At 50.6% G+C, this 106,922-nt stretch carries 95 protein-coding genes and 4 tRNA genes; 35 read left to right on the top strand and 64 right to left on the bottom strand.

From position 1 onward, the window contains the following. Positions 1–190: 190 nt before the first annotated feature. The 3 genes from PG728_RS05060 to PG728_RS05050 form a co-directional block, all read right to left on the bottom strand. Positions 191–1,879 (bottom strand): DNA methyltransferase, encoded by a 1,689-nt coding sequence (locus tag PG728_RS05060; protein ID WP_270626146.1) that lies wholly within the window; start codon positions 1,877–1,879, stop codon positions 191–193. A 170-nt stretch (positions 1,880–2,049) separates the two neighbouring features. Then, the gene (locus PG728_RS05055) at positions 2,050–2,649 is read right to left on the bottom strand and encodes an addiction module antidote protein (protein ID WP_270626145.1); all 600 of its coding nucleotides are present in this window, start codon (positions 2,647–2,649) and stop codon (positions 2,050–2,052) included. A 228-nt stretch (positions 2,650–2,877) separates the two neighbouring features. After that, entirely contained in the window at positions 2,878–4,146 is a 1,269-nt protein-coding gene (locus PG728_RS05050; protein ID WP_270626144.1) for an MFS transporter, read from the bottom strand. A 208-nt stretch (positions 4,147–4,354) separates the two neighbouring features. Between PG728_RS05050 and PG728_RS05045 the strand changes: the two genes are divergently transcribed. Next, a complete protein-coding gene (locus PG728_RS05045; RefSeq protein ID WP_270626143.1) occupies positions 4,355–4,642 on the top strand; it encodes a hypothetical protein in 288 nt (95 codons plus the stop codon). On the opposite strand, the gene PG728_RS05040 is transcribed toward PG728_RS05045, so the two are convergent. Further along, the gene (locus PG728_RS05040) at positions 4,639–5,982 is read right to left on the bottom strand and encodes a C1 family peptidase (RefSeq protein WP_270626142.1); all 1,344 of its coding nucleotides are present in this window, start codon (positions 5,980–5,982) and stop codon (positions 4,639–4,641) included. The two genes, PG728_RS05045 and PG728_RS05040, sit on opposite strands and share 4 nt — an antisense overlap. A 267-nt stretch (positions 5,983–6,249) precedes the next feature. Then, positions 6,250–8,364: an NAD(+) synthase gene (locus PG728_RS05035; protein ID WP_270626141.1), complete on the bottom strand. Its 2,115-nt coding sequence runs from the start codon at positions 8,362–8,364 to the stop codon at positions 6,250–6,252. A gap of 136 nt (positions 8,365–8,500) precedes the next feature. Between PG728_RS05035 and PG728_RS05030 the strand changes: the two genes are divergently transcribed. Next, a tRNA-Arg gene (locus tag PG728_RS05030) sits at positions 8,501–8,576 on the top strand. A gap of 345 nt (positions 8,577–8,921) precedes the next feature. Here the strand turns inward: PG728_RS05030 and PG728_RS05025 are convergent. Continuing rightward, positions 8,922–9,656 carry a DUF3800 domain-containing protein gene (locus PG728_RS05025; protein ID WP_270626140.1) on the bottom strand — a complete coding sequence of 245 codons (735 nt, stop codon included), beginning with the start codon at positions 9,654–9,656 and terminating at the stop codon, positions 8,922–8,924. Between the two features lie 215 nt (positions 9,657–9,871). On the opposite strand from PG728_RS05025, the gene PG728_RS05020 reads away from it, so the two are divergent. Continuing rightward, positions 9,872–10,705 carry an HAD family hydrolase gene (locus PG728_RS05020; protein ID WP_270626139.1) on the top strand — a complete coding sequence of 278 codons (834 nt, stop codon included), beginning with the start codon at positions 9,872–9,874 and terminating at the stop codon, positions 10,703–10,705. Positions 10,706–10,820: 115 nt separating this feature from the next. Here the strand turns inward: PG728_RS05020 and PG728_RS05015 are convergent, their stop codons facing one another. The 3 genes from PG728_RS05015 to guaB are packed head-to-tail and all read right to left on the bottom strand — an operon-like array spanning position 10,821 to position 14,308. Beyond that, positions 10,821–12,062: a hypothetical protein gene (locus tag PG728_RS05015; protein WP_270626138.1), complete on the bottom strand. Its 1,242-nt coding sequence runs from the start codon at positions 12,060–12,062 to the stop codon at positions 10,821–10,823. Further along, complete coding sequence (locus PG728_RS05010) at positions 12,059–12,745, bottom strand: exonuclease domain-containing protein (protein WP_270626137.1); 687 nt, start codon at positions 12,743–12,745, stop codon at positions 12,059–12,061. Before PG728_RS05010 ends, PG728_RS05015 begins: the two co-directional genes overlap by 4 nt. Positions 12,746–12,799: 54 nt before the next feature. After that, a complete protein-coding gene (gene guaB, locus PG728_RS05005) occupies positions 12,800–14,308 on the bottom strand; it encodes an IMP dehydrogenase (protein ID WP_408648205.1) in 1,509 nt (502 codons plus the stop codon). 391 nt (positions 14,309–14,699) lie between these two features. Here guaB and PG728_RS05000 point away from each other — a divergent pair, with 391 nt between their 5' ends. Then, the gene (locus PG728_RS05000; protein ID WP_072510580.1) at positions 14,700–15,002 is read left to right on the top strand and encodes a WhiB family transcriptional regulator; all 303 of its coding nucleotides are present in this window, start codon (positions 14,700–14,702) and stop codon (positions 15,000–15,002) included. A 208-nt stretch (positions 15,003–15,210) separates the two neighbouring features. Here the strand turns inward: PG728_RS05000 and ppdK are convergent, their stop codons facing one another. Beyond that, positions 15,211–17,940, bottom strand: coding sequence for a pyruvate, phosphate dikinase (gene ppdK / locus PG728_RS04995; protein ID WP_270626136.1), 2,730 nt, complete (start codon positions 17,938–17,940; stop codon positions 15,211–15,213). A 257-nt stretch (positions 17,941–18,197) separates the two neighbouring features. Here ppdK and PG728_RS04990 point away from each other — a divergent pair, with 257 nt between their 5' ends. Together PG728_RS04990 and PG728_RS04985 are read left to right on the top strand one after the other, a co-directional pair. After that, complete coding sequence (locus PG728_RS04990) at positions 18,198–19,037, top strand: DUF3152 domain-containing protein (protein WP_270626135.1); 840 nt, start codon at positions 18,198–18,200, stop codon at positions 19,035–19,037. Positions 19,038–19,108: 71 nt separating this feature from the next. Continuing rightward, the gene (locus PG728_RS04985) at positions 19,109–19,396 is read left to right on the top strand and encodes a hypothetical protein (RefSeq protein ID WP_270626134.1); all 288 of its coding nucleotides are present in this window, start codon (positions 19,109–19,111) and stop codon (positions 19,394–19,396) included. A gap of 287 nt (positions 19,397–19,683) precedes the next feature. Here the strand turns inward: PG728_RS04985 and PG728_RS04980 are convergent, their stop codons facing one another. The 19 genes from PG728_RS04980 to PG728_RS04890 form a co-directional block, all read right to left on the bottom strand. Then, positions 19,684–21,105: an ATP-binding protein gene (locus PG728_RS04980; RefSeq protein ID WP_270626133.1), complete on the bottom strand. Its 1,422-nt coding sequence runs from the start codon at positions 21,103–21,105 to the stop codon at positions 19,684–19,686. Positions 21,106–21,323: 218 nt separating this feature from the next. Beyond that, complete coding sequence (locus tag PG728_RS04975) at positions 21,324–22,334, bottom strand: polyprenyl synthetase family protein (protein WP_270626132.1); 1,011 nt, start codon at positions 22,332–22,334, stop codon at positions 21,324–21,326. Next, entirely contained in the window at positions 22,331–23,917 is a 1,587-nt protein-coding gene (gene nuoN / locus PG728_RS04970; RefSeq protein WP_270626131.1) for an NADH-quinone oxidoreductase subunit NuoN, read from the bottom strand. The genes PG728_RS04975 and nuoN overlap by 4 nt, the downstream gene beginning before the upstream one ends. Then, positions 23,914–25,479 carry a complex I subunit 4 family protein gene (locus PG728_RS04965; protein WP_270626130.1) on the bottom strand — a complete coding sequence of 522 codons (1,566 nt, stop codon included), beginning with the start codon at positions 25,477–25,479 and terminating at the stop codon, positions 23,914–23,916. Before PG728_RS04965 ends, nuoN begins: the two co-directional genes overlap by 4 nt. 19 nt (positions 25,480–25,498) lie before the next feature. Further along, entirely contained in the window at positions 25,499–27,496 is a 1,998-nt protein-coding gene (gene nuoL, locus PG728_RS04960; RefSeq protein WP_270626129.1) for an NADH-quinone oxidoreductase subunit L, read from the bottom strand. Between the two features lie 15 nt (positions 27,497–27,511). Beyond that, the gene (gene nuoK / locus PG728_RS04955; RefSeq protein WP_072510573.1) at positions 27,512–27,811 is read right to left on the bottom strand and encodes an NADH-quinone oxidoreductase subunit NuoK; all 300 of its coding nucleotides are present in this window, start codon (positions 27,809–27,811) and stop codon (positions 27,512–27,514) included. Next, on the bottom strand, positions 27,811–28,836 hold the full coding sequence (locus PG728_RS04950; protein WP_270626128.1) for an NADH-quinone oxidoreductase subunit J: 1,026 nt from the start codon (positions 28,834–28,836) through the stop codon (positions 27,811–27,813). Before PG728_RS04950 ends, nuoK begins: the two co-directional genes overlap by 1 nt. After that, complete coding sequence (gene nuoI, locus PG728_RS04945; RefSeq protein WP_270626127.1) at positions 28,833–29,486, bottom strand: NADH-quinone oxidoreductase subunit NuoI; 654 nt, start codon at positions 29,484–29,486, stop codon at positions 28,833–28,835. Before nuoI ends, PG728_RS04950 begins: the two co-directional genes overlap by 4 nt. After that, a complete protein-coding gene (gene nuoH / locus PG728_RS04940; RefSeq protein ID WP_072510570.1) occupies positions 29,479–30,828 on the bottom strand; it encodes an NADH-quinone oxidoreductase subunit NuoH in 1,350 nt (449 codons plus the stop codon). Before nuoH ends, nuoI begins: the two co-directional genes overlap by 8 nt. Beyond that, complete coding sequence (locus PG728_RS04935) at positions 30,825–33,428, bottom strand: NADH-quinone oxidoreductase subunit G (protein ID WP_270626126.1); 2,604 nt, start codon at positions 33,426–33,428, stop codon at positions 30,825–30,827. The genes nuoH and PG728_RS04935 overlap by 4 nt, the downstream gene beginning before the upstream one ends. Then, positions 33,425–34,738 (bottom strand): NADH-quinone oxidoreductase subunit NuoF, encoded by a 1,314-nt coding sequence (nuoF, locus tag PG728_RS04930; protein ID WP_270626125.1) that lies wholly within the window; start codon positions 34,736–34,738, stop codon positions 33,425–33,427. The genes PG728_RS04935 and nuoF overlap by 4 nt, the downstream gene beginning before the upstream one ends. Then, positions 34,735–35,529, bottom strand: coding sequence for an NADH-quinone oxidoreductase subunit NuoE (gene nuoE / locus PG728_RS04925; protein WP_270626124.1), 795 nt, complete (start codon positions 35,527–35,529; stop codon positions 34,735–34,737). The genes nuoF and nuoE overlap by 4 nt, the downstream gene beginning before the upstream one ends. Then, a complete protein-coding gene (locus PG728_RS04920) occupies positions 35,529–36,902 on the bottom strand; it encodes an NADH-quinone oxidoreductase subunit D (protein WP_270626123.1) in 1,374 nt (457 codons plus the stop codon). Before PG728_RS04920 ends, nuoE begins: the two co-directional genes overlap by 1 nt. Then, positions 36,903–37,553 carry an NADH-quinone oxidoreductase subunit C gene (locus tag PG728_RS04915; protein WP_270626152.1) on the bottom strand — a complete coding sequence of 217 codons (651 nt, stop codon included), beginning with the start codon at positions 37,551–37,553 and terminating at the stop codon, positions 36,903–36,905. Positions 37,554–37,651: 98 nt separating this feature from the next. Further along, a complete protein-coding gene (locus PG728_RS04910; RefSeq protein ID WP_072510565.1) occupies positions 37,652–38,212 on the bottom strand; it encodes an NADH-quinone oxidoreductase subunit B in 561 nt (186 codons plus the stop codon). A 14-nt stretch (positions 38,213–38,226) separates the two neighbouring features. After that, complete coding sequence (gene ndhC, locus PG728_RS04905) at positions 38,227–38,595, bottom strand: NADH-quinone oxidoreductase subunit A (RefSeq protein WP_072510564.1); 369 nt, start codon at positions 38,593–38,595, stop codon at positions 38,227–38,229. Positions 38,596–38,698: 103 nt separating this feature from the next. Continuing rightward, positions 38,699–39,988, bottom strand: coding sequence for a geranylgeranyl reductase family protein (locus tag PG728_RS04900; RefSeq protein ID WP_270626121.1), 1,290 nt, complete (start codon positions 39,986–39,988; stop codon positions 38,699–38,701). A gap of 285 nt (positions 39,989–40,273) precedes the next feature. Then, positions 40,274–40,981 (bottom strand): class I SAM-dependent methyltransferase, encoded by a 708-nt coding sequence (locus PG728_RS04895; RefSeq protein ID WP_333558165.1) that lies wholly within the window; start codon positions 40,979–40,981, stop codon positions 40,274–40,276. Positions 40,982–41,040: 59 nt separating this feature from the next. Next, entirely contained in the window at positions 41,041–41,790 is a 750-nt protein-coding gene (locus tag PG728_RS04890; RefSeq protein ID WP_270626120.1) for an HAD family hydrolase, read from the bottom strand. A 74-nt stretch (positions 41,791–41,864) separates the two neighbouring features. Here PG728_RS04890 and PG728_RS04885 point away from each other — a divergent pair, with 74 nt between their 5' ends. After that, the gene (locus tag PG728_RS04885) at positions 41,865–42,584 is read left to right on the top strand and encodes a histidine phosphatase family protein (RefSeq protein WP_072510560.1); all 720 of its coding nucleotides are present in this window, start codon (positions 41,865–41,867) and stop codon (positions 42,582–42,584) included. A 71-nt stretch (positions 42,585–42,655) separates the two neighbouring features. Here the strand turns inward: PG728_RS04885 and PG728_RS04880 are convergent, their stop codons facing one another. The 4 genes from PG728_RS04880 to PG728_RS04865 form a co-directional block, all read right to left on the bottom strand. Then, complete coding sequence (locus tag PG728_RS04880; RefSeq protein ID WP_270626119.1) at positions 42,656–43,195, bottom strand: PLDc N-terminal domain-containing protein; 540 nt, start codon at positions 43,193–43,195, stop codon at positions 42,656–42,658. 36 nt (positions 43,196–43,231) lie between these two features. Continuing rightward, positions 43,232–44,122, bottom strand: coding sequence for a 1,4-dihydroxy-2-naphthoate polyprenyltransferase (locus PG728_RS04875; protein ID WP_270626118.1), 891 nt, complete (start codon positions 44,120–44,122; stop codon positions 43,232–43,234). Between the two features lie 103 nt (positions 44,123–44,225). Continuing rightward, positions 44,226–45,971, bottom strand: a complete 1,746-nt coding sequence (locus PG728_RS04870; RefSeq protein ID WP_270626117.1) for a hypothetical protein — start codon at positions 45,969–45,971, stop codon at positions 44,226–44,228. A 351-nt stretch (positions 45,972–46,322) separates the two neighbouring features. Then, the gene (locus tag PG728_RS04865; protein ID WP_408648204.1) at positions 46,323–47,168 is read right to left on the bottom strand and encodes a Sir2 family NAD-dependent protein deacetylase; all 846 of its coding nucleotides are present in this window, start codon (positions 47,166–47,168) and stop codon (positions 46,323–46,325) included. 320 nt (positions 47,169–47,488) lie between these two features. On the opposite strand from PG728_RS04865, the gene PG728_RS04860 reads away from it, so the two are divergent. Genes PG728_RS04860 through thiL form a run of 3 tightly spaced genes read left to right on the top strand, consistent with a single transcriptional unit; the run spans position 47,489 to position 49,689 of the window. Continuing rightward, positions 47,489–47,740: a twin-arginine translocase TatA/TatE family subunit gene (locus tag PG728_RS04860; protein ID WP_408648203.1), complete on the top strand. Its 252-nt coding sequence runs from the start codon at positions 47,489–47,491 to the stop codon at positions 47,738–47,740. A gap of 16 nt (positions 47,741–47,756) precedes the next feature. Next, a complete protein-coding gene (gene tatC / locus PG728_RS04855) occupies positions 47,757–48,542 on the top strand; it encodes a twin-arginine translocase subunit TatC (RefSeq protein ID WP_270626115.1) in 786 nt (261 codons plus the stop codon). Between the two features lie 10 nt (positions 48,543–48,552). Further along, positions 48,553–49,689 carry a thiamine-phosphate kinase gene (gene thiL / locus PG728_RS04850; protein WP_270626114.1) on the top strand — a complete coding sequence of 379 codons (1,137 nt, stop codon included), beginning with the start codon at positions 48,553–48,555 and terminating at the stop codon, positions 49,687–49,689. Positions 49,690–49,693: 4 nt separating this feature from the next. Here the strand turns inward: thiL and PG728_RS04845 are convergent. From PG728_RS04845 to PG728_RS04835, 3 genes are all read right to left on the bottom strand, one after another. Then, a tRNA-Phe gene (locus tag PG728_RS04845) sits at positions 49,694–49,769 on the bottom strand. An 18-nt stretch (positions 49,770–49,787) separates the two neighbouring features. After that, positions 49,788–49,861 (bottom strand) — tRNA-Asp (locus PG728_RS04840). Positions 49,862–49,895: 34 nt separating this feature from the next. After that, positions 49,896–49,968 (bottom strand) — tRNA-Glu (locus PG728_RS04835). Between the two features lie 165 nt (positions 49,969–50,133). Between PG728_RS04835 and PG728_RS04830 the strand changes: the two genes are divergently transcribed. The 4 genes from PG728_RS04830 to PG728_RS04815 all read left to right on the top strand — a co-directional run bounded on the left by PG728_RS04830 (position 50,134) and on the right by PG728_RS04815 (position 53,003). After that, positions 50,134–51,318, top strand: coding sequence for a mechanosensitive ion channel family protein (locus PG728_RS04830; protein WP_072510554.1), 1,185 nt, complete (start codon positions 50,134–50,136; stop codon positions 51,316–51,318). A gap of 7 nt (positions 51,319–51,325) precedes the next feature. After that, a complete protein-coding gene (gene msrB / locus PG728_RS04825; protein WP_270626113.1) occupies positions 51,326–51,748 on the top strand; it encodes a peptide-methionine (R)-S-oxide reductase MsrB in 423 nt (140 codons plus the stop codon). Further along, positions 51,729–52,562, top strand: coding sequence for an endonuclease/exonuclease/phosphatase family protein (locus tag PG728_RS04820; RefSeq protein ID WP_270626112.1), 834 nt, complete (start codon positions 51,729–51,731; stop codon positions 52,560–52,562). Before msrB ends, PG728_RS04820 begins: the two co-directional genes overlap by 20 nt. Before the next feature lie 186 nt (positions 52,563–52,748). Next, entirely contained in the window at positions 52,749–53,003 is a 255-nt protein-coding gene (locus PG728_RS04815; RefSeq protein WP_072510551.1) for a GlsB/YeaQ/YmgE family stress response membrane protein, read from the top strand. Between the two features lie 343 nt (positions 53,004–53,346). Here PG728_RS04815 and PG728_RS04810 read toward each other — a convergent pair whose 3' ends face one another. Next, positions 53,347–54,258 carry a phosphoribosylaminoimidazolesuccinocarboxamide synthase gene (locus PG728_RS04810; protein WP_270626110.1) on the bottom strand — a complete coding sequence of 304 codons (912 nt, stop codon included), beginning with the start codon at positions 54,256–54,258 and terminating at the stop codon, positions 53,347–53,349. A gap of 124 nt (positions 54,259–54,382) precedes the next feature. Here PG728_RS04810 and PG728_RS04805 point away from each other — a divergent pair, with 124 nt between their 5' ends. Further along, a complete protein-coding gene (locus PG728_RS04805; RefSeq protein ID WP_270626109.1) occupies positions 54,383–55,288 on the top strand; it encodes a cation diffusion facilitator family transporter in 906 nt (301 codons plus the stop codon). Here PG728_RS04805 and PG728_RS04800 read toward each other — a convergent pair. Genes PG728_RS04800 through PG728_RS04780 form a run of 5 tightly spaced genes read right to left on the bottom strand, consistent with a single transcriptional unit; the run spans position 55,277 to position 59,540 of the window. Continuing rightward, complete coding sequence (locus PG728_RS04800) at positions 55,277–55,543, bottom strand: hypothetical protein (protein ID WP_270626108.1); 267 nt, start codon at positions 55,541–55,543, stop codon at positions 55,277–55,279. The genes PG728_RS04805 and PG728_RS04800 overlap by 12 nt on opposite strands. Before the next feature lie 11 nt (positions 55,544–55,554). Further along, positions 55,555–56,334, bottom strand: coding sequence for an ABC transporter ATP-binding protein (locus PG728_RS04795; protein WP_072510548.1), 780 nt, complete (start codon positions 56,332–56,334; stop codon positions 55,555–55,557). Between the two features lie 4 nt (positions 56,335–56,338). Next, positions 56,339–57,328, bottom strand: coding sequence for an ABC transporter substrate-binding protein (locus PG728_RS04790; protein WP_270626107.1), 990 nt, complete (start codon positions 57,326–57,328; stop codon positions 56,339–56,341). 14 nt (positions 57,329–57,342) lie between these two features. Then, a complete protein-coding gene (locus PG728_RS04785; protein ID WP_270626106.1) occupies positions 57,343–58,365 on the bottom strand; it encodes a FecCD family ABC transporter permease in 1,023 nt (340 codons plus the stop codon). Continuing rightward, on the bottom strand, positions 58,359–59,540 hold the full coding sequence (locus PG728_RS04780; RefSeq protein WP_270626105.1) for a prolyl oligopeptidase family serine peptidase: 1,182 nt from the start codon (positions 59,538–59,540) through the stop codon (positions 58,359–58,361). Before PG728_RS04780 ends, PG728_RS04785 begins: the two co-directional genes overlap by 7 nt. Before the next feature lie 430 nt (positions 59,541–59,970). Here PG728_RS04780 and PG728_RS04775 point away from each other — a divergent pair, with 430 nt between their 5' ends. The 5 genes from PG728_RS04775 to PG728_RS04755 all read left to right on the top strand — a co-directional run bounded on the left by PG728_RS04775 (position 59,971) and on the right by PG728_RS04755 (position 66,697). Next, positions 59,971–62,076 carry a YcaO-like family protein gene (locus PG728_RS04775; RefSeq protein ID WP_270626103.1) on the top strand — a complete coding sequence of 702 codons (2,106 nt, stop codon included), beginning with the start codon at positions 59,971–59,973 and terminating at the stop codon, positions 62,074–62,076. Positions 62,077–62,110: 34 nt separating this feature from the next. After that, positions 62,111–63,844, top strand: a complete 1,734-nt coding sequence (locus PG728_RS04770) for an ABC transporter ATP-binding protein/permease (RefSeq protein WP_270626100.1) — start codon at positions 62,111–62,113, stop codon at positions 63,842–63,844. 6 nt (positions 63,845–63,850) lie between these two features. Beyond that, positions 63,851–65,578: an ABC transporter ATP-binding protein gene (locus tag PG728_RS04765; protein ID WP_072510543.1), complete on the top strand. Its 1,728-nt coding sequence runs from the start codon at positions 63,851–63,853 to the stop codon at positions 65,576–65,578. A gap of 158 nt (positions 65,579–65,736) precedes the next feature. Next, complete coding sequence (locus PG728_RS04760; RefSeq protein WP_072510542.1) at positions 65,737–66,030, top strand: cation transporter dimerization domain-containing protein; 294 nt, start codon at positions 65,737–65,739, stop codon at positions 66,028–66,030. A 181-nt stretch (positions 66,031–66,211) separates the two neighbouring features. After that, positions 66,212–66,697 carry a hypothetical protein gene (locus PG728_RS04755; RefSeq protein WP_270626097.1) on the top strand — a complete coding sequence of 162 codons (486 nt, stop codon included), beginning with the start codon at positions 66,212–66,214 and terminating at the stop codon, positions 66,695–66,697. A gap of 478 nt (positions 66,698–67,175) precedes the next feature. Here PG728_RS04755 and PG728_RS04750 read toward each other — a convergent pair whose 3' ends face one another. After that, positions 67,176–67,790 (bottom strand): KilA-N domain-containing protein, encoded by a 615-nt coding sequence (locus tag PG728_RS04750; protein ID WP_270626096.1) that lies wholly within the window; start codon positions 67,788–67,790, stop codon positions 67,176–67,178. Positions 67,791–67,888: 98 nt separating this feature from the next. Between PG728_RS04750 and PG728_RS04745 the strand changes: the two genes are divergently transcribed. Together PG728_RS04745 and PG728_RS04740 are read left to right on the top strand one after the other, a co-directional pair. Beyond that, positions 67,889–68,722, top strand: coding sequence for a DNA adenine methylase (locus tag PG728_RS04745; protein WP_270626095.1), 834 nt, complete (start codon positions 67,889–67,891; stop codon positions 68,720–68,722). Further along, the gene (locus PG728_RS04740; protein ID WP_270626094.1) at positions 68,715–70,016 is read left to right on the top strand and encodes a type II restriction enzyme; all 1,302 of its coding nucleotides are present in this window, start codon (positions 68,715–68,717) and stop codon (positions 70,014–70,016) included. The genes PG728_RS04745 and PG728_RS04740 overlap by 8 nt, the downstream gene beginning before the upstream one ends. 186 nt (positions 70,017–70,202) lie before the next feature. Here the strand turns inward: PG728_RS04740 and PG728_RS04735 are convergent, their stop codons facing one another. The 6 genes from PG728_RS04735 to hemB form a co-directional block, all read right to left on the bottom strand. Beyond that, positions 70,203–70,835, bottom strand: a complete 633-nt coding sequence (locus PG728_RS04735) for an ABC transporter ATP-binding protein (RefSeq protein WP_072510538.1) — start codon at positions 70,833–70,835, stop codon at positions 70,203–70,205. A gap of 8 nt (positions 70,836–70,843) precedes the next feature. Then, a complete protein-coding gene (locus PG728_RS04730; protein ID WP_270626093.1) occupies positions 70,844–72,058 on the bottom strand; it encodes an ABC transporter permease in 1,215 nt (404 codons plus the stop codon). Beyond that, entirely contained in the window at positions 72,055–73,422 is a 1,368-nt protein-coding gene (locus PG728_RS04725) for an ABC transporter permease (protein WP_072510537.1), read from the bottom strand. Before PG728_RS04725 ends, PG728_RS04730 begins: the two co-directional genes overlap by 4 nt. Before the next feature lie 207 nt (positions 73,423–73,629). After that, complete coding sequence (locus PG728_RS04720) at positions 73,630–74,154, bottom strand: DUF4870 domain-containing protein (protein ID WP_270626091.1); 525 nt, start codon at positions 74,152–74,154, stop codon at positions 73,630–73,632. Positions 74,155–74,262: 108 nt separating this feature from the next. Continuing rightward, positions 74,263–75,876, bottom strand: a complete 1,614-nt coding sequence (locus PG728_RS04715; protein ID WP_270626090.1) for a ribonuclease H-like domain-containing protein — start codon at positions 75,874–75,876, stop codon at positions 74,263–74,265. A gap of 8 nt (positions 75,877–75,884) precedes the next feature. Next, positions 75,885–76,880, bottom strand: a complete 996-nt coding sequence (gene hemB / locus PG728_RS04710; protein ID WP_270626089.1) for a porphobilinogen synthase — start codon at positions 76,878–76,880, stop codon at positions 75,885–75,887. Positions 76,881–77,067: 187 nt separating this feature from the next. Between hemB and PG728_RS04705 the strand changes: the two genes are divergently transcribed. Next, positions 77,068–78,207, top strand: a complete 1,140-nt coding sequence (locus PG728_RS04705; protein ID WP_270626088.1) for a sensor histidine kinase — start codon at positions 77,068–77,070, stop codon at positions 78,205–78,207. A gap of 34 nt (positions 78,208–78,241) precedes the next feature. Here PG728_RS04705 and PG728_RS04700 read toward each other — a convergent pair whose 3' ends face one another. Then, positions 78,242–78,892, bottom strand: coding sequence for a response regulator transcription factor (locus tag PG728_RS04700; protein WP_270626087.1), 651 nt, complete (start codon positions 78,890–78,892; stop codon positions 78,242–78,244). A 224-nt stretch (positions 78,893–79,116) separates the two neighbouring features. Between PG728_RS04700 and PG728_RS04695 the strand changes: the two genes are divergently transcribed. Further along, complete coding sequence (locus tag PG728_RS04695) at positions 79,117–79,908, top strand: hypothetical protein (protein WP_270626086.1); 792 nt, start codon at positions 79,117–79,119, stop codon at positions 79,906–79,908. Between the two features lie 39 nt (positions 79,909–79,947). Beyond that, a complete protein-coding gene (locus PG728_RS04690; RefSeq protein WP_072510532.1) occupies positions 79,948–80,154 on the top strand; it encodes a hypothetical protein in 207 nt (68 codons plus the stop codon). 99 nt (positions 80,155–80,253) lie between these two features. On the opposite strand, the gene glnA is transcribed toward PG728_RS04690, so the two are convergent. The 4 genes from glnA to hemC form a co-directional block, all read right to left on the bottom strand. After that, positions 80,254–81,675, bottom strand: a complete 1,422-nt coding sequence (glnA, locus tag PG728_RS04685) for a type I glutamate--ammonia ligase (RefSeq protein WP_270626085.1) — start codon at positions 81,673–81,675, stop codon at positions 80,254–80,256. Between the two features lie 203 nt (positions 81,676–81,878). Beyond that, the gene (locus PG728_RS04680) at positions 81,879–82,610 is read right to left on the bottom strand and encodes a hypothetical protein (protein ID WP_270626084.1); all 732 of its coding nucleotides are present in this window, start codon (positions 82,608–82,610) and stop codon (positions 81,879–81,881) included. A gap of 260 nt (positions 82,611–82,870) precedes the next feature. Next, on the bottom strand, positions 82,871–83,620 hold the full coding sequence (locus tag PG728_RS04675; protein ID WP_270626083.1) for a uroporphyrinogen-III synthase: 750 nt from the start codon (positions 83,618–83,620) through the stop codon (positions 82,871–82,873). A 35-nt stretch (positions 83,621–83,655) separates the two neighbouring features. Beyond that, on the bottom strand, positions 83,656–86,268 hold the full coding sequence (hemC, locus tag PG728_RS09315; RefSeq protein WP_333558164.1) for a hydroxymethylbilane synthase: 2,613 nt from the start codon (positions 86,266–86,268) through the stop codon (positions 83,656–83,658). A gap of 197 nt (positions 86,269–86,465) precedes the next feature. Between hemC and PG728_RS04660 the strand changes: the two genes are divergently transcribed. Further along, positions 86,466–86,849: a hypothetical protein gene (locus PG728_RS04660; RefSeq protein WP_270626082.1), complete on the top strand. Its 384-nt coding sequence runs from the start codon at positions 86,466–86,468 to the stop codon at positions 86,847–86,849. A 7-nt stretch (positions 86,850–86,856) separates the two neighbouring features. Here PG728_RS04660 and hemE read toward each other — a convergent pair whose 3' ends face one another. Beyond that, entirely contained in the window at positions 86,857–87,891 is a 1,035-nt protein-coding gene (hemE, locus tag PG728_RS04655; protein WP_270626081.1) for a uroporphyrinogen decarboxylase, read from the bottom strand. Here hemE and PG728_RS04650 point away from each other — a divergent pair. From PG728_RS04650 to PG728_RS04630, 5 genes are all read left to right on the top strand, one after another. After that, positions 87,880–88,035, top strand: a complete 156-nt coding sequence (locus tag PG728_RS04650) for a hypothetical protein (RefSeq protein WP_270626080.1) — start codon at positions 87,880–87,882, stop codon at positions 88,033–88,035. The two genes, hemE and PG728_RS04650, sit on opposite strands and share 12 nt — an antisense overlap. Positions 88,036–88,173: 138 nt before the next feature. Continuing rightward, on the top strand, positions 88,174–89,493 hold the full coding sequence (locus PG728_RS04645) for a glutamyl-tRNA reductase (protein WP_270626079.1): 1,320 nt from the start codon (positions 88,174–88,176) through the stop codon (positions 89,491–89,493). Beyond that, on the top strand, positions 89,490–90,605 hold the full coding sequence (gene hemH, locus PG728_RS04640) for a ferrochelatase (RefSeq protein WP_270626078.1): 1,116 nt from the start codon (positions 89,490–89,492) through the stop codon (positions 90,603–90,605). The genes PG728_RS04645 and hemH overlap by 4 nt, the downstream gene beginning before the upstream one ends. A 34-nt stretch (positions 90,606–90,639) precedes the next feature. After that, positions 90,640–91,380 carry a hydrogen peroxide-dependent heme synthase gene (gene hemQ, locus PG728_RS04635; protein ID WP_270626077.1) on the top strand — a complete coding sequence of 247 codons (741 nt, stop codon included), beginning with the start codon at positions 90,640–90,642 and terminating at the stop codon, positions 91,378–91,380. Positions 91,381–91,656: 276 nt separating this feature from the next. Further along, on the top strand, positions 91,657–92,274 hold the full coding sequence (locus PG728_RS04630; protein ID WP_079985995.1) for a Crp/Fnr family transcriptional regulator: 618 nt from the start codon (positions 91,657–91,659) through the stop codon (positions 92,272–92,274). Positions 92,275–92,400: 126 nt separating this feature from the next. Here PG728_RS04630 and PG728_RS04625 read toward each other — a convergent pair whose 3' ends face one another. Further along, on the bottom strand, positions 92,401–93,570 hold the full coding sequence (locus PG728_RS04625) for an EamA family transporter (RefSeq protein ID WP_270626075.1): 1,170 nt from the start codon (positions 93,568–93,570) through the stop codon (positions 92,401–92,403). 144 nt (positions 93,571–93,714) lie between these two features. Continuing rightward, the gene (locus tag PG728_RS04620) at positions 93,715–95,001 is read right to left on the bottom strand and encodes an adenylosuccinate synthase (protein ID WP_270626074.1); all 1,287 of its coding nucleotides are present in this window, start codon (positions 94,999–95,001) and stop codon (positions 93,715–93,717) included. Between the two features lie 217 nt (positions 95,002–95,218). On the opposite strand from PG728_RS04620, the gene cysS reads away from it, so the two are divergent. Together cysS and rlmB are read left to right on the top strand one after the other, a co-directional pair. Then, positions 95,219–96,664: a cysteine--tRNA ligase gene (gene cysS, locus PG728_RS04615; RefSeq protein ID WP_270626073.1), complete on the top strand. Its 1,446-nt coding sequence runs from the start codon at positions 95,219–95,221 to the stop codon at positions 96,662–96,664. A 10-nt stretch (positions 96,665–96,674) separates the two neighbouring features. After that, the gene (gene rlmB, locus PG728_RS04610; RefSeq protein WP_270626072.1) at positions 96,675–97,661 is read left to right on the top strand and encodes a 23S rRNA (guanosine(2251)-2'-O)-methyltransferase RlmB; all 987 of its coding nucleotides are present in this window, start codon (positions 96,675–96,677) and stop codon (positions 97,659–97,661) included. A gap of 115 nt (positions 97,662–97,776) precedes the next feature. Here the strand turns inward: rlmB and PG728_RS04605 are convergent, their stop codons facing one another. Then, positions 97,777–98,469 (bottom strand): hypothetical protein, encoded by a 693-nt coding sequence (locus tag PG728_RS04605; protein WP_270626071.1) that lies wholly within the window; start codon positions 98,467–98,469, stop codon positions 97,777–97,779. Between the two features lie 166 nt (positions 98,470–98,635). Here PG728_RS04605 and brnQ point away from each other — a divergent pair, with 166 nt between their 5' ends. After that, positions 98,636–100,117: a branched-chain amino acid transport system II carrier protein gene (brnQ, locus tag PG728_RS04600; RefSeq protein WP_270626070.1), complete on the top strand. Its 1,482-nt coding sequence runs from the start codon at positions 98,636–98,638 to the stop codon at positions 100,115–100,117. A gap of 3 nt (positions 100,118–100,120) precedes the next feature. On the opposite strand, the gene PG728_RS04595 is transcribed toward brnQ, so the two are convergent. The 6 genes from PG728_RS04595 to PG728_RS04570 form a co-directional block, all read right to left on the bottom strand. Beyond that, on the bottom strand, positions 100,121–100,657 hold the full coding sequence (locus PG728_RS04595) for a hypothetical protein (protein ID WP_072510518.1): 537 nt from the start codon (positions 100,655–100,657) through the stop codon (positions 100,121–100,123). 2 nt (positions 100,658–100,659) lie between these two features. Further along, on the bottom strand, positions 100,660–101,343 hold the full coding sequence (locus PG728_RS04590) for a type II secretion system F family protein (RefSeq protein ID WP_270626069.1): 684 nt from the start codon (positions 101,341–101,343) through the stop codon (positions 100,660–100,662). Then, positions 101,343–102,563, bottom strand: a complete 1,221-nt coding sequence (locus PG728_RS04585) for a TadA family conjugal transfer-associated ATPase (RefSeq protein ID WP_270626068.1) — start codon at positions 102,561–102,563, stop codon at positions 101,343–101,345. The genes PG728_RS04590 and PG728_RS04585 overlap by 1 nt, the downstream gene beginning before the upstream one ends. Continuing rightward, complete coding sequence (locus PG728_RS04580; protein WP_270626067.1) at positions 102,560–103,240, bottom strand: hypothetical protein; 681 nt, start codon at positions 103,238–103,240, stop codon at positions 102,560–102,562. Before PG728_RS04580 ends, PG728_RS04585 begins: the two co-directional genes overlap by 4 nt. A 157-nt stretch (positions 103,241–103,397) precedes the next feature. Beyond that, positions 103,398–103,565, bottom strand: a complete 168-nt coding sequence (locus PG728_RS04575; protein ID WP_270626066.1) for a hypothetical protein — start codon at positions 103,563–103,565, stop codon at positions 103,398–103,400. Between the two features lie 146 nt (positions 103,566–103,711). Further along, positions 103,712–104,524, bottom strand: coding sequence for an LppM family (lipo)protein (locus PG728_RS04570; RefSeq protein WP_270626065.1), 813 nt, complete (start codon positions 104,522–104,524; stop codon positions 103,712–103,714). 537 nt (positions 104,525–105,061) lie between these two features. Here PG728_RS04570 and PG728_RS04565 point away from each other — a divergent pair. Then, positions 105,062–106,891: a phosphoenolpyruvate carboxykinase (GTP) gene (locus tag PG728_RS04565; protein ID WP_270626064.1), complete on the top strand. Its 1,830-nt coding sequence runs from the start codon at positions 105,062–105,064 to the stop codon at positions 106,889–106,891. Positions 106,892–106,922 lie beyond the last annotated feature (31 nt).

Below are 106,922 nucleotides of genomic sequence, written 5' to 3'. Positions count from 1 at the left end.
ATCTTAAAACCCCAACCCCAAGAAAAACGGACACATCTCCTGAAACCACACAGCTGCCAAGTAGAAAGGAAGACAAAGAATACGGTCTCTCTAAAAGAGCGACCCCACCCTAGTATCTTGGGAACCTTTGCTCGGTGTAGAAACTCAGATCGGCTCTATTCTCACGTCTTAGCTAGTACCGCCGTATTCCTTATACGGCAAGCGTTAAACCGCACACATCGTTATCTTGTATCAATATGTCAATCCAACGTTTGCTGATTAAAAACGAGCATTTTTCGGCAGGTAACAGCTGCCGCCAGTCCATGCGAACCGCGTTCGCCAGCACAATATTGGAGTCATCTTGCAGTGGTAAATCCGCTACTTCCCGCTGCAAAATCGCCGCCGTTTCCCCATTAGCTTGCAGTTCGACAATCCACAGCGCCGTGCGCGCCACCGCGACTGCGAAATCATTAATTTCAATCCCATAGAACTGTCCCAGATTCACTTTTATCTGGTTAGTCGCGGCACCCTCTTGCTCGAACTCCCAAGCCTGTTGTCCCCGCTCTAGCTCCGCAATCACCTGGTTTTCCAGGCGCCGCACCTCGATATAGGTTTCGGTAAGGAAGTTTCCAGATCTGCAAGCGCTATCCAGCCAGGTAAAACTGGCTAAACGATTTTGATAAGCCCGCAGTTTCGCCCGCCGCGACCTATCCGAAATCCCAGGATCAGACAGAATCCCCTCAAGCTCATTCTTTAAGCCATCAAGGAACAGCGGATCAATCACCCGATGGATATTTTCCGGGCTGGTGTAGTGCATCCCGGAGCTGCGGCGAGTTTCCGGATTCAAAGTCGATTCAAACACGCCCCCAAAGACAGTGGGAGAAATCTGTGACCAGTCAGTTCCTTGCGACACCTCGTTAAGTAAAAGGTTCCGCAGCTGCTCGGTAAAGTTCGGAATCTCTAAGGCTCGGCCAGTCTCTCCTGCCAAAGAGGACGGAAAAACGCTAGCTTTACTAGCCTCCGTCAGCGCGTCCTCTCCATCACCAAATCCCGTAGCAACACCAGTGCCAGCAGCAGAATCGCGAAACAGTCCCCCATTAACATAAGGAAAAGCCGCGAGTTCTTCCTCCAAATAGGGATCTCGCTGCTCAAGTGGGGTATCTAGCACTTTGAACAGGCGTTGCAACGCACCTCGGGTTTGGGAAGCGGTAAAACCTCGCAGGTAACGCAGTAGTGCATCCTTACCAAATAGCCCCGCGTCCTCGGCAAAAAGACAGAACACCAGCCGCACACACAGAACATTTAGGCAGTGCTGTGACCAGGCAGAATCTGGGTCTTGGTATTGTTCCAATAGACCGCGATGCAGCTTTCCAATCAGCTGCCCGGCGCGGATTGAGACTTGACGTTCCTTTTCCGTACGCGAATATGCCGGGTCAATCAAAAAATCGAGTAGATAAGATTGTTCGGGCAGTTCCGTTAATGAAAACTCGATATAGTCACCGGCAGGGTCATCCTTGTTTAGGTCGTGAACGCGGAAACACTCGAAGTTGCAAACAATAATAAAATCTGGGCGTTGCCGATTCGGTAGCGCATCAGCATAACGTTTAGCCTGTTCAAAAGGGGTAACCATTTGCCCTTGGCGCAGCTCGCCTCGATCTAGGTTCACGCCGGAAGATTTTTGTTCCACAATGGTGCGTGCCGAGGGAATCACCACGTCAATGAATCCGCCCGCCCGCGTGCGCTGCTCGAAGCGACACTTGGTGGATACCTCGCGCATTCCCAACACGTCTTGCAGCAAAGACAGCCAAAAACTGTGGGTTTCACCCTTTTCATAGCCGTGACCTGCCCACTGTTGCACGAAAAGTTCCGCCGCCCGCCGTCGGCTACCTACTCCACTCACCACGGTTTCCTTTATTGCCTAACGTTACCGTCACCAGTCACGCTACCTCGCTTTGGCTACCTTGCCAGCCTACCCTCACTCCCCCAGTTTTCTAGCCAACGTTTCCCTTACACCGGTTCTACAATGCATTTGTAGGCACGGCGCAATAGCTACATATTCTTCGCACAGGTCTAGATTTTTTGTTCAGCGAGCGTCATTCTAAGTCCGAGGGCTTTCATTATCCTCGTGATAGCCGCAAAGGATGGGTTACCGTCTTTCGATAGAGATTTGTAGAGCGATTCACGGTTGAGTTCCGTTTCTTTAGCAAGCTGAGTCATGCCGTGAGCCCGCGCAATATCACGTAAAACAACCTGTACGGTTTTTGTGTCACCATCTTCGAGTGCAATAGCCAGATAGTCATTCATTGCCTCTTGGCTATCAAGATATTTACTTGCATCGAAGGCTGAAAATGTCACCTTACTCATTACTGCTCCCCCCCTTACCTGTTGTGCGAGTTCTTGGGCAATTTGAATATCTCTGGTTTGACTGGATTTATCTCCGCCAGCTAGCAGGAAAACTGTCAATGCACCCAGCTGCGTGTAGTAAACGCGATAGCCGGAACCGAAATGAAATCTCAACTCGCTAACTTTTCCACCAACCGCTTTAATATCTCCGAGCATCATAGCGTGCGCTTCACATCTGGCTATCGCATGCAAAATACGTCGCTGCGCATGCTTGTCTTTCAGCTTTTTTAGCCACTCATCAAACAAGCTGCTGGAAATAATCTCCACAATCCTACCGTAGCCTATGGGCTACATAGATGTCTAGGTCTATTGCAATACTAAATACAAGATAGAGCTATCCCCCAAGAATAGAGCAAGCCGGGACTGCTGAAAACAGCTAGCTCAATTCCCGGGTTCTATGCCCTGAGAGACTTCAGCCTACCTATCCGTTTTCACAGATTTCTAGGGTGCGAGGTGTAGAGCAAAGCAAACTGTTGCGTTATCGCGCAAAGATATTCAGCTGTTCTGGGAAGGGGAAGATTCCTCGGTCATATGCAAATCGACTGTCACTAGACGGCGTTTATAGGCGCGGCGCAGCGAATTACGCAAAGGAATAAAACCAATCAACACCACGGCAAGAATCGCCCAAGCTGCCGCAATCACCAGCCACAGCCCACCGCGAGCTCCCGCCACATCCACTACGGAACCACCAAGCCACGCACCACCAGAAATACCTAAAGTGAAGAAAGTGTTTAACCACGCCATCCCCTCGGTGAAACGAGCAGGAGGAACCACCTGAGACAAAATATTGGTGGCGTTAGTCATGGTGGGTGCATAAGTCGCACCGGTTAAAGCTAAACACAACCCTAAAATCCAGGGATTGGAGGCGAAAAAGAAAGTAGAAAAACCAATCGCCATTAAGGTGATTCCCCCCAAGAACAAGCGCAAGGCGCTAATGCCCCACTCTTTAGCCCCATAAATCACCGCAGAACTAAAAGAAGTCACCCCAAACATGGCCAACAGCAGCCCCGAAATCTGGGCTACCCCTTGCTCGCGACAAAATGCCACCACCGTTAAATCCAGACCACCAAAAGTAAAACCGCAGAGCATAAAAATCAGCCCCAAAATCACCATGGCTGCCGATTTCATCAACGGTTTAGCTTCCTGGTCGCTTAAATCAGATTTTGCGGTCACTACCGGTTCCGTTGCGCGTTGCGATAAAAACCAAAAACCACCAATACCGGAAGTAACCAAACAAGCCACAATCCCCGCCGCAGGGTGAACCACGGTAGCTAACACCGTGGCAATAATCGGACCGAAAATAAAAATCAGTTCATCAACAGCGGCCTCGAAAGCATAAGCCGTATTTAACTTACGCGACCCCGCCAGCAAATGCGTCCAGCGCGCCCTCACAAACGCCCCGAAAGAACCGGTAGTAGCCCCCGATAACAGGGCAAATAGGTAGAGTGTCCAGCGCGGAGCATGGAATAGAGACGAGAGTATCAAAGCCAACAGTAAAACCAGGGAACATGCAACCAGAGGGCGTAAAACTTTGGCTTGCCCGTAACGATCCACTAGCCGAGCCTGAATTGGGGATGCCGCCGCCATCGCGATAACCACTAAAGCATTGACCTGTCCAGCCAGTGAATACTCCCCGTAGAGGGTGGAAATCATTAGCAGAGTGGACAGCCCCGCCATCGCCATCGGGAAACGCGCTACCGCTCCAGCGACTGAAAATCTAAGAGCGCCAGGGTAGGAAAAAATCTCCCGATAAGACTTAAACATATTTCCTATCCTACTGTTTTAGCAGTTAGTAGTTAATTTAAAAGGCGGTGAAAATGCTTACTTCCGTCCCTTCATTTTTACCGGCACACCCTACTTCCTACCCCCTCCCCCTAAAAATGGGGTTAATACCCAAAATGCGTCCATCCAGGGAGAGGGTAAGCAGCACTGGGTAATCACAAAACACCACCAAGCCCGTTAAACTACCGTTATGGGGTTGTCGAATAATCGCCTTTGGAGACGCGGGTGCACCGCATTAGTGATAATCGGGATTATCTGCACCGTCACCCTCGGATATATCGGACACCCCGTATTTGCTTGCCGAGTTTTCGCCCTGATGCTGCTGAGCTTAGGGGTTTACCGGCTGCTAGACCGCTCTCCCAAAGCCTGGTGCGCGGTACGCTCCTGGTGGATTGACTGTATTGCCCTGTTTTCCCTGTCCATAGCCCTGTTTATCCTCGCCCCTTACGGCGGGATTATTATGCTAACCGGGCTTTAAGCGAGCGACCCCATCGGATCCCAGGCAGGCAACACTATCGGTGCTTCCTCAGAATCGAGGACGGCGTGATATTCTTCAGGAAGACGGTCACGGTGAACCGCGATTTCAAATACGTATTCGTCGAACCAGGAATCATTCATAGTATAGAATCCCTGGTCGGCTCGATCTTCGCAGCCCCAAGAGTTTTCCACTCGCCAGCGGCGCGGAGCGCCATCCAGCATATCTACCCCTACAAACAACATGGCGTGAGTCATTAGAGATTCGTGGGAGAGCAGACGTTCTTCCTTGTCCATCCCAAAATGCACTCCGTAAACCGCGCCATAGTCATAGAGATTCTTATCCCACAGCGACAGTTCCCTATCTGCCTGCTGCTCGGTGTCACACCCGAACCACACCGGTTTTCCGGCCTGCAATACCGTAGCCGCGCAATCTTTCATTACCTGGATAGGGACGTTCAGGTAACGCACCGGGGCAGCACCGAGCACATTGCCCAGGCGATCGACGGTATAGGTCTTTCCGTACGGGTTAGCTTCCCGCGGATCATTCACCAAGCATACATAGTTACGCAGGTCATTGACGATATATTTATCGGCGAACTCTTGAGGGGTAACCTCCCCTAGACGCTCAAATTTATTGTCTTTATCGTTATATTGCCAAACAAACTTTTCCGGTGGGGTTCCCAGATGGATATTCAAAATCCGGTGCACCCCACTGAGTAAACGCGCCTTTACCTCCCCAACAGTTTCGGGATTATTGTGCGCGGCTTTGCGCACCGCGAGGGCGCCCTCCCGCAGGTAACGCTCTAAGATACGATCCATTTTCGCCGAATTAGAGGAAGATTCAGTTTCCGGCATTGACCACTTGGGCACTACCCCGTATTTATCCACCAGCGCCACAAACATATTCCACTGGCCACCGTCCCCAATCGGATCGGACAACAGGTGTGCCACCGTACGGTCATCCAGGTCGCGATCGGCCAGCTCAATCTGAGATTCTAGGAAGTAGTTCGCTTTTTCTAGTTTGTCCCAATAGAACAGGTAGGTCTGGGAGAATTCAAAATTTTCTACGTTTAGGCGTTTAATCATCGACGAACGCAGCAGGTTTAGACCGGCGAACAGCCAACAACGTCCCGATTTCTTTTGATTAGCCACCGGCCACGCATCTAGCTTGTGGGACATGGAACGGTCAGCGAACGCAACTACCTGGTGATTTTGAGCCACCTTATCAATATCTGTACTGGTTACAGCATTTTGCATCAGTTTTCCGCGCGGGTCTGCCACAAACTCTTTACGTAGCTCTAACAAGGTTTCGGCAGTTAATGCCCGGTTCCGTTCGCTCACTGTTCCTCCTATATTCGGGCGCTATGCGCCATTTTCTAGGGTGAAAACCATTTAGATAGCTACCAAAACGCTGCGCTAAACCCCGGTTTCACCGTTTTCTTTCTTACTTCCAAAATAGCCCATCGTCCCCGCTTAGTTAATTTAGAGTGTTCCATCTCCCGCAACTGGAGGCTGCGTATTCTATGGCGACAGGTAGTAGCTTTCGATGAGGACGAGGCGGAGCTATCCCCGGAAGACTCCAGATTACCCGGTCTATACGCAGGTAGCTTACTTTTCGTCCTCTAAATCCGATAATAATTGTTCAACCTGCGTAATCCATAACCTCCCAGAAATATCGGAGGGCATCCGCCAATCACCGCGCGGGCTAAGCCCCAGCCCGACATTCACCCCTGGCCCGCCAGGCACGCAAGTCCGTTTGAACTGGGAAGTAAAGAAGCGGCGCAAGAACTCGCGCAGCCAGCGCAAAATAGTTTTCAGGTCGTATTGATTGCGGTCAGCTATAGGTAAATCCGCCGGCCAAACCCCGTTATCTTTATCCCGCCAGGCTTGCCAAGCCAGATAGGCAATATCGCGGGGAGTGCGCCCTAAAAGCAGATGATAGAGGAAGAACTCATGTAGCTCGTAAGGACCAATAGTGTCCTGGGTGGATTGCAGTTTTTCCTCGCCCCCCGGTATCAGCTCCGGGGAGATTTCTTGCGCCAAAATATCTTGCAGGACTGTAGTGCATTCCTGGCCGAACCGGTTTTCCCGGCAAGCCCAGCGAATCATAGTTTGCAACATAGTTTTCGGGATACCAGGATTAACCGCATAATGCGACATATGGTCGCCCACCCCATAGGTGCACCACCCGAGAGCCGCCTCCGATAAATCTCCGGTTCCAATCACCAATCCGCCCTGATGATTAGCAAGTCGGAACAGATAATCGGCACGCAATCCTGCCTGCACATTTTCAAAAGTAACGTCATATTGGGCTTGCCCATCAGCAAAAGGATGCCCCATATCGGCGAGCATTTGCCGAGCCGCGGGGCGAATATCGATTTCCTCGCATTTGATACCTAAGGATTCACACAACCTATATGCGTGAGATTTTGTTCCTTCCGAGGTAGCAAAACCGGGCAGGGTATAGGCCAAAATTTGGGATTTTTCGAGGCCGAGTCGGGCGGCAACTTCGCTGCACACCAAAAGTGCCTGGGTGGAATCCAGACCGCCAGATACCCCCAACACCATTTTGGGGTTCCCCACCGCCTGTAAACGTTTTTTCAACCCGTAAACCTGAATCTCAAATGCTTCTTTACAGGCTTTATCTATATCCGCAAGCGAGGTAGACAAGAACGGGAAGCGACTAGGGGCAGGAGTGAGGGCAGCGCCCGCGTCCTCGCTGCCTAAAGGCAAAGTATCATCATGTTTCGCCCACGGGTCAAAGCTGACAGTCGAGCCAGGAGCGCCAACCCCCAAACGGATATCGACTGCCCAATACTTTCCAAGCTGACCTACCTGGGCGTGGGAAAACCCGCTTTCTCGCTGCCTACGATTGGCGAGGGCGGTCAGGTCAATATCGGCGAGGGCGATTTGGGTATCAACCGGGAAAAGCTCAGTTTCACAAAGCTTACGTCCGTCCTGGTAGATAAAGGTTTGCCCATCCCAAGCCATATCTGAAGATGATTCCCCGTTTCCGGCTCCCGCATAGGCATAGGCACAAATTCCGCTATGAGATGTCGCTTGCGCGAGCATTTCCCGCTGCAAACTTCTACCTAAACTTGCAGGATAGGCAGCCGGATTACAAATAACACTAGCTCCGCGCAACGCCAAAGACATTGCGGGAGGATTAGCCGCATAGGCATCGGTTCCTACCTGCGCCGCCACTGCCAAGCCGGGCACGTCCTCGACATTAACAATTCCGTTTCCAACCGGAGCCTCACTAGCCCCTGGAATCTGGGGGGCATACCAGCTCGCATCTGCACCAAGGTGCGCCCCGGAAGTAAAGCAGCGATGCTCATCCATTTCTTCACACAGGAAAACTTTCGGGGTGATAGCAACCACTTTGCCGCGGGCAAGGAATAATGCGCAATCATAAACCCGTCCCTCCAGACGCAAAGGAGCACCCACCACGATTAACTGCGCGCAGTCGGAAGTCGCTTTTACCAGCAGCTCAACCCCTTTTTCTACCGCATCTAGCAAGCGTGTTGAAACCGCTAAATCACCGAGGGTATAGCCGGAAATACTCATTTCTGGAAAAACACATACACAGGCACCCTGCTGAGCAGCTTTTCGGGCAGCTGCTGCAATGACTGGTACGTTTCGATCCACTTCAGCGGGCAAGCTGGGGATGCTGATAGCAGCCAGGCGGGCAAAACCATGTGAATATGGGCTAGCAAAAGTCATATCCACATTATTACACCCACCGCATTTTGAGCCTGGCTAAACAGAGCGGTCTGCCCGCAAGAATGTAATCAGCATCAAAAATAACTGCGTAGATTTAGCACACTTACGGGTAAATGTGTAGAATCGTTGAAGTCCAGCCCCGATAGCTCAGTGGATAGAGCGTTCGCCTCCGGAGCGAAAGGCCGCAGGTTCGAATCCTGTTCGGGGCACCAAATTTTTCTACGAAATTATTCCCCTATCTGCTAGTTGCCATCCCTACTTACTGCATAGCTAACTGCTTAAACTAGCTGAAAACTGCCAGTTGCTTGTCTTTTTCTTTCTAGGACGCGCGCAGAACCGGGCGTCGTGCGGGGAAAGGTTTTTCCTCCTGCCCAAAATCCGGAAAAACCCCAGGTTTTCCGGATTTAACGCCCGCCCAACCTACTCGGATAAAACCTTTCCCCGCACTCACTAAAGCACGTCGTCTAGTCAAAGCTCTGTGAACTCGAGACAGGACAAAACTTTGCCAAATGAGCCAACAGTCGATAGCGCGTTAGTCACGGTTATGTATTAATGATTTAGATTTTTTTAGGTCTAATTTTTTTGAGCCAGTTCTTCTTAAACTTCCCGATACCGCCGAAGAACTTATTGTAGGTTCCGCCATTTTCTTTCGCTCCATATTTTATGGCGGCTAGTTCGATAGTACATAGATAATCTGCTACTTGTTCCAGACGGTAATCGGTCATAGAAGTTTTCCGGCGTTGAACCGTATGTTTTGAGAGCATAGCCAATATTGCCTGATCCAAAGACTGGCTAACAACGTCTTGACCATTGTCGTAATAAACTTTAATAACATTGAAGGATTGAAAGTAGTCTAAATGTTCGCGTAAAAATTCTGTTATATCCCGTTTCATACGGGTTTCTAATTGCTCATCATCCACAATATCTTTACTTCGATATCGAAAAGTTACATAGGATACTGGCAAACGCCGAACTAATGTCGCAAAACAGGTAAGAATCCTCTTTCTCTGATGTATATCCAAGTATCGATATTGTCCATGTCCATTTAGCAAGGGTTCGGAATGAAATGGAATATTAGGTAAATCCGAAAATAAAAGCCGAGATTCATATTGGCTAATACACTGCTTAATGTCTTCTGCTTGCTCATGAAAAACAAGAGTCAATAAGTAATAGCGAGAATTTGCGTTTCGATCTCCGCTTTCATCCACGAAAATGCTTAGCTCGCGCATCATCGCACTCCTAGTTAAAAAGCCGGGGGACTCCCCCGGCACTTGGAGGTAGCTTACAGCCACCAATTTCATTTTATCTAAACTGGCATCATTAACACAATTAAACCACCAAATCGGCGGAAATTTCCTTTTAGAAACTTTTTATCCTGAGGTCGGGCGGGGAAAGGTTTTATCTGAGTAGGCTAGGCGCGCATTAACTGGCGTTCTCACTTAGAGTGGAAATAGCCTGGAAACTGCCAGATTTCCCTTTCGGCAAGTGTCCCTGACAAGGAGCAACAATGCGCAAGTTCGCTTTTTTGGATTTAGACGGAACCATAATCGACCACAACCAGGTGATTAGTTCTAAAGTAAAGGAAGCTATCACCACCGCCACTGCGAACGGACACAAAGTATTCATCGCCACCGGTCGTTCCTATCCGGAGCTTTACCCTTTTCTATTCTCTCTGCCGTTTTCTGGGCTGATAACCGCCAATGGAGCATACGTAGAAGTTGGAGAGCAGGTGTTAGCCAGTCATTCTATCGACCAGGACGGCATCTGCGAATGGATGGGTTATTTTCGCCGCTCTGGTGCTAGCTGGCTTTGGCAATGTCGAGACCACTTTTACCCCTCCGAAACATTCCTGGATTTTTTCCGCCTCTCCGGCAAATCAGAGCGCGCCGCCAGCGGTGACTGGTCTGCTTACCTCGAACAAATCATGCCCTATGTGACCAACGGAACTCCCAGCTCAGCAGAAAAATGCGTGTTCTACCTATCCCCGGAAGCGTCCTCTAGCGTTGAAGAAGCCCATAGCCTGTTTGGCGATCGCTATATGGTCATACCTGGCTCTGTTCAGGTACGAGCAGGTGAAATGGTGGAAGTAGGGGTAAAAGGGGTCAATAAAGGCAGCGCTATGCGGGAAGTCCTCCATCACTTTGGCGCAGACCCCTCTCAGGCGCTGGCGATTGGAGATTCCGCAAACGATTTCGAGATGATTCAGGAGGCAGGTACAGGTATCACCTTAGAGGGCGGGGTGAACAAGCTGTTAGAGATAGCGGACTGGGTTGCTCCCTCGATTGCAGAGGACGGGGTGGCGGTAGCCTTTGAACGTTTCGGACTGTTAAATCCGGCCTAAACATTTTCTACCGGATTTCGGCTATTGCCCATGCCTTAGCATCTTCTCTAACCTAGCTGCCCCCCTCCTTAGCTGTGACGGGTTCTATATTCGGCTTGAGGGCGCGCCCTATTTACTAAAAGAACTTGTATCCTCCAAGGTCAGCAAATGTAAAGCCTTTACCGGTAGAAACATTTACGCAGGTCACGTCGGCACCACCGAAAGTACACGCATATTTACCGAGCTGAGTATATTGACCTGTTCCCAGTGGCTGCAGATCGAAGCGTTTACCACTGTTATCCCGCTGACCAGATTTCACGTCTTGATATAGCGGAGTAGTGCCATTAACGCACGCTCCGATACCACTCGAAGAATCCCATACCCCCAACACCGAGAGCCGCAAATCCCCCTGTTTACATTTACCTACATTGCCAGCCGCATTAAAGTTACTGGCAGTAGCGCAAACCACTCCGCTGCCACTGGAAAGCGCCCCGGAAGCGTTCGCTGCTAAGGGAATCAGGGGTGGCGGGTTATCTTGGAGTTTCTCCGCAATCGTACACACCACAATGCCAGACTGGGAACGGAAAGTTACCCGATGCTTATCTCCATCTAACTGGGCAGGCGTAACCGGTTGTGCCGATAAAACCTTTTTTACCTGCTCGGTTTGAGCGGTAGGAATTGGGTCTGGTTCCTTGGCTAATACGGTTTGGGTGGGGTTGGTTTGAGTTCCCAAGGGAATAGCAGACGGCACTTCGCCAGTAACCAAACGAAAAATCTGCCAACTAACCAAACCGATTAGAGCCAAAACAACCAGACCATACAGCAGCCACCACGGAGAACGCCGGGTATTGGTAGAGGTCTCTTCTTGCACCGGTGGCTCTCCTGCTTGCTGGGGTGGGATGCTGATAGTTTCCTGAGCTAAGGTGGCGGTTTTAGGCGGCGTTGAAGTATTTGCTGGTAGCGCCCCATACACTGCGGTCGGAGTCCCATAAATATCGGTATCTATCCCCTGTAGGTTATCCCGATTACCACCCTGAGCTGGCGGGGCAGCGAGGGTTGGCGGGTTTGGGGAAAGCGACTTATTTGGGGAAAGGGAGTTGCGCGGGAAAGTCTCAGAGGAATCGGTAAAGGAATTCTGGTTACTTTGGTTGAGTTGTTGCTGATAAACCGGGGGTGTATCAACCGGATTCAAAGAGGGATTCCCCGGGGTCTGCGGTATTTGCGCCCTATTTGCAGAGGGAGGAATAGCTGGTTGCGGCGGATTGTTTACGCTGCGAGGGGGAAAGCGGCGCGGAAGAGAACCACGACTATCACTGGATTCTTGCAATCCGTCATCTTGCTGGTTGTAGAGATTATTACCAAAGGGTTGATTATTCATACCAGCCACTCCTCATTTACGTCCGCACTGCGTCCTTTAGAGAGCAAAAACTGGTTGAAATGCTTGGCCCATTGGCGATGCTGACCCCGTTGATATTCTTGCAGCTGACGTAAATCCATTTCCCCGAGCTGCGGATAGGCAGTGCATATCGCCCTCAAGACAGCGATAGTTTGCCGCACATCTACCAGGGCATCATGCAAGTTATCTTCCCCGCGCACCTGATAAAAATCCGCGAGCGCTCCTAGGGTTCGTTTCCCTTTCCGATACCTGTCCAATGCTCTATCTAGCACCAAAGGATCAATTACCGGCAAGAAATCTACCCGTTCCCCCAAGGTAGGTTGCCCCAAACGCACCAGATGATTATTAAGTAATGGCAGATCAAAGCAGGCATTGTAGATAACCACCGGGACTTGGGCGTGTGCGCAGGTCTCTAAAACTTTAGCTACTTCGATTACTACTTCATCTAGCGGTCGCCCATTTTCTTTAGCATATTCGGTGGAGATTCCGTGGACATCTTGAGCTTGCTTGGGGATAGGGATTCCCGGATCAGCTAGCCAGGTACGTTCCCTAGTTTGACCATTTCTCCATTCCACACAGGCAGCAGTTACTATGCGGTCAGTTGCGGTATTTACCCCAGTGGTTTCGGTATCGAACCCCATAAACGGCCCGTCAGTCCAGCTCACCGCTACTCCTTAGCTTAATCGCGCCTTGTGTCCCTGCTTTTCAAATAATACGTGTTATTTAACCGTGGAATGATAATTGGGGGCTTCCGCCGTCATTTGTACATCGTGAGGATGGGATTCGCGCAGCCCAGCTCCGGTAATTTTCACGAAACGACCACGTTTTTTCAAAGTGGCAATATCGGGAGAACCGGTATAGAACATTGATTGTCGCAGTCCCCCAATCAGCTGATAGAGTACCGCCGAGAGGGCACCAGAGAATGGGACTTGCCCCTCGATTCCCTCGGGAACAATTTGGGAGTCGCTGGTTACTTCCGCCTGGAAGTAACGATCTTTGGAATAGGATTTGCGCCCGCGCGAACTCATTGCCCCCAGCGAACCCATACCCCGGTAATGCTTGTACTGTTTACCATTGACGAACACCAGCTCACCTGGGGATTCTTCGCAGCCAGCTAGCAGTGAACCTAACATTACCGTGTCCGCTCCTGCCACCATGGCTTTGGCGATATCACCTGAGTATTGCAGACCACCATCGGCAATTAGCGGCACTCCCGCCTTTGAACAGGCCTGGGCAGCCAGGTTGATGGCGGTGATTTGAGGTACGCCCACCCCGGCGACTACCCGGGTAGTACAAATAGAACCGGGTCCTACCCCTACTTTTACCGCATCCGCGCCCGCATCGATTAGAGCTTGCGCGCCCTCGGCAGTAGCTACGTTTCCGCCGATAATGTCGATATTGGCGAAATCTGGGGAGGCTTTTAGTTTCTTAATCATCTCCAGGGCTAGCTTTGCACCCCCGTTGGCGGTATCAACTACCAGCACATCTACTTCCGCCTCTGCGAGAGCCTCAGCACGTTCCCAAGTGTCCCCCCAATATCCGAGGGCGGCTCCCACCCTTAAACGTCCCTCTTTGTCTTTAGTGGAGTTGGGGTATTGTTCGGTTTTAACGAAATCTTTTACCGTAATCAGACCGGTCAGGCGACCTTCATCGTCTACTAGCGGGAGCTTCTCAATCTTTTTTTCAGCCAGTAATGCCCGAGCTTCGTCTCTAGGCATACCTTTGCGTCCGGTAGTTAGTGGCATCGGGGTCATTGCTTCGCGCACTGTAACCGTTCCCCATTTTTCTGCCGGTATAAAACGTAGGTCACGGTTGGTAATGATTCCTTGTAGGTGACAATTTTTATCGACTACCGGCAATCCGGATACCCGATAGTGTCCGCATTCCTTATCCAGTTCCAGCAAGGTCGCATCGGGGCTGATAGTCACCGGGTCGGTAATCATCCCTGATTCCGAACGTTTAACTTGACGCACCTGTGCAGCTTGCTCGGCAATCGGCAGGTTACGATGCACGATTCCGATTCCGCCTTGCCTAGCGATTGCGATTGCCATATTGGCTTCCGTCACGGTATCCATGGCGGCAGATATTACTGGCGTGTGCAGGGTGATTCGTTTAGTTAGCCTGCTGGAGGTATCTACCTCAGAGGGAACTACATCAGTGGTTTCGGGAAGCAGTAAAACATCGTCATAGGTGAGCCCTTCGAGGGCATCAAGGTGTTCGGTAATCACCTTTTTAAGATTAGCCCGAACAGCCAGGCTGTCGCTACTTTTGTCCGCTTTAGCGTCTTTTTTCCAGTGCTTTTACCCTTAGATGTGATTTGTCTAACCGCTAGGTACTTCTTTACGTCTGTTCACTTGATAGTTTTATCTCTGGCTTTGTCACTTAGCGGCTCGGATTTATTGATGAGGGCGAGGACGGAGGCAGGGCAGAAAAGGGGGGACTTATCCTCAGCACACGCCTTCGCTATCAGCATATTCAAGAATCTACCTGGAGTCACAGAGGCTATTCACGATTTATTAACCACTATTTCAGCAGACAACCCTGACTTTTTCAGACAACGGTAAGCTACGTCCTCCATACTGAGGACAAGTGATATAGGCACGAGGTTAAGGAGTATTGATGGGTTACATCTCTAGGCTTCCCGGACCGGTAGCTGACCTGTGGGAATGGCAGTACCAAGGCGCTTGCAGGGATTTGGATACTGAACGTTTTTTCCATCCTGAGGGCGAACGCGGAGGAACTCGGCGTCGGCGCGACGAGGCTGCGAAAGCTATCTGCGCAAAATGCCCGGTAATTAACCAATGCCGAGAATACGCTTTAGCAGCTCATGAGCCTTACGGCGTTTGGGGTGGTTTAACCCAAGAGGAACGTCGCACCTTGATTCAAGAACAGCGCGAATTAACTCAAAGGCGAACCGCCTAATCAACCCTAACCCCAAATAAAGGGAGTCGGCGGGATAATCCCGCCGACTCCCAGGGGTGTTCTCGAAATAGCTTATGAACTAGAGCAGTGAGCGAGCAAAAGCCACCAAGCTAATACCAAGGATTAGTAGCTATTGCCGACTCAACCAATCAACCTGTCCGGTTCCCTCCCCTTGTAGGGAACCGGACAGGTGCGTATAGCGTCCTAACTAGGCGGTAGCGTCCTCTCCAGAACCCTCGATATTCTCTAAAGCCACCACGCGGCCAGCCTCCAGGCGGGCAACCGCCACCCGGAACGGCGAGCAAGATACATAATCCAAACCGGTCTTGTGGAAGAAATGAATCGATTCCGGATCGCCACCGTGCTCACCACAAACACCCATCTTCAGCTGTGGCTTGGTAGAGCGACCGCGGGCGACCCCTTCCTTGACCAAGCGACCTACACCATGAGTATCAATCGTTTCAAAAGGAGAAGTCCCAAACACGCCCTCTTCAATGTACTTGGGGAAGAATACGCCCTCACAATCGTCGCGAGAGAAACCCCAGGTAGTCTGAGTGAGATCATTTGTGCCGAAGCTGAAGAAATCAGCCTCTTTAGCCATCGACTCGGCGGTAATCGCAGCGCGCGGAAGCTCAATCATACAACCAATCGGGATATCCAATTCCACGCCAGCTGACGAAGAAATCTCGTCAATAATCGCTTGAGCGCGGTCACGAATAATTCCCAGCTCGGTAATCGAGCCCACCAGGGGCACCATAATTTCGGGGCGCGGATCTAGACCCTGCTTCTTCAAATCTGCAGCGGCAGACACTAGCGCATGAATCTGCATTTCAAACAGACCCGGCATCCACATACCCAAACGCACCCCGCGCAAACCTAGCATCGGGTTAGCTTCATGCATCTTCCTAACCGCGGTGAGCATCCGCTGGTCATCCGGGTTTACCTTGCCTTCAGCTTTTTGCAGGGCAACTTTAACCTCTAAGCCAGTCAAATCCGGCAAGAACTCGTGCAGCGGAGGATCAATCAAACGAACCGTCATCGGCTTGCCATCCATAACTTGCAGCATTTCCACAAAATCTTGCTGCTGACGCTGACCCAACTGAGCCAGAGCCTCTTCCCGGTCAGCCGAACCCGGCTCCGAAAGGATAGCGTGTTCAACCAGAGGACGGCGATCACCTAAGAACATATGCTCTGTACGGCAAAGCCCAATCCCTTTAGCTCCAAATTTTACTGCGAGCTGTGCGTCCTGCGGATTATCGGCATTAGCGCGCACTTGCAAGCGAGCACGTTTATCAGCCAATTCCATCATCCGGTCTACACAACGCACCAAATCCTGCAAATCAGCATCGTTGTCGCAAGCCTCAAGACCCGCAGTTAGACCGCTCTCTAGATAAGTAGTTACTGGGGAGTCCTGAACCGGAACCGCGCCCTCGAATACTTCACCAGTCGCGCCGTCAATAGCAATCACGTCGCCCTCGTGGAAAGTCTTGCCATCAACGGTCAAAGTCCCGGCTTCGGCATCAATCTCTAGAGCTTCCGCGCCACAAACACAGGTCTTGCCCATACCACGAGCCACTACCGCGGCGTGGGAAGTCTTACCGCCACGCGCCGTAAGTACACCCTCGGCAGCGACCATACCGGCTAAATCATCAGGATTTGTTTCCCGCCGCACCAAAATACAGGATTTACCAGCATCCTTTGCAGCCTGTGCTTGCTCGTTATTAAAAGCAACTCCACCAACAGCAGCCCCCGGAGAAGCCGGCATACCGCGAGTTAGCCTGACCCGCACGGCGTCATTATCGAACTGGGGGAACATCAACTGGGTAAGCTGTTCACCGGTGACGCGCTCTAGCATCTGATCCTTGGTGATTAGACGTTCCTCGTTAAGTTGTACCGCAATCCGGAAAGCAGCTGCTGCTGTCCGCTTACCCACGCGGGTCTGCAACATCCACAGCTTGCCTTTCTCGATGGTGTACTCGATATCGCACATATCCTGGTAGTGGGTTTCCAGTTTGCGCATAATCTTGATTAGCTCATTGTAAACCGGCTCGTTTACCGTCTTGAGGTGGGAAAGAGGCTCGGTATTACGGATACCGGCAACCACGTCCTCGCCCTGAGCGTTCATCAAGAAATCACCGTAAACACCCGATTTGCCAGTTGAAGGATCCCTGGTAAAGGCCACGCCGGTTCCAGAATCATCACCCATATTCCCAAAGACCATGGTGCAGATATTCACCGCGGTTCCCAGCGAATTCGGAATCCGTTCGCGGCGACGATAAATCGCTGCCCGCTCGGTATTCCAAGACCTAAATACGGCTTCAATCGCCATATCCATTTGGGTACGAGGATCTTGCGGGAAATCATTCCCGGTCTGTTCTTTAACGATTTGTTTGAACTGTGCTGTCAAATCTTGCAGGTTTTCGGCAGTCAAATCCACATCGGCCCGCGCGCCAACTTTTTCTTTCATGGAATCGAGCGCATCGGCAAATAAATCGCCGTCAATATCTAGCACTGTCTTGCCAAACATTTGCACCAGGCGGCGGTAAGAGTCCCAAGCGAAGCGATCGGAGCCTGACATCTTCGCCAGCCCTTGCACCGACTCGTCATTAAGTCCCACATTGAGGACGGTCTCCATCATTCCGGGCATCGAGAACTTCGCACCTGAACGCACTGAAACCAGCAGCGGCTCATCTTTGTCTCCGAGGGTGCGTCCTATTTGATCTTCTACCCCGCGCAAAGCCTGAGTTACTTCCGGAACTAGGCTTTCAGGCACCTCGTTATGCTTGAGGTATGCCCGGCAAGCATCGGTAGTAATCGTAAAACCGGGGGGAACGGGCAAACCCAGATTGGTCATCTCTGCCAGGTTGGCACCTTTACCGCCCAGCAGGTCTTTCATACCTTTGTTGCCCTCGGCGAACATATAGACATATTTTGCCATAGGTTAATGGCCTCCATTTGTATTCCATTTGCGCTCTTTAAGCGATTCTTTCATTTTTATCTTAGCAGCTAAAAAGCCCCGTCTAGTCCTTCGGTCCTCCATGCTAGAACGACAACCCCAAATTGTGGTTTTATTTACGAGGACGCGCGGGGAGTTTTCCTTTTTCTTAGGTATTTGTCTGGTAGATAACCCTGGTAATCGTGCTTCTGCCAGCGGGGCAATAAATCCGAGGCTTCTAATCCTTTAAACTGGGGGTTATGTCAGTGTATCCCCCTAGGAGGCAGCGTCCGATTTCTCGCGCTCACCGCGCGCGGCGTCGCTCGGATTGGAATCTATTGATTCGCGCCTCCTCATTAGCGATTGCGCTGGCTATTACCTTTATTTTGATTCTCTCGGCAATGCCACGAGCCCCGAAAACCGCACAAGCGCAGCCGACTGCCCCTACTTTAAATTGGACCGCGGTTCCCTTACCTAGCAATGAGCAGCAAAAGAAAGAAACCCAGGTTCCTTTGAAAGTTAGTGGCGAGCTGGCTGGTGGGGAAACCTCAAAAGATGTCCCCCAGTCAGGTTCGGGTAAAACTTCGGTAGTGCCTGGCACATGGCCTGGCCGTGGCACTGGCAAAGTCTACTTTTATCGGGTAGAGGTCGAAAATGGGCTGCCCATTACTGGTGAAACGGCTGCGAAAAGCATTCACGCGATTTTGAATGATCCGCGCGGGTGGGGCGGAAAAGATGGGAGTGTTTCTTTTACCCGCACCGATGGTCAGGCAGATTTTCGGATTGTTATTGCTAGTCCCTCTCTCACGGATAGACTGTGCGCCCCTCTTACCACCAACGGGGTTTCAAATTGCCGAAACGGCAGTAATGTGGTGCTTAATGCTCACCGTTGGATTGGAGGAGCAAAAATGTGGTTTAACAAGGGTAAAACCTTGACTGACTACCGCATTTACGAAGTATCCCACGAGACCGGTCACTGGCTGGGTAACGGTCACCTGTTTTGCCCGAAACCCGGAGGTTTGGCTCCCGTAATGCAACAGCAAAGTTCAGATGGCGGAGATAACCTAGGTTGTATCCCCAACGGCTGGGCACACCCTTAATCTTTAGTACGCTTAGAGCGTTTTTAGCGCTCTTTCAGCCCGATTTCAGGCGGGTATGAAAAGATTTAGGTATGAGCGTTTTACTATCCATTGGTTTTATTCTGTGTGGCGGGGCTTTGATTTTCCTGGCGACTCGCAGCGTTCGCAATTTAAGCTCCCGCGAGAGGGCGCGGAAAGTCCATTTTGAACGAGAGATTGGCAGTGTTGATAACCTGCTCGCTTCCTCGCAAGCTGACCGCGATAAATTACGTCAGATGCGGGACTCTGGACGTCTCCAGCGCTGGGACGCGATTCGGGACGTGATGCGCGAAGAGGGCGTACCCGAGGACGTTGCCACCGAATTTATTGACCGCCTCTAGTGCTCTCTTGTTTTTAGGTTTCCAGGGCGGTTTACCCCCTAATCCCGGTCCAAAGTTTCACCGCAACTTGATTTTTAGTTTTACTGGAAAATTTTCCAGTAGTTTTCAAGTAGATTTTCCAGTAGCCTATTTACGCAGGTAGCCAGGATAATTCTCGTGAACTACTAGAAAAAGAATCTTTCCAGTAGCTTTCAAGTAACTTTCAAGTAGATTTTCCAGTAGCTAGAACGATGCTCTAGGCAAGGGAAGTTAGCACTGTTAGATTTAGGTAATCCGCGCTTCCTCGGCTATTTCAAACGCCAAGTTGCCCGCGGGTCGCGCACACTTTTACCTTGCCAAGAGACTAACCCCAGGTCTTTCAAATCTTTTAAAGCTGCTCGCGTTGTTGGTCTGGTAAGCAACGCAAACTGCGCGATATCACCGGTTCCTCCGGAGCCTCCAAGGGCTTGCAAAGCCGATAATACTGCTGTTGCACTGCGTGACAGTCCCGTCCTTTCCCCAGGAAGTCGCGGCTGATAACGCAAAGTTAAGACTACGTGCATAGGTTCTTGCCGGTATTCCGGATTAGATAATCCGTACTCATTCATCTGTGAAAATATACGCTTAATCCCCTCCCCCAGCTCCTGGGCATACCCCAGGTCACAACAGGTGCGGGCAATCCTAGGATTTATTGCGTATCTGGCTATTTCTAGGGGCGCTTTAGCGACAAGCCTTCTATCTCGAAAGCTACCCGGGTTGCTAATTTCAATCCGATTATCAAATATCTCAACCCTGATTCCATCCCCCATCAGGTCATAGGCACGATGTATTACCGCATTAACTAAGCCTTCTAACCAGGCTCCTTGAGGAATCACCGGTATGTCAGCAAATTTACCGTCTTGCCCCAAGGCGCGACGTCGGGGTATTACCTCCTCAATCCACTGCACCGCCTGGTCAATCGCCTGAGGTATAGGCAGTTCAGTCCGCCTGTCAAAAATTATATTTTGGCTTTCTCCAGTCAAGCGTTCATTTCCTTGAAAACGACACACCCGGACATAGGCTCCCGGTAGGAGTGCAAGCGGAGAATCAGCGAACAGTAAATATGCTGCATTATTGATGCGTCCGTCTTTGTCGCAAAGCGAACGCGAACGAAGCAGGTGCTTTTTTCCGCGGCTAGCACCAGTAGCTTCTAGGAAAGGGACGATATTTTTCTGAGGTAAATCAGCGAAGGTGAGGTCGCGGACAGTTTCCGCTTCAAATTGCCTAGCTCCCCGGTCATACTGTAGACGGCGAATTTCATCCAAGCTCAGACGCAACGAACGGTCGCCACGGCGGAGGTAGCAACTATCGTCAGTGCCGCGATGCACCTGGTCACTAGGAGTTACTAAAAAAGCTAAAACAAATCTAGAAGCACCATCCTGGCTAGTAGTTGCTATTTCCTTTACTTCACAATCAATCGGCGGACTGCAGAACTGAGCACTGGGAGTCAGGCGCAGCTCGTTAATCTTTTTTGTGAACCGATTTAAATCCTGAATATTCCGGTCTTTAACTCCCACTATTGCCGTACCGCCCTCAGCATTGGCAAATGCAATGAGAGTGCGAGCCAACATTTTTGGGGAAACTTCTATCGCTTTACGTTCAAACCACTGATCTTCGTCCCGCAAACACAGCTGTCTAGTGCGTTCCTTGATATTGGAAGCAAGAATAGCGTCTATATTGTTCGGTGGCATACCTAGAGTATAAACCTGTCAAATAGATTTTACTGGAAAATTTTCCAGTAGTTTTCTAGTAGATTTTCCAGTAGCCTATTTGCGCAGGTAGCCAGGAAGATTATCGTGAGCTACTAGAAAAAGAAACTTTCCAGTAGCTTTCAAGTAGATTTTCCAGTAGCTAGAAAATCAGGTGGCAAACGCAGGTTAAGAGGTCACCCACTTCAACAGCCATACAGCTAGGAAATGCGATCCACCAAAGTATCAGCAAATTCTTCCAGCGCCGCCTTAACTTCTTTATCCTCCAAAGAAGCAATCGCTGCTTTCGCGTCCTCACACCAGGAAAAAGCCAATTGCCGCGTGCGCTCCAACACCGAATGTGCCCGCAACATTTGCACTACTCGTTCCAACGCCGCGTCCTCGCTAACCAAAGCGCCTCGGCTGAGCTCCCCTAAAATCTTTTGCCCGTCCTCATCGAGAACCCCGCGCGCCGCATCCTGCCTCAGCAACAAAATCGGCATAGTATCTACGCCCTCGCGCAAATCCGTTCCCGGAGTTTTCCCGGAATCTGCGCTGTCAGAAGATAGGTCGATAACATCATCGGCCAGCTGGAACGCAACCCCAATCTTTTCCCCGAACTGGACGACCGCTTCGACCACCTCGTTGGATGCCCCAGCAAGCTCCGCCCCAAAACGAGCAGACTGGGCAACTAAAGAACCTGTCTTGTCAGCTAAAACCTGAATATAGAAATCTACCGGATTTTGGTCATCGTCAGGACCAAAAGTTTCATTCAGCTGACCGCGACACAACCGATCGAAAGTTACCGCGTGCTGCAACACTGCTTCCGGCCCTAGACTAGCAACTACCTGGGAGGCGCGAGCAAAAACCAAATCCCCCGCCAGGACTGCGCGGTTATTACCCCAGATGCGCTGCACAGCGTTCACTCCGCGTCTGGTAGGAGCAGAGTCCATCACGTCATCATGGTACAAAGTTGCCAGGTGGGTAAGCTCAACCACCACGCAAGCACGCAGTACTTCCTCGCTAAAAGACTGCTTACCAAGGCAAGAGCACAATAGTACCAGCGCAGGACGCATCCGCTTGCCACCAGCCCGAGCCAGGTGTCCTACGATGTCGTCCAGGACTCCGCGATTATCTGACAGTACCGAATCTAGGCGAATCTCCACTTGGTTAAGACCATCAGATATTTGATCTTCAAGTTGGTCGATACGCTGCTGAGAAAAGTTACTCACGGGATAACAATAGCGGTGTTATGCAAAATATCTAGAACCGAGCCTGGCAAAAGCCCCAAGAGCACAGTCAAGAAAGCACAAATCCCAATCGCCACGTAGGTGATTTCTGCGTGTGGAGCAACGGTAGTATTCTCTGCCACCGAATCTAGGAACATGATTTTACCTAGACGGAAATAGTAGAAAGCAGTAATAGCCGAAGCAATCACAGCGCAGATAACCAGCGGGGCTGCGCCTCCTTGTATACCGGCGCTGAAAGCTAGGAACTTCCCCATGAAACCGGCAGTCAAGGGAATACCGGCAAAAGACAGTAAGAACAGCATCATGCAGCCAGCCAAAACCGGGTGAGTCTTACCGAAACCAGACCATCCCTTCATCGAATGCTGCTCTGCGGTAGCTACGCCGTCCTCATTAGTTACCCGAACCAGGTAAATAATCGCAAATGCTCCGATAGTGGCAATCCCGTAGGAAAGCAGATAGAACAAGACAGCGCCATTCGCATTTAACGCCCCCTTGGTGAAAGCAATCAAAATGAAACCAGCATGGGCAATCGAGGAGTAAGCCAACATCCGCTTGATATTGTCTTGCACCAAACCGAAGAATGTCCCTACCATCATGGTCAAAATAGCGACTGTCCATAGGAACGGCTTAAAGCTGCCCTCAACCTGAACCACCACGGTCGAAAAGAACCGTAGCATCGCTAGGAAGGCTGCCGCTTTGACCCCGGCAGCCATGAAACCGGTAACCGGGGTGGGTGCGCCTTGATAAACATCTGGCGTCCAAGCATGGAAGGGAGCCGCCCCGATTTTGAAGAGCAAACCTACCATCATCAAAGCCGCGCCGGTCAGCAGCAGGGCAGGTGAAGCAATCTGATAGGGAATCGCTAGCGCCAACTGGTCAAGTAGTAAAGAACCGGAGTATCCATAGAGCAAAGACATTCCCATCAGCATGAATCCAGAGGCAAAAGCTCCTAGAACAAAATACTTCAGGGCAGCCTCTTGACTGAGCAGGCGGCGGTAACGCGCCATAGCAGTCATGGCGTATAGCGGCAACGAAATAATTTCTAAGGCTACGAACAGAGTCAATATCGAGTTTGCCATGGGAAATAGCATCATGCCACCAAGAGAAAACAGGCTCAGGGGCAAGACTTCGCTGCGTTGATAACCGCGCCTTTCAGTTTGTTCTTCCTGGAAAGATCCCGGAATATCGGACGGTTGCCCCGCGAAAGCAGAAACCCGGCTGCCGGTGCGATCAATCATTGGTAGTAGCGCCAACAGCCCCACTATCAGCATCAACAGCTGCGAGAACATTGAGAACCCATCTACAATCAGTTCCCCGCGCACCAGACGCACACCACTTTGCAGATTGAAAGCTCCGAATGAAGGGGCAAACGCCAAGAGCGCAACCGCAACTACCGCGATTGACCAGCCGCATTGCACCCCCCAACGCTGTTTAGCCGGTACGAATGCCTCTAAAAGAATCCCGATAACTGCCCCGGAGAGCACGACCAGTACCGGAGCCATTAATGCCCAGTTAAAACCGAGATCGCTAATACTTTCAATCACGGCAGCATTGGTTAAAGTCACTGTCCGCTCCCTTCTACTTGCGAGGACGCATCCTGGGTAATAACCACCTGATTGGCTATTTGCGACATGGGATTAACCAGTGGCTGCGGATGCAGACCGATGATTAACATCAGCACTATTAGTGGTGCCGCAACTCCCCAGCGTTCCCGCTGATTCATGTCACTTATCGATTTGCGATGCGCAGGGGCTTTACCTGTGAAAATCTTTTGATAGGGCAAAAGGACGTAAACAGCACCTGCAACTACACCCACCAAGCAAAGAACCGATGCCCAATGATAAACCTTGAAAGTACCGATTAGTACCATTAGTTCCGGAACGAAACCGGACAAACCAGGCAGTGCGATTGCCGCCAAACCCGAGATTAGGAAAGTACCGGCAATCAACGGGGTAACTCGCTGCATACCGCCATAGGCTGCGATTTCTTGGCTATGCCCACGTTCGGTGAGGAATCCACCAATCAGGAACATACCGGCGATTGATAGACCATGTGCAACCATATACACCATGGCTCCTGCCAGCGCCACCGTATTACCTACATAAATAGCCATAACCATTAGTCCAAAGTGCGCCACTGAGGTGAAAGAAATCAGACGCATCAAATCTTTTTGCGCCAAAGCAGCCAGCGAACCCCAGATTACGGAAATTACCGCCAAGATAACGAAAACTAAGGCAGCCCGTCGAGACGCATTTGGGAAGATAGTTAGGCACAAGGTAATCATGCCGAAGGTACCTATCTTGTCCAAGATTCCTACCAACAAGGCGGAGGTTCCCGGACGGGCGTTCTGGGCGGTGTCGGCGAGCCAAGTGTGTACCGGCACCATCGGCGCCTTTACCGCAAAGGCGATAAAGAAAGTAATCATTAACGCCATTTCCACGCCGGGACTAGCTTGTAACTGTCCTGCTAGTTTTTCCAGCAGGAACAAATTAGCGTGCTGCTCATTAGAGGCAGCAGCCAGCGGAGAGTAAACATAGACTCCCACGATTCCGATAAGCATGACAAGTCCGCCGGCCAAGGAATAAAGCAGGAACTTCATAGCGGCTGCTTTTCGTTTTGCGCCATTACCGTAGCGTCCAATCAGGAAGTACATGGGCACAAGCATGGCTTCGAACGCCAGGTAGAACACGAACACGTCACGTGCTGCGAAAATCAGCATCATAAATGCCAAAGTGGCTAAAGTTAAACCCACGTAGCCGGCATCATCATAGCGACCTTTTCCGTCCTCTAAATCGCGTGCCGAAGCAATCAACACAATCAAAGTGAGCAACGCTGACAATACCAGCATCGCTAGTCCAAGACCGTTTACCCCCAGAGCCCATGAGACCCCGAGGGCGCGAATCCAACTGTGGGTTTCCGCAAACTGGTAGACGGAGGCTTTACCGTAGTCAAAATTCACAGCCAGGTAGATAGTACCTAACAAAACCAAGGCAGCTACTGACAATCCAATCTGGCGAGATGCAACCCGGGTAGGTTTAATCAGCCACAGCGTTAATGCCGCTAGCGCCGGTAACGCTACCAAAAGCGTTAGTACCGGGAAAGTTGAGTTCAGGATTGTGATTCCCATTTATGTTTTCCTCCTGCCCCTAAACCAATTGACTTGCGACCACTAGAATCAGGGCTAATAGTACGCCGCCCAGAATGTAGCTTGCGTAAGCGCGGATATACCCGTTTTGTACGTGGCTTACCGCGCGCCCAAATGCTTGTGCACACCAGGCAATCGCGCGCACTAGTCCATCAATCACGCCGCGGTCAGCCGCGCCTACACCGGTGGTCACGAGTTGGGCGGGTAACATCGCCACTGACTCGTTAATAGTGTCTTGGTATAGATCAACGCGAGCAGCTTCTACCAAAACGTTAGAAGCTGGTGCTACTTTCGGAACTTCACGGCGAACATACATTATGAATGCTAATGCCAGACCACAAAGTACCAGCAGCAAAGTGACTATTGAAATCAGATTGTGCGAGATAATCGGGTGATGGGATGCCATCATCGCCGCCTGAGTACCAGTAACCGGTTCTAACCAATCGTTGAATTTATCGGTGAATCCCAGCACCATCCCAATACCCAGCGAGAATACCGACAATACCAAAATCGGCCCGTTCATTAGCCAAGATGGCTCATGCGGGTGAACCTCACTGCCACCGTCAAGTTCGCTCGTCCACCGTTTTTCTCCATGGAAAATCATAAAGAAAAGCCGTGACATATAGAACGAGGTGATTCCGGCGCCAATCATCGCTACTAGCCCGAAAATCCAGGCTCCAGTAGTCCCGAATGCTATTTCGTTAAAAGCAGCGGCAATAATGGGTTCTTTGGAGAAGAAACCAGAGAATGGAGGTATCCCCAGGATGGCTAACCAGGCAATCCCGAAACAAATCCAGGAAATCTTCATTACCCCTCGCAGGGCTCCGAAGCGGCGCATATCAACCTGTTCGTTCATGGCGTGCATTACCGAACCGGCTCCTAGGAACAATTGAGCTTTAAAGAAACCGTGTACAAACAGGTGGAAGATTGCCAAGGTCCAGCCAATAGGACCAAGTCCTGCACCGAGCATCATGTAACCAATCTGAGACATGGTGGAGGCGGCTAGTACCTTCTTCATATCGTCTTTGGCGCAGCCCACGATTGCTCCGAACAGTAAGGTAATTGCCCCCACGATTGCCACACATAACTGCGCAGTAGGTGAAGCCATAAAAATGTCACCCGAACGCACAATCAGATAGACACCCGCGGTAACCATAGTGGCAGCGTGAATCAAAGCCGAAACCGGAGTGGGACCGGCCATAGCGTCTCCCAGCCAGGCTTGCAGCGGGAACTGTGCAGATTTACCACACGCGGCCAGCAGCAAGAATAAACCGATTGCGGTAGCCCAGCCAGCGGTCAGATTATCCGAGGGACCAGCTCCCAGAACGTCCACGAACCTCAGAGAGGAGAAGTTGGCGTACATAGACATCATGGCGAGCAGCAATCCCAGGTCACCGATACGGTTCATTACAAAAGCCTTCTTGGCGGCTACCGCATTGGCTATTTCGTGATTCCAGAAACCAATTAGCAGGTAAGAGGCGAGACCGACGCCTTCCCAACCAAAGAACAAAGCCACATAAGAATCTGAAAGCACCAGCGTCAGCATCGATGCCACGAAGAAGTTCAGGTAGGCGAAGAAACGACGCCGATTTGGGTCGTGTTCCATATAAGCAACGGAATAGACATGGATTAGAGAACCTACAAACGTCACCAGCAATACGAAAGTCATCGAAAGTGGGTCAAGTAAAAGATTCCAGGCAAGCTCAATCTGGTCTTTGCCACTGCCTGCCTTGAACCAGGTAAAAACAGGAGCCAGAATTGAGCGCTCAGCTGGGGCACTGCCAATCATCTGACAGAAGATAACAAAACCAATCAAGAACGAAGACCAAGAAGCGGCAACTGCCAACCAGTGACCCCATTTATCGGTTGCACGTCCACATACCAGCAATAGCCCCGAAACTACCAACGGAATCGCGACCATCAGCCAGGCGTAGGACGCAAACCCGGTAGCTGTTACCTTGCCTATTTCTTCGGTTGTGGCTAGCAATAACGAATTCATTATTCCTTTTACCCCCTAGCGTCCCATCAAACGCACTTCATCGACCGAGGTCGAACGGCGCGTCCTAAAAATAGAGACGATAATAGCCAAGCCAACAACCACTTCTGCTGCCGCTACCACCATGACGAAGAAGGCCATCACTTGCCCTTCGATGTTTTGATGCATATTTGAGAAAGTAACCAGCATCAGATTGCAGGAATTCAGCATCAGCTCTACCCCCATCAGCGCGATTACCGCCGAATGGCGTACCAGGACGATTACCGCACCAATAAAGAACAAAATAGCTGCCAATACGAGATATGAAGTCAAAGACATTATTTGCTGACCTCCCCTTGGGTGGTATCTGAGTCGGGTTCAACCGCAGGATTACCAGGATTGTTACCCTCAATTCTGACCGTGAACACCCGCGTCTGGGGAGCATTCAATCCGCTCGGGGCTTCCTGTCCGGACATGCCCCAGGCTCCGGATTTCGTGACTGCTTGCGAGGCGGCAATGGAGTGCACTCCTTCGCCCGGATTCCCACCGAGGTCGGCTCGAATCTTCTCAACTACGTGCGGCGCTGCTTCCCCTAGGGAACGGTTGGTATTACGCGCCCTCAGAGCCGGGGATACCGAGCTGATAATGGCACGCTCGTCCTCGCCGGAAATAGCGGGAACATCAGTAGCGTTACTGGTCTGGTAAACACCGGGCGCAGGCTCTTGACCGGGATGAATGCCGAGTTTATCGTAGTCATCCATTCGTGCTTGCGCCGTTTCCGGTTGCTTAAGCATCTTGTGAAGCCTATCCCCGTGGGTAAGCGAAACTGCCGCTACCACCGCAATTATCAGCAGACAGCCGATTATTTCCATAGTGTAAATATGCTCGGTGAACAGGCTCATCGCGATTTTAACCGGGTTGGAATCGGTAGCGCCCTGGACGGAGGCAGTAGCCATCTGCGGTACTTCGCCGTATTTTGGCAAGTATGCCTTAAGGAGCATTACCGCTACGATTAGCGCCCCGAGACCACCAGCTCCAATTGCGCTCCAGCGCAAGAAACGGCGAGTACGCAGGTAGTTATCAGAGGCGGCAACCCCCACCATCATAATGATGAACAGGATTAGGGTCATGACCGCACCGGTATAGACCACTACCTGCACCACCCCAATAAAGTAGGCTCCCTGCGAGGCGTACATCATTGCCAGGCAGAGCATTACCCCCACCATACATACCGCAGAGTGAACTGCGGTTCGGCAAAACAGCACGCCGAGCGCCAGCGCCACCATGATTACCGCTGCAACCCAAAAGAATACGGTTTGTCCCGTACTAAAATCTGTAGCTGCGGCTTGGGCTAGCAATGTCATTGCTGAACCTCCTTAACCCTCGACTGTGTAAGAGTCGGATCTTCTGGACGGTGCTCGCGAACCCAGTCACGTTGCGCCTGGGTCACGCCGGTCACCTTCCCTCGGTAATAGTCGCCATCGGTGGTTCCTTCCACCATGGGATGAGGAGCTGCGAGCATTCCCTCCTCAAGGGGAGCGAGAATCTGGCCTTTTTCGTAAATCATGTTTTCGCGATGGTAATCAGCCATCTCGAATTCATTACTCATGGTTAGTGCCCTGGTGGGACAAGCCTCCATGCATAACCCACAGAAAATGCAGCGCAAATAGTTAATTTGATAGACCTTGCCATAGCGTTCCCCGGGCGAATATTGCGCCTCGGGAGTATTGGCAGCGGCCTCTACATAGATGGCATCCGCAGGACAGGCCCAGGCGCACAGTTCACAGCCAATACATTTTTCTAATCCATCGGGATAACGATTCAGCTGGTGACGCCCATGGAAACGGGGTTGGATATGCGGAGCTTCGTAGGGATACTGCTCGGTGACCGTGGGACGGAAAAACGAACGGAAGGTAACCCCAAATCCGGCAACCGGTGCAAAGAATTCACCAACCGGACCTTTAGGATCGGGCTCAAAAATCATATCGTCCCTGGTGGGATTACGTTTACTCATCAGATTCTCCCCCTTTAGCAACCAGGTAATCTTCATCTGCGCCCACATTTGTTAAAGCACGGGGACTGGGAGGTAACGTTTGCCCCGGCATTGGCGGCACCGGATAGCCCCCAGCGAAAGCATCAAAGGGCGCACTGGCGGCATACTCTTTAAGCTCTTGTTGTTCTCGGGCTTTGTTATCTGCCTTAATCCCTGTTATCCAGATAAGAACGAGGGCGAATATAAAGATTGCTGCGATGGCAATCATTCTTTGCGAAATAGTGCCGATACCGTAGAGGCTGACTACTCGCATAACTACCACCACTACCATCCAGGCAATTGATACTGGCAGCAAAATCTTCCATCCCAGCATCATCAACTGGTCATAGCGAACCCGCAGCAAGGTACCACGCACCCAAATCATGAACCACATGACTGCCCATACTTTGATTCCAAACCATAGGAAAGGCCATAGTCCGCTGTTGAGTGCGCCCCCCAAGATTGCTTCCCCACCGGGGAAACGCCAACCACCCAGGAACAGCGTCACGCAAATCCCCGATACGTTAAACATATTGATGTATTCCGCCAGGTAGAACCAGGCGAACTTCATTGAGGAATACTCGGTCATATGCCCCGCTACGATTTCGCCTTCACATTCGGGCAGGTCGAAAGGTAGACGGTTTACCTCTCCCATCATCGAGATTATGTAGATTACGAAAGCGGGGAACAGGGCAATACACCACCACATAGGCGACTGAGCAGCCACAATCTCCGAAGTTTTCATCGAACCGGATACCACGAACACGGATACTAAAGACATTCCCATCGCTAGCTCGTAGCTGATTACCTGTGCAGCAGACCGGGTTGCACCATATAAAGGCAAATGTCCGTTAGAGGCCCAACCTGCAAGAATAATCCCGTAAATTCCCAGACCCGCGACAGCTAACATATAAAGCACAGCTACATCAGAGTCGGTTAGCTGCAAAGGTGTTGAGAAGTTACCGATATGCAGACTCGGACCGAAGGGAATCACCGCGTAGACACAGAACGCACAGGCAGCGGTAACGATTGGAGCCATTAGATAAAGAACTTTATCAACCTGTCGTTTGAAGATATCTTCTTTGGTCAAAAGCTTAATGGCATCGGCCAATGCCTGGAAAAGACCGAGCGGACCGTGAACATTAGGTCCTGGTCTGGTCTGAATACGACCTAGACCACGCCTTTCCACCCATAGCGCCATAATTACGCTGATAATCAACCAGAACACGATAAATACCGCCTTGATAAGCGTTATCCACCAAGTGTCATTACTGAAATCAGCGGCGCCAGTACTATTTGCGCTTAGCAGAATTGCTGTATTCACTGCTGTACCTCCGCAACGGGCTCCAATTCGACGAGGGCGCCACTGCTAACGCCCAAAGACTCATGTACGTGACAGTGAGCAGAACATTCTGGCACCCACACCACGCGCTGTGGCATATCGGTTAGCACCACCGGAAGCTGGATACTCCCCTGGGCTGTTTTCAGATTTACCGCCCCACCGGCACTGATACCAAACTCTTTCGCTGTTTCCGGACTGATACGCGCAAACGAAGCGCGCCCAGCTGCTTGCATATCTGCTGCCCCGCTCTGCAAAAGACCCTCGTCAATTAGGGGCTTATGGCAGGTAATAACAACTTCATTAGCTTGAGGAGCAAGTAAGTCAGCGGGCGTAATTGGCTCGAATGACACCCGAGAACCATTCCAATCAAGCAATTCGTTAGCTTCGGCGTAAATTGACTTCAGAGAGTCTATCCCCAGCTCGATTCCCATTACCTGTGCCAGTTTGTTTAGCACTTGCCAATCGGGCATATCTTGAGAAACCAGGGCTTGCCCGAAAGGCCGCAGCCGTCCTTCCCAGTTAATGAAAGTGCCAGGTTTTTCCGAAACCGGAGCTACCGGAAACACTACATCTGCTGCTTCAGCTGCGGGAGTTAAATTGATTTCCAAAGAAACCACAAAGGGGCATTGCTTTAGAGCTTTGTCCGCTAAATCCTGGTCTGGCAGGTCACGTAAATCCAATCCCCCCAACACCAGCGCGGACAGTTCTCCACTAGCAGCGGCCTGCAGGATTTGTTGGGTGTCGCGTCCCGGCTCAGCTGGTAGCTGCTCGCCCCAGACCGCAGCCAAATCATTGCGAGCTGCACTGTCATGTCCGTTCCGCCCAAAGGGAAGTAAACCAGGTAATAGACCAGCTTCCACCCCGCCACGCTCTCCGCTGCGGCGCGGAATCCACGCCAGACGTGCTCCGCTCCGAGCAGCTAAATCATTAACCGCACTGAGCAGACCAGGCACTATGCCGGCACGTTCACCGACAACGATTACTGCGCCCTCGTCCTTAAGACCCGCAAATACCGTACCGAAATCACCCTCGGCATCGGCTTTTACATTAGCAACTACTTCCGGTTCGGTTCCAGGAGCTGCAAATAGCACTGTAGCTGCGGTTTTTACCGAAGAGGGCGAAGCAAAAGGTGCTACAGTAGCCACTTTTACGCTGCCTTTTCTGACCCCTTTACGCAGCCGGAGAAATACCGCACCGCATTCGTCCTCGGGCTCAAAACCAACCAGGAGCACTTGACCAGCTTTTTCCAGGTCATCATAGGTAACCGGCATTCCAGCGCCCGCAAAATAGGCACCCAAGAAAGATTCTTCTTCTCTGCCAGCTGTGCGGGTACGCTGATCTATATCGTTAGTCCCGCACACTACCCGGGCAAACTTTGACCAGGCGTAGGCGTCCTCGAAAGTTAGCCGTCCTCCCGGTAAGAAACCAACTTTGCCCTTGCCAGCTGCGGATAATCCCTGGGCTGCACGTTCAAAAGCATCAAACCAGGAAGTTGGAACTAACTTGCCATCTTCACGTACCAGTGGAGTTTTAATCCGAGACGGTTGGAACTGCCACTCGTATCCGAAACGATCTTTATCGGTAATCCATTCCTCGTTTACCTGCAAATCCTTTTGCGCCATCCTGCGGGTAATCACCCCACGACGAATGTCGGTACGCAGCGCAGAACCGGAAGCGTCCTGTTCGGTTACTCCTGGCGTAGAAATCAAATCAAAAGGACGTGCCCGGAAACGGTAACGTTTCGAGGTTAATGCCCCTACCGGGCAAATCTGAATAATGTTGCCTGAGAAATAGGAACTGAAAAGTCTACCTGACTGATCTTGCTCATCTGCCCCTGCCCCCCGAGCAGCTAGAGAGGAAAGCGGAGCCGGTTTTCCATGCGAATCCGACAACGCCTGTGTTTCCGGGTCGAGGCGCAGCTGCGGTTTTGAACCGTCAGAATCGGAGATTCCCAGGGTTTCCTGGTCAAAGGCGCCAACATTTTCACCCATGAAATCGTGGTCGTCACACGGAGAAGAACCGCCGCCACGTCCTTGCAAAGCGATAAAAGAGTCACCAGCAATCTGGTTAGCGAAGCGTACACAACGCTGACAGAGCACGCAGCGTTCCCGGTCGATTAGAATCTGACCGGTTAGTTCCACCGGTTTGGGCCACAGCCGCTTTTCATCTATAAACCGGCTGCGCAAAGTACCGTGCGACATCGCTTGATTCTGTAGCGGACATTCCCCGCCTTTATCGCAAATCGGACAATCTAGGGGATGGTTAATCAACAGGAACTCGGTGATCCCATGCTGGGCTTTCTCCGCTACCTCCGAAGTGGCAGCAGTTTTGATTTCCATGCCTGCCATCGCGGTCATGGTGCACGCCGGTTGGGGCTTGGGCATAGGACGAACCACCCCGTCACGCCCCGGCATTGCTACCTCTACTAGGCATTGCCGGCAAGCTCCGGCAGGATCTAGCAGTGGGTGGTCACAAAAACGGGGAATATGGATTCCCAGTTTTTCGGCTGCTCGAATTAGGAGCGTCCCCTTGGCGACCTCGATATCCTGACCGTCAATATTAATTTTGACTTGTTCACTCACAGGAGGCCTCCTTCGTTAAAAACCTCCGAGGCGGCGGGCGGAAATGCCTCCCACCAGGGAGTGGTATAGCCAGCTTCGAATTCTTCACGGAATTTCTCGATGCCGCTCCGAACCGGGGTGGCCGCGGCATCTCCCAGGGCGCAGAAGCTACGTCCCGCGATATTACCGGCGATATCGTAGAGTAAATCCACGTCCCCCTCTTGTCCTTTACCAGCCTCGAGGCGGTGCATTATCTGCTTCATCCAATAGGTACCCTCGCGGCAGGGGGTGCACTTACCGCAAGATTCATGCTGATAGAAGTCTGTCCAACGGCTAATTACCCTGACTACGGAAGTAGTGTCATCAAAGATCTGCAGGGCGCGGGTTGCCAACATAGATCCGGCGGCAGCTACGTCCTCGTAGGTTAAAGGAACATCTAGGTCAGCTTCGGTAAAAAGCGGAGTTGAGGAGCCACCGGGGGTATAGAACTTCAAGGTGTGACCCTCACGAATCCCGCCAGAGTATTCCAGCAGCTCGCGAATGGTTATGCCGAAAGGAGCCTCATATAGACCGGGGTGTTTAATATGTCCAGACAGGTTAAACATACCGTAACCTAGGGATTTATCTTTACCCATTGAGGCATACCAATCAACCGAATTTTGAAAAACGGTAGCCACCTGAGCCATGGTTTCCGCGTTGTTGATAACGGTAGGACGAGCATAGAGCCCCTTAACCGCAGGAAATGGCGGTTTTAGCCGCGGGTGACCCCGCTTGCCCTCTAGGGAATCCAGCAGTGCGGTTTCTTCGCCGCAAATATAAGCACCGGCTCCGGCATGGGCGATAAGTTTCAAATCTCCCAACAGCCCCGCATCTTCAGCCTCTTTAATTGCCACTAACAGGCGGTTATAGGCGTGAACCACTTCGCCGCGGATATAAATAAAAGCGTGCTTACAGCCAATGGCAAAACAGGTGATTGCGACCCCCTCGATTACTGCATGGGGGTTAGCCAGAATCATGGGGATATCTTTACAAGTGCCTGGCTCAGATTCGTCGCAGTTCACGGTCAGGTAACGCGGACCCCCATCATCGGGAGGTAAGAACGACCACTTTAGACCAGTACCGAAACCGGCACCGCCACGCCCTCTAACTCCGGCTGATTTAACTGCTTCCACAATTTCCGCCGGTTCCAGGTGTTTAGCTTTTTCCAACCCACGGTAGCCACCAGTTTTCCTATAAGCCGCTAGCGTCCAGCTTTCAGGCTCGCGGTACTGTTTAGTAACGATGGGGGTCAGCGGAACCCGACGGATTTCAGACTTTAACTTTTCGCTCACTTGCCCGTCTCCTTGTGCTCAGCAGAGGAGTGTTTCTTGCCCACCGCATCTGTTCCAGCGGCATTTACTGCCTTACCTGACTCGGTTTCATGAATCTGGGTTGTATCTGATTTTTCAAACTGTCCCGGATCGGGAGCTTCCATTCCGTTTTCTTCCGCAACTTTCAGTCCCCACAAACTGGCGTGCCCGGCTGCCACGCCCTGATTTGCGGTCTGGGGATTGGGGAATCCAGCCAAAATGCGACTGGCTTCTTTAAAGGTAGGAGCCACCTCGGATCCGCGCGTAGGACGAACCGGTTTACCCGCTTTGATGTCGCGTACCAATTGCACGGCGGATTGGGGAGTCTGATTATCGAAGAACTCCCAATTAACCATAACTACCGGAGCGTAGTCGCAGGCAGCATTACATTCTAGAGCTTCTAAAGTAATTTTACCGTCCGGGGTGGTTTCATCATTTCCGACCTCTAGCTCTTGTTCTAGGGTCTGCATAATGGTGTCTCCCCCGAGGACGGCACACAGAGCGTTAGTGCAAACCCCTACGGTGTATTCACCGTTGGGATGGCGTTTGAATTGGGTGTAGAAAGTCGCAACCGCGCTAACTTCTGCCCGCTGGCAGTTCAAAATATCGGCAATTAATCCGATACCGTTGGCAGTTACATACCCGTCTATGCTTTGCACCAGGTGTAGCAGCGGAATCATCGCGCTACGCTCATGCCCCTTGGGGTAGCGGGCAATGATTTCCGCAGCTTCGGCGCGGAATTTTTGCTCAATTTCAGGGTTGTAATAACTCATTAGCGATCTACACCTCCCAGTACGGGATCCACACTGGCTAGCGCCACAATCAAATCAGAAATCGTGCCACCTTGAGCCATTAGGGATAAGGATTGCAGGTTAGCGAAGCTGGGGTCACGGAAATGTGCCCGATAAGGCCGAGTGCCTCCGTCAGAGACCACGTGTACCCCCATCACGCCTTTCGCGTGTTCTACTAATTGGGTTGCCTGACCGACTGGCGCTCTAAACCCTTCGGTTACCAGCTTAAAGTGCTGAATTAATGACTCCATGGAGCTGCCCATAATCTCTTTGATATGTTCAGGAGAGTTACCTTGACCGTCAATACCTACGCTTAGCTGAGCCGGCCACTTAATTTGTGGATCGGAAATCATTACCGGGTCGCCCTCGGTTTCATCAAGGCGATCTAGTACCTGGTAGATAATCTTCAAGGATTCGTAACATTCGTCAAAGCGCACCACGGTTCGGTTGTAGGCATCGGATTGGTCGGCTACCGGAACATCGAAATCAAAGTTTTCATATCCACAGTAGGGTTGCATCTTCCGCATATCCAGGGGATACCCGGCTGCCCTAACGGAAGGACCGGTCATAGACATTGCCATATGTGCAGATAAAGGCAAAACCGCAACATCGCAAAAACGCGCCTTGAAGATGGGGTTTTGTAAGGTCAAATCCTGTAGTTCGTTAATATCGCGCCGAGTCTTTGGTAATAGGTCGCGAATATATTCAGTGCACCCCGGCGGCAAATCTTGTGCCACCCCACCGGGACGAATATAGGCGTGATTCATACGCAGACCGGTTACTTGTTCAAAAATCCGCAGGATTTCTTCGCGTCCTCGGAACCCGATAGTCATCATGGTGGTGGCGCCGAGCTCGTTACCACCAGAAGCGATAGCAACAATATGGGAAGCTATCCGGTTAAGCTCCATCATCAGGATACGAATTAGATTTGCCCGCTCTGGAACCTCAGCGGTTTTCTTCAAAACTTTTTCGACTGCCAGGCAGTAGGCGGCTTCTTGGAAGAACGGAGCCACATAATCCATGCGGGTACAGTAGGTCACGCCCTGTGTCCAGGTACGGTATTCCATGTTCTTTTCGATACCGGTATGCAAATAACCGGTACCTACCCGCACGTCACGAACATATTCCCCGTCTAGCTCTACAATTAGGCGCAGCACCCCATGGGTAGAGGGGTGAACGGGCCCCAGGTTCATGACGATGCGCTCGTTGGCGAGCTTTTCGACTTCGGAAGCCATCTCTTCCCAGTCGCCACCTTGCAAATCGTATTGCGGGGTGTCCTTGGTAATTAGATTATCGAGGGCGGATCCGGCTGCTCTTAGCAGCGGGCTGTTTTCGCTATCAGATACGTATTTCATTTAACTGTATGACCTCCGCGAATCGGCGGGCGGAACTGTAGCGCCCTTAAATTGCACCGGAATACCGCCTAGCGGATAATCCTTCCGCTGAGGATGACCTACCCAGTCATCGGGTAGAGCAGTTCTACTAAGACCGGGATGACCGGTAAAGATAATCCCCATCAAATCCCAGGTTTCCCGTTCCCACCAGTCATTTCCGGGATAGGTGGCTACCACCGAGGGAATCCGAGGGTCAGATTCCGGACAGGTAACTTCCAAACGTAGTTGGCGGTTGTGGGTTGCCGAATAAAGCATATAGACGGCGTGCAGTTCTCGCCCTTTATCGTGCGGATAGTGCACCCCGTTCACCCCCAGGCATAGCTCGAAACGTAGGTCTTGATCATCGCGCAGCCAACTGGCAACCTGCGGCAGGTGCTCGCGGGAGATAAAGATAGTCAGTTCATCATTATCGACTACCACCCGCTCGATTACCTGCGCTATTTCCAGCTCAGACTGTTCGATAAGCTCTTCTAAAATCTCTACGACCTCATCGAACCATGATCCATAGGGGCGGGGACTTTCAGCGGGCATTTGCCGCTGTAATTCGATGTCTCCAAAACCGGTAGTGTCACCATCATCATGCACCCCGAACAGACCGTGACGGATACCCATATTAGAGCCAGCAGCAAAGCCACGCGGGGCGCTAACCTCAACTGCTACCGGCCCGTCCTCTACATCGGAATGCAGGACTACTGTCTTGTCGTCTGTACTCACGCCAACAGTCCTTTCATCTGGGAAGTAGGAGTCGCTGCCAAAGCTGCTTGTTCTGCTTTACGGGCAATCTCCAAGCGTTCTTTTTGGGTGATGGGGGTGCGGTAATGAATCTGATCCCACAGCACCATAATTGCATGAATCAGGGCTTCTGGGCGGGGAGGGCATCCGGGCAGGTAAACATCTACAGGAACTACGTGGTCGCAGCCTTGTACCACCGCATAGTTATTGAAAACCCCTCCTGAGGACGCGCAGGCTCCCATAGAGATAACCCACTTGGGCTCGGGCATGGCATCGTAGCAGTTCCGAATAATCGGTGCCATCTTCCAGGAAACCCTACCCGAGACAATCATCAAATCAGCATGGCGGGGCGAGGCACGGAATACCTCCATCCCGAAACGGGAAATATCGAAACGAGGGGTTCCAGTGGCCATCATCTCGATAGCGCAGCAGGCTAGACCCATAGTTACCGGCCAGAGGCTGGCTTTACGGCTTAGACCCATGAATTTATCTAGGCTGGTAAGCGCGACTCCTGCCGGTATCTCATTATCAAAAGACATGCTTTACCTCTCTCTTAATAGTCCAGTCCGCCCCGGCGCCACTCATAAATGTAGGGCACCAGCACCAAAACGATGAACAACAAAATGTCGATTAGTACCGGAATGGCCATCACTTGACCAAAGTGACTTATCGATACGGCAAATGGATACAGGAACACCATTTCCACATCGAAGACGATAAACGTCATTGCGATTAAGTAATACTTAATCGGGAAACGCCCTCGCGCGTCCTCGTGAGCATTAGAGTCAATTCCGCATTCGTAAGTACCCAGCTTTACCTGGTTTTTACGTGCCGGTCCTAGGAGCGCGGACAGTACCAAACCGCCCACGGCCAGCACAATCGCTACCGCGCCCATTATTAACAGTGATGCCGATGGACTCATTTGGTCTCCACATCCTTCTTGTCTGCCCAGTCATCTCTGAACTGGCAACTGCCGTAGTTTCCGGTTCTTTTCCGGCTCAAATCTTCTATCTCAAAAATGTTCCTCATGATGGTTTTACCACCTTAGTCAGAATTTGTAGCACCCGGTCGGAGGCTACTCCGCCACGGCGTTCATAACCATCAGAAAGCATTTTATGGACAAAACGCATCAATGCCGGTTTGTCCAAACCATATTTGGTGCAGGCGTGCATAATTTTCGGGTTTTCGATTAGTCGCACGAATACGCGACCTAGACTGTAGTAGCCTCCGTATTGATCTTGCAGGTCGCGAGGATATTCCTGGAGGGCGAGTTCGGCTTGAGCGCGCGAGGTACGACCTAGTGCCTGGATTAAAGCATCGGCTGCGCGCCGCCCGGCAAACATTGCCGGAGCAATGCCCTCTCCGTTGAATGGCGACACCATTCCGGCAGCATCCCCAACCAAAAGTAGCCCATTTTCGTAAGCCGGTTTACGATTAAATGCCATCGGCAAGGGCGCTGAACGCAGCGAACCAATCATGTTTTCTTCGCTGAGCCCCCACTGTTTCGGCAAGTTAGCTACCCAGCGATTAAATATCTGTTTATAGGGCAATTTGGTTGATTGTGCACCCGAAGATACCGAGCCTAGCCCCACGTTTACAATCCCGTCGCCCATCGGGAACAGCCATCCGTAACCGGGCAACAGGTTTGAATGACCGGGCTTACCGTCCCACAGTTCCAGGTGGGACTCCATCATTTCTTCGTTACCGCGAGGGGAATAGAAATACGCCCGTGCCGCCACCGCCAGGGGGCGATTCTTGAGGGGGGTTCGCCCTTGCCGAGAGGCTAAACGAGCATTTGCTCCGGTGCAATCAACCACGTAGCGAGCACGGAATTCACGATTCTTTTTTTGCCGAGTTTGTGGCTCGCGCACGATTGCGCTTACCCCGCAGGCGTAACCGTCAGCGTCTGTAACCAGGTCTTGTACGGCGGTGTTTTCAATTAGTCGCGCACCGCAAGCGACCGCTTGCTGAATAAGTCGCTGGTCAAGCTCGGTTCGCTTGCAAGTGAGCCCGTAGGAGGGAAGCGAAGATTTTTCAGGCCACGGTAGGGTAATTCGATGTCCCCCACCAATTACACTGAGCCCCCGATTGACTTGCCATCCCTCTTCAACCGGGTTAATCCCCATTGCTAGGATTTCTTTTACCGCTCCCGGGGTTAGACCGTCACCGCAGATTTTGTCCCGCGGGAACGCAGATTTTTCTAGGACGAGGACGTCTATACCGGCTTTAGCGAGGTGATAGGCAGTTGCGGCCCCGGCAGGACCAGCCCCTACGACCAGCACTTGACACTGATCTTTTGCAATCTTAGTTGCCATGCCGGTTTGCCCCCTCCCGCAGTGTAGGCGTCCTCTTGACTAGATGGACTTAAACAAGTTTAACCAGGTTTTAGGCACGCTGCGCACGCCCATACTAGGCTAACTTGCTTTCCTATCTGGTTGAAGTCAGAGCAATTTGTGCTGGCAGAATGAAAATCCCACTATTTTGTTCATTAGAATCCCGAATCGATTAAGCAAGTTCTTCCTTACCTAATTCTAACTGCGTGCCTAATCGCGGTGATTATCTTGACGGTTCTACACGTTTGTATAAAACCGCTATCCGCCCTATTTATAGGCTCGATGAATCGCCACCGCACCTAAAGTTAGATTGCGATACGAGACTTCACCCCAGCCGTTTTCCTGAATCAGTTTTCCCAAGGTTTCTTGATTTGGCCAATCCAAAATTGAGTCAAACAGGTAGGTGTAGGCATCCGAATCTGAAGAAATTAGACGACCCGCTACCGGCAGCACGTTTCGCATATAAAGCTCATAAGCTTTGGCAATAAACGGCGACGGAGGGGTAGAAAACTCCATAATCGCGAGCTTTCCACCCGGTTTCGTAACTCGCGCCAGCTCTTGTAAAGCAAGCGCGGGATTATTCATATTCCTAAACCCAAAAGAGCAGGTAACGGTATCAAATTGTTCGTCAGAAAAGGGCAAATCATGGGCATCGGCAACTATAAAGTTGAGCTCCGGATGTCGCTTTTTGCCCTCCGCCACCATCCCGGGAGAAAAATCGCAACAAGTTACCTCGGCTCCCGCGCGATAAAAACTGAGTGAGGACGTGCCGGTACCCGCCGCAATATCTAAAACTTTCTGCCCTGGGCGCGCAGCTACAACTTTAGATAGGCAGCGTCGCCAAATCCGGTGTTGCCCAAAAGTCATAAAATCGTTTGTCAAGTCATAACGGGCGGCAACCTGATCGAACATTCCGGAGACCTCCTCCGGTTGCTTATCTAAACCAGCCGCTAACTTTGAATCGTTGTTAGTCAAAATGATTCCTTCCAAATAGGACATCTGCCAGGTTAGTCAGAAATAGTCTCAGTTTCCAGCTATTGATCTAATCCTTTAAGTTCCAGTCCCCGCCGCCTAGCCTTAACCTTTTGGAGAATCTTGCTGATTCGCGAGCGACGCCTAAAATCTATCACCGGCCAGCCACGTTGAAATGCCCGCACCCGCAACCAAATATCAGGATTAATCGCCGAAGGTTTACCCACTAAAGTCAGCAGGGGCATATCATTATCGGAATCTGAATAGGCAAAACATTGGGTAAGGTCGTATCCACGTTCTTTAGCCAATGCTATTACTGTTTCTCGTTTACCTTGAGAATGCATTAGCTCAGATGCGAGCTGTGGTTGGTAAACACCGTCCTTAACCGCAATCTGGGTACCGATACCTCCGGTTAGCCCCAGGCGCTCGGCCAACATTTGCGGTAGCTCTGCGGGTGCGGCTGAAATCAACCAAATATCGTGACCGGCAGCCAAATGGCGTTTGATTAACCCTTGCGCCTGAGGGAACAGTTTTTTCTCTAATAAATCGCATACCTGCTCAGAGATTGCCATTATCTCTTGGCGTGAATGTCCTGCCATTACTCGCAAAGCTCGATTTTTTACATGTTCAATACGATTTTGATCTTCCCCTAGCACAACGTACATGAAAGCGTGACGTGCTGCGAAGAACAGGTCAGATACCCCAAAGAATCGGTGGCGGAACAATTCGCGAGTGAGTATCCAAGAGCTGGCTCCCCGAATTACGGTTTCGTCTACATCAAAGAAGGCTGCTACTCTCGGTTTCGCTTTCACGTCTCTACCCTACCTATTTGGCGGCGCTCCTCGCACCCAGTCTTATGCAAGATTGGTTTGTTAGAGTGGTGTCTATGCAGAAGCTGACCACGATTCATTTAATGCGCCACGGGGAAGTGGATAATCCTGACGGGGTTCTTTATGGACGTTTACCCGGTTACCATCTAACCGACTTGGGCAAGCAAATGGCGCAGATGAGCGCGGAATATCTATTGGAAAAAGGGGCTTATTTAGAGGCGATTATTTCTTCTCCTCTAGAGCGAGCAGTAGAGTCAGCTACTCCGGCTTCCCAGCTGTTTGATTTGCCGATTAGCACCGACAAGCGTCTGCTCGAATCTATGAATATGTTTGAGGGCGAAGTGGTCAATGGCAACCGCGCCGCCCTGTTTCATCCGCGGAACTGGCCTCGTTACCGTAATGTGCTGCGTCCGTCTTGGTGTGAGCCTTATGCGGTTCAAGCCAGTAGGGTTAGGGAGGCGGTGCGTTCAGCTTTACATTCACCGATTAAGGATTCTTCCCGCTTGGGACACTCGGATGATGGTTCGCAGATCCGGGAAATCTTGCTGGTATCTCACCAGCTTCCTATCTGGGCTTTTCGCCTTTTTGTGGAGGGTCGCCCGCTTGCACATTTGCCTAACCGGCGTCAATGCTCCCTCGCTTCTCTGACTTCTCTGACGTTCCTTGGTAATACCTTGATTTCTTTGGATTATTGTGAACCGGCAGCGCCTTTGCTCGCTCGCGCCAGCGATATGGTGCCTGGCACTTCGGCTGCCGCTTTAAATCAAGGTAACTAGACCCTGCCTAGCTGGATTTATCTTTATCGGGCTACCCTCTAGGAATGTAGCCAAGTTGAAGCGGTAGAGCTTTATTCCGGGGAGGACGCTTCTTCCGGAGGGTTGCTGCCCGGATTGGTCTCGCCCTCCTCACCTTCCGGCGTGGGAGCTATATCCTCACTCGCAATGCTATCTTCAATGCTACCGGTGGATTTTTGGTCGTTAGCAACAGGGGGTTGGTTTTTCGTGGCACGTTTTTTTGCTTCTTCTTCCGCCTCGCGTGCCAGACGTTCCCGCCGCATTTTTGCCTCAATCGAGAACAGGAAATCGGGGTTATCATCAGGAGCTTGCGGTATCTCCGGTTCGCGCGATTCGGAACGCTCGGCGCCACCCCGGAAGATTTCTAGCGGATTTTTAGGGATTTCGACTCTTCCATCAGAGGTTTCGGCTTTGCTAGCCCAGGAAATGACAATCCAAGCTAAGGGGCCTAGTAACGGTAACAGAATAATTATTAGCAACCAGAATGCCCGTGGCAGCCTCCCAGGTAAATCTGTTTTAGCTGTGCGTAAGCAGTCCACCAGCGCATACACGGCTAGCAGAATTTGTACCAGGGTAATAACTACCGCAACCATGTTCTCAAGCCTAGCAACAACCGAGCTTTTAGCCACCTATAGCCCCAGATAGGCCCAGCCTAAACCAATCGCCACTCCATAGATTAAGGTGATTTGCCCCACTTGTTTCAGGGTTTTTATTAGTTCTTTTCCGCTAGCCCCACGCAAGACTGTTGCCATTGCCAGACTCATCAAAATCGCCATTACCACGCCGAACACTATTGCAATCCAGCGAAGATTAAATGAGACTACCCCCAAAATCAGTGCCCCATAGAGGTAGATAGCGAACAGGTATCTTGAGGTCTTATCCCCCAACTTCACCGCTAGCGTATTTTTTCCGCTTTGGCGATCGCCAGCAATATCGCGAAGATTGTTTACTAATAGCAATGCGCAAGAAAGCAGCCCGATCCCGCTGGCCGCTGCCCAGGTACGCCAAGGAAGAGAGGCGGTTTGCACCCAAATAGTGCCCTCGGTCGCTAATAAGCCAAAGAAAGCAAATACCATGAGTTCTGAAATCCCAGGCAGATAGCCGTAGGGATGTTTGCCACCGGTATAGAACCAGGCTGCTAGCACCGCCAAGGCTCCGAGCAGAATCAACAGGTAGCTTCCTGACCAAATACACAGCCCCAAACCAGATATTGCCGCCAAAAAATAGCAGCTGATAGCGGCGGCTAGTACCGCTTTGGGGGTAGCTAAGCCCTGCCCGGTAAGGCGGGTAGGGCCAACCCGTTTCCCGCTCGAGTCAGTTCCGCGAATCCCATCGGAATAATCATTAGAGAAGTTCACTCCCACCTGGAAAGATAACGCGACCAGTAGGGCGAGCAGAGATTTACCTATCGAGGCTTGCTGCAAACCAATAGCCGCCCCTATTCCCATTACTACCGGCGCTAAGGACGCGGGCAGAGTTTTAGGACGGGCAGCTTCAATCCATTGCGAACCAGTAGCCATGGATTACTAGATTCCTTTCTTTAAATTCCGATTTAAGTCTCGTATATTCACGCACCCAACGTTAATGCGCGTCCTTTGCACAGGTGGCTGTCCCCTTTTGGGGCTATCTAATCCAGGCTTCCCCGGCTGCTACCCGGCGCGCCGCCAAGTCCCGACAGGCACCGCGATCTGGGTTTCCTTTCAGGTCGAGCGGGATTTTGTCTACCAGAACGAGGGCGCGCGGAGCGTGTGCCCGGTCGAGCTGCCCGGTAACCAGCGAACGTACCAGCATAGCTAAATCTGTAGAAGGTTCTGATTCGTCCTCGGTCGGAATAGTTGATTTATGAGGGTAATCGCCTCGGTCACCGCGTTGCGTATCTGCCGGTATCTTTGCCGCCGCAATCTCCATTTCCTCCATATCACCGTCCAAGTCCTCAGGTAATCCCACTGAGGCTGCTTGCCCACTATTGGCGGTGGGGAAATATATTTCTCCCTGTTCCGTAGGGTTCGCTGTACCCCGAGCTACCTCGTAGATTCCCGCTGGTAACTGTCCAGTCTCGGCGGCAGCAACCACATCGACATCGGCTCCCCTGATTTTGGCTGCCATGGCAGCCATTGCTGCCTCTAGGGGGGTTAGCTGCGCAGAGGAATCTTCTTCCCCTTCAGCGGGTAGACCCGCTAATTTTCGAACCTTCTCGGAATCAACCTTGACTTTTGGTTGCTGAGAGAACAGAGGTGAGTTTTCGGATTTAACTTCCAGATTATGCTGGGGATTTAGGAGCTGGCGAGCAACATCAGCTGCCGGTTCGATTACGGCGGTCACCAAGGAACCCCATTTGGAATCGGGAACCCCAACTACCACCACCTGTTCGACTTGCGGCAAATCGCGAATAACTCGCTCTACTAGGGAAGCTTGGATACGTATGCCCGCACTAGAGATTACATCCCGTAACCGCCCATCAACTTCCAGACGAGGCCCGCGCATATGACCGGCATCTTTAGAGCGAAGCCAACGTTTGCGTCCTCGGGAAACAAAATCAACCTCGCCCGGTGTACCCAGGTAGCCGAGCATCATGCATATCCCGGAAAGCCAAATCCTATCCCCGATAGTTGCGACATGAACTCCCGCGACTGGCTGTCCCTCCAGGACGCATATCCCGCATGATTCAGGAATTCCGTAGGCTTTAACAATCTCAATACCGGCTTCTTTAGCCGCCCGCGCCAGGAGGTCGTGGCTGGTTAAACCGGTAACCATCAGAGAAGATACTGCCTGAAGGTCAGCGCGCTCAGCCGGAGGAATTTCTAATAGCTCCCCCAACTGGGTTTTTGTAATCTGCATATAGATGGGTGCTTCATCCCGACTAGAACGGTCTTTCGCTCTTTCTACCGCACGAAGTATCTCTTTGGCGCTGGCAGGTCGGGTTTTGGCTGCAATAATTGGCGGGATACCAACCGCGATAGCGCGCGCGAGAGTCATAATCCCGTCAATTTCAGTTGCCGGGGTGGCTAATATCCATCTACCTGGTCTACCTACCGCCGCATTAACCGCATCAGCCATAGTTTTAATAGCAAGTTGCGAGTAGCAGATAACCGAGGCGGTGGCGGGCGCTGATAAAGCTAATACCGCTGATTCAGGCAGCGCTTTACGCCGAGTCTCATATTCTTGAAGTTCAGCAGGAAATGCCGCGTTTTGAGGAAATGGGAAAAGAACCTGTCTTACCTTGACGGAGGCGCGGCGAGGGTTTTGGGAAGTAACGGCGGAGGAGCTTTCTTTGCTTCCTATAAGTTTGGCTAGCGCCGAAAGTAGCGTTGAGACATCCGCCGGGGAATCACCTATCGGCAGGTAATGAAAAGGAGAAAGGATTTCCATTGCGACTTCCTGAAAGTAAAGTTGTATCGACAGTTATTCTAGCCTGTTATTAACTTAGAGCTCTTAAAGCAGCGTAGCCAAATAACTAGCTAAAACTGCCACATGGAAACAAAATATGGTTCGTGACACATTATAAAAGATTAGGTTTCTTTTATTTTTCAGGTATACTGAAGAGAGCCGGTCGCTCCGGCTATTTTAGGGGAACGTGTGTCAAGATAACCCCCTAAACTACAACCTAGAGTCGGTTTCACATATGCGCAGGAGGGAGCGCGTGAAACCGACTCTAGGCATTTATAGGCTGCCGTGGCAACCATGCCCTCAGCACCGGAAAACCCCAGGTAACACCGTGAGCTAATCCAATAGCTGGGAAGCTATCAGCTCTAAGACTTGCGAGGAACCTCCAGATACCCGCACGTCAGCCAGAGAATCAGCGGCAGTAGCTCCGCGATTAATCACCGCCACTTTCGCTCCAGTCCCCCAGGCTTCCCGCAACACCCACAGCCCAGTTAAAACAGCCAAGGAAGTTCCCACCGCCAGCACCACATCGGCTTCCCGCGCCGCTGCAAAAGAACGCTCTATCGCCTCGCCGGGTAGGGACTCTCCGAAAAAGACGATTCCAGGTTTAATAATCCCGCCACAGCGCGGACAGGAAAGCAGGTTAAACTGGCAGGCACGCGCCGCCTGCTCATCGGCCGCCGCCAGGACTGCCACATTTTTGGGGTCAGGGTCATCCTTTACATCCGGATTAAGTTTACGCAGCTGGAGGTCAATATACTCACGTGAAAACACTGCTTTGCAGCCTAGACATTGCACTTCCTCGAAACTGCCATGCAGCAGCTGCACATTCTTACAACCTGCTTTGCGGTCTAAGCCATCTACGTTTTGGGTGGCGATGCAATTAACCAGCCCCGCGTCCTCTAGGCGTGCTAAAGCCCGATGTCCGGGAGTAGGCTGCAGCCGCGCCACAGTTTTCCAGGTTTCCTGGTTGCGGCGCCACACCCATTTGCGCCAATAAAGCTCGCCTAAAAACTGATCCATATCTACGGTAGGCATTCCCGACGAACCGGTGCCACGATAATCCGGAATCCCCGCATCGGTGGACATCCCTGCCCCCGCAACCACAATTGTTTTCTTGCCCGCCATCAAATCGGCAATGGCCAGGGCTCCTGCTTTTTCATCAGTAATGAACTCGCTCACGTTTTGCCTCCCGCCCTCAGATTACCCCGTTTAGAGGACGAACACCTCGGAAGAAGCCGATTAACAGCTTTTAGAAACTTTCGGTTTAGTTTCGACCTACAAATGGCAGGTATTTTGCAGGTCTTATAGGAGAGTTAATCCCCCAGCTTCCTAAGTATGGGAGTATCGGACAGAACCCGAAACTTTCAACTATTTTCAATTCAGCAACCTATTTGGCTTCTCAGCCCGCTACAATTAGGGAAGATTCTTTATTGAAATGACCTAGTAATGAAGGGACGGATACCGCCGTGCGACCCGTACACATTCTGATTCTGTTACTCGTGTTGATTATCATTTTTGGAGCTTCCAAACTGCCTGATATTGCCCGCAATATCGGCAAATCTGCAAAAGTTCTCAAGTCGGAACTTTCTGACCTCAGCGAAGATAGCAGTAACAAGCAAGTAGCGGCAGAACCTCAGAACCCGCAAATCCCCGCCGCACCCCCCGCTAGCTCTCCTGGTGCAGCTTCCCCCTCGTCCTCTCAAACCCCGAATGAACAAACGGAAATAGCCAATCCACCGGAAAACAAATAGCCCCCCCTCGCCCTCTATGCCGGGACAAAAAAAGACCAATCCGCAAGCCCGTATGCGGGTAAGCGAACACCTGCTGGAACTGCGTAAACGCTTACTTCTAGCGCTATTAGGTATCTTTGTAGCCTCAATCGGAGGGTGGTTTTTAGTTACCCCCACCTTGAATTGGATGCAAGAGCCATTGCGTTCCGTCAGCGAACAGGCACCGCAACTAAACTTTCAGACTATCGGTGCCGCATTTGATTTGCGGATTCAGGTTTCCCTGTGGCTGGGAGTATTAATTTCTGCTCCCTGGTGGATTTTTCAAATAGGAGCGTTTATCTCTCCGGGGCTGAAGCGAAAAGAAAAAATCTATATCGTAGCTTTCGGTTTAACTGGTCTTTTACTTTTCAGTGGGGGCGCTTTATCCGGTATTTGGATTATCCCCAAGGCGGTAGCAATCCTTAATTCTTTCACCCCAGAGGGCGCGGTAATGCTGTTGCGGGCGGATTCCTATATCACCTTCTTTATGCGAATGGTTTTAGCTTTCGGGCTTTCTTGCCTGGCTCCCGAAATCTTGGTGGCGCTGAACTTTGCGGGAGTAATGAAAGCTAAAAGTATGTTGAAAGGTTGGCGGTGGGCAGTGGTACTGGCCGCTGTTTTTTCGGCAATCGCCAATCCCCTACCTACCGCCTGGCCGATGATTGTGCAAATGTCGGCGCTGATTGGGCTTTATCTTTTGGCAGTAGGCATATCTGCGTTCAATGATTGGATACGGAGCGGTGGCAGCCTAACTAGGCTCTTCAACAAAAAGCGGAAAAAGTAAGCTGTCAGGCATGAGTATTACCGACCCGAAAGCCAGATACAGTGCATTTCCTCCGGTTACTCCCGAGGATAAGCTGATTGCTGATTTTACCCAAACGCTGCGAGTTCATTCTCGGGTGCTAGTAGGTTCCGGAGACGACTGCGCGGTACTGAAACACCCCGATGGGAACAGTGTAGTTTCTACCGATGTATTGGTAGAGGGAGTGCATTTTCGCCGTGATTGGATGAGCCTGGAACAAATCGGCAGGCGTGCTGCCGCCCAAAACGCTGCCGACATTGCGGCTATGGGGGCATCGGCCCACAGTGCAGTGGCCGCAGTTACGATTCCTAAAGATATGGGTAAAGCAGATATACACTCCCTGGCTACCGGTTTGGCTTGCGGGCTGGAAAGCTATGGATACGCCCTAGTTGGAGGGGATTTGTCTTCCGGACCTTGTCTGCAAGTAGCGGTTACGGTTATTGGAGATTTGCAAGGACGCACCCCGCTTTTACGCTCCGGAGCTAAAGCGGGCGACCTGGTTTATTTCGCGGGCAACCTAGGCTATTCTGCCGCCGGATTAGCCTTGCTGGAACGCTTTGGAAACCCGGATTCGGTTAAATCCGCCCTCCCTGAGGAGTTAGTCCAACTCGCGCAAGAAGTTATTTCCCGCTACCAGGTTCCGGTAATTCCCGCCTGTCTAGCTGCCCAGTTAGCTGCTAGCGGAGCACACGCCCTTATGGACATTTCCGATGGTCTCAGCCGTGACGGCGCTAAAATCGCTGCTGCTTCCGGGGTGGTTATCAATTTGCAGACCGCTAAGCTAGCTAAATATGCGCAGCGACTGGCGGGACTGGCTCAGGTTCTTAATAGGGATAGCTGGGATTGGGTACTGGGAGGCGGCGAAGATCACGGGTTGCTGTGCAGTGCTCCTCCCGGTTTTTCAGTTCCTGGTTTTATCCCTATTGGCGAGGTGGTAGCCTTGCCCGGAACTGGAAAGTCTCTAGGCAGTACCAACGGATTTGAATCCGTAGATATCGACGATACTAGCTTTTGTGCGAACAACGGCGACATTGGTAGCCAACATGGTGGAGCGTTCCTATTAGTGGATGGGAAAAGCAGCTATCAGAGCGGATGGGATCATTTTGCTTCCGAAAATAAAGCTAGCTAAGACGTGGTGGCTCCGACCGGCATCGATCCGGTGACCTTTCGATTTTCAGTCGAACGCTCTCCCAACTGAGCTACAGAGCCTAGGGTCGATAAGACCTGCGACCCAGACGGGACTTGAACCCGCGACCTCCGCCGTGACAGGGCGGCGCGCTAACCAACTGCGCCACTGGGCCATATTCTTTTATGTTTCCACCTTCCGGCAGATCGTACCCCCAACGGGATTCGAACCCGTGCCGCCGCCGTGAAAGGGCGGTGTCCTAGGCCTCTAGACGATGGGGGCCTCGCGGCCTGGTCCAAAGACCTCGGCTCAGACTTGAATAACTTTACCGGGCAAAGGCAAGCAAAGGCAAAGCGATTTCCTATGAAGCCTCTCACAACTGCGACCTACCCTCTATTTTACTCTTTAAGAACTGCATTTTTTGGCTGCAAACCGTAATCTAGAGGTATGCAGCTGCACCCTTGGGAGGCTTCCCCGTCTGACGAAACTGTCGAGCAAGTATTCGACTGGCTAACGAGTCTGGCCGGTATGGGGATAGGGGTAGTCGCCGGGATTATCTTGGCGCTAATCACTACCGCAATTTTGAAACTACTCGCCAGGCGCGAGCCACTCACTAAACTGATTCTCGACCGCGCCACCCGCGCCTTTTACCTGACGATGATTATCCTCGGTGCCTATTTGGGCTGGAAATACACTACCTCGGGTCTAAATATCGAGAGTTCGACTGGCATTGGGCGGTTTAGCCATGGACTGCTGATAGCGGTTATTTTGGTATTAACGTTCCTCACTACGCGCATCTGCTATCTGATAGAGGACGTGGCGGTCAAAGCTAACCAAGATAAGCCTTCTCGCAACCGCTCTAAGATGCTTACTCAGGCGCAAGTTATTCGCCGGGTTTTACAAGCAGTTGTAGTGGTAGTGGGAATTGCTAGCGCTATTTTGACTTTCCCCTCAGCTCAGGTGGCAATGAGCTCTATGTTAGCTTCTGCCGGTGTCGCCTCGATTGTGGCTACCTTGGCTGCTCAATCTACTTTGGCTAACGTGTTTGCTGGTTTACAGCTCGCCCTATCGGATGCTCTGCGGGTAGGAGACAAAGTTCAGGTTCCGGGGTTAGACGGCACTAAAGAACTGGGGACAGTAGAGGAAATTACGCTTACCTACGTGGTGTTGAGCCTCTATGATGAGCGGCGAATGATTGTTCCCTCTACGCATTTCACCCAACAGAAATTTGAGAATTGGACACGCAAGCATAGTCAGCAGTTAGGGATAGTGGAACTGCAATTGGATTATTCAGCGCCTATCGATTCGATTCGCGCTCAAGTTGATTTATTGCTTTCCGGCACCGAACTTTGGGATGGTCGCAGCGCTAGCGTCGAAGTCTCTGATATGAGCCCCGATTGCCAGACAGTCCGGATTTCTGTGTCCGCTGCCGACAGCTCTAACCTTTGGATACTTCGCTGTTACCTGCGAGAACAATTAATTCAATGGTTAGTGAAAGAAGTCCCCTGGGCGCTAGTTTCCCGCCGAATTCAACCGCAAGAGGTTCGTTACCTGAGCCGTGAGCGTTCCGATGAAGAAGTACACCGCCTGGCACGTAAGTTGGCTGGTGAAAACAATCCACAGAAAGGTTAAGATTCCAATGAGTAACTTTGATCCTCACACCGCGAGCGAGGCCGATTGGCGTCAGCGTCTAGACGCAAACGAATACCACGTTTTGCGGCAAGCCGGTACTGAGCGTCCCGGAACCGGAGAGTATCTCCATGAGAATCGGGTAGGAATTTATCGTTGCCGAGCCTGCGGGGCACAGCTCTTTAGCTCCACCACCAAGTTTGATTCTCATTGTGGTTGGCCCGCATTTTTCCAGCCCGAGGACGCAGCAGTCACCTATCACCAAGATTCTTCGCATGGGATGATTAGAACCGAGGTGCGTTGCGCTAACTGTGAAAGCCACCTGGGGCACGTGTTCGAGGACGCTCCCGATATGCCTGGGGGGCAGCGCTATTGCATTAACTCTATCTGCCTAGACTTCAAGGCGGACGATAATGCGGATTATCAGCGCTAATCTGCAACATGGCACTCCTGCTAAGGGCGTAGAGCCGAGCCAGGATTGTTGGCATGATTTGGCTAAGCAGTTTGCTTCTTACCAAGCGGACGCTATTTGTCTGCAAGAAGTTGATTTTTATCAGCTACACACTGGTTTTAGTAACCAAACCCGCGCCCTTGCCCATGCTTTAAGTCAGGAAACTGGGACTACCTGGCACTATCGTTTTTTAGGGTTTTTTGCCGGTCAGGTAGTTTTAGGGGTGCGCTTACCGGTTGCGCTTCCCAAATCTGTAAAGACAAATTTATTTAACCCTTTTCGCGCTGACCGTCCTTTGGTTGGTGGATACGGGCTGGGGATTCTCACCCCGCATCCGGTGCGCCGCTGGGTGAGTGCAAAACTGGGAGCAGCTCCGCCTCGCATCACTATTAACGGTTGGGATATGCGCAACTGGAGTTTTTATGGGGGACAAACCCGCAACCTATTAGGGGCAGAGGTTTTAACTAAACAGGGTAGCTTCCTGCTGGGTTGCACGCACCTGGAGTTAGGGTCTGTTACTGCGGCAAATCAGCTAGGTCGTTCTTGGCAGGGTTTATGTGCTTTAGCTGGTAGCGCTACCCCAGTGCTAGCTGGGGATTTCAATTTACGCAATGATGCGGTACGTGACATATTTCCCTATTTAACTATCGCTGATGCTTTGACTTATCCTGCGAACCAACCCAGTTTTCAAATAGATCACGTTCTAGCACCCCCTCACTGTCAGGTTGTATCAGCCGAAAATATTAAAATGCCGATTTCTGATCACCGCGCCCTATTCGTGGATTTGAATCCATAGACACCTTCACGCAGCTTAATGAGCAGGTGAAGGCTGGTTTTACAGTCTTCGCAGCAAAAGAATTGCGGGTCATAGTTTTTTCATTACTAGCGATAACCTTGGACATTGCCTACGGGGAAGTGTTAAACCGGAAAGGTACAACCAACGATTTACGAAGAGAAATCACGATTAATACAGGAGAAGATTATGGGTTGGATTGGTGCAATTATTGCTGGCGGTATTATTGGCGCTTTAGCTCGGCTATTTATGAAGGGCGAGCAAAACATGGGGATGCTAATCACCATTATTATCGGTATGGTTTCGGCGGGGCTGTCTGATTGGCTTCTCGTTAAACTAATTGGTGATGGTCATTCGGTAATTAGCTTCATTGTTGCGATTGTAATCGCGGTGGCTCTGATTTCCTTGTACTTGGGTCTTCGGGGACGCCCCAAGAATGGCTAGTCTTTGAGCCTTAGCGTTTGACACGCTGATAAGGATTTTAATCGAGGGCGGATTTGGTAAATTAGTTGCCGAATCCGCCCTCTTTTCCTGCTGGTTATCCCCAGTTATCCCCAGGATTAGGGTAAATACCCCAACTAACAATCTCGCAGCCTAAAGAGCTGCGGTAACACACAAAACCGCCTCTACCCTCAAGGTTTACTTGAGGGTGAGCAATAATAATTTGACAGAACCCTTAGGGATAAACTCAAGGAAAAAGTTATCCACAGATTTTATCCACAGGGTTGTTAGCTTATTTAATAACTGCTGCAAAAGCTGTGGAATAAACTTGTTAATAGATAATCCGCTACTCGTTGAGAGTACGTCCAGTTAAAGTTTCATAAATCTCTTGATAGCGATTAGCTGTCTGCTGCACCACAGATTCCGGAATCTTCGGGGGAGTTTGCAACTTGTACGGCTGCCAATGACATTCTTCAGAATCCACCCAGTCACGTAGCATTTGGGAATCTAGTTGTGGGTTGGGTTTACCCACCTGGTAGCTATCGGCATTCCAAAACCGCGAAGAATCGGGAGTGAGAACCTCGTCTCCTAACACCACCGCCTCTCCTCCATAAGGCAGAGCTGAACCGAACTCAAACTTGGTGGAGCCTAAAATAACTCCCCGTTCCCAGGCGATTTTAGCGGCTCGGTCATAAAGGTCTAGGGAATACTCGATTATTTTATCTACCCGTCCACTACCAACCAGGGACTGTAATGCTTCCCAAGAAACATTGTTATCGTGCCTACCCATCTGAGTTTTAGCTACCGGGTTAAACACTGGTTTGTCTAGTTTTTGATCGCGCTGTAAGCCCTCCGGCATACGCACCCCAGCGATTGTGCCTTTTTCTTGATATTCGCGCCATGCCTGCCCTACTAGGTAGCCGGATACGTGACATTCCAAAGGGTACATATCGAGATGACGGCAAATCATGGCACGACCCGCTACCATCTCGGGCACTGAGGAAGTAGACAGAAAATGATTTGGGATACAGTCCCCTAGCTGTTCTAACCACCAGGTCGTTAGCTGGGTTAGAGCAAGACCTTTTCCGGGAATTTCCGTAGGAAAAACCTGACCATAGGCGCTAAAACGGTCAGTAGCAACTATTAGAACCGTTTCTGAATCATAAGTTGATTGTCCCGCAGGGTAATAGATTTCTCGTTCTTTACCAGAAAACAGATGACGCCATCCACGCAGCGCCGGAGTGTTACTTGACGACATATTTATCATTCTTACATGTTTTATTTAGCTATGTGAGAGTGGGGGTTAAATGTTGAAAAGCCGTGTGGTTAAATAAGTATCGACCTTAACTATCAGGTACTGCCCAATTCGAGAGGTTACAACTTTGCATCAGCATTCTCCGACCACCGGCTCTACTCGTACCCGGCTATTAATCGCAGCTGCGATAACTTTTGGGGTGCTTCTCGCCCAGCTAGTCGGGGCGGTTTTATCTCATTCTTTGGCTTTAGCTGCCGATACCGGTCATGTGGCAATCGATTCTGTGGGGCTATTACTGGCTGCTTTTACCGCCACTTTAATGACCCGCCCTAGTACGGACGCTCTAACCTATGGTTATGCCCGGTTAGAAGCAATTGCTGGCGGAATCCAGGCGGGCATGATTATCATCATTTGCGCTGTCATTGGATATGAGGGGATTGCGCATTTAATCACCCCTATTCCGGTTGATGGCACCCAGATGGCAGCCTGGGCGGTGGCGGGTCTGCTGGGAAACTTGCTTTCGATGCTGGTAATGGCGGGACGTCACCGGGATAACTTAAACATTCGCGCGGCCTTTCTAGAGGTGACCGTAGATGCTATTTCCTCGGTTGGGGTAATTGCTGGAGGGATAGTTACTCGTTTAACTGGGATTAACCGCTTTGATGCCGTTATTTCTCTGTTAATCGCTGCCGCCATGTTGCCCCGCGGCTATAAACTACTCAAAGATGCAGGGGAGATTTTGCTTGACCGCGCCCCCAAGGAACTAAATGTAGCGGAGATTCGCCAACATATTTTGCGGGTAGACCATGTTACCGGACTTCACGACCTGCACGTATGGCCCCTAAATTCCCACACTGTATTACTGTCAGCCCATATCATCATAGCTAAACAGTGTTATAAAGATGGACACGCCCTCGAAGTATTACACCAGGTAGAAACCTGTATGAAAACTCATTTCCCGCGAAAAATCGAACACTGCACTTTTCAAATCGAACCCGAGGGGCACGCTGCCCATGAACTCTTAAAGCATTAACCCCCAAAGGATTAATCCCCCCAGCAAAGAGACTCCCCCCAAATCGGGACTATTTGAAATCTGCCAAATTCCCAGGAACTCAACAGTATTACGGTTGCGCATCCAGTTACCAAGGGCAATGGCAGCTCTGTCAGTTTTCTTCACCGCAAGATCGTATACCACCGCTCTGTCACCGGTTGATTGGGTTACTAAGGTCGTGGTCACAGTTGAGGGCGTGTTTTCCTGGTTACAGTACACCGTTAGAGCCTGAGACATTAGCTCACCTGTCAGGTGGTGGATGGCAATGGTTTGAAAATAAATTGTTTGACGTTTCCGTCTTGGACTTCTTTGGCGCTTACTCCATAAACATCGTGGATGAGTTCAGGAGTGAGAATATCCTCGGGGATACCTTGTGTGTGCAGGCGTCCATTTTTAAGAATAATTGCCTGGTCGCAGTAGCGGGTTACCAGGTTAAGGTCATGCAAAATTATGACGGCTGTATCGCTAACTTTCTTAATGATGCTAAGAATTTGGTGTTGGTACTTTACGTCTAGGTGATTGGTGGGTTCGTCTAGAAGCGTACATTTGCACTGTTGGGCGAGGGAGCGAGCAATTAGTACCCGTTGACGTTCGCCACCGGAAAGGGTATCCACGTAACGGTCTTGTGCATAGCTCATTCCAACAGCGTGGAGAGCTTCTTGACAAATTTTTCGATCTGCTGCGCTATATCCTTGGATGTCTTTACGATGCGGGGATCGTCCCAGGAGAACAATATCGAGCACGCGGGTTCTTTCCATGTCATGCTCAAATTGGGAAACGACTGCGATACGCCGGGCAACCTGACCGGGACGCATTTGGTTTAAAGGTTGCCCACTGAGGAGAATTCTCCCCTCCGATAGTTTTTGTGCAGCGAACATAGCTCTCATGAGGGTAGTTTTCCCGGAACCATTAGGACCAGCGATACCTAAAATTTTACCTTGAGATACCTCGAAGGAGACCCCGTCAAGAACTTTGGTGTCACCGAAATGAACGCTAGCTTTTTCTATCGTAAGGGGAGAATCATTCATTCGTTTACTTTCCTAGTTTCTTGAGCTGATCAGCAAGTTCAAATGTTCCATAAATCGCGGTGGGGGAAGCATAAGCTACTGCGGATTCCGCGTAGATAATGTTGCCGTTTTTAACCGCTTTCATGTCCTTGAAACCAGGAATCTTTTCAAGTCGTTGCATTGAACTATCTTTGGTGGCGCCCCCCATTCCGGTGAGCAAGATGATTACATCGGGGTCTGATTTAACAAATGCTTCTGGAGCAATGGGACCTTGGTGCGGATGATAGTTCGGGTCGATAGCGCTGACGAGGTTAAGGGTCTTATTTATTTCCCCCATGACTCCTTTGTTTCCGTAACTAAATAGTTCGGGACCTTCTCCGTAGTAGTAGGCGTAGGAAACTTTGCGTTCTTTACCGATTTTCTCATTACTAACTTGCTCTAGTTTCTCTTTAAGTTCCTTGACTGTGGCATCCGCTTTTTCGGAGGTGCCCATGATTTTGCCTAGCTGAGTAATCTCCGCCAAAGTAGTATTGAACGATTCATCGGATTGTTGATCTGTATAGAAGTAGTTACACTCGGTAGCATCTACAACGGCAGGGATTCCCTTTTCTGCTACAGCTTTCGGAGCGGTGGTTTCGGAACTGAATCCGCCACCATAAGCAAGATCAGGTTTCAATTTCATGAGTGCTTCCATAGAAATGGATTCCGTTGATAGCACTTTGATTCCGTCTGCTTTTTTACCTATCCAGGAGGGCGGCTCTTCACCCCATTCATTTGCGCGGCCAACAATGGATTTTTCTGCTCCGGCAGCAAATAGGTACGCCAAACCGGTGACTCCCATCGAGACTACTTTCTTAGGGTGAGTAGTAAACTTCGTTTCCACCCCACAGTTTTTAACCGTAATAGGTTCGTCAGCAGCGGTGCTGGACGATTCTTTTGTCCCGGAGCAGCCAGTGAGGGCGGCAGCTACCAGGCTTACCCCCAGTACGCCAGCCGCAATTCGTTTCTTAATCATTCTTTTCTTCCTTTCTATTTGGAATATTTCTTGATGAGAGCCATTAGCATAGGGGTTCCTACCAGGGCTGTTAGTATGCCGATAGGTAGTTCCGCTGGCCTGATAGCCACGCGGGTGCAGGTGTCGGCAATGACGACAAGCAGTGCGCCTCCCAGGGCAGAGATAGGTAACGCAGCTCGGGTGGTGGAACCGACTAGTTGCTTCGCAGCATGAGGAACGACTAGACCCACGAATCCGATGGCGCCGGTAAGGGAGACAAGCACCGCTATAGTGAGCGCCACTATGAGGAATAGGAGATTTCGATAGAGGCGAGGACTGGTACCCAGTGAGATTGCGGCATCGTCTCCCAGGTTAAGGATGTCAACCCTTCTTCCCCAGATGGTGAAGCAGATTATTGCAATAGTTACCACGCTGCCGGCGATAATAGTGTCATGCCAGGTGGCGTTAGATATTGACCCGAGCATCCAAAACATTACCGATTTGGTTCCGGCCGCGTTTTTAGCCATGAGAGTTATCAGGCTGGTTACTGCCGAGAAAAAGTAAGTTACCGCCATACCTGCAAAAATGATGCGTGTGGGAGTGATTTTTCCTCCTGCAGAAGCTAGCAGGGTGACGAGCAGGATGGAGGCTACTGCTCCCAGGAAGGCACCGAACGTGATTCCCAATGCAGATAAGATATTGCTGGTTGTACCGAAAACTATGACGGCTGCTGCGCCGGTGGAGGCCCCGGAGGAAATACCTAGAATATAGGGATCGCCCAATGGGTTTCGCAGTAGCGATTGGGTTATTAGGCCGCATATACCCAGGCCGGCACCAACGATTGCTCCCAAAACAGCGCGGGGAAATCTCACCTGGCCGATAATCTGAGTGTCAACGTCAGTGTCAGTAGTTCTTCTCAGAGTGGCACCGATACCTTCAAGTGCTGCCGATAATGAAATATCCGTAGCACCCACAATTACAGCCACTATTATTGAGCAGACTAGTGCTAACGCTAAGATAATTCCGAGAATTAGGCGTTGCTTTCGATTCGTCAACATGGAGAACCTGTTGCTTTCATTTTTATTTCAGATGCTTTTTGGCTCAGATAGCTCCACAGCTTGCGTTCGTGGGCTATCCGCTTGCTGGGATCACATGCCCCCTCATGTCCGCCTTTGCTGGAATAACGCCAGTACGTTACTTCTCCTCCCAAATTATTTACCCGTTCGACTAGGGCATCTGCATGAGAAATAGCGGTGACTGCATCGTGGCAGTAGCCAATAATCAGCCAAGATGTGTTGCTTAAAATTTGGGGTGTGGTATCACAGGCTAAGGGATCTTCTTCTTTCATAAAGTTATCCCAATCAGCGGTTTGAGGATCCCCGTACTCGTCTAACCATTTACGACCTAAGGTTGTTTTCGGCAGGTCTTTCGTGCTGCTAATCGGGACGCGGCATATTACTTGGGATACCAGTTCTGGGTGGTGGATAGTGGTAATCGCTGCCAGCAGTGCTCCATGAGACATGCCGTGTACGAATGTAGTCTCGGGGGTACAAATATCTTGACGATGCAATTCACGAATAGAAGAGGCTATATCCTCCCTGACTTTGCGTCTTCCTGCTTTAACCCCGGCTTGGTGCCAAGCTTTCCCGTATTCACCGCCTCCTCGGGAGTGAATAACGGCAACGCTGTAACCACGGGTTAACCATTTTGAGTAAATGTCTGGACTGTAAAAACTGTGATTGTTCCTCCCGAATCCTCCGTAAATAAATACGATTGTCGGCTGTTTTCCCGCTAACGTTCCGAAGCAGTCTATAGGGATTCGGGTTCCGTCCTCACTATGGGCCCAAATCTGTCTGCAGGTAAATGCGTTGTCATTTCGGGAGGTGTCATTCTTAGCGAAAGTTAGTTCTCCAGTTTTCCGATCAAGTCGGTAAAGGCGGGGAGCGTTAATAAAGGAGGAGCCTTGTAAATAGAGCTCTTGGTCGAGCATTTTTATTGGTTTAATGTGCTGTCCTAGTGGGAATGATTTTCCAGATTTGTGGGTGATGACATCAAAAGTTTTGGTGTCGCAAACCAGGGTTTCGCAAGCATCTTGGTAACCGCCATATACCGGGTTAGATCCAGAGGTTTTCCACTGTGGGTAGAAGGCACTGCCTTCGGGTAACCGGATCTCACCGCGCACTTTGATCATGTTTTCGCACTTAGGCAGGGAGGGTCGCGATATCTGGTTCACCTAACCTCCTTCATTTGTTCCGTAGTTTTATTTCCCTCTTGTGCAAAAGAAGAAACCATGTAAACTGTACTTAGGTTAGCATAACCTATGCGACAAGTTAAAGGCTAGCCTCTGAAGTTTCTATCGCTTGAAAGGAGGGGAAATGAACACACTCGAAATCGTAGAGATTGAGGAAGTGAACACCGATCAAATCACTGTTCCTCACTGCCATCACGGCGCTACCCAGCAGAGCTTTGCATGGAGGTAAGTAGATAGGCGTCGAGTAAAAAATAGTGCTAAGACGCACTTTACCCAATATTTCATATAGGTAAGAGGATCAGGGGTTATGTGGAAGATTTGCGCGCAAGTAAGGCCTTTGGATACGAATAGATGCGTTCTTACATGTGCAGATGGTCGTGATCTGGTGCTCTCAACGGATGCTAATAGCATCGTGCGCGTCTTAGATGCGGCGCAGGATGTCCAGTCCACTCACCCTTTGGGCACTCCGTTGAAAAAAGCATTAGAAAAACACAGCTGTTTTATCAACACGCATGACCTAGTCTTCCAGACCCCTGATCCTCAATCTGCGGCCGTTGCAGAGGTAATTGTCTGCGGTGACCCCACAATTGCGCGTTTAATAACTTCGGAGCTTCAAAAGAATGATGTCGCGGCGCGCCTGTCTTCCCAGTCAGTTCGCGAATGTGCATACCAAGTCTTCAATTGCGGCACGCTAGTGGTGTGCCGCGGAGATGAGCCTGCTCCCGTATTTGCGCAAACCATTGAAGACAATCTCGGGCTAAATATTTCAGTGATCACGGTGGATCATACCCCCGACCAACTATTGGTTGGCCCAGCAGTACTTAAAGGGCAAGGTGCAACTTATAGCGACAGTCTTGCTCGTCTCGCCGGAAATGCAGTCAATAGTGAAGTATTTCAAGCAAAAATGGGTAGCCCCATATGGGGAAGCTTCTTACCGCGCTTAGCTGCAGCCAAAAATATGGGGCACAAAGCAGCGGAATTAATTAGAGCTATTACTCGCAATGAAATCGATAACCAGAAATCAAACCCCCTTGACACTATTTGGGCAATTTCCTTGGAAGGGGAGCTCGAAGTTCACGCGGTGCTTCCCACAAATTTTATGATGGGCCCCCAGCCTAAATCCCCAATTCACCCTCCCCCCTTTGTGGTTGATAAATGCTACGGAATCGTAAAAGAGCTCACCCGGGTACAGCACAGTGCCTATATGCCACCTACGCTGCATACTACCCAGGCGAGAACGTGTGATTTACGCAGAACATCAACTTATATCAACACAGTTTTTTGCCAAGGCTCAACGTTAATCCCCAATGAGGTTGGAGAAAAAGAAAAGGAAGCGCAGATCCACGACACCGAACTAGCGGCTATTGGTGAATCAGTTGAGCGTTATTGTTCTAACCTAATTGATCTCAAACCGGTATTACATGGTTCTTATCGGGAATTAACGAGAAAAGGATACCCGCTTCTTCATCCGGAAGAACTGGTGCTTTTCTCTGCAAACCAGTACCAGCACCCCGGATTTCCTTTTGTACCGTTGACCCCTGACCTGCCCGTAGGGTGGGTGGAAGGTAGCTATTATGAGGATGAAGAGCCAGTTTTAGTTCCCGCCTCCTTGGTGTATGTCAACTGGTATACCAACCAGTACCGGCAAGAACCGAAAGTAAACTTTCCTGCCTTTGCTGGAGTAGCAGCAGGAACCAGCAGTGCACAGGCGATATTATCTGGTATCAGTGAAATTATTGAGCGGCATGCCACCATGGTGTGGTGGTTGAACACCCAGGCGCTTCCGCACCTGAAATTACCTCAGAAATACTTAGATCTTTTTATCGGGACAAAAGAGCCCCTCCGTCCCGCTTTGATCAATCTAGACAACACTTTCAATATTCCGGTTCTAGCCGGGGTAGTTCACAATGATGTATCTAAACTGGTACACGTTGGTTTTTCTTGTCGCTCGAGCGTTGAACAAGGCGCCTTAAAAGCCTGGAGTGAAGCGCTCACCTTACAAGAAGGAGCTCACGACCTCGCAAACCCCGAAGGGGCACATTGGACCGCAATCCGTAAAGGTCTACTTCCTGGACGCTCATATAAGAAATGGCGCCGTGACCGCCGCTATCTGGATGATTTCCGTGAGGATCTCAAAGATGTAGATGACCTCCTAATTCAGCAAGAGGTCTTTCTAGATCCTCGTGCGGTAGACAGAGTGAAACCACTGTTGGATATACCAGCAACCCGCAGTATTTCATCTGTGCCACAGCTGAAAGATAGTCAATTAGCTAGCTATATAGAGCGTATCCATGCCCGGGGTATGCGGGTAATAACCGTTGATATCACCTCTCGCGATGTCGCTTCTTGCGGACTGCATGTGATTCGCACATTAATTCCTGGCACCATCGGCAATACTCCCGCCGCATTTCCCTACCTGGGTCGCAATATGGTGGCAGAGGAAGCAGTACGGTTAGGATGGGTGGATTCGCCAAGACCTGAAGGCAGCATGAACCCCTTCCCAATGCCGCACGCGTAGAACCGATACCGTTGTTGAGAAAGGATAGGCGATTATGTTCACAAAGCAACGTTTAGTTATGCGCGCCGCGAGAGTCTCCGTGTGGCTGCTGGCTCCCGCCATGATGTTGGGTGTCCTGGTGTCTTGCTTATATATTGCAACCGCGGTGTGCAACGCCATGCTTTTCAATGAGCTATTGAGCTCTCGCCGAGTCTCCATGGTGGTGGGACTAATCATAGCTATCGCTGGCTTGCTCTTAATCCGCCCGTTACTTGAGGTAAGTGGACAGCTTCTACAAAATCGAGCGGGACTAGTGGTAAAAAGCCGTTTACGGCGGGCTCTTCTAGAGCAACTAGATGCGCGCGGACCGATGCGGGGAGGGCTGGGGCGTTCTGGACAAATACAGTCGGTTCTCACTGATGGGGTTGAGGCGATCGAACCCTATTTCGTCAAGTATTTCACCCAACTTGCGGTCACCGCCCTAACAGCGATTGGTTTAACGATTGCTATTGCCAGCATTTCTCCCCTGATTGCGGGAGTTCTTTTAGTCTGTGGAGTCGCGATTGTTGCCATTCCCCGATTATGGGATAAAGCTCTTGCTAATCGCGGACAATCGCATTGGATAGCTTACGAAAATCTCAATGCCGATTTCGTGGATTCTATGATGGGGATGTCCACTTTGAAATCTTTTGGGGCGGCTAAAAATCATGGCACCCAATTGGAAAAACAGTCGAGCCAGCTGCTGAAAACTACTATGGGGCAGCTACGGCTTTCCTTGGGGGAAACGGGCCTATCAGGAATGATGAAAGTGCTCGGTCCCGCCCTCGGGCTAGTGATCGCAATTTCTTTGATTTCTTCCGAGGCGATGCCAATCAGCTCGCTATTTGTGGTTACGCTGCTATCTATCGAACTGTTCCGCCCATTTACTGCCTTATCGGCATGTTGGCATGAAGCATTCTTTGGTATTTCCGCGCTGCCAGCTATGAGCGAAATATTTGAGCAGACGCAAACTTCTTCCACGACCTGCAAATCTTCGCAAAAGTTGCCTCAAAGCAATGAGGTTTCTTTCGCTAGCATCTCTTACGCTTATCCGGGAGCTACAGATCACGCTCTTGATCAAGTCACTTTCGCAGCTCCCGCAGGTAAAACAACCGCCTTGGTAGGGCTGTCAGGTTCTGGAAAATCCACCGCGCTCGGGTTATTAATGGGTTTCGATCACCCTGATAGTGGAAGTATCACAGTTGGAGGGGTTTCAGCGGACAGTTTGGATATTGCGCGTACCGTCACCCTAGTTCCGCAAGACCCGATTATTTTTCCGGGAACAGTAAGATCAATTTTAGCCGAAGCTAATCCCAAAGCGGATGAAGCGGAGATGATGACGGCTCTAAAGCTAGCCTGTGCCACAAACCTGCATCCCGATAACAATCCTGATTCTGGTGACAATATTCTTGATTTAAAAATTGAAGAACATGCTTCGAACCTCTCCGGAGGGCAAAAACAGCGGTTGGCAATCGCTCGTGCTCTGGTTCGTAAGTGCCCTCTCCTTGTACTTGACGAATCTACTTCTGGTTTGGACACCCAAACAGAAACAACGGTTCTAGCTAATATTCGCAGGGCGTACCCGAATCTCACTTTATTGCTGGTTACCCACCGTATTGACGCTGCTGAGCAAACAGATCATGTAGTGGTAATGGGACACGGGAAAGTGCTTTGTAGCGGGAATCCCTGTACGTTAAGCCAGGAAGATAATGCCTGGTCAAGATTGATTAGTGCACAGATAGGAGCCTAGTCGACTATGAGCTTAGTTTTCAGTAATTTCCTCGCGCTGATGAAGCGGCTACGCGAGTGTGTTCCTCTCTTCGTAGCTGCCACTATTGTGACTGCACTTGCCCAAATTAGTGTTGTTGGGGTTGCGGTAAGTTCAGTATGGATATCTACGCAATTCATATTAAACCGTACGAATAATCTGACCCTGCTGTTCGTTATGATGTTTACCCTGGTGGTCGTGCATGCCGTGAGTACCCTCTTTGAGGTTTGGTGGTCACATGAAGTTGCCTACCGGATTCTACATACTTTGCGGGTGCATATTTATAACGCTATAGAAAGAATTGCCCCCTTAGGATTGCAAGGAAAACGCACCGGTGATGTGGCATCGGCAGCCATGAATGATGCGGAACAGTTGGAATGGTTTTATGCGCATACGGCCTCCACTGCCATCTGTGCCGTCCTCACTCCTATGTTATTTACCGGGGTGCTGGTGAGTTTTATTGGTCCGGTTGGGCTGATAATGCTGTTACCAACTGCAGCTATGATTGCATTCCCTTTCGCCCTCATGTCCATACAACGGCGACAAGGTAAAAAATTACGTAATCAACTAGCCCAATTGCGTATTGCGGTTCTGGATTCTATTCAAGGGCAAAGGGAACTGCGTTCCTTGGGGATGGTGGATAAACAAAATGCGCAAATCCTGGATTTAACGCGAAAAGTGCAGGTAACTAAGAATTCGCAAACGATAAGGAAAGCTTGGGAATCAGCATTTTCTACGATTGCCACCACAGTCGGATCCACAATATTGCTAGTCATCCTAACTGGATGGGTGCTGACCGGACAATTAGATTCAGCTTTGTTACCAGTTGCGGTGGCGCTAGCGGGTCTAGTAGCAACCCCCGCGACAACGCTAGTAGGCATGCTGGGGAGAGTAGGAGAAATTGGGGCATGCGCACACCGGATTAATACCATTCTTAACGCTAAGGATCCCATCCCCTCCATCCCGGAAACCAATCATGCCGTATACGAGGCAGAAACAAACCATTTAGTTAGCGACAATACGGTTTTTTCCTATCAGGCAGGTAAGCCAGTTATTAACCAAGTTAACTTAACCGCAACTCCTAAACGCTCAATCGCCATTGTTGGAAAATCAGGGGCGGGGAAAACTACCCTAGCCAATCTGGCTATGCGTTATCTTGATCCTCAGGAAGGCGAACTGCGTTTTGATGGGAAAAATCTTCGCTCCTATCAACCGAACCAATATCGCGAAAGACTGGCTCTTGTTCCCCAGGACTGCCATATCTTTGCCGGAACTGTGCGAGACAATCTTGTTTTAGCTAATCCGCAGGCCTCCGATGATGATATTTGGGCAGCTCTTGCCGAAGCTGATATCAGTGAGCTGATTACTTCTTTAGGAGGATTAGACGCGAAAGTCGGAGATCGGGGAACCACGCTCTCGGGTGGGGAACGTCAACGTATCGGGATTGCTCGTGCTTTTCTTCGGCATCCCGACATGCTCATCCTCGATGAGCCGCTAGCTAATATTGACCCGTTTCTCGAAGCCTCCATTGCCAAAAATATTCGTCACGCAAGAGCTGACCGTACCACTATCGTCATTGCCCATCGGCTGGCTTCTATTCGTATCGCGGATTATATCGTAGTTCTTGAGGGTGGGCACGTGGTTGCGGAAGGGACTCATCAGGAACTTAAAGATCAGCCAATTTATAGAACGCTTTTAGGGCAACAAATAGCCTAGTTACCACATATTTTAGGGAGATGGGCGCGGGAATAAGCTTTTCCTCCTGCCCACATTCAAAAAATACTAACGCTATTTTCGCGGCGCTACCGCGGTGGATTTATGGGTAATTATCTGTAAAGCATTACTATAAACTACTCAAAGATGCAGGGGAGATTTTGCTTGACCGCGCCCCCAAGGAACTAAATGTAGCGGAGATTCGCCAACATATTTTGCGGGTAGACCATGTTACCGGACTTCACGACCTGCACGTATGGCCCCTAAATTCCCACACTGTATTACTGTCAGCCCATATCATCATAGCTAAACAGTGTTATAAAGACGGACACGCCCTCGAAGTATTACACCAGGTAGAAACCTGCATGAAAACTCATTTCCCACGAAAAATCGAACACTGCACTTTTCAAATCGAACCCGAAGGGCACGCTGCCCATGAACTCTTAAAGCATTAACCCCCAAAGGGTTAATCCCCCCAGCAAAGAGGTTGCCCCCAATTCGAGCTTCTTTGAAGTAATCTAAAACTATAATTAGAGCAGGTTAGCCAGGTTGCCCCCATATGAGCAATAAAACAAACCTAGACTCCATAACAACCAGATATCTTCAGAATACAGTCAGCACCAAAGAGGAGTGTAAATGGAACTTGGTAATATTTCTGAGCTCATCGGAGCAGCAGCGTCCGGAATATCGCTAGTTTTCTCACTTGTCGCGTGGATGACAGCTAGAAAAGCTTCTGACCGTGCTTGGGAGGCTAGTAGACGTGACCTTTCGGGTAATCTTCAAGCATGGTGGTGTCGTAAAATAAGTGAAAATAAGCAGGGTGACTGGGGACTTGCTATTAATAACTCTGAAAAAGAACCTGTGGCCTATAGAGACGTAACCATTAAAGCAACTAGCAACGGTAATGATAGCTCACGTAAATTTAAAATACTTCCACCAGGATTGTATTTTTCTCCCACAGATGGTAGCTATCCAACTATCGAACACACCCAGTTCGATGCACTTAACCCGATTGTAAATTCATCGAAACATACCATTGATAGTATTAGCTATACAGATCCCTTGGGAAAGCGGTGGATATGGACTCCGCAAGACGGTCTACTCGAGAGCAAAACCATTTAGAGCTATTCCAAAACTAGTAATATCCCTGGTAAATAACATAATTACTGATATAGTAAACTCTGAACATCGAGATATGCTAGTATTCGTGTCCCCAGATGGGCATTAGCCAAGAACTATATCCCTACATATTTGGGTATAAACTCATGGTTGAAACCCACGTTACGGGTTTGACCGGGTACAAATACTCCGGGAATCCCGTGACCCTCTGTGTAAAAGTTTAGAATCCAGCTTCGCACCCTCATTAGTCCGTTGGGGAAAAACATTGATGATTCAATACCGAAAATGGGACTCTATTCCGGGTGTAATGCTATTTCTCATGTTCGGTCATCAGTTGGTCGTTCAATTTGCTTCAACCCTGACGATTCCGCAAATGTCTTTTCTTGTCTGCGGGCACTTTCATAAAGCTTTTTGTATCTGGTATCTCGGTCAATTCCTTCCTGGATGAAGACTGCATTGAGTACTTCCAGATTGTTTAAGATTAGCAATTGTGTAGCTGAAGCATAATCTCGTGGATTTCCATCAAGATTAGATTTCGTTGCTTCCAGTCCTTTGCAGTAAAGCCGAAAACAGCCAAATTAAGCATCTCGGCCTCTCTTGCGTATTGAATACCGGAGAGCTTGCTGTCAATATCGGCTGGAAGCATTTCTTTAACAGCATCTGTATGAAGTCGATAGTTGAGTGCTGCAAATAGACGATTCTTTTTCCATTCGAGATTCAAACGGCTGGTTTCATCTGCTTTTAACCGTCGATATTCTTGGAAAACATGCAGTCGGAATTCTGAACTAATCCAGGCAGCGAAATCCATCGCCAAATCTACATGTACAAAAGTGCCACCATGTCTGCCACACTTCGCGCCGATTCCTATAGCACCGGTTGCTTCTATCCATTTCGATGGAGTCAATGTGAAACTATTTAGACCAGCATTCTTTCTAAAGTCATCGAATTCGATGACTTTAAAGTCAGGGTTGTTTGAAATCTGCCAAATTCCCAGTAGCTCAACAGTATTACAGTTGCGCATCCAGTTACCAATGGTAATGGTAGGTCTGTCAGTTTTCTCACCGCAAGATCGTTGAGTGACGTGAGTCGCATTCAATCATCAGGTATCCTTGCCTTATAAAGTGCTAAAGCTTTTTGGCGTCTTATCGTTCAAATGCGGTTGATGGGATTGTTTAAGTACGAGTGGGAAAGTAAATGACGAAGGAAAACACTTTGCTCAAACCCATTTTGAAGTGGGTGGGTGGTAAGCGACAACTACTTTCCGAAATATCGCCTTTAATTCCTGAATCTTTCTCCTTATATGTAGAACCGTTTATAGGTGGCGGAGCGCTGCTGCTCGATACACAGCCTAAACGGGCGCGTATCAATGATTCCAATGGCGAACTGATTAACGTTTACCGCACAGTTCGTGACGACCCCGATGAGCTACTAGATCTACTACGCCAACATGAAGCTTTAAACAGCCGCGACTATTATTATGAAGTCAGAGCCCTAGACCGTAAACCTTCGTTTTCGCATTTGTCTAGCACCGAGCGGGCTGCGAGAGTGATATATCTAAACAAGACCTGCTTCAATGGTTTGTTCCGGGTGAATTCCCAAGGGCAAATCAATGTTCCCTACGGTAACTATAAGCACCCCAATATAGTAAACGAACCCGGTATTAGGGCATTATCTAAATACTTACAAAACGATGTTGATATTAGGTGTGGAGATTACGCTGACGCTTTAGCTGAATTACCTGAAGATGCGTTCGTCTATCTAGATCCGCCCTATATGCCCGTATCAGCTACCTCCGCTTTCACTGGTTACACTCTGAACGGTTTTGGGTACGAAGAACAGGTTAGATTACGAGACGAATGCCTAAGATTAAGAAACAGTGGAATCGCATTTTTGCAGTCAAATAGTGATTGTCCTGGGATACGGGAACTATATGAGGGTTTCAATATTAAAACTGTAAAAGCAAGAAGAGCGATTAACAGTAAAGGCAATCTGCGCGGCGCCGTCAATGAGGTATTAATCAGTGGCTGAAGAGAATAAAACCAATGAAGCCTGGAATGGCATTCTTGCAGCACATCCCGAAATAATGGAAACTATTGCCGATGGTGGCGTTTATGAACTGCCAGCGTCAGAGATAAAGAAATTCCGGGAACCGCGTCTAATGACAAAACACGATACCTCGGAAGGCGTGCCTCAGCCGCTGAAGGCACGGGGGATTAATGTTCTTCCAATATCCAGACGCTTATACGTATTGGGAGACTTTATACTTCATCATGGATTTGAACAGGTTTCAGATACAAAACCTGTTTTATGTTCGTTACCAGACTTTGAAACTTTACAGGCAGACAATATAACCAGTGAAGCAAATGCGATAAATGCTCTGCTTGCAGCAGGTATCTTAGATGAATTTCTAAATACCGATGATAATGACAATACGGTTGAAACCTTCAATGGTCGAATGGGTACAGGAGATTTTGATTTTAAGGTCGCCTGTACTAATAACAATAAAGTTCGTATTGCAGTGCGGGGTGCGCAGTTAGAGATTGATGGTGGTTTTGAAAATAAGGACTCGGTAATCATTATGGAAGCTAAAAACATCTTGAATGATGACTTCCATGTACGCCAGCTCTACTATCCTTACAGAAAATACCAGGCATTAGTGAAGAAGCCAATACGCCTGGTGTTTTCCCAGTACACTAATATGACCTACTATCTCTATGAGTATAGATTTGCTGATTTGGAGGACTATAACTCATTAGAGTTAGTGCAGAGTGGGGTCTATACTTTCGAGAATCAACGTATTACCACCAGTGATTTAGAGGATGTGCGCAAAAAGGTACGCATTCTCACCAGTGACGATAAAAATACCACGAAAATACCCTTTATACAGGCAGATAAATTCGACCGGATAGTCTCATTAATGGAGAATATGGCGGGTGTTGAGGGCAATAGCATGACCACTGATGAGATTACACAGTTCATGGGAACCGTTCAGAGACAAGCAGCCTACTATCCGGCAGCAGGCGAATATCTTGGTCTTTTCGACCGTTCAACTAAAAGCAGAACCACCTTATCTGCGCGAGCCAAAAAAGTGATAAAGCTCGGAAAGCGTGATAGACAACTAGCCTTTGCTGAATACATGTTCGAGCATGAAATATTCAACAAGCTATTTCAGCAGACCTATATAACTGGGCAAATACCAGACAGTAATACGGTGATTTCACTAATGCGTGAACTAAATGTTTGTGATGCAGACTCTACGGTAAATAGACGCGCGCGCACCGTGATTAGCTGGTTACGGTGGCTGCTATCGATTGTTGATTAATGCGGATATTGTCCAGTATCGGATGCTGCCTAGAAACTCGGACCCAATCCCCCCGCCAATGACGGTTCTTAAAGTGAGCAGAGAGCGAGCTGCAACCTCGGTTTTAGTGACTGCAAAACTAAAACCGAGGTGCGCTCGCCCTCCACTACACCTGGTCGCCTTAGCGCTATTCCTTCGCCCTGCCTTTTAGGCAGCGACTAGCTTGCGGCGGGTTAGGCGCAAAGTGACATCCGCACTGCGGGCAAGCTGACGCGAATGGGTAACCACGATAACGCATTTATTCTGTTCATGTGCTGCTCGCTGTAATATCTCAATCACTTCGTTAGCGGTTTTTTCATCCAGATTGCCAGTAGGCTCATCAGCAAGAATAATGGGTGCTCCCGATACTAATGCCCTCCCGATAGCTACCCGCTGTTGCTGCCCACCAGACAGTGCCATTACGCTGCGCCGCGCCTCCTTTTCAGACAAACCCAGCTCAGTTAAGGTCGAAGCTTTCGCTTTCCCGTTCACTAAGCGCAGATTCTCTAGCGGAGTTAAATAATCAATCAGGTTATAGTTTTGGAAAACTAGAGAAATCTGCTTTTTACGATGGCGCGAATACCCGGTTTTAGCAATATCGGTTCCATCAAAGCAGACCGCGCCGGAAGTGGGCTTATCTAAACCGGCAAGCAGATTCAATAAAGTGGATTTTCCAGCCCCGGAAGCGCCAACAATCGCATAAAACTTACCTATCTCAAACTCATTGCAAACCTCAGAAAGAATCTGGGTGCTAGTTCCTGGGTAAACGTAATTAAGGTTATCTAACTGCAAAATGCTCATAATATTTCCTAACTGTTTTTAGAGAGAATGGCTCTCGGGGTTTGATGAAGAAGGGGCAGGGTTGCTAACAGGAGCGCTGCGAAAGTAATTGCATATCCGAGGGCGGCTGCGCTAAGCACTCCCCCAACGTTGCCGACCGTGCTCAACGCGGATAAAGAGGGAGTAGCAGAGTTGGCAAATACCAGGGAAGAAACCCGGGAAGATAAAAGACTTCCCACCAGTACCCCTATCGCGCTACCCACTAGCGCTAAAATAGCGCTTTCTATGATGAGCTGTCTCAATATGTCAATCTTGGTTTTACCAACCGCCAGCAGCACCCCAATTTCGCGGGTACGTCCTCGGATCCAAAAAATCATGACCAGGGCGAGGGCGGCCAGCCCGGCTCCCCCTATTCCGAAAGCTAATCCTGTCAGCAGCTTATTTACCCCGGAAAGACTAGCTAGCACTCCCGCGAACTGGGTCGCGTTAGATTCAATAGTTAGCTTCGGTGTCGCTTGCTGAGCGGAACGTAAAGCCGCCGGTAAAGTGTCTGCGCCGGAAGTGAAATAGCGGGCAACGCTGAGGTCTTTACCCCCTAAACGTTGGCTGGTAGCTAAATCTGTGAAAATCTGGTTTTCTGAAGCCCCAGAGGGAAGCCCGCTTGGATTCTCGGTTTTCCCACTGAAAATTCCGACTACCGGTACTTTTACTTCCGTGCCGTTTTGGGAAAGGCGAAGCTCGCTACCCACCTGTAAAGAGTTTCGTTTGGCGAAGTCACGGTGAATTAGTGCCCCCTGCCCTGTGTCTTTAAGGTGTTTACCGCTTTCTAAACGGTAGAGTTTGCCCAAGAATGACGGGTTTAAATCACTGTTGCGCGTGCCAATGATTCCGGCATTCCCAGCAAAAGCCGCATCCAGTTGAATCCCGCTTGCGCTGGCTACCAGCTGTGCGCCCTCAGGTTTAGCGAGAGTCTCTTTTTCAAAAGAGTATCGCTTAACCTGCGGAATTTGTGCTAGTTTCTCTGCCTCACTTTGCGCTAGCATTCCGTTTTGGCTTTGAGCGGTAAAACCGGCGTTTACCCCCGAGTTAATGGCATCTGAAATCTGGGCGACTTGTCCGCGAACCCCTGATTGTGAAACTAGAGCAGTAAAAACTACGCTCATTATCAAGGTAAGCAGCAAGGCGCGGCGCGGTCGGCGACTGATTGAATACCAGGCGCGTCTCCATACACTTAATGTTCTCATTTGATATCCACCAATAGGGCGCGCGGGGGGCGACGCAGCATCGGTAAGGATGCTACCAGCACACAAATAGCTCCCACTAGCAGGGTTAATAGCACCGCGGTAACGACCGAGGGGGTAGAAAGCGATACTGCCAAGGTGTCAAGGGTTTTCGTGGCAGTCGATGATTCAATATCCGCGCCCGCCTGTCCAGTCTGGGATAGTTCCTGTAGCAGCGAATTGTTTACCGATGATAGAACTGAATCCCCTAGCCATTGCGCAATCGAGCGGGACGCAAAGAACGCCAATATGAAAGCGGGAATCGCAGTTACTACCAGTTCGCACAGGTATTGGGCAAAAATACTTCGCTTTGAGGTGCCCACCGATAGCAGTACCCCGGTTTCTTTCTTCCGTTCATTCATCCACAAGAAAAGCACCAGCGTTAATATCAACAACGCGAATCCAAATGCCGCAATCTTAGTGGTGCTCATCAGCGAGTTTATTCCACTGATTGCCCCAGTAATTCCAGCAAGGTATTGGGTAGAGGGCGAAAGCTGATAGTTTTGCCAATCAATCTTTAAGGCACTGGCCTCTTTTTGAACTTTTTCTAAATCTGCGTTGGAGGCAACAAAGAAATTCGCGTCCTGGTAAATCTCGTTGTCTTTATTCATTTGATAGAGGGCGCGGGTGGTGTCCAGGTCTGTATATACCGTATTGGAAAACAGCTCACTGCGTTGGGCAGCTTGTCGAGTGTTAGAACCGCGAACTAGCCCCACGATTTCTGCTTCGGTTTGAGCGGTAGATTTACGGGAATTGTCCACGTCGTAGGGATTTCCCTTTAGTTTCAATTTGCTACCAAGTTTAAGACCGTTTGCTTTCGCTAAATCTTCGTGAATGATGGCTTTATTGCGGTCCTCAGGTTTTAGATGTCGCCCGGAAACTAGGGTGAGCGCTCCTGAACGGAAGTTATTATCGATATCGGTGCGGTTTACTCCCCAAACGTTCACGGCATTACCGAATTGTGCTTCTTTTTTCTCGTCATAATCATTGGTGCCTAGTCTTTGGGTCTTAGCATCAACCAAATCGGCTGTAACGTTTTGCCTGGCAACATAGCTTTTAACGCCAGATAGTTTCGCGATTTTCTCTATGTCTGCACCTTTAACAGTACCGGCTCCCCGCGGGGTTCCTTGATTGAACTGGGGATTATTTCCGAGGACGAAACCGGCGCCCGCTTTCGCTTCTACCTTTGCGCCTTCGCGTGCGCTCGCCCTCTCAATGGCATCTGCCGACATCAAAACGGTAGCTACCACTGTGAGTACCGCTAATATAACAATGGTTCTTACTGGTTTCCTGACTACGTAGCGCCAGGCTCTCCCGATAAAGGACAAGTGTGAATCCTTTCAAAATAATCTAAGTCTCGCTTAGGTAATCCAAATCAACAAATGATACCTTTACGCTCTGGGCTGAAAGAATCCTGGAACAGGGACAGGAAAAATCTGAAAACGAAAACAATTGGGTAGCGAAAATCCGCTTACCAGGAAGATAGCCCTTTAAGTATCATAGGTCACAAATAGTTTCTAGGGTTTACCGGAGAGTTAGTCAAGAAGATTAATCCCAAACGGGTAGTGATAAAACTCCTTATTGGAGGCTTTCACCGCGCCTTTAATCGAGCACACTAGGGTCATTATGAAAACCACTGCAAATGCGATGAGGGACAAAGGTATCAAGATTACGGTGAAGCAAAGTATCCAAGCCACCACAGAAGTAATGCTCATCGCCAAGTTAAAGTTAAAGGCACCGGCGGCAGCGTTACGCACAAACCGGCTTTTATCTTTATAAATAAACCAGACAATCAGCGGCCCCACAAAAGTGAGCCAACCAGCAGAAACTACCATTGCAATCACGGCTGCTAAGTGTGCCAAGATCGCCATCGTACGCTCATCGGAGCTAACCTGACCGCTATCGGAATTAGCGCTGGGAGCGGTGGGCATCGTGGGGGGATAAGACCGGTATTCGCTCCCGGAAGTATATTGAGGGAAAGAGGGGTTGGAGAATCCGGGGTGACCCCCGGGATAGTGCTGGTTACTGAAGCTGTCTGCTTGGGGTTGATTATCACTCATAACCCCATTTTCCCACGGGGATAGAGACCGCAACAGTAGAGCTAGCTGTAATTTTTCTTCAGCGAAAAGTGCAGGTTAAATCAAAGCGGGTAAATCCCAGGCGGGATTCTATTCGGCTTCAGGGTCGATAGTTTCCGTTGCGACGCTTAGGTGCGATCGGCGGTGCTGATTAACCAACCAGTGATGCAAAAGTGCGGTTGAACAGCAGTCATACTCGTTATAGAGGGCGAGGAGGCGTAGCTGCTCGGCGTCCTCAGCCGGTAGTTTAGTTTCAGGTTCGAGGACGCCTTTTCGCGCCAGGGTATCGTAAACAATCACCGAATCCGCGCCATTATCCAGATCCTCTGAACGCATCCAAGACCCCATATAGAACGGTTCCATCTCTTTCAGAGAATATCCGCCTTGACCGGTGCGAATAGCTGATTGCACCACTTGCTGTAGGTCCCGCATCGGGCCGTTAGCTGCCAGCAAGTCGCGCACTTCCCCTTGTAGTAATCCGTGACGGGAAGATAACCGTTGCAGGTAGAGGCGTTCTTGTGGGGAATAATGATAAATACGCATCCCAGGAAACCGGCGGAAACGCTGTCGCAAAAAATCCAGTAAATCAATTAGTAGCTGGCGTTCCTGGGCGCGGTTATGTGCCCAAAAACTCTGATATTTTCCGCCGATGCGTTTTGATAGTTCCCCTACTTCCTTCGCTACGTTTGTGCTGCCTGTTGCCGGTAGTGCGTCGTGGCCGCGAATCGGCAACGCCGGGGTTAAAGATTTTTGCTCCCCCCAAGATTCTTCGTCAAAACAAACCAAACCACCCAGGTAAATGAGGCCGGTATGGTCTTTGAGTGTCCACCCCCAAAGGGAGTCATTCTCGAAATCCAAATACACATCCCCCGCCTGGGGCGCGGGAAGAGCCATTAGCGCCGGAGCCAGGGGATTAGTTTCTAGCAGCAGTTCTGCGGGGTTTTGACTGACCTGTAAGCGGGCTTGTCGGATTAGTTCCGGGCTGTAACCAGCAGGCGGATTTGTAGCAAACTCGCTGGCAGTAAAGATATTCTCACCTCGCAGCTCCCGGCGCAGTCCCGGGCCCACTCCGCTGATCAGCAAGGGGTCATCGAAACGCGCTAGCGCCCACGCACAGTGCGAACAGCTTCCACACACGGTGTCGAGGGCGCGCCAAGCCTCCTCGGGGGTAGCAGACAGTAAATCCTGGTCGCTCCTTAAAGTGCGCGCCTGCTCCGCAATAGGTTCCCACAGTTCCTCTAGCTCTGGCAGCGGAAAATCTACAGTTTTACCATCCGCTAGCAAGATTTGAGCGAAAGGAGCAAGTTTAGCCTCTAAAGTAGGGAAAGCAGCGTTTAACAACTGCTGATTTGCGCCAGCTAAATGGGCGAAACCAGCCAGGAGATGTACTGAATCTAGGCGGGCATGGGCAGAAAATCGCGGTAACTGCAATACCCAGGATTCGTCCTCGTAAAGGAGGAAAGGAAGCGTTCCCGTAAGGTCTGCGCTGGTAGCTGCAAGATTTGTTTGAAAAATCTTACCCGCGGCTCGGTAGCGGGCAGCCAGTTTTTCTTCCTCGGCGTTAGTTAAATCCCCGATATAACGGTGGAAAACATCGGCAGATTTCAACTCCATATGGTCGGTGAGGTAGCACCAGAGCCGCCACTGGCAGTTAGCGGCATGAGCCACTTCGGAAACTGCTAGCACGCGGGGAGAATCAGGCATTGAGCAGGTTACTTTACTCGCTGCGCGTACTCTAGCGCCCAATAAGTGAGCACTGTATCGGCTCCGGCGCGCACAATCGCGTGCAAGGATTCATCAATGGCGCGTTCGCGGTCAATCCATCCGTTAGCGACCGCTGCCTCTAACATCGCGTATTCCCCGCTGACCTGGTAGGCCGCGACTGGAACCGGTGACATTTCCGCCACATCAGCCAGCACATCCAGATAGTAGCCAGCCGGTTTAACCATCACCATATCGGCGCCCTCGGCTAAATCTAGCTGGGTTTCAAATACGCCCTCCCGGCGGTTACGGGGATCTTGCTGGTAAGAGCGACGATCGCCCTCTAGAGAGCAGGCAACCGCATCCCGGAAAGGACCAAAGAAAGCGGAGGCATATTTTGCCGAGTAAGCCAAAACGGTGGTGTCGGTGAATCCAGCCTCGTCAAGCGCCTGGCGAATCACCGCGATTTGGCCATCCATCATCCCCGAGGGCGCAACCATATGGGCTCCGGCGCGCGCCTGGCTGAGCGCCATTTTGGCATACAGCGGCAAGGTGGCATCATTATCGACTTGGCCGTCAGCAGTGAGTACCCCGCAATGTCCGTGGCTAGTGAACTCATCCAGGCAAGTATCAGCCCCGACTACCAGCTCATCTCCTACTTCTTCGCGCACGGCGCGGATACCGCGATTCAAAATCCCGTCTGGATCCCAGGCAGGACTGCCTTGCTCGTCCTTATCAGCGGTATTGGGAATCCCGAACAGCATGATTCCGCCGACTCCGGCTTTAACGCATTCGGAGGCAAGGGCGCGAATAGACTCCACGGTATGCTGAAAAACCCCCGGTAGAGAGGGAATCTCGACAGCTTCCTCAATCCCGTCTCGCACGAACGCGGGCAGCATCAGCTGGGCGGGACTGACCCGAGTTTCCGCAATCAGGTTGCGCATTGCGGGGAAAGCCCGCAGGCGGCGAGGACGAATAGTCGGTTTCAACATAAAGTCATCTGTCATTTTTTCTCCCTAGCTATCTGGCACGATTCTAACCCACCTGCCTGTTGCTTTTCTAAAGGTTGTCGGCAAGCCAGGATGCGTGCCAATACCGGTTTAAGCCTCACCTACTCAAAGAAAAGTGCCGATTCGTTCGTAACTACGTCTTTATTTCCAGCATCTACCCTACAGTTTTAAGTATCATTTTCCTGTGGATGAGGTATTTAAGGTTCTCGGTTCGTATTTATATTTTGACCGGCAAACTTTAGGCAAAAAGTTCACTCGCAAAATTTTGTTCCTCAGAGCAGTAATTATTGCAGTCGCAGTTTTTTACTGCCTATTTTTACTGTACGACGGGATATTTACCCAAGGATTTGATATCGGGTTTCTGCTGGCGATTGAAGCTTTAACTATGGCTTTGTTAGCCATCCGTTTCCCCATGTTCTGGATAGGGTATGCGCTTACTTCTTTCGCATTGATTGGGGGAGATGAGATTTACTGGGCACCTATTTTTCCCGCGTCAAATATCGCTCTTTTAGATACTTTCTCTTTCTCCCCTAAACGTTTAGGACCAGCAGTACTGATTCCCACGGTAATTAATGTCTTTTTCGTCTTTATTTGGCAAGACCCAGTTAATTTGGAAGCGATAGGTGCGTTTTCTAATGTGGTTTGCTTTTCGGTTGCCGGAATACTTGTAAGGGTTTGGATGGAACGCTCTTTCCAAATCGGACGTGACGAGCAGGCAGCTAGAGAGGAGGAACGGCGTAATCTCAACATTCGTCTCCACGATAATGTTTTGCGCCACTGCACTCACATTTTGCTGGCTGCGGAACAAAGCCAGCGGAAATTATTGCCACCGGATGAGTTTCGGGAAACTGCTGCCCATGAAACCAAGGAAATATCGAAGGCTATTCGCGCCCTTATAAATTCAGAAAACATCTCTCCCGAAAGAGACAGGTTCATGAGCGAAAGCTTGCAGGATTATCTTGCTCAGCTGTGTAATCGGTTAGAACAGCAGGGATTTCAAGTTATTTGCCAGTGTGAAAAATCTGAAGATATAGAGTGCTCGCGGCAGCAAACAAGTATTGTAGAGCAGGTGCTCGCGGAACTTTTCGAGAACATTTTCCGTTACGGAGATTCCGATTATCCGGTAACAGTAAATGCGCGAATCTGCGAGAATAGCTTTCGTCTAGAAACTAGGAATCACATCCGGACTATCTCGGTGGATTCTTCAAAGATGGGATTAGAACTTTCTACTAATCGGATGCTGAGTATCGGCGGTCTGCTCACCTATGGCAAGCGTAATAAGCTGTGGCAGAATCTATTACAACTCGAGGTTAGTGTCCCCTAGGCAGAAGTTAGCTTTTTGTACGCTAACGCCCGCTTTAGGGAAGGGTTTTCGGGTAGCTCGCCGCCCCGTCTTGGACAAGGACGGCTACCGCTGCTGTCCGTGAGGAAGTATGGGTTTTTTCCAGCAATGCAGTTACAGTTTCTTTCACCGTGGACAGGGAGTAACTCATTTTTTCCGCAATCTCCCGGTTAGACATTCCCTGCAATATCAATTCTGAAACTTGTTGTTCACGCTCAGTGAGAGCAATTTGAGAGGGGGCGGGGATAGCATGGAATAAGCCTTGCGCTACCGCGTGAGATACAACTACCGATTCTTGCATTATGACTGATATAAAACTCGCTAAGTCTTTTAAAATATCGGATTTACTTAGAAATCCTCTAGCTCCTGCGAGGAGGGCAGTGCGGGCAACATCAGCAACTTCTAGGCTAGAAATAATCACCACTTTTTGTTGCGGGTTCTGCTGGATAATTTGTTTACAGATTAAATCCCCGGTTGTTTCTCCTAATAAATAATCAAGTAATACCAGGTCTACAGGATTTCGTCTACATGATTCCAGCGCTTGCACAGGGGTGGAGATTGCCCAAGCGACAGAGCACTTGGGAGTGGAATTTAAAATCGCAGATAATACCTGTAATGCAAATGGGTCGTCATCAACCAAGCCGATAGTGATTTCTGGTTTGCTCACCGCTCCCCCTCGTTGTTTTCCTTAAGAATATATGTTTTGTTTCTCTTGCGCTGTAGGCGAGTGGGTAGCCAGCGCGCTTATTGAAATAACAACCACTGGGTAGCCACCTGGTCATTAACAGTAGCCACCTGTTCTTGATATACAGCCACTTGACCATTGAATAAGCGCAATCCCCTTTGAAAGCATGAAAGTGTCACATCAAATACTACGAGGGGATTGCAAAAATGAAGATCAATAAAAAGATAGGAACGGTTGTTTTAGCTTGCGTTTTAACCTGCGCGACTGGGCTTGGAGTGGGTTATCTGTGGGGCAATCACACTAAGGACAATGCCGGTACGAAGGATATAACAAATCTACCCATATATAGCTGGTGTTCACTGTCCACCCTACGAGATGCTACTGATGCCGGATACGGAGTAGAGGGAAGCGCTAACCAGTGCTATCAACCCGTAGTTGCCAATATGCAGTTCCAGAAAAAGCATTACAAAGTGCTGTTAAATCCGGAATATCTCAATAAAGATAAAGCTTTTGAGACTTTCTACACCATGTATAAACCCTGGATTGATAACCTCCAAAAAAAGCTAAAACTACCTGCGTTTAAGCCCGCTAATTTCTCTGCTTGGCGCAACTCAGATGAGCAAGAAACAAAATATCGGGAATCAATTAGTGAAGCTGCAGCGCTACGTTTTTCAAAAGAAATTGGGATTATCCGAGAGTTCCTCGAAGGGTATCAGGCAATGGAAACCAATACGCAAATGCGGAAAAGCCTAAACGAGTTCGATAAACTCGCTGCTCCATTTATGAAAGAAGGAGCCCCAGCACAAGTCGAAAGCGAAGATGGCGAGATTATCGACGAAAGCGAGGAGCAGATGGTTAGAAGAAATAGATACCAAGAAAAAGCAGGGGAATTATGTACAGCTCTAGTAAGAGCCAGGGAAAGCTATCGACCGGAAATTTCTAAACAATACGATAATAAATCCCTAGAAAAACTACTTATTGCCGATGGCGTATGCTGACCCCTCAAAGCCCAGAATAAGTTGAAAGGATGAAACTAAATGCTAAAAGCATTTGCCTGGATATTCACTATTCTGTGTGCAGTGTTACTGGTAACAGGATTACTGATTATCTATGTGATAAACACGGGCAAAGGTTTCCCTTTTGGTGCGGGAATTATGGTGATGGCTGCGCCGATTTTCGGGGTGATAGCTGCTGTACTGTGGGAAGTTGAAATTAATAGGAAGAAACGTCTGCCAAAACAATAGCGCGGTAGCAAAACCCTGCCCCCGCGACCTCGGAAAATCGTAGGTAACAGCCAATATTTTTCCGAGGTCGCGGGGGCGGGATTTGTTTAGCAAACAGACCTAAATATCGTAGTAAAGCTGGAATTCATAAGGATGTACCACCTGTCGCAGGGGGGCGACCTCATTTTGTTCCTTGTAGTTAATCCAAGTCTCAATCAAATCCGGGGTAAATACCTCGCCTTCAGTCAAGAAATCCTGGTCAGCGCGGAGAGCATCTAAAGCGGCATCCAGGGAACAAGGCAGTTTCGGAATGTCATGGTATTCGGCAGGTGGCAGTTCATAGAGATCCTTATCCACTGGAGCTGGCGGCTCTAAGCGGTTTTGAATCCCATCAATCCCCGCCATCAGGCAAGCCGCGAAAGACAGGTAAGGATTCGCGCTAGGGTCAGGAACCCGGTATTCCACCCGTTTAGCTTTCGGGGAAGTACCGGTCACCGGAATCCGGATACAGGCAGAACGGTTCCGTGCCGAATACACCAGGTTAATCGGAGCCTCAAAACCCGGAACTAGACGCCGGTAAGAATTAACCGAAGGGTTAGTGAACGCTAGCAGCGCTGGTGCGTGCTGCAACAAGCCGCCAATAAAGTAACGCGCCAGGTCGGAAAGGGCACCATAGCCGGTTTCGTCATAAAACAGCGGTTTACCCTCTTTCCAGAGCGAAAAATGGGTGTGCATTCCCGAACCGTTATCGCCCGCCATGGGTTTAGGCATAAATGTGGCGGTAACTCCCGCTTCTTGCGCAGCGTTCTTAATAATGTACTTGAATTTCATCATGTCGTCACCCGCCGCCATCAGCGAGTTGAAACGATAGTTGATTTCATGTTGCCCACCGGAGCCAACCTCGTGGTGAGCACGTTCCATAGTTAAGCCTGATTCACTAAGTAACTTAACCATGTAATCACGCAGGTCACAGAACTTATCGGAGGGCGAAACCGGGAAGTATCCGCCCTTGAGCGGAGTTTTATAGGCCAGGTTTCCGCCCTCTTCCTCCCGACCCGTATTCCAGTATCCTTCAACAGAATCCAGTTTTACGAAAGTGTCGTAGGGCCGGGTTTGGTAACGAACCGAATCAAAGAGATAAAACTCAGCTTCGGCACCAATAAAGCAGGTATCGGCGATTCCAGTAGAACGCAGATAGGCTTCCGCTTTAGCAGCCACCTGGCGAGGATCGCGCGGGAAAGGCGCATCAGTGAAGGGATCCACAATGGAACAATTCACCACCAAGGTGGGGCAGGCGCGGAACGGATCCACATAAGCATCAGACACATCAGCTATGAGCTTCATATCTGATTTCTCTATCGAAGTGAAACCGCGAATAGAGGAGCCGTCAAACATCAAGCCGTTTTCCAGGGCATCTGCAAACTGGTCAGCTGGAATAGTGAAATGCTGACTGGTGCCGATTAGGTCGCAAAAACGGATATCAATCAGCTCAATATCCTGGTCAGCAACAAATTTTAGGGCTTCTTCGTGGGAGTTAAACAATCGTTCCTCCTTGGCTTAGCCATGCGGCTTGCGGATAAGAAAACTAGGAAAAGCATACCGCGCCCGAGGGGTGACGCGAGATATGTGCCCAAAAATTTGAATATCCGTTAGCCGAAAAACGATTCTTACCTTCTCAGGAGTTAGGTTCAGAGTCAGCCGCACCGAGGGTAGCTTTATCTATTCCTTGAATAAAGTAAAAGAATCTAGCCGATATCCGCTAGTTTGACGTTCTTTACATCAATATCAAACTTGATATCTTTACCCGAAAAAACAATGTTCTTCAAAATGAAACCATCTTGGAAACCTAGCGGAATTTCTTCCTTATTATCTTTAAATCCCAAATCAGCGGGGGTTAGTTTTTGCCCCATGAACTCTTCACTACCGTTAATTGTTATTTTGTCAATCGACATGAAGAGCTTTCCAGATTGCCCATCTTTACCAGGTTCAAAATGCATACCCATTTCAACCTGAATCTTTAAACCTTGTTCTTCCCCCTCGGCAGTAATTTTGTTACCGTTGCGCCGCATATTCATTTTGGAGGCAGTGGCATCTTCCTTTATGGACTTATCAAATTCTTCACCCGGCAGGATGAAAGTCATATTGCCCTTTTCAATGATGGGATTATCCCCACCTTTTAAGCCATGGAAAACAACCCGTATATCCTTTATCTTTAAATTCTGCTTTGACCCCTCGGTAGCCAGAGTACCCGCCGAGGCAGTGACTTTTGCTTCGCGATAATAGTCTTTAAAGTAACTGAGGAGCATAGGGCTAGAGTTAATTTCAGCCCGCACATTTGAAAATCCCTCTTTGACGAAGTCGTCTTTCAAGGATCGCTCTTGCACACTTGCCACTAAAGTGTTGGCGACAAACAAGCCGATTAGAGCAATAAAAAATACCGTCAGGGTGCAAATGGTGACAATTTTACCGGTACTCATGCGTTTCTTGGTGGGAGTTGCCGGAGGCAACCCCGTAGCGGGCATTTGGGGGTTTACTGGTGAAAATTGGGGGGTTTGTGACGTGGGGAGATTTTGAGGAACAGGGTTCGCATTGTTTTCTGGCGGCATATAAGTCATACTTCATTTTAGCATTCCGAACCTAACGCATATATGCAGGAAAAATGGGTTGGGTAAACATTATCTGGTAGCTGCTCGGCAAGAACCAGGTTTTATTTCCTACGTCTAGGAAAGCGTGGGGTTTACTGCCTACACGAACTGATTGCTTGGGCTAACCCAGCGGCATCAGGAGTTTTCGCTACTGCCGCAACTTTCAACCCCAGTTGCGCTGCCACTTGGGCGCTAGGTTTCCCGATACAAACTAGGCGAGGTTGGGCTGGAGCTGAGGGCGGGCTGCAGGAACTAAATATCCCGAAATCAGCGAGGGCGCGCAGGTTAGAGCCAGAAGTAACCGCTACCGCATCGGCTCGGAAATATTCCTCCGGACACGCAGAAACCGGGGTCATGGTGTAGAGGGCGCAGCTATCAACCTGGTAGCCTAGGTCGCTTAATGCTGCAGCGAGGTTGGGTTTACTGAGCGCTGATCCCGGCAAGAACACCCGGGAAGGGCGGGAGGGACTGGGGGTTAAATTAGCGAAACAGCGCGCCAAATCCGTGGCGTTACCGCCTGCCTGCAAAGTAACATTCCAGCCAGCCTTGCTTGCGGCCAGCGTACTGGCTTTACCTACTGTAGCTACCTGGGGAAAGGTTTTTATAGGCGGTTCGACAGCTAACAGCTGCTGTAAATACTTGACGGTGCGGGCAGAAGTAATCACCACCCAGCTATATTCCCCGCGCCGTAAACTGTTTAGACACTCAGATATTCGCGGCTCGCTAACCGGGCGCGAACGGGTAACCGGAGCGCTAACTATACGACATTCCGGCAATTCTGCTTGTAATTTTTTTGCTAACGGGCGCGTTGGTCCTGCCGTAAGTGCCACCGTAAATGCCATAGTCGCCCTCCGAAAATAGTTTCCTGTTGCGGATATTAGCCACGCGCCTTAGCGGCGCCCAGGTCAGCGAGTTCGGCGCCCCCAGATTCTAGGAGGGCGCGCGCCACGTTTTGACCGAGCTGGCGCGCCTGGTCAAGCATCTCGGCGAAGGTTTTTTCCGGATCGGACTGCAAGGAATCATTGATACGTACCTCGCGAGTACCATCCAAGGAAATAATCGCGGCAGTCAGGGTTAGTTTGCCCGCCTGCATCTGAGCAAAGGCTCCTACCGGCGCGGCGCACCCGGCGTTTAGCTCCGCTAACACTGCCCGCTCCGCCGTAGAAGTAAGCGCAGTTGCCAGGTCATTAAGCTCTTCCAGCGCGGCCGCTAAATCGGGGTGGGCTTGAAGCGCTGCCTCTGAAGCCTCCACCGCGAGCGCCCCTTGCGCTGGGGCTGGCAGCAGCTGTTCAGGATGGAAACGCTCATTGGCGTAAGCGCCCAGCCCAATCCGATCCAAACCGGCCGCCGCCAAAATCACTGCATCTAAGTCGTGTGCGCCCTGCGAGATTTTTTCCCGCATTTCCCGGCCATCAGTAAAGTCGGCCTCAGGAGCGGTAATGCCTTTCACCCTGCCCAGGCGGGTAGGCACATTGCCGCGAATATCCACGATTTTGAGGTCGGGACGTAAAGCCAGGATTTGGGCGGCGCGGCGCGGAGAACCCGTCCCTACTTTGGCTCCCTGGGGCAAAGTATCCAAAGTTAAACCGGGAGCGGCGCACAGGGCGTCCCGGGCATCGGCGCGGCTCGGAATCGCCGCAACTTTTAGTCCAACTGCCGGCTGGGTGGGTAAATCTTTGAAAGAATGCACTGCTAAATGACAGTTTTCCTCCAAGAGTGCTAGACGTAGTTGCGCGGCAAACACCCCAACGCCCCCCAGTTTTTGTAAAGAGGCGCGGGAAATATCGCCGGCGGTGCGCACTTGCCGCAGTTGCACATTTAGTCCCTGAGCGCGCAAAGCGTTAGCTACGGTTTCCGATTGAGTAACTGCCAGGCGGGAGGCGCGAGTACCCAAAACCAAGGCGTCCATCTCCGCCTCGCTAATCCAGCCGGTACCACGCAATTTAATGGTTTGCGCCTGACGGACTACCGCGGCAATCCCCGAACCGGCCACCCAAGACCCCACCAAATCCAGACCGGGATAAACGCTTATATCTTCCAGCAGTTTCGCGGTCATTTCCCGGTGCTTAGGGGTGAAAGGTGGCAGAGAGCCATCCCAGTGAATAATCATCGAACCGAGCAGTTGCTCTGGAGAAATCGCTACCCCCAGCAGTCGGGAAGCATCCTTTAACGCGCCCTCGACCGATACCGGAATCTCCGGGCCGTTTGCCCAACCATAAGATACTCTCAGCAGGTGGCGACCTTTACCGGCAGCTTCCTGCGCCCAAGGCCATTTGGAAGTGTAATGGGTGATAGCTTTCGCTCCCACGCAGCCGTTCTCAATATCTTTACTGCTGGGGCGTTGTACCAGCATTCCAGAACCGCGCGGATGAGCATCCAAGGCCGGGCAATCTACAAATAAGGTGACATGCGCAATCGGCCCGCCCTGGGGGAGCTCACCGACTGCAATCCCTGGTACTTTGCGTAGCATCGGTGCGGCTAAATAGCCTGGTAAAGCCACTACTACCTGCGGGACAGTGACAGTTACGGCTTCGCCAATGTCAATCGGGCTTGCCCCGGGAGTCGACCCCGATTTGGTGTTAGAAACGGTGACCTTCCAACCTGCTGAGCCGGGCTGATTCGAGTCGGTAGCGGGACTATCAGCGGCATCAGATTCATTTTCAACCGGTTCCAGTTCGAGGCCGCGCACATGAGACAAAATTAGCCCCCCGCCCTCTTCAATACGCTGCGCTAAGGTTTCTACCAGGCGGAACATTCCTCCCTCGGGGGCGAGCACGGCGGGTTTGCCGGGCTTTAGTCCGCGCAAAGCGGCGACTGCTTTCACTAGCGATCCGTGTTCTTTTAGGGCGGGACGCAGTCCGCGCAGCACGGTATCGGCGTTTAGGCGGTCGGTGCTTGCCGAGTGAATCCCCCCGGCAACGGGCGCAACTACTTTTTCTAAAACCGCTTTTCCTAGGCGGGCAGTTACCAGACCGGTGACGGTGGTTTCTTCCGCCCCTACCTGCGGGCCCATAGTTAAGTCCTCACGGGCGCGCTGCATTTCTTCTTCACTAAGCGCTCCCACAATGCCTGGGTCATCTAGGCTGGCAGGAATCCCTAACATTCCGTGGGGAATCGGAAGCGCGCCCTCGGAGTGACCAGCGCGAGCGTGGTGAAAAATCCAGGATTTGCCGCTCGGAGCCACCAGCGGTAAACCTAGCTCGCCGCATAAATCTTTAACTTCGCTAGCTCCGGCCGCGAAAGCTTCAGCGCCAATATCGAAGGTAAAGTCCCCAAAACGCCCCGAACAGATCAGGCCGCCGGGGCGTCCTCGCTCTTCAATCACCGCTACCCGCGCGCCCTGTTTTTGCAGAGTATAGGCGCTGGTTAAACCGGCCAGCCCTCCTCCGATAACCAAAATATCGTAATCTGCAAGCTGCTCAAGGGTCTCCATAACATCTCCGTCAGTGTGAGTATCTACTTTAATGAAAGTAGTGCAGTAATCAAGCAAATGCCAATAGTTGATAGCTAAAACCTTAGGTAACTAATTGGTAACGTTAAATTAAATCTATTGACATGACGTTCAAAATATTATTTATTTAGGTTACCCTAATGCCATTAAGCGGTTTCGTATCCTACTAAGGAGTCTCCATGAAGTAGTCGATTGTAAAATCAACCGCAGTTTTTAGCGCTCTGGGATGTCTGTCAGTGGTTTTATCGGCGGTTGTGGAGTTTTTCCTGTTTGTCGAGCTGTCAGAAAAATGGGGATTAAAATACGGCACTATCTGGGGAATCGTGGGATGGATAGTTTTACTGCCGATTCTATTAGCTTGCTTGGTTACTTTTATTTTTGCATATAAGAACAGTTCCCAAACAGTAGCGAGCGATGAGATTTTCAGATATTTAAAAACCCTGGAAATATTGTTTTGGGCTACCGCATTATTGCTTTTAATAATCCCAGCACTTTATTGCGTAATACACGATATTGGGCATGTGACCATCATTTTAGCTCAGCTGGTCTGCCTGGTTATGTTCGGGCTTTTAGCGCTAGTTTTCCACCTAATTAGGGGGTATTTGCCGGTCAAAAGCTAAATTGGCGCTAGGCAGTAGTATGTACCTGGTCGACGATTTCTTGTAAAACCGCGGGGTCGGCATTCGGCGGTACCCCATGTCCCAGATTGACGATATGGGCGGCGGCCTGCGTGCCCTCCGCTAGCACCTGAGCTACGTGGTCGCGGCGTATCTGCTGGGGAGCGAACAAAACGGCGGGGTCAATATTGCCTTGCACCGCAAATTGGTCACCAGGTCCATGTTCGATTAGCTTTACGGCTTCACTTAGAGGTAGCCGCCAATCAACCCCAATACATTCGGCACCGGCATCGCGCATCAAATCCAGCAGGGAGGCCGCGCCCACCCCGAAATGAATCACCGGGACTCCGTGGGCATGAGCAGAATCAATCACTACCCGAGAATGTTCAAGGCAATAGGTTTGGTAATCGGCGCGTGAAAGGTCGCCCACCCACGAGTCGAAAACTTGAGCGGTACGCGCCCCACCGGCAATCTGGGCGGCCAGGAATGCCGCCGACATATCCGCACACCAGCTGGCGAGCCGGTTCCAGGCATCCGGGTAAGAATGCATAAAAGCCCGCGCTTCCAGGTGATTCTTCGAGCGGGTATCTCCAATTAGGTAGGAGGCCAGTGTAAAAGGCGCAGCCGCGAAAGCAATTAGCGGAGTATCGCCGAGTTCCGCGCAAACCATTTGAGCAGCCTCGGTAATACAATCCGGATCAAAGCCTTTAAAACTGGTGAGGCGGTCTACGTCCTTAGGGCTCAGGATCGGGTCGGCGAAAACCGGGCCTTTACCGGGGACAATCTCTACTTTTAAACCCGCCAAATACAGGGGGGTGACAATATCGGAGAAGAAAATCGCGGCATCTACCCCGTAGCGGCGCACCGGTTGCAGGGTTATTTCCGCTGCCAGTTCAGGGGTAGTGCAGGCAGTGAGCATATCGTTACCGGCGCGCAGGCGGCGATACTCGGGCAAGGAACGCCCGGCTTGGCGCATAAACCAAACTGGAGTTTTCTCGGGGCGCAGGCCGCGAACGGCTTGTAGGAAAGAATTTTGCTCAGACATATTTCCATCATCTACGGCAAGTTAGGTGGGCGCAAAACAAAGCAAAACAAACCAGATTTGGATTACCGCCCCGGTAAATATCGCAAGGTCAAAAGCGGTCAGCTTTTTATGACACATTTTCCGCATCTGTCTGTTGCGAAATAACCTAATTCTTAGTGACACTCTGGCAGATAATTATTCTTTTGCAACCCCCTGGACTGGGAAAACAGAAAACAGTAAGACACGAGAGCAAACAAAACGCCCCGTCCTTTTCAAAAAATAAAAAAATGGTCTAATGAGCAGGTGGGTCTTTCTTCCTATTCGGTACATCATCTCCGGCACGGGCTAAACGCCGTAGCCACAGCCGCCAGTACCATCGAGGGACTACCCAAAGACCTATTGCAACGGCTACCCGAAGCACAGGGAGTGCTACCACTTTCCACCTGTAACCGAGTGGAAATAATCATCGAAACTGCACCCACAACCAGCACTGAACAGCAAAAAGCAGTAGACAGCTATATCCAATCCCGGTTAGGTACCGACTGCGAGATTCGCCGTGACCGGCAGGTTTTGGAACATTTATTTACAGTCGCCTGCGGACTAGACTCCATGGTGGTGGGGGAACGAGAAATCTCTGGACAGCTGCGCCGCGCCCTCACCGTTGCTACCCAAAACCGAGTTTCATCTGCAACTATCACCCGTGCCTGCCAAGAAGCACTCAGCACCTCCCGCCGGGTTGCACATCTAACCGGGCTAGCCTCCCAGGGACGTTCAGTAGTTGCCTGCGCCCTCGAAATGGCTGCTGAATACATAAATCCATTGGCAGGAACCCCCACGCTCTTGATTGGCACCGGTTCATATGCGGGAGCCACTGTCGCAGCACTGCGCGCCAAAGGGGTGCAAGATATTGCGGTTTATTCCACCTCCGGGCGTGCCGAACGCTTCGCATCTGGACACGACCTCGAAGCGGTAGCCAAAGACCAGCTAGTTACGGCTTTACAGGCAGCGACTTTAATTGTTACCTGCCGGGGTATGGGTGCGCCGGTATTAACAAAAGAGGAAGTAGGACGGGCTTTAGCGCTATCTAGCGGAGAAAAGACGATTCTCGATTTAGCTCTACAAACCGATATCGAGGACGGGGTAGCCGACCTTGAGCGGGTAAAAGTAATCAACTTAGAAGAAATCAGCGCTCACGTACCGGAAGCAGGAAAAGCCCAAGTCGAGCGGGCGGAACAAATCGTATCCGAGGGGGTTAAGAAAACCGAGCAGCTGTTAGCTGACCGCCAGATGGATTCGGTAGTAGTAGCGCTGCGCGAGAGTTTTCGCCAGATGCTGGCTGATGAAATCTCCCGCTTGCCAAATGGGGAATATATTGCGCGCGCAGAAGTCGAATATGCGCTGCGACACCTGGCGGCTCGTCTAGCCCATATCCCCACCATAAATGCTCATCGCGCCGGACGCGAAGGGCTGGGGCGCGAATACGTAAACGCCCTCCAACAAGTTTGGGGATTAGCTGTAGAAACACCGCCAAAATCGGGAGATACCGAACCTGCCTGCCCGGTAACCGGCTTGAAAGTTACTGAGGTAAAAAAGGACTCTCCAGGCGAAAAGGAGGCACGGTGAGCGAGATTTCTGCCCAATATGATGCGGTAATGCTGGTCAGCTATGGAGGGCCGCGCCAAATGGAGGACGTGTTGCCGTTTATGCGCAACGCTACCTCCGGGCGGGGAGTTCCTGACGAGAGGTTAAAACAGGTTTCCACCCACTATGGACGTTTCCACGGAATTAGCCCCATAAATGCGCGTAACCTGGAAATCCGGCGCGCCCTCGAGCTGGAACTGAGCCGGCGGGGGGAAGATATCGAAGTAGTAATCGGCAACCGTAACTGGCATCCCTTTATCCACGACACCCTATGCGACCTGGCTATGCGGGGGTTAAAACGGGTACTTTGTATTTTTACTTCCGCCTATGTTTGCTATTCGGGGTGCCGGCAATACCGGGAAGACTTAGCAGCCGCGAAATCCCAGCTACAGGCTCAGGATTTATCGCTGGAACTAGATAAAGTGCGCGCCTACTACACTACTGAAGGCTTTGTAGCAGCTTATACGAAACGACTGTTAGAAGCGGTGCGGAATCTAGAAAAAGACAGTGAACATCTCCCCTATGTCGCTTTCGTGACCCACTCGATTCCCCGTGCCATGCAGGAATGCTCTGGTCCTGTCGATAACTGCCGCCCCGACTATGTGCGCCAACACCAACAGGTATGCTCCGAGGTCGCGGCGAGGGCAAGTAAAGAGCTGGGACGGGAGCTGAACTGGGATTTGTCCTATTGTTCCCGCTCCGGTCCGCCACAAATGCCCTGGTTAGAGCCCGATATTAACGACCGCTTAGCACAGCTGAAAGCAGAGGGCGTAACTGACGTAGTCTGCGTACCTATCGGGTTTATCTGTGACCATATGGAAGTGGTTTACGACCTGGATACCGAAGCTAAAGAAACTGCAGCCCAGTTGGGACTTAACTATTTGCGGGTGCCAACGGTAGGCATAGAACCTGGTTTTATTGGAGCGCTTGCAGATTTAGTAAAGGAGCGCGCCCAGGAAAAAGCAGGAGGCGAGGTCGCCTATGCCCAAGACGCTTTAGAACCCCGATGGCCAGCCTGGGCGCCCCCCGGAGATTCTAGAGGCAGCAAAAATGCTCTTGACCTGCCTGTCGAGTTTGAAATCAGAAAAGATTAAACAGCTAATAAGCTAAAGCTAAAAGGAGAAAATAATGGCTCACCCAATGCCTAACGATGTATCCCCTGATCCTCGCGATTACAAGGTAGATCCCGAGGAAGTGAATGCGCGCAATAACTTTTCCATGCACGCGGTTTTCGAGCTAGCTTTGCCGCTACCTGCCGAGGAAGCTGAGCGGGCAGCTATGGCGCGAGAGCTCGAGGAAGAGATTGCGAAACTGGGAGTAACTGTACGTGGCTGGTATGACGTTGCCGGTTACCGTGCAGACGCTGATTTAATGTTCTGGTTCCTAGATGAATCAAATGACAAGCTCCAAGATGCCTATCATGCAGTGTTGAACTCGCGCTTAGGCAGCTACCTGGTACCGGTGTGGTCGATTATGAGTGCCCATATGACTGCGGAGTTCAATAAGCCCCACCTGCCTGCCTGCTTCGGTGGTTGGGCACCACGTGCCTATGCGGCGGTTTACCCGTTTGTACGTTCCCTCGAGTGGTATTACCTGCCCAAGGCTAAACGCAGTGCCATGCTCGCCGAGCATGGTCGCAATGGCGCAGGTTACCTGGACGTAGCGGTTTCTACTTTGGCGACCTTTGCGCTTAATGATTATGAATGGTCAGTGACCCTAGAATCCGATGACATTAATCGGATTATGGGGGTACTGCGTCAGCAGCGGGACTGTGAAGCTCGCCTGCACGTCCGCCAGGATACGCCCTTCTATACCGGCAAGCGGATGGAACTAACCGAATGGATACAGCGACAGCGTAACGAAAAATAGCTAACGCCAATTTGCCTTAATTATTAGGCATTCCCTCTTCCATCCCTTCCTCGATAGGGGGATTGAAGTCCCAGGTAGCTGCGAGAAATTTCCGAATACCCCAGAATGTAGAAAACACGCCGCCCCTCAGGTGGCATATGTCACAACAAGCGAGTAATGTTAAAGCGGTATGTACTTTTCGTTAGCTATCGATATTTTCTGTAAGGAGTGATTAGCTTGGATTCGTCCTTTCTAGCCAGAGTTCCCCTGTTCGAGGGACTAAATCAGGACGCGCAAATGCGCCTATTCTCTATGATGGGGCAAACCACGTTACGACGTGGAGAAAACCTGTTTGAAGAGGGCGACGATGGCGACCGTTTATATATTGTGGCCGAAGGGAAAGTAAAACTATCCCACCAGTCCCCTGACGGTCGCGAAAACCTACTAGCGGTTTTAGGACCTGGTGAAATTCTGGGCGAGCTCACCCTTTTTGATCCGGGACAGCGTTCCACTACCGCCACGGCGGTATCTCCAGCGCGTCTAGTGTTCCTAAACCATGCTGATTTAATGGACTTCCTGGACGATAATCCTTCATTGGCGAAACATATGTTAAAAGCACTCGCCAAGCGGCTACGACGCACCAACGAGGCACTAGCCGACCTGGTGTTCTCCGATGTCCCCGGCCGGGTTGCGAAAGCGCTCCTGGATTTGGCTGACCGTTTCGGAATCCGTACCGAGGACGGTATTCACGTTCCCCACGATCTGACTCAAGAAGAGCTGGCGCAGCTAGTAGGGGCATCACGTGAAACCGTAAACAAATCCTTGGCAGAGTTTGTTTCTCGTGGTTGGATACGCCTGGAAGGACGCGCTGTTACCTTGATTGACGTTGATCGCCTAGCCAGGCGCGCTCGCTAAAAATAGGGTTAATGCTCTAAAACAGAGCATTAACCCTATAGCCCCACAATCAGGTGACTAAAACTTTTGCGGGGGGTGGCAACCATTTGGTTGCCACCCCCCTCAAACTATTAGCATCTAGGCAAACTAGCTGGCAGTCATCTTGTTATCTTGGCTATCGTCTGCCGCTTTAACTTTGCGTTCGATTAGGTAATCTTTACGTCCCGCACGACGAGCACTATGGGAAAGGAAACCTATTCCCAACAGGGCTAGACCGGCAAATAACAACATTCCAGAGCCACCCGACCATGCCAAATGATGTGCAATATTACTAGGCAGAGCCTGATAGAAATGACCTTGCTGACCAGCATTATCCAAAGCGGTCAGGAACGAATCCAATGCCGCAGCGGTTTTAGCGGGCACAACCAGGAAGAAAGCTCCTCCCACGGTGAGCAGCAAACCGGTAATAAAAGCTCCTAAAGAAGAGAATCTTGCTATTAACAGCAAAATAAACACCGCTATCAGAGCGAACGCTACCTCTAGCCATTGACCAGCATCAAGAGCAGAAGTGGGCAGTAACATATCGCCCCCGCGCGTACGTAGCCGGGTTGCTACATCCAAAACCAAATACCAGGTAACTGGAACAAGCAGTATAAAAAGCAGTAATGACCAAACATGAGCCGCTGCCCGCGACGGTACCGTAGGTTTAACAGTTGCGCCCTCGAAAATCGTGTCCTCAAAACTCTTTTCCCGCTGCGCAGTGGTTAAGACCTCTTCAGGTTCAGTTTCCTCGACTGAATCCCAATTCGGGGAATCATCTTTTGCAGGAGCAGGGGCATTATCCTGTCCATTAAGCAGCGAATAACGGCGTTCAGCAGTGCTTTCCACCTCTTTCGCAGTTACCGGTTCGCTGAAGGAAGAATCTTCCTCTACCTTGGGGGTGCGTTCAGTAAGTGATTTACGCTGCGGAGCCGGCGCATCAATATCGCCACCGGAATTATCTGAAATCTCCGGTTCGACCTCTGCTTGCGGAAGAGGGCTTTCTTCCTGCTTGGGGAAGTCGTCCTCACTATCGTCTGCACCGGAAATTACGTTATCCACGTGATCTAGCTTCCCCAGGGATTCATCTTCCTCGCTAGAGGGCGAAGACGCAGGATTGAAACCATCACCAGCGATTAAGGAATCATTTCCAGGAGCAGCAGGAGAAGCGTGTTCACCAGGAATCAAGGTATCTTCGGGAGCTTGTTCCTCTTCAGAATCTTCACCTACGAACCAGGTGCGGGTAGTTAAGTCGTTCTCCGGCTCGTTATTACTCATCTGACCTCCAACGAAATTGTGCAGTCTATACAACCCCACAATAGAATACGCGGACTATTATCGGAGCTAACCGCGCCGCGTAACCTGGAAAAAGTCACTTTGTGCGCTATCAGATAAGCAGATTACTGCCTAAAGTTAATCGAACTAATCCAGCAACTCGTGCCGCACAATAGTTGCAGAGCGGTCAGCACCTACCCCGATTACACTGATACGACACTCAGACAGTTCCTCTAAACGCAGGATGTAGTCGCGAGCCTTAACAGGCAAATCCGCAAAAGTCTGGCAACCGGTAATATCTTCTTTCCAGCCAGGCAGCATTTCATAAATCGGCTGGGCGTGATGGAAAGAAGTCTGATCAGCAGGTAAATCATCAAAGCGCTGACCGTCTACATCGTAGGCTACACATACTGGAATCTGCTCATAGCGCGAAAGCACATCTAACTTGGTGATTACCAAATCAGTAAGCCCATTAACCCGAGCAGCATAGCGAGCAACCACCGAATCAAACCAACCGGTGCGACGTGGTCTGCCGGTAGTTACCCCGAACTCCCCGCCCGCCTGACGTAAGTCGTCGCCCTCTTGACCAAAAAGCTCTGTCGGGAAAGGACCTTCCCCAACCCGAGTCGTGTAAGCCTTAGCGATTCCAATCACCCGGTCAATGCGGGTCGGTCCAATCCCCGCTCCTGAACACGCACCACCGGCGGTGCAAGAAGAAGAAGTAACAAAGGGGTAAGTCCCATGATCAATATCGAGCATCGTGGCCTGACCGCCCTCTAAGAGCACGGTTTCCCCGCGATTTAACGCCAGGTTTAGCTCTTTAGTGCAATCAAAAACCATAGGACGCACTCTCTCGACATAAGAAAGCAGCTGGTCGGAAATAGCTTCCGGGTCGATGGGGTTCTCTGAGAACTGTTTTTCAATCACAAAGTTTTTACCCGACAAAGCGGAGCGAACTTTTTGCCGCAAAATCGATTCGTCAAATAAATCCTGAATCCGCAGCCCTACCCGGTTCATCTTATCCGCATAGGTAGGACCAATCCCTCGACCGGTAGTGCCAATCTTGCGTTCACCCAAAGACCGTTCTGCCAGTCCATCCATGACCTTGTTGTAAGGCGGAATAATATGAGCATTAGCGGAGATGCGCAGCCGAGAACAATCCACCCCAGCATCTTCGAGCATTTTGATTTCCGCAAACATTACCTCTAAATCAACAACCACCCCATTACCGATAACCGGGGTGACGGTAGGCGAGAGAATGCCGGCGGGGATAAGATGTAAACCAAATTTTTGATCCCCTACTACAATGGTGTGACCAGCGTTATTGCCGCCGTTAAATTTCACCACCCAATCCACGCTCTGACCGACCAGGTCGGTGACTTTACCCTTTCCTTCGTCTCCCCATTGGGCTCCGACAACAATCAGTGCGGGCATGAACTATTCCTCTCGAATAAGGATTTTTGCAAGGCTGCTGGCTAGATTTACCCGGCAGCCTTGCACACTTACTATCCGAGTTTATCTATCTTGCCCTGAAGTTGGTAGCCATGGTGCGGTAGATGAAACTTGAGAGAGCGGAAAAGGCGAGGACGCGTTCTGGGAAACCGGGCAGAGAAAGTTCTACCCTAAGGCTGCTTGCCGATAGCATGGGGCTATGAGCCTTCGGATATATGATTCTGCCCGTCACCGCATCGTGGACTTTGAACCGGTAAAAGCCGGACACGTGGGCATTTATTTATGTGGCGCAACTGTGCAAGGCTCTCCCCATATAGGACACGTGCGTTCGGCAATTGCGTTTGACGTGCTCATTCGGTGGCTGCGCCGCAGCGGTTATCAGGTTACCTATGTGCGTAACGTTACCGATATTGACGACAAAATCTTGAATAAATCCGCCGAGGCTGGCTGGCCCTGGTGGGCATGGGCGTACCGCTTCGAGCAAGAATTCGCGGCCGCCTATCGCGCCCTCGGGGTGCTGCCCCCGACCTATGAACCGCGCGCCACCGGGCAGATTCCTGAACAAATCGCCCTCACCCAGCGTCTCATAGATGCTGGTCACGCCTATAGTGATGGGAATGGAAACGTCTATTTTGATGTTAAATCCCTCAAAGACTACGGCTCGCTGACCCGGCAAAAGCTCTCCGATATGCGAACTACCGAGGACGAGAGCCAGATCGATAACCAAACCGAGGCGGGAAAACGCGATTCGCGGGACTTCGCCCTCTGGAAGGCAGCAAAAGACAGCGAACCCGAGACTGCTAAATGGGATTCCCCCTGGGGCAAAGGTCGTCCCGGCTGGCATTTAGAGTGCTCGGCAATGTCCCGGCGCTATCTGGGCGAAGCCTTCGATATTCACGGGGGCGGAATTGACCTGCGTTTCCCCCATCATGAAAATGAACAGGCACAATCTCACGGTGCCGGTTGGCCATTCGCAAAATACTGGATGCATAACGCCTGGGTAACCATTAAGGGCGAAAAAATGTCAAAATCGCTGGGGAATTCCCTGGTGGTTTCGGAGATTTTGAAAACCACCCCGGCAGCGGTGTTGCGGCTCGCCTTAGGGACTACCCACTACCGTTCCACCGTGGAGTATTCCCCAGAAACCTTGGAACAGGCAGGCGAAACTTGGAATAAGTTTGCTTCTTCCCTGGCGCGTTTTACCCAGGCAGCGCCCGAGGTTGCTGAGGCCAGTGCCCCAGAGTTAGCAGCAACCCCCCTCCCGGAGGCTTTTTGCGAAGCTATGGACGATGATTTAAATATCGCGGCTGCTCAAGCGGTGATACACGAGAAAATCAAACAAGCTAATACCGCATTTGATAGCGGGAAAACTGGCGAAGGCGCAAAGGTAGCCATCCAGATTCGCGCCATGCTAGAGATATTGGGGCTAGATCCACTATCTGCGCAGTGGCGGGAAACTGACGGCGGAAACGATTCTGCCGCCGCTGCTGCTTTAGAAAAACTCGTTACTGACCAGTTGGAACAGCGAGTTCAGGCGCGCAAAGAAAAGGATTGGGCGCGCGCGGACGGGATTCGTGACCGCTTAGGCGCGGCGGGAATAATTATTGAGGACGGAGCTGGCGGCTCCACTTGGCATTTAAGTTAAGGTTTGTAATATGGCAGTTCGCGGAGATCATCACGGAAGACTAAAACGTACCGACAAGAAAGGTGCTCCCAAAGGCAGTGGCGGACCTAAACGCGGTTTACGGGCAAAAGGACCAACCCCGAAAGCCGAAAATCGCCCTTACCATGCCGCCTATCGCGCCCGTATCCAAAAAGAGCGGCGCGAAGAAACGCAGGCAGCTCAACGCAAGGCGCGTGCCAAACGTTCCCTAATCCATGTGCGCCGCGGTCACCAATTGGTCGCGGGACGTAACCCGGTATTGGAGGCTCTGCAATCAGATATGCCGGTGAGCCGGGTGTTTGTGGCAGGAAATCTGGCGGCAAATAAGAAACTATCGCTCCTGCTTTCCAAGGCAAGTGCCCAAGGCTCCCCAATTGTGGAAGTCCCCCGCTCTGACTTGGACTTAGCTACCGAGGGAGCGGTTCACCAAGGGGTAGCGATAGAAGTTCCCGAGTTTGCATACAGCGACTTAGAAGATTTGTTTGAAAATGCCGAAAACAACGCTACCCCGCCGTTAATCGTCCTATTAGATGGGGTTACCGATCCTCACAATCTGGGCGCTATTGTGCGTAGCGCGGCCGCTTTTGGGGCCAGTGGGGTAGTAATCCCACTGCGGCGCAGTGCCACTATGAACGTAACCGCCTGGAAAGCCTCCGCCGGAGCTGCGGCGCGCCTACCGATTGCGCGGGTATCTAACCTGGTGAACGCCATTAACCAATGTAAAGAGCGCGGCTGTTTCGTAATGGGACTGGACGGCGCTGGCACGTCCTCGGTACGCGAATCTGACTTGGCTGACGGGCCGTTAGCACTGGTAACCGGAGCTGAGGGCGGCGGGATTTCCCGTTTGGTAAAAGAGAACTGCGACCTGCTTACCCGAATTGAGATTTCTTCCCAAGTTGAATCTTTGAACGCTGCGGTAGCGACCGGGATTGTATTATCCGAGGTCGCGGCGCTACGCAGGGAAGCGGCTACCCACTAGGGGCGCAAGAGCTAAAACAAAAGTGTGGCACGGCACGGGAGACAGCTTCCTGCAATAAGGAAAGTTGGTAAAGGCTGCGGGCTCTGCCAGGGGCTGCGGGTTAAAAGCTGTCAGCTTAAGAGCCATATCCAAGCAAACGTAAAGTTGCCACCAGGGTACAAACGATTGCAAATAGAGCCGCTAAAGTACAAAACACTCGTGGCCAAACTGGGCGAACGTGTTTACGCCACAAATAAATCGTCACTGACAAACCGAATATTCCCAGGAAAAACCCGAGGGGTACAAACAGCGCGGTAGCGATAGAGGAAATACCGAAAGCCAGGGGTAAAAAGTAGGTGAAAAGTCCGTGGCGAGCACGCGGTGACTTAACTAAAGATTCCAGTTTGGTATCTATGTAATCTGGTTTTACGGGAGCGGGAGGAGTATTTTCGCCCCATCCCATCAGGTCGCCGTATTTACGTAGCAGCTGTGCATCCTCAATCCGAACCCGGGCAGCAGCCTTTCCCCAGTTGGAAGCGCCATTAGCCATACTATCTGCCGCTTGAATAACCTGGAAACCATTCCCGGCTTTAATTACGGTTAAATCAGCTTCCGCTATCGCAACTACCTGGTCGGGGCTCCCCAGATAGGCTTCCAGCTGCTCATAGGTGTAGAGCCGAGGCAGGGCAGCGGTTTCCTCTAATTCGCGAACTGTGGAGCGTACGGCTTTAACTATTTGGTTTCGGCGCAAGATAGGGGTCGGTGCGAGCAGTGCGGATAGACGCTGAAAATACTCATCTAGCGGAGAAAGCTGCGCTTCTATCTGCAAACACCTCACCTCACCTGTTCATTTGTAAAACTGCGCACAGTTATAAACCGAAAATACTGCTTAACACATATTAGCGCAGTATCAAATGGCGAAAGATAATTATGAATCCTAGCTGAGCTTGGTAAAACTAAAAAGGTTTAACAAGTTAGAGTGGAGAATACAAGGAATGAATAGCAAAACAAGTGTTCGCAGTGTGGTGGTGACCGGGCTGGCATTATTCGCCATGTTCTTTGGGGCTGGAAACCTGATTTTCCCGGTAATGATCGGGGTAGAATCCGGGGTTGAGCAAGTACCGGCGACTGTTGGTTTTATGCTTACGGGTGTGTTGCTGCCGATGGCAGGGATGATTGCCGCCGCAACCTCATCTTCAGGGGTGCTGGGGATTATTGAACGCATCTCGCACTATCCCGGATTGATTTACTGCTGGTTAATCTTCTTGTCCACCGGAATGCTATATGCGATTCCGCGTACTGGTGCTGCCTCCTATTCCATGTCTTTTCAGGCAGCTGCTGGTGATTCGCACCTTTGGTTATTTGTTTATACCCTGGTTTTCTTCGGAATCGCCGGTTTCTTGTGTCTAAATCCCCGCAACGTGCTTGACCGGATTGGCGGTCTGCTCACTCCGGCGCTGCTTGTTTTGTTGGCAGTAATGATTATTGCGGCGGTAGCCACCATGTCTCCCTCGGAGGCAGCTCCGATTGAAAAATATGCTTCTAACCCCACCTTGAAAGGTGTATTTGATGGCTACGGCACTCTAGACGCGATTGCATCTTTCGTGTTCGGCGTGGTGATTATTCGCGCTTTGCGACATAAAGGATTCCAGCCCGGCAGGCAGCTTTTCAAGGTAACTGCGTTCTCGGGAGTGATTGCAGCATTCTTCCTGGGGATAATCTACTTCGGCTTGTCGATGGTAGGTTCGCGGGTAGGACGACTTAATCCAGAAGTTAAAGATGGCGGTGAAGGTCTGGCATTTGCCGCCCAATACCTGTTCGGTTCTACCGGTCGGATAGTTTTGGGCGCAATTGCTATTTTGGCCTGTCTAACTACTGCCATCGGTCTAATCGAGGCATCAACCCAGTTCTTCCAGGGACTATTCCCCCGGGTATCTCGTCCGGTTTGGGTGATTTTACATGTGCTGGTTTCTTTAGCGATTGCAAACTTAGGTTTGAAGTCACTTTTGGATGCGATAATCCCGGTAATGATGTTCTGCTACCCGATAACAATCATGCTGGTAGTTACCTGTTTACTGGATATTTTCATTCCGGGGCATATGTTTTGGGCTTACCGGCTTTCGGTATGGGTGGCAGCAGCATTCGGTCTGTTCGATGGGATAAAGGCTGCCTGTGGTCTGTTTGAGGGTTCACAGGTTGCTGCACAAGTTACTCAATGGATTGATAACACTATCCCGATGGCATCCCTAGGTTTGGGTTGGTTGATTCCCTCGTTCTTAATGTTGGCTATCGGTTTGGTGATTGATATTGCCCAAGGTCGAATGAAGAGCCAATTAGACTATGACGCGGTGGCCAGGGAACGTAATCAGTCGCTGGTAAGTGCCGGTTTAGCGCTGAATGAGGACGAGCTAGACGAAGTTGCGAAAACCCAAGGCGGTCAAGCAACTACCGGGGTCAATAAAGAATCTAGTAACTAACAGCTAGATTTTTTCCAGTCCCGCCAAGATTACCGGCACTATCCCAAGGAGGATAAATGCCGGTAATTGGCATATTCCCAAGGGAATTACCAGGTGGACTGATAGCTTTTGAGCCGCTTGCCGAGCGCGCTGCTCACGGTTGGCACGTACTCTGATTCCGCTTCCTTTTAGCAGTGCATCAGGGGCAACCCCATCTTTCCAGGCTGGCTCCAGCGCCTGAGATAAATAGCTTGCCCACTCGGGACTAGCTTTTTCTTTCAGCAGTAAAGACCAGGAATCATTCCAGCTCACCCCAAATAGGAGCGCCTTGGAAACCTGCGTTAGGCGAGGCTCTTCACAGGCAATAGCTAGGGCGCTAAGAACCCGTGGAATTGAAGAACCAGCAGCTAGACCCGCACTTGCTAAATCTAGAATAACTGCCGGGTCGAGGGTGCTAATCCGTTTTGGGGCGTTTGGGGTTACGCTGGTGGCATTTTGGGGTTTTTCCGGTAAAAACCAAGGTAGAGCGCCCAGGAAAAACCAGATGCCTAGATAAAACATGACTATGCCTTTTCAGCTTGGGAAACTAGACGAAACATCCAAAACATCCCTGACAGTAAGGCGATAACCCCGCCCAGCGCACTAATCGTGGCTAGACCACCAGAAAAAATTGCTGCCAAGGGATTAGCTCCCAAGAGGACACCCAGAGCAATTCCTCCTAAAGGTAAGAATCCGAGTATCAGGGCGGAGGTTTTCGGTGCGGTCAAAGCAACTTTGCGGGCACGGGCGGCGCGAGATGCTTCAGTGAGCGAGTCAGCGCAACCGGTGAGTACCTGTGATAGGGGCGCGCCAAGCGCCTGTGAAAAGCGCACAGCAGCTAGTAGACCAGTTAAAGAATTCCTTTCCCAACTGGTTAAATGGGGCTTAATTGCTGCCTCCAAATCGCTAGCATTAGCACTGGCAGGAGGGTCGAAGCCGTGACGAGGCAAAGTTTTTAACCAGGCACTTTCAGAATCTGACCCGGCATTTAGACGGCTAGCTACCTCAATTACTGCCGCAGCCAGCTGAGGTTTGGGATTAAAGCGGCGCAAAAAGGAGGAACGACAATGCTGGCAGAGATTAGCTACCCCGGTAAGTAGAATGCTTTTAGGAGTGGGATTAATCGGATTTACAGCATCTGGCAGATGCCAAGGTAAAGCCATCAGAAACAATAAAACAGCAAGAAAAGTAGTGGTTTGCCAGTTCATTATACCTCCGGTAGGTTCTCAAGATTGATATCGATTAGCGCTGATAACTCGCGCCAATACTCCCCACGCAGTAAATTCCCGGCGGGACTAACCTGCAAGGCTAAACCGGCAGCTAGCCGTCCTCTATCCCAAAAGGGAATTCCAATCTCCGAAATATAGCGCCTGGTTCTCCCCTGCTCGCTACAGCGACGAATCTGCAAAAACGCATCTATTCCCGCCACGACCTGCGCCCCAATAGTTGATTCCGGCATTAAAGCCAAGGCTCCCAGTGCCACCAGGCGTGCAGGCACATCTGTGACCGCATTGGCATGAACCGTAGCCCAGGTGCCCTCATGTCCGGTGTTCATCGCCGACAGCACCTCACGAACCTCTGCACCTCGACATTCCCCCAAAACAATACGGTCAGGTCGCATCCGCATAGCTGCCCGCACCAGCTGCGACATAGGAACGGCTCCCGCTCCCTGCACATTGGCTTGGCGCTCTTGCAGATGAATTAGATGAGGATGGGAGGGGAAAAGCTCAGATACTTCTTCGATACACACGATTCGCTGATTCGCAGGCACCATTTCGAGCAGAGCAGACAGCAAGGTGGTTTTCCCGCTGCCAGTAGCGCCTGAGATAAAACAGGAGGCACGCCGTTTAACCAACGCGGTTATTACCGGCACTAATGCTGCCGAAACGGTTCGGGATTTAACTAGCTGACCAAAGTTAAGCCCCCTTGCCCTGGGACAACGTAAAGAAATAACCGGATAGGGAACCGCGAGGGGAGGTAATACTGCATGTAGACGAATCCCGCCAGGCAGCGTGCCGTCGGCAATCGGCGCCGCATCATCTAGGCGTTTTCCCGCTGCCCCCGCTAATCTAACTGCCAAGGATCGCAACTTAGGAGCAGAGCCGAAGTTAAGTGTAGTCTTGTTTAGACCGCTGCCACTATCAACCCAAACCTCAGATGGTCCATTGATTAAAATGTCTGTGACTGAGGGATCTTGAATCAAGGGAGCAAGCTGGGGTCCAAAACCAGCAAGTTCAGCATTTATATTCGCCAAATCGGAAATTAGATGACTCATTCCGGCAGTGGGAGCACTTCCGGTGCGAACTACCTCAACTGGGGAATGCCCCTCGGCGATTTGTAGCCGTAAATCAGGATTTTGGGCGTCATGGTCAGGAGAAGTAAAAAGAGCGTTACGGATACGCAAGCCCAGGTTTTGAAAAGAGCTCATTGCGCGTCCTCAAGAATCGTTTGTAGCAGCCGAGTTACCTGGTTTTGGAAACCACCAGTCCAGGCGAGCCCTAAACCTTGCCGTTGAATATGTTTAAGTTCGCGGCAGTTAGTTAAGGAGAGGTTCCCTGACCTTGATTTTGATAGAAAGAATTTCTTGGGGGCGCGGTTAGTAACTATTAGCACATCAGTTTGGCGAAGTAAGCGCAGGTAGTAGCGATTTTCTGAAGCGTGGCGATAATCAGCTATCACCAGGTTCTTTCCAGTAACTCCCGGGCTTAAATCCTCAGATTTAAGCTGACCCCAATCCCAAATAACCAGTGAAAACGCACGAGAAAGTAGTGAACTTATATAGGCGATATGTCGCGGATTTCGGCTGCCTAGGCTAAGAAAGCGAGTTCTGCCTACCCGAGGTAAAACCTGACCTAGACGCGAAACTAGCAGGTCACCCTCGATACTAATAGACGAAAATTCAGGGATTGCGGGAAAACCTAGACGGCGTAACCCAGGAGAATAACCGGAGGGAGAATCCTGGGGATCGCTGCTGCTAGCATCCACATATACCGAGTTAGTGGCAGTGTTAGCCAGTCCGAAAGCAACCGAAGAACAGCCAGCACCCGCTGTCAAACCGAAAACGTTAATGCAGTTAGCTTTAGGAGGATAGCAAAGGTAATCCACCCGAGCTAAAAAAGAGTTTAGTTCACAAGGAAGCTGGAAAACCCCTGGTAATGGCGCAGCATGGTGAGAGAAATCTGCCCTAATTACAGCTAGCTTAGGGGGTAAAAATCCTAGATTAGCTTCAGGAGGTGCAATCGCAAGGCTTATCTGGCTACTTTTAGGCAAAACCGCAGTGGTAGCCCGAAAACTGGCAAGGGAAATCATTTGCGATAGAAACTTTAGCTGCGCAGGTGGAAATCCCCAGAGTAAACAAGTTGGGGAATTGGTCGCCGGCAGCGGCAGCCGGGCAGATGTTGATAGAACTGCTGACATCACCCACCCCCATTTAGTTGATTACCGGTGCAACTCCAAGATTGGGATTTCCGGGTTATATGGGGCAAAAGTGCAGAGAATCTCTACGGGATTGTGCGGGATTATCTACCCTTGGGGACAGGGATATTAGCAGTTGGAAACGTAACTATGGGGATTACCCTATTTGCGTCCTCGGCGTTTAGATTTCTTCGAGCGTTTCCCGCTAGAAGTGCTCCCCAAATCCAGGTAGCTTAAAGCGCGGAAGAACAGATTACGGCAAAAATCAGCGAAAGAACGCAAACCCTGCGTTAGCTTGTTCCAAATCGGGGCGACACGGGGATGTTTACGAAAGACCACAAATGAGGTTCCCAAAATGACCAGGATTATCAGGAATCCGATTGCCCATTTTTGGTTCATAGTTATCCCCGGATGATCCTGCCCGCGCACTTCAAAACCTTTAACCAAGACTTGCGGGTTTTTCCAGGTGACAGTATTTCCTTTCATGCTCGCCCCAGAATAGCTGTCAGTTTTAAGAACCGGACCGGGGAAAGAAATCGACAGACTGAACTGGTCGGTTTGGGTATCCAAAAAATCTAGGCTCTGCACCGGGTCAAGTTTGACCACATAGCTGTCACCAACATGTTTAATGGTTACAAAAGGTTTTTTGGCTTGCGAAATATGCTGCGCCTTGACGGTAATGGTGCAATCGGAAAGCTGGTCAGTGGATTTATCGGTGATGGTCACTTGTGCAGTTTTGAGATAATCCTCAATCCCGGGAATCTGGTCTTTGCATTTAATATCTTGCGCAGTCCGGGGCTGCATCAGGTGCGTGCTGAAAGAGTAGGTGTCATTATCGTAAATCTGCATTTGAGTATAGGACTGGCAGGCAGAAAGAATCAGCGCCAAAGGCAGCAACGTTAAGGCTAGGAGCCGTTTACGATTCACAATCTGCCTCCCTGTATGCAAAGTACCAATCCAGATACCTTTTCCCACTTTTCCTTACGCCTTTAATCATAGTGTAAAGGGCGCAAATGCTAGCCAAAGCCGCAATTAACTCCCTAAAAGAGTATTTTGTGCGCGCTAAATCTGCCTTCGTCCTCGATAGGGGTTTGGGGATCTCCGATTTTGAGTTAAGACGGTTAGGAGGACGCCCGGGAACTTGTCGGGGTGGGTTGGGGTCGGCGCGCAGTTTGCGCCCGTCGCGTATCTTGGTTTCTCCAGGAGGAAGAAAGCGAGAGGTACAAGCTGCGGGTGAATCAGGTTGGTCGAGGGCGTGCCGGGGGGAGATAAGGAGGGGTTTAGGCGGCAGGGCGCAGACAGGGGCGAGCGAGGCGCGGGAGCGTCTCTTTAACCAAAAGCCAGTTTTGAATATGGCTAACGGCCTAAAGTAGCTGTTCTATGAGTCAGGTCACAGCTCTTTTGGCTAACTTTTAGAGCTGCGCACTAGAGAATGCGGGAACTATGACCGACAATAGAAGGGTAAGAGCAACCACGTGTTGCCGTGTCTACTGCCGCAGGAGGCATTATTAAATGACAGTGAATGAGAAAGATATTCTGGCTGCTGCCCCAGCAAACGCACCTAAAGAAGTTGTTGATTGGGTGGTAAAGATTGCTGAATTGACCAAACCCAAGGCTATCGAGTTCTGCGATGGATCCGAAGCTGAATGGACTCGCCTAACCGATTTGATGGTAGAAACCGGGATGTTTACCCGCTTGAATCCTGAAAAGCGTCCTAATTCGTTCCTGGCTCGTTCCCTCCCCTCCGATGTGGCTCGTGTAGAGTCCCGCACCTATATTTGCTGCGAAAAGGAAGAGGATGCCGGTCCGACCAACAACTGGTATGACCCGGCTGAAATGAAGAAAATCCTGAACGAAAAGTTCGATGGTGCTATGGCTGGTCGCACCATGTATGTTATCCCCTTCTCCATGGGGCCGCTGGGTGGCCCGATTTCCCAGCTGGGTATCGAAATCTCTGACTCCCCCTACGTGGTCTGCAATATGCGAATCATGACCCGCATGGGAGCTAAGGCAATGGATTTGATTAACGAGGGTCGCCCCTGGGTTCCGGCAGTTCACTCCGTTGGCAAACCGCTTGCCGAGGGCGAGACTGATGAAGCCTGGCCTTGCAATGACGAAAAGTACATCACTCACTTCCCTGAAACCAACGAGATTTGGTCCTTTGGTTCTGGCTACGGCGGGAACGCCCTGCTGGGCAAGAAGTGCTACGCCCTGCGTATCGCCTCCACTATGGCTCGCCGTGACGGCTGGATGGCAGAGCACATGCTGATTCTGCGTCTAACCGACGAAAAGAACGGTCAGCAGTATCACGTAACTGCTGCTTTCCCCTCTGCCTGCGGCAAGACCAACCTGGCGATGCTGCAACCCACCATTCCGGGTTACAAGGTTGAAACCGTTGGTGACGATATTGCTTGGATGCGTCCTGGCGAGGACGGAACTTTGCGGGCTATCAACCCGGAGGCTGGTTTCTTCGGGGTTGCTCCGGGCACCTCGTACAAGACCAACCCGATGGCTATGGAGACCATGAAGGAAAACACTATCTTCACCAATGTGGCCCTCACCGATGACGGTGACGTCTGGTGGGAAGGCATTGACGGAGATACCCCTGCACATCTGATTGATTGGCACGGCAATGATTGGACTCCAGAGTCTGGCGAGAAAGCTGCTCACCCGAACAGCCGTTTCACTACTCCTGCCTCTCAATGCCCGATTGTTTGCCCCGATTGGGAAGCTCCGGAGGGCGTTCCGGTTACCGCTATTTTGTTCGGTGGACGTCGCGCCTCCAATGTTCCGTTGGTTGCTGAACAGTATTCCCCGGCTCACGGCGTATTCATTGGTGCTTCGGTAGCTTCGGAGCAGACCGCTGCCGCTGAGGGCGCGGTTGGCTCCCTGCGTCACGACCCGTTCGCAATGCTGCCTTTCTGTGGCTACAACATGGCTGACTACTGGGGTCACTGGCTAGAAATGCAGGATAAGCTGGGCGAAAAGTTCCCCAAGGTTTACCAGGTTAACTGGTTCCGTAAGGACGAGGACGGCAACTTCTTGTGGCCAGGCTATGGCGATAACTCTCGCGTATTGGATTGGATTGTGCGGCGTGCATCTGGTCAGGTTGATGCGATCGAGGGTCCGACCGGCTACTATCCTCGTTTTGAGGACTTCAACCTAGAAGGTCTGGATTTGGGTAAGGATGAATGGGACAAGATGTATGCCATTGATCCTGATGCCTGGTTAGCCGAGACTGACGATACTGAACAGTATTTCTCTCAGTTCGGTGACAAACTGCCAAAGGCCATTTCGCAGGAGCTAGCTAAGCTGCGTGAGCGCTTACAGGCTCTAAAGTAGTTCTGTTAGCTAACAGAGTTCTTTAAGTTAT

Source organism: Varibaculum timonense, from assembly GCF_027694345.1.
Lineage (GTDB): Bacteria > Actinomycetota > Actinomycetes > Actinomycetales > Actinomycetaceae > Varibaculum > Varibaculum timonense_A.
The sequence above is the reverse complement of the archived record's forward strand: the minus strand, read 5'-3'. Positions and strand labels throughout refer to the sequence as shown.

Coding starts and splice junctions, on each gene's coding strand:
- PG728_RS05050 (WP_270626144.1), bottom strand. CDS start 4,146: ATGTTTAAGTCTTATCGGGAGATTTTTTCCTACCCTGGCGCTCTTAGA.
- PG728_RS05045 (WP_270626143.1), top strand. CDS start 4,355: ATGGGGTTGTCGAATAATCGCCTTTGGAGACGCGGGTGCACCGCATTA.
- PG728_RS05035 (WP_270626141.1), bottom strand. CDS start 8,364: ATGACTTTTGCTAGCCCATATTCACATGGTTTTGCCCGCCTGGCTGCT.
- PG728_RS05020 (WP_270626139.1), top strand. CDS start 9,872: ATGCGCAAGTTCGCTTTTTTGGATTTAGACGGAACCATAATCGACCAC.
- PG728_RS05015 (WP_270626138.1), bottom strand. CDS start 12,062: ATGAATAATCAACCCTTTGGTAATAATCTCTACAACCAGCAAGATGAC.
- PG728_RS05000 (WP_072510580.1), top strand. CDS start 14,700: ATGGGTTACATCTCTAGGCTTCCCGGACCGGTAGCTGACCTGTGGGAA.
- ppdK (WP_270626136.1), bottom strand. CDS start 17,940: ATGGCAAAATATGTCTATATGTTCGCCGAGGGCAACAAAGGTATGAAA.
- PG728_RS04990 (WP_270626135.1), top strand. CDS start 18,198: ATGTCAGTGTATCCCCCTAGGAGGCAGCGTCCGATTTCTCGCGCTCAC.
- PG728_RS04985 (WP_270626134.1), top strand. CDS start 19,109: ATGAGCGTTTTACTATCCATTGGTTTTATTCTGTGTGGCGGGGCTTTG.
- PG728_RS04980 (WP_270626133.1), bottom strand. CDS start 21,105: ATGCCACCGAACAATATAGACGCTATTCTTGCTTCCAATATCAAGGAA.
- PG728_RS04965 (WP_270626130.1), bottom strand. CDS start 25,479: ATGGGAATCACAATCCTGAACTCAACTTTCCCGGTACTAACGCTTTTG.
- nuoL (WP_270626129.1), bottom strand. CDS start 27,496: ATGAATTCGTTATTGCTAGCCACAACCGAAGAAATAGGCAAGGTAACA.
- nuoK (WP_072510573.1), bottom strand. CDS start 27,811: ATGTCTTTGACTTCATATCTCGTATTGGCAGCTATTTTGTTCTTTATT.
- PG728_RS04950 (WP_270626128.1), bottom strand. CDS start 28,836: ATGACATTGCTAGCCCAAGCCGCAGCTACAGATTTTAGTACGGGACAA.
- nuoI (WP_270626127.1), bottom strand. CDS start 29,486: ATGAGTAAACGTAATCCCACCAGGGACGATATGATTTTTGAGCCCGAT.
- nuoE (WP_270626124.1), bottom strand. CDS start 35,529: ATGAGTTATTACAACCCTGAAATTGAGCAAAAATTCCGCGCCGAAGCT.
- PG728_RS04920 (WP_270626123.1), bottom strand. CDS start 36,902: ATGAAATACGTATCTGATAGCGAAAACAGCCCGCTGCTAAGAGCAGCC.
- PG728_RS04915 (WP_270626152.1), bottom strand. CDS start 37,553: ATGGGTATCCGTCACGGTCTGTTCGGGGTGCATGATGATGGTGACACT.
- PG728_RS04910 (WP_072510565.1), bottom strand. CDS start 38,212: ATGTCTTTTGATAATGAGATACCGGCAGGAGTCGCGCTTACCAGCCTA.
- ndhC (WP_072510564.1), bottom strand. CDS start 38,595: ATGAGTCCATCGGCATCACTGTTAATAATGGGCGCGGTAGCGATTGTG.
- PG728_RS04900 (WP_270626121.1), bottom strand. CDS start 39,988: ATGGCAACTAAGATTGCAAAAGATCAGTGTCAAGTGCTGGTCGTAGGG.
- PG728_RS04885 (WP_072510560.1), top strand. CDS start 41,865: ATGCAGAAGCTGACCACGATTCATTTAATGCGCCACGGGGAAGTGGAT.
- PG728_RS04880 (WP_270626119.1), bottom strand. CDS start 43,195: ATGGTTGCGGTAGTTATTACCCTGGTACAAATTCTGCTAGCCGTGTAT.
- PG728_RS04875 (WP_270626118.1), bottom strand. CDS start 44,122: ATGGCTACTGGTTCGCAATGGATTGAAGCTGCCCGTCCTAAAACTCTG.
- PG728_RS04870 (WP_270626117.1), bottom strand. CDS start 45,971: ATGGAAATCCTTTCTCCTTTTCATTACCTGCCGATAGGTGATTCCCCG.
- tatC (WP_270626115.1), top strand. CDS start 47,757: ATGCCGGGACAAAAAAAGACCAATCCGCAAGCCCGTATGCGGGTAAGC.
- thiL (WP_270626114.1), top strand. CDS start 48,553: ATGAGTATTACCGACCCGAAAGCCAGATACAGTGCATTTCCTCCGGTT.
- PG728_RS04830 (WP_072510554.1), top strand. CDS start 50,134: ATGCAGCTGCACCCTTGGGAGGCTTCCCCGTCTGACGAAACTGTCGAG.
- msrB (WP_270626113.1), top strand. CDS start 51,326: ATGAGTAACTTTGATCCTCACACCGCGAGCGAGGCCGATTGGCGTCAG.
- PG728_RS04820 (WP_270626112.1), top strand. CDS start 51,729: ATGCGGATTATCAGCGCTAATCTGCAACATGGCACTCCTGCTAAGGGC.
- PG728_RS04815 (WP_072510551.1), top strand. CDS start 52,749: ATGGGTTGGATTGGTGCAATTATTGCTGGCGGTATTATTGGCGCTTTA.
- PG728_RS04810 (WP_270626110.1), bottom strand. CDS start 54,258: ATGTCGTCAAGTAACACTCCGGCGCTGCGTGGATGGCGTCATCTGTTT.
- PG728_RS04800 (WP_270626108.1), bottom strand. CDS start 55,543: ATGTCTCAGGCTCTAACGGTGTACTGTAACCAGGAAAACACGCCCTCA.
- PG728_RS04795 (WP_072510548.1), bottom strand. CDS start 56,334: ATGAATGATTCTCCCCTTACGATAGAAAAAGCTAGCGTTCATTTCGGT.
- PG728_RS04790 (WP_270626107.1), bottom strand. CDS start 57,328: ATGATTAAGAAACGAATTGCGGCTGGCGTACTGGGGGTAAGCCTGGTA.
- PG728_RS04785 (WP_270626106.1), bottom strand. CDS start 58,365: ATGTTGACGAATCGAAAGCAACGCCTAATTCTCGGAATTATCTTAGCG.
- PG728_RS04770 (WP_270626100.1), top strand. CDS start 62,111: ATGTTCACAAAGCAACGTTTAGTTATGCGCGCCGCGAGAGTCTCCGTG.
- PG728_RS04765 (WP_072510543.1), top strand. CDS start 63,851: ATGAGCTTAGTTTTCAGTAATTTCCTCGCGCTGATGAAGCGGCTACGC.
- PG728_RS04755 (WP_270626097.1), top strand. CDS start 66,212: ATGGAACTTGGTAATATTTCTGAGCTCATCGGAGCAGCAGCGTCCGGA.
- PG728_RS04745 (WP_270626095.1), top strand. CDS start 67,889: ATGACGAAGGAAAACACTTTGCTCAAACCCATTTTGAAGTGGGTGGGT.
- PG728_RS04735 (WP_072510538.1), bottom strand. CDS start 70,835: ATGAGCATTTTGCAGTTAGATAACCTTAATTACGTTTACCCAGGAACT.
- PG728_RS04730 (WP_270626093.1), bottom strand. CDS start 72,058: ATGAGAACATTAAGTGTATGGAGACGCGCCTGGTATTCAATCAGTCGC.
- PG728_RS04720 (WP_270626091.1), bottom strand. CDS start 74,154: ATGAGTGATAATCAACCCCAAGCAGACAGCTTCAGTAACCAGCACTAT.
- PG728_RS04715 (WP_270626090.1), bottom strand. CDS start 75,876: ATGCCTGATTCTCCCCGCGTGCTAGCAGTTTCCGAAGTGGCTCATGCC.
- hemB (WP_270626089.1), bottom strand. CDS start 76,880: ATGACAGATGACTTTATGTTGAAACCGACTATTCGTCCTCGCCGCCTG.
- PG728_RS04695 (WP_270626086.1), top strand. CDS start 79,117: ATGAAGATCAATAAAAAGATAGGAACGGTTGTTTTAGCTTGCGTTTTA.
- PG728_RS04690 (WP_072510532.1), top strand. CDS start 79,948: ATGCTAAAAGCATTTGCCTGGATATTCACTATTCTGTGTGCAGTGTTA.
- PG728_RS04680 (WP_270626084.1), bottom strand. CDS start 82,610: ATGAGTACCGGTAAAATTGTCACCATTTGCACCCTGACGGTATTTTTT.
- PG728_RS04675 (WP_270626083.1), bottom strand. CDS start 83,620: ATGGCATTTACGGTGGCACTTACGGCAGGACCAACGCGCCCGTTAGCA.
- hemE (WP_270626081.1), bottom strand. CDS start 87,891: ATGTCTGAGCAAAATTCTTTCCTACAAGCCGTTCGCGGCCTGCGCCCC.
- hemQ (WP_270626077.1), top strand. CDS start 90,640: ATGGCTCACCCAATGCCTAACGATGTATCCCCTGATCCTCGCGATTAC.
- PG728_RS04630 (WP_079985995.1), top strand. CDS start 91,657: ATGCGCCTATTCTCTATGATGGGGCAAACCACGTTACGACGTGGAGAA.
- PG728_RS04625 (WP_270626075.1), bottom strand. CDS start 93,570: ATGAGTAATAACGAGCCGGAGAACGACTTAACTACCCGCACCTGGTTC.
- PG728_RS04620 (WP_270626074.1), bottom strand. CDS start 95,001: ATGCCCGCACTGATTGTTGTCGGAGCCCAATGGGGAGACGAAGGAAAG.
- cysS (WP_270626073.1), top strand. CDS start 95,219: ATGAGCCTTCGGATATATGATTCTGCCCGTCACCGCATCGTGGACTTT.
- rlmB (WP_270626072.1), top strand. CDS start 96,675: ATGGCAGTTCGCGGAGATCATCACGGAAGACTAAAACGTACCGACAAG.
- brnQ (WP_270626070.1), top strand. CDS start 98,636: ATGAATAGCAAAACAAGTGTTCGCAGTGTGGTGGTGACCGGGCTGGCA.
- PG728_RS04595 (WP_072510518.1), bottom strand. CDS start 100,657: ATGTTTTATCTAGGCATCTGGTTTTTCCTGGGCGCTCTACCTTGGTTT.
- PG728_RS04590 (WP_270626069.1), bottom strand. CDS start 101,343: ATGAACTGGCAAACCACTACTTTTCTTGCTGTTTTATTGTTTCTGATG.
- PG728_RS04585 (WP_270626068.1), bottom strand. CDS start 102,563: ATGAGCTCTTTTCAAAACCTGGGCTTGCGTATCCGTAACGCTCTTTTT.
- PG728_RS04575 (WP_270626066.1), bottom strand. CDS start 103,565: ATGGGGGTGGGTGATGTCAGCAGTTCTATCAACATCTGCCCGGCTGCC.
- PG728_RS04565 (WP_270626064.1), top strand. CDS start 105,062: ATGACAGTGAATGAGAAAGATATTCTGGCTGCTGCCCCAGCAAACGCA.